Source organism: Streptomyces sp. NPDC052225 (genome assembly GCF_040679615.1).
GTDB lineage: Bacteria > Actinomycetota > Actinomycetes > Streptomycetales > Streptomycetaceae > Streptomyces.
Genome location: NZ_JBFAVD010000022.1, coordinates 57,431 through 158,113, shown reverse-complemented (window position 1 = coordinate 158,113; position 100,683 = coordinate 57,431). Strand labels below are relative to the sequence as shown.

The following is a 100,683-nucleotide window of genomic DNA, read 5'->3' as shown; positions in this document are numbered from 1 at the left end:
CGCTCAGCAACATGCGGCTCGGCAGCGGCATCGCCCCGGTGCCGCAGATGCTGGCGGCGGGGCTCCGGGTCGGGCTCCCTCAATCGCCGGAGGGGCTTGACTGAGGCCCTACTCCACCGGCTCCACACCCGCCCGCAGCAGGCCGAAGGTGTACGCGTCCTCCAGGGCGCCCCACGACGCCGCGATCACGTTCTCGGCGACGCCGACCGTCGACCACTCACCCGTGCCGTCGGACGTCGAGATCAGGACGCGGGTCGTGGAGGACGTGCCGTGCTTGCCCTCCAGGATGCGCACCTTGTAGTCGACCAGCTCCAGCTTCGCGAGCTGCGGGTAGATGCGCTCGAGACCGACGCGGAGCGCACGGTCGAGGGCGTTGACCGGCCCGTTGCCCTCGGCCGTGGCGACGATGCGCTCGCCCTTGGCCCAGAGCTTGACCGTGGCCTCGTTGGCGTGGGTGCCGTCAGGGCGGTCCTCGACGATGGCCCGCCAGGACTCGACGCGGAAGTACTTGCGCTCCCGGCCCTCGGCCTCGGCGCGCAGCAGCAGTTCGAAGGACGCGTCGGCGGCCTCGTACGTGTAGCCCTGGAGCTCGCGCTCCTTGACCCGGTCCACGACCCGGCCGACCAGTTCGCGGTCGCCGCCGAGGTCGACGCCGAGCTCCTTGCCCTTGAGCTCGATGGAGGCGCGGCCCGCCATGTCGGAGACGAGCATCCGGATGCGGTTGCCGACCTGCTCGGGGTCGATGTGCTGGTACAGGTCCGGGTCGACCTTGATCGCGGAGGCGTGCAGGCCCGCCTTGTGCGCGAAGGCCGAGACGCCCACGTACGGCTGGTGCGTGGACGGCGTGAGGTTGACGACCTCGGCGACGGCGTGCGAGATGCGGGTCATCTCGCGGAGCTTGCCGTCGGGCAGGACCTTCTTGCCGTACTTGAGTTCCAGTGCGCCGACGACCTGGAAGAGGTTGGCGTTGCCGACGCGCTCGCCGTAGCCGTTGGCCGTGCACTGCACGTGGGTGGCGCCCGCGTCGACGGCGGCGAGGGTGTTGGCGGTGGCGCAGCCGGTGTCGTCCTGGGCGTGGATGCCGAGCCGGGCGCCGGTGTCGTCGAGGACGGTGTGCGTGATCGCCTGGACCTGGGCGGGGAGCATGCCGCCGTTGGTGTCGCAGAGCACGACGACGGAGGCGCCGGCCTCGTGCGCGGACCGTACGACGGCCTTCGCGTACGCGGGGTTGGCGCGGTAGCCGTCGAAGAAGTGCTCGCAGTCGACGAAGACGCGGCGGCCCTGGGCGACGAGGTAGGAGACAGTGTCGCGGACCATCTCCAGGTTCTCGTCGAGGGTGGTGCGCAGGGCGAGTTCGACGTGCCGGTCGTGCGACTTGGCGACCAGCGTGATGACCGGGGCGCCGGAGTCGAGGAGGGCCTTGACCTGCGGGTCCTCGCTCGCCTTGGCGTTGGCGCGGCGCGTGGAGCCGAAGGCGACGAGCTGCGCGTGCTTGAAGTCGATCTCCTGCTGCGCGCGGGCGAAGAACTCGGTGTCGCGGGGGTTGGCGCCGGGCCAGCCGCCCTCGATGAAGCCCACGCCGAAGTCGTCCAGATGCCGTGCGATGGTCAGCTTGTCCGCGACGGTGAGGTTGATGCCCTCACGCTGCGCGCCGTCGCGCAGCGTCGTGTCGAAGACGTGGAAGGAATCGTCGAGTTCGCCGGATGCGCCGGAGGGGGTCTCGCTACGTTCGCTCGGGCTGCTGCTCATGCTGATCTGGCTCCTGTATGGGATCTCGGTCTACCGGAATGACCGGCTCCACCGTCCTTCAATGATCCCTCGCGCTCTTGGTCCGGCTGCGGATGGGCCGGAAACAGAAAAACCTCTCGCGGGTGCGAGAGGTCTGCGCGCGGGTCGAGGACGACGGTGTCCACCTGTACCGGGTCGTACGGGGTGGTCACTGCGGACCGGCGCGCCTGCTGCCAATAATCATGGCGAACGAGAGCACGCCCGCAGTTTGCCACAGCCCGGGCGGGGCCCGGGCTGTGGTCTCACGATGCGGTCAGGCGACCTGCTTCGCGGCGTGCGTCACGTTTTCCGCCGTCTTCACCCGGTTCAGGTCGATGTCGCGGGTCTCGCGCATCGTCAGGTAGACGATCAACGACACGGCCGCGCATCCGGCGACGTACCAGTAGAAGCCCGACTCGATGCCGCCGTCCTTGAACCAGAGGGCGACGTACTCGGCGGTGCCGCCGAACAGCGCGTTGGCGATGGCGTACGGGAGCGCGACTCCGAGGGCGCGGATGCCGGTCGGGAAGAGCTCGGCCTTCACGCAGGCGTTGATGGAGGTGTAGCCGGTGACGACGACGAGGGCGAGCAGGGACAGGCCGAGGGCCGGCCAGAACGAGCCCGCGTGCTGGAGCAGCGTCATGATCGGGACCGTCAGGAAGGTGGAGCCCACCGCGAAGGTGATCAGCAGCGGGCGGCGCCCGATCCGGTCGGAGAGCGCGCCGGCCAGCGGCTGGAGGCAGGCGAAGACGATGAGCGCGCAGAAGGAGACGAGGGTCGCGGTCTGCTTGCTCAACCCGGCGGAGTTCGACAGGTACTTGGTGAGGTACGTGGTGTACGTGTAGTAGGCGACGGTGCCGCCCATGGTGAGCGCCATGACGAGGAACGCCTCGCGCTTGTGCGCCAGCAGCGCCTTGATGGTGCCCTTGTCGTCGCCGCCCACGGTGGCGTCGGCGTCGGCGGACTCCTCGTAGACCTCGGTCTCCAGCATGTTGCGGCGCAGGTAGAAGATGACCGCCGCGCCGAGGGCGCCCACGATGAACGGGATGCGCCAGCCCCAGCTGTGCAGGGCGTCGTCGGACAGGGTGCGCTGCAGGACGATCTGGAGGCCGAGCCCGACGATCTGTCCTGCCGTCATCGACACGTACTGGAAGCTGGAGGCGAAGCCGCGCTTCTCCGGGGCCGCCGCCTCGGTGAGGTACGTCGCGCTGGCCGCGTACTCGCCGCCGACCGAAAGTCCTTGCAGGAGGCGGGCGACGAGCAGGACGACCGCGCCGCCGTATCCGGCGACGGCGTAGGTCGGGGCGACCGCGATGAGGACGGCCGACGCGGACATCAGGGTGACGGTGAGGGTGAGCGCCGCTTTGCGCCCCTTGCGGTCACCGACCCGGCCGAGCAGCCAGCCGCCGACGGGGCGCATGAAGAAGCCGACGGCGAAGATGCCGGCGGTGTTCATCAGCTGGGCGGTCGGGTTGCCGTCGGGGAAGAAGGCCCCCGCGAAGTACGTCGCGAAGCTCGCGTACACGAACCAGTCGAACCACTCGACCATGTTCCCGGCCGAGCCGACCAGGATCTTCTTCCATTGCTCTCGTCCCATGGGGCGCCACGATGCGGGAGCGCTCCGCTCAGTGACAAGGGTGTAACGGGCAACGATCGGGCGTACTTGCGTTCATTGTGTTCATGATCGCGGGCAGGCCTCGGCAGCAAGGCGCACCCTTGTCGGATCGTTCAACAATCGCTTACGTTGGAGAGGTGACCCAGGACGTGATCGACCTCAACGCGGACCTCGGCGAAGGCTTCGGCCGCTGGACCCTCACGGACGACGACGCCCTGCTGTCCGTCGTGACCAGCGCCAACGTCGCCTGCGGCTTTCACGCGGGCGACCCGAGCGTGATGCGCAAGGTCTGCGACGCGGCCGCCGCGCGCGGGGTGCGGATCGGGGCGCAGGTGTCGTACCGGGACCTCGCCGGTTTCGGACGGCGCGCGATGGACGTGCCGCCGGACGAGCTCGCGGCCGAAGTGGCGTACCAGATCGGGGCGTTGAGGGTCTTCGCGCAGGCCGCCGGGGCCGAGGTGACGTATGTGAAGCCGCACGGCGCGCTCTACAACCGGACCGTGCGCGACGCCGAACAGGCGCGGGCCGTCGTCGCCGGGGTGCTGCTCGCGGGCGGGGCGCTTCCGGTGCTCGGGCTGCCCGGGTCGGAGCTGCTCGCCGCCGCCGATGAGGCGGGGCTGGGTTCTGTGCGGGAGGCGTTCGCCGATCGCGCTTATACGCCCGAGGGGACGCTCGTGTCGCGGCGGGAGGCCGGGGCCGTGGTCGAGGACGCGGGTGCTGTGGTGCGGCGGGCTGTCGGGTTCGCCGTGGGCGGGGGTGTCGAAGCGGTCGACGGTACGTATGTCGCCGTCGCGGCGCGGTCGTTGTGCGTGCACGGCGACACCCCGGGCGCGGCGGCGATCGCGGCACGGGTGCGGGAGGCGCTGGAGGGCGCGGGGGTCGTGGTGGAGGCGTTCGCGTGAGTACGGGGATGGAGGTGCGGGTCGCCGGGCGGCGGGCCCTGCTCGTGGAGCTGGCGGACGGGGAGCGGGCCGGGGCGTTCCACGCGGAGGTGCTGCGGCGGCGGGCGGCGGGGATGTTGCCGGGGGTGGGCGAGATCGTGCCCGGGGCGCGGACGGTGCTGCTCGACGGGGTCGAGGATCCGGCCGCGCTGGGACGTCGGGTGAGGTTGTGGGACGTGCCGTCGGCTCCGCCGGCCGAGGGGGACGTGGTGACCGTTTCCGTGGTGTACGACGGGCCCGATCTGGGGGAGGTCGCCGCGATGTGGGGGGTCGGGGAGGACGAAGTGGGCGCCCTGCACGCCTCGTTCGCGTATCGCGTGGCGTTCTGCGGGTTCGCGCCCGGGTTCGGGTATCTCACCGGGTTGCCTGAGGAGTTGCATGTGCCGCGGCGGGCTACTCCGCGTACGCGGGTGCCGGTGGGGGCGGTTGCCCTGGCCGGGCCGTACTCGGCGGTGTATCCGCGGGCTACGCCTGGGGGGTGGCGGATCATCGGGACGATGGTGGGGGCGGGGGTGCTGTGGGATCCCGGGCGGGAGTCGGCCGCGCTGTTGTCGCCGGGGACGCGGGTGCGGTTCTCCGGGGCGGGTGTGGGGTTCTCGGGGTCGCGGGGCTCTGCCCCGGACCCCGCTCCTCAATCGCCGGAGGGGCTTGATGTGCCGGAGTCGCTCCGTGAAGCCAAGGGGCTTGATGTGGCCGAGGGGCTTGAACAGTCATGACCGGCAAGGTCGTCGTCGTACGGGCCGGGGCCCTCACCAGCGTTCAGGACGAGGGGCGAACGGGCCACGCGCATCTGGGAGTTCCCCGGTCCGGGGCGCTCGACGCGCCCGCGATGCGGCTCGCCAACCGGCTCGTCGGGAACGCGGGCGGCGCTGCCGTTCTGGAGACCACGCTCAGCGGCTGCGCCCTGCGGCCCGATCGTCCGGTGACCATCGTCGTGGGCGGGGCGCCGTGCGCGGTCACCGTCGACGGGCGGCCCGCGCCATGGGGTGCGCCGGTACGCGTGCCCGGCGGAGCCGTGCTCGACGCCGGCCCCGCCGAGCGCGGTGTCCGTTCGTACATCGCCGTCGCCGGAGGCATCGCCGTGGACCCGGTCCTCGACAGCCGCTCCACCGACCTCCTGTCGGGGCTCGGCCCCGCGCCGCTCACCGAGGGGGACCTGCTGCCGCTCGGCACCGCGCCGGGCGGCCCGGTCGCGCTCCCGGTGGCGGCGCCCTGGCCCGCGCCGCCCGCCGAACTCGTCCTCCCGGCCCGCCCGGGACCGCGGGCCGACTGGTTCACGGCGGCGGCCCTGCGCACGCTCTTCACCGCCGGGTACACGGTGTCCGCGCAGAGCAACCGGATCGGCCTGCGTACCGAAGGGCCGTCGCTGGAACGGGAGTTGGCGGGCGAACTGCCGAGCGAGGGCATGCTGCTCGGGGCGGTCCAGGTGCCGCCCGACGGCCGCCCGGTGGTCTTCCTACACGACCACCCGACGACCGGCGGCTACCCGGTGATCGCCGTCGTCCCGGAGGAGGCGCTGGCCGCGGCGGCGCAGGCGGTGCCGGGGACGCCGGTGCGGTTCGTCGTGGCTTAGCGCAGGCGGCGGACGAAGGCGTCGCGGTGGCCGTTGGTGTCGTCGGCGACCAGCTGGGCGGATGCCGAGCCGAGGCCGACGGTGCGGCCGTGGGCGTCGAGGGACGAGGAGTACGCGCCCTCGTCGGTGAGCGGGCCGCCGTCCGTGCCGGGGCCCGCCAGGGTGGTCGCGCCGGTGCGCAGGTCGCGGACGAACACGTTGACGGCGGGGCCGACCTTGATGTCGTAGGCGACGTGGCGTCCGTCGGCGCTCAGCACGCCGTTGGAGTACACCCCCGACCCCTCCCCCTCGTGCGTGATACGGCGCGTGGTGCCGGTGCGCAGATCGCGGATGTAGATGTTGGTCGCGGCGGGGCCCTCGCTGCCCGGCACCAGGTCCGTCGCCCAGGAGCCGAACTTGACGGTGTGCCCGTCGTCCGAGATCTCGGGGGCCGAGCCGCCCATCGCGGAGGGCTTGCCGTCCGGGGTGACGTTGACCTGCTCCTCGGCGCCGGTGCGCAGGTCCTTGACGTAGACGAAGCCGTCGCCGGAGCGCACGCCGTTCTGGCCGTAGGCGAGATAGCGGCCGTTGCCGCTCAGGTCGAAGTTGTACCCGGCGAGGGTGGGGTGTTCGCGGTTGCTGACGCGCCGCGTGGTGCCGGTCTCGCGGTCGTGGAGGTAGACGGCCGGGTTGATGTTGTTCTCGCCCTCCATCTGGTATGGGCGGGCGTTGAAGGCGACGTAGCGGCCGTCGTCGGAGATGTCGGCGCTCCAGTTCGCGTACGCGGAGACGCCGTCCGGGGCGCCGCTGACCAGCTCGGTCGTGCCGGTGCGGCGGTCGTGGACGTACACGTCGTACGCCCACTGGGGTCCGCGGGGGTCCTGGGGCACGAGGTTCGTGGCGGTGGAGCGGAAGACGACGTAACGGCCGTCGGCGCTGATCCCGGCGGCCTCCGACTGGCCGTCGGCCGGCGTGCCGTCGGAGGCGACGCTGACCCGCTCCAGGGTTCCGGTGCGCAGGTCGCGTACGAAGACGTCGTCGGTGTCGGTGGTGTCGTCGGGCACGAGATTCGTGGCGTACGAGCTGAAGACGGCGTAGCGGCCGGTCCTGCTGAGCAGCGGGCCGCCGGAGTCGGCGTCGCCCTGCTCCCCCGCGGCCGAGACGGAGATCCGCTCGGTGCGGGGCGCGGGCGGCGCGGCGAGGGCGGGCCCGGCGGCGAGCGCGACAGCGGTGGCGGCCAGGAGTGCGGGCAGGGCGGTACGACGCATGCGGTGATTCCCCCGTGGTGTGCGAAACGGGCGCCCCGGTCCGGCACCAGGGGCCCGCGCCGATACAAGCGCACCATCCACAACGGGAGCAATCCGCCGGATGACGTACAACCTGGACGCGACCTCAGACGTCGGCCGCCATGAGTCCGTCCTCGATGAACTCCCCTACGTGAGCGATCACTTGATCCCGGTCGACCCCTCTGAGCCCGATCGCGACATGGATGGAGAACCCGTCGAGCAGTGCCCGCAGCCGCGCCGCGAACCGGTCGGGGTCCACGCCCGACCGGAACTCGCCGCGCGAGATCCCCTCCGCGAGCAGCGCGACCAGGTCCCGGTGCCAGGCGCCCTCGATGGCGGCCTGCCGGGCGCGGCCGTCGTCGTCGGCGTTCTGCGAGCGGTTCCACACCTCCAGCCAGAGCGTCCAGTGCGGGTCGCGGTGCCCGTCGGGCACGTACAGATCGACGTACGCGTCGAGCCGTTCCCGCACCGGCCCCCCGGAGTCCAGCAACTGCCGCCGCTGAAGGCCGAGTTGTCCCTCGCTCCACTCCAGCGTGCGCAGCAGCAGCTCGTCCTTGGACTTGAAGTGGTAGGCCACGTGCCCGCTGCTCATGCCCACTTCCCGGCCGAGCCCCGCCATGGTGAGCCGCTCGAGACCGCTCTCGGCGATCATCGCCATGGCGGCGGCGAGCACCTGCTCCCGGGGCGGGGCCGGCGTGTGACGGCGCGGGGTCCCGGTCATCGGGCCGGCTGCTGCTGCGTGATGCAGTGGATGCCGCCGCCCGCCGCGAAGACCGTGCGGGCGTCGACGAGGGTGACGGTGCGTGGCGGGAACAGGCGGCGGAAGATTGCCGCCGCCTTCTCGTCGTTGGGGTCGTCGAAGGCGCACAGGACGACGCCGTCGTTGCAGAGGTAGTGGTTGATGTAGGAGTAGTCGACCCAGGAGCCGTCGTCGGCGTCGGTGAGGACCGTCGGGGCGGGGACCTCGACGATCTCCAGGGAGCGGCCCTGTGCGTCGGTCTGTCCGGTCAGTACGCCGATGATCTCGCGGCTGACCTCGAAGTCCGGGTGGGCCGGGTCCTCCTGCGCGTGGACGAGGACGACGCCGGGCGCCGCGAACGCCGCGACGATGTCGACGTGGCCGCGCGTGCCGAACTGGCCGTAGTCGCCGGTGAGTCCGCGCGGCAGCCAGATCGCCTTCGACGTGCCGATGCGGGCGTGGATCTCGGCCTCGACGCCGGCCTTCGACCAGCCCTGGTTGCGGTCGGGGTCGAGTTGGACCGTCTCGGTGAGGAGCACCGTGCCCTCGCCGTCGACGTGGATGCCACCGCCCTCGTTGACCAGGTTCGTGGAGTGCACGGGCACCCCGGTGAGGTCGGCGACATGGCGGGCGATCTTGGAGTCGTGCTCCCAGCGGGCCCAGTCCTGGGCGCCCCAGCCGTTGAACGTCCAGTCCACGGCGGCCAGTTCACCGGTCGCGGCGTGCTTCACGAACGTCGGGCCGATGTCCCGCATCCACGCGTCGTCCAGGTCCCGCTCCGCCAACTCGACGGCGGGGTCGAGGAGTTCGCGCGCCGATGCCTCCTGACCCGGGCCGACGACCATCGTCACCGGCTCGAAGGCGCGGACGGCGTTGGCGACCGACGCCCAGGCGGCGCGCGCGTCGGCGAGTTCCCGGTCGTCGGCGAAGGTCGGATTCGGGCTCGGCCACGCCATCCAGGTGCGCTCGTGCGGGGCCCACTCGGGCGGCATCACGTACGTCATGACAGACAACCTCAGAGGAAGTAGAGACGGTTGAGGGAGACGGAGTCGGCCGGTTCGGAGCGCAGCGGTTCTCCGTCGAGGGTGACCAGGCCGGTGCGCTGGTCCACGTCGACCGCGCCCGTACGGGAGTTGCGGCGCAGGTCCGCCGGGCCGATGCCGCGGGCGCCGCGCACGGCGACCCGGCGCCGCCGCGTGGGCATCGTGTCGTGGCCGTCGTCGACGGCGGCCTGGGCGACGAAGGCGACGGAGAGCTCGGCGGCGGTGGCGCCGTGCGCGCCGAACTGCGGTCCCAGGACGAGGGGTTCGCAGGTGTCGGTGGCCGCGTTCGGGTCGCCGACGACCCCGTACGCGGGGAAGCCGGACTTCAGCACCAGCTGCGGCTTCGCGCCGAAGAACTCGGGGCGCCACAGCACGATGTCGGCCATCTTGCCGACCTCGATGGAGCCGATCTCGTGGGAGAGGCCGTGGGCGACGGCGGGGTTGATGGTCAGTTTCGCCATGTAGCGCAGGACGCGGTCGTTGTCGTGGCCGACGCCCGGGTCGCCCAGCTCGGCCTTCATCTTCCCGGCCATGGCGAAGGTGCGCCGGACCGTCTCCCCCGCGCGGCCCATGCCCTGCGCGTCCGACGACGTGATGCCGATCGCGCCCAGATCGTGCAGCACGTCCTCGGCGCCCATCGTCCCGGCGCGGATCCGGTCGCGGGCCATGGCGGCGTCGCCGGGCAGGTCGGGCTTGAGGTCGTGGACGGAGACGATCATGCCGTAGTGCTCGGCGACGGCGTCCCGCCCGAAGGGAAGGGTGGGGTTGGTCGACGAGCCGATGACGTTGGCGACGCCCGCCATCTTCAGGACGTTCGGTACGTGACCGCCGCCGCAGCCCTCGATGTGGAAGGCGTGGATGGTGCGGCCTTCGAGGACGCGCAGGGTGTCCTCGACCGACAGGCACTCGTTCAACCCGTCGCTGTGCAGGGCGACTTGGACGTCGTACTCCTCGGCGACGCGCAGCGCCGTGTCGAGCGCGCGGGTGTGCGCGCCCATGTCCTCGTGCACCTTGAACCCGCAGGCGCCGCCCTCGGCAAGGGCCTCCACCAAAGGTGCCCCGTGCGAGGACGAACCCCGGCCCAGGAAGCCGATGTTGACCGGCCAGGCGTCGAACGCGGAGAAGGCGTGCTTGAGCGCCCAGGGCGAGTTGACGCCGACGCCCCAGACCGGGCCGAACTCCTGCCCGATGATCGTGGTGACACCGGAGGCGAGCGAGGCCTCCATGATGCGCGGCGAGAGCAGGTGGACGTGGGTGTCGACGGCCCCCGCGGTGGCGATCAGCCCCTCGCCGGACACGATCGACGTGCCGGTGCCGACGACGACGTCGACCCCGTCGAGGGTGTCCGGGTTGCCGGCCCGCCCGATGGCGTGGATCCGGCCCTCCCGGATGCCGATGGACACCTTGCGGATGCCCAGCTCGGCGTCGATCACCACGACGTTGCTGATCACGACGTCGCAGGTCTCGCGGACCGCCGCGGCCTTCAGGTGCAGTCCGTCGCGGGCCGTCTTGCCGAACCCGGCGAGGAACTCGTCCCCGTACGCCTGCGAGTCCGACTCGACCTCGATCGTGAGCCCGGAGTCGCCGAGCCGGATCCGGTCACCGGCGCGCGGGCCGTGCGTGGCCGCGTACTCGTGCGGGGTGAGGCGGCGCGCCTCGGCGGGGTGGCCTCCCGGGCGGCTCATCGGCCGTCCTCCTTCTCGCTGGTTCCGAGGTATCCGCAGGCGGCGGCGCGGCGCAGCGCTTCCTCGCGGGCTCCGGGCGCGTCCAGCGGCCCGTCGACGAGCCCCGCGAAACCGATGGCGATCCGCTCGCCGCCGATCGGCACGAGCCCGACCTCGGCGGACTCCCCCGGCCCGAACCGCACGGACGACCCGGCGGGCACCGCGAGCCGCATCCCGTACGCCTTCTCCCGTACGAAGTCGAGCCGCGGGTTCGCCTCGAAGAAGTGGAAGTGCGAGGTGACGGAGACCGGGACGGACGCGGTGTTGGTGACGGTGAGCGTCAACTGCGGTGCGGGGTCGCGGTGTTCGGGCCCGGGCAGCAGCGCGCCCGGCGCCTCGTCGCCGAGCCCGCCGCCCGCGATCGGGGCGCTCACGATCGCGAGCCGGGAGCCGTCGTCGAAGACCGCCTCGACATGCACCTCGGTGACGACGTCGGCGACGCCCGGCAGCACGTCGTCGGGGCCGAGCACGGACCGTGCCGCCTCGATCGCCTCGGCGAGCCGCCGCCCGTCGCGGGCCGCCTCGCAGACGGTGTCGGCGATCAGCGCGGTCGCCTCCGGCACGTTGAGCCGCAGCCCGCGGGCCTTGCGGGCGCGCGCCAGTTCGGCCGCGCCGAAGAGGAGCAGCCGGTCGCGTTCGGTGGGCGTCAGTCTCAAGGTGGGGCTCCGATCAATTTGAGCGCCGTTCTAAAGGGAGTGTACGTGGATGTGGGGCTGTCCTTGTTGTGGGGAGCGCCATATTTGAGTGTCGCTCTAATGGCAGGGTCCGCAGACGCGGAACGGGCCGCACCCCGGCCGGGGTGCGGCCCGTGACCGGACCGGTGTCGGACTCAGCCGAGCCGGTGCATCCAGCCGTGCGTGTCCTCGGTCTTGCCGCGCTGGATGTCGAGGAGCGCGTTGCGGAGCTTCATCGTGACCTCGCCGGCCTCGCCGCCGGACTGCTGCCACTCGGCGCTCGCGCGCTTGACCGTGCCGACCGGGGTGATGACCGCGGCCGTGCCGCACGCGAAGACCTCGGTCAGCTCGCCGGAGGCCGTGTCGGCCTGCCACTGCTCGATGGAGACGCGGGCCTCCTGCGACTTGTAGCCGAGGTCGCGGGCGACCTGGAGGAGCGAGTCACGGGTGACGCCCGCGAGCAGGGAGCCGGTCAGGGTCGGCGTGACGATCGTGTCGCCGTACACGAAGTACAGGTTCATGCCGCCGAGCTCCTCGACCCACTTGTGCTCGACCGCGTCGAGGTAGGCGACCTGGTCGCAGCCCTTGGCGGCGGCCTCGGCCTGCGCGAGCAGGGAGGCCGCGTAGTTGCCGCCGGTCTTGGCGTCGCCGACGCCGCCGGGGACGGCGCGGACGCGGTCCTCGGAGAGCCAGATGGAGACGGGCTTCACGCCGCCGGGGAAGTACGCGCCCGCGGGCGAGGCGATCACGATGAAGAGGTACTCGTTGGCGGGCTTCACGCCCAGGCCGACCTCGGTCGCGATCATGAACGGGCGCAGGTAGAGCGACTCCTCGCCGCCGTGCGCCGGGACCCAGTCCTTGTCCTGCTGGACGAGGAGGTCACAGGCCTCGATGAACGTCTCGACCGGCAGCTCGGGCATGCCGAGACGCCAGGCCGAGTGCTGGAAACGCTTGGCGTTCATGTCGGGGCGGAACGTGGCGACCGTGCCGTCGGGCTGGCGGTAGGCCTTGAGGCCCTCGAAGATCTCCTGCGCGTAGTGCAGGACGTTCGTCGCCGGGTCGAGGGAGAGCGGGCCGTAGGGCACGAGCTGCCCGTCGTGCCAGCCGCGCCCCTCGGTCCACTTGACGGTGACCATGTGGTCGGTGAAGTGGCGGCCGAATCCGGGGTTGGCCAGGATCGCCTCGCGCTCCGCGGCGGACAGCGGGGTCGAGGAGGGCTTGAGCTCGATCGTGGGCGTCGTCATGGTTGCGTGTCCTTCACCGTTGGTTGTGACGGACCGCGCTCACGTCTGCACTCCTTGTACTAGGACGTCCGAGCTTTCGTGTACACATCGCGGCCCCACGTTCGATTATCGCGCGCGGGGAGGTGTGCTCGGAACGGTCCTTGTGGTGCGCCAGAGGTGATGCGGCCCGGGGTCGATGGTGGCACCCGGGGCCGCGACATGAGAAGCCGCCGGGTGCGGAGTGCGACCCGGCGGCTTCTCTTACGTGGATGAGCGCCGGGTCAGCCGGCTACTACTCGGGCGACGAGGGCGTCGCCGATCTCGTCGGTGGAGCGGACCGCGTCCCCGCGCTCGCCGAGGTCGGCGGAGACCGCGGTCTCGATGCGGGCGGCCTGCTCCTCGTAGCCGAGGTGACGCAGGAGGAGGGCGACCGAGAGGACCGTGGCGGTCGGGTCGGCCTTGCCCTGGCCCGCGATGTCCGGCGCCGAGCCGTGGACGGGCTCGAACATCGACGGGAACTCGCGGCCCGGGTTGATGTTCCCGGAGGCCGCGACGCCGATGCCGCCGGAGACGGCCGCGGCGAGGTCGGTGATGATGTCGCCGAAGAGGTTGTCGGTGACGATCACGTCGAACCGGGCCGGGTCGGTGACCAGGTAGATGGTCGCGGCGTCGACGTGGATGTAGTCGGTGGTGACGTCGGGGAACTCCTCGGCCACCTTGTTGAAGATGTTGGTCCACAGGTGGCCCGCGAAGGTCAGCACGTTGTTCTTGTGGACCAGCGTGAGCTTCTTGCGGGGCCGGGCCTGGGCGCGGGCGAACGCGTCACGGACCACACGCTCCACACCGAACGCGGTGTTGACGGAGACCTCGGTGGCGACCTCGTGGGGCGTGCCCTTGCGGATGACGCCGCCGTTGCCCGTGTACGGGCCTTCCGTGCCCTCGCGGACGACGACGAAGTCGATCTCCGGCTGGCCGGCCAGCGGGGTCGAGACACCGGGGAGGAGCTTCGACGGACGCAGGTTCACGTGGTGGTCGAAGGCGAAGCGGAGCTTGAGCAGGAAGCCGCGCTCCAGGACACCGGACGGCACCGACGGGTCGCCGATGGCGCCGAGCAGGATGGCGTCGTGCTTCTTGAGGGAGTCGAGGTCGGCGTCGGTGAGCGTCTCACCGGTCGCGTGGTAGCGCTTGGCGCCGAAGTCGTACTCCTCGGTCTCCAGCTTCACATCCTGCGGAAGGACGGCGGAGAGGACCTTGAGACCCTGGGCCACGACCTCCTGGCCGATGCCGTCACCGGGGATCACTGCGAGATTGATGCTGCGAGACATGTCCCGCACGGTACCCCTTGTCCCATGGGATGACACACGATGTCCACGATGCGGACAGGGTGCCGGGTGCCTGCGGGGGCTCCCCTCGGCGTACGGTCGCCTGCTGTTCACCCGTGGGTATGGCGGGAGTTGGGAACCGCTGGGAAGTTCTCTGCCATGGAGACCCCGGACGTCGGCATCCCGCCGCAGCTCGCGCGGCGGATGAGCATGCCCGAGCAGTACGAGTACCTGCGGACGAGGTTCAGCAGGCGGCGTGCGCTGGTGTCGGCCGGCGCGGTGGCGGGCGGGCTGCTCACCGGCTGCTCGCAGGGCACGGCGCCGGGGACGCGGACCTCGGGGTCACCGTCGCCGGCCACGACCGCGCACGGCTCCGGCGTCCCGCCCTTCGGCCGCCATCTCGCCTTCGGCGCCGACCCGATGACACAGATGCGGATCTCGTGGCAGGTGCCGCTCGCGGTGCGAAAGCCGTACGTCCGGATCGGTCTGCGCCCCGACGACCTGGGCCGCAGGATCCCGGCGGAGGTGCGCGCCCTGCACACCCCGGGCGTCAGCGGCGTACGACTCGCGCTCGACCAGTTCTACGTCCATGCCGCACTGGACCGGCTCGCCCCGGGCACGACGTACTACTACGGCGTCGGCCACGACGGCTTCGACCCGGCCGCGCCCGCGCACCGCTCGACGATCTCCCGCTTCCGCACGGCGCCGGCCGCCCCGAAGTCGTTCACGTTCACGGCCTTCGGCGACCAGGGGGTGGGGGACGCGGCGGCGGCGAGCGACCGCCTGATGCTGGCCCAGAACCCGGCGTTCCACCTGCACGCCGGCGACCTCTGCTACGCGGACGGCACAGGACACGGCGAGAAGTCCGACGGCTACGACCCCGGCGCCTGGGACCTGTTCCTCAAGCAGAACGAGCAGGTCGCGCGGACCGTGCCGTGGATGGTGACGACCGGCAACCACGACATGGAGGCCTGGTACTCCCCCGACGGCTACGGCGGCCAGCTGGCCCGCTGGTCACTGCCGGACAGCGGCTTCGACCCGCGGTCGACGCCGGGCGCGTACGCGTTCACGTACGGCAATGTCGGCGTGGTGGCGCTGGACGCGAACGACGTGAGTTACGAGATCAGGGCGAACCTGGGGCACAGCGACGGCCGTCAGACGGCGTGGCTGGAACGCACGCTGGGGCGACTCCGTGCCACGGCGCACATCGACTTCGTCGTCGTGTTCTTCCACCACTGCGCGTACTCGACCTCGGCCCACGCCTCGGACGGCGGGGTGCGCAAGGCGTGGGTACCGCTGTTCGACAAGCACCGGGTGGACCTGGTCGTCAACGGGCACAACCACGTCTACGAGCGCACCGACGCGGTGCGCGGCTCGGCGGTGGGCCGGGCCGTGCCGATCGGCGGCACGGCGGATCCCGTGCGCGACGGCGTCGTGTACGTCACCGCGGGCGGCGGCGGCCGTGACCTGTACGGCTTCCAGCCCGGCAGCAAGGAGAGCTACGAGGGGCACGAGCGCCGGCACCGGCCGGTCGACAGCGTGGTCTGGGCGTCGGCCTCGGGGCAGGCGAAGAAGGAGACCGCCGACTGGTCACGGGTGCGCTATCGCGGATTCTCGCTGCTCAAGGTCGAGGCGGAGTCCGGGGCGCACCCGCGCCTCAGGGTGTCGGCGCTGGCCCGCGGGGGCGAACGCGTCGACCACTTCGAGGTGCGTCGGAGCGGTGCTCAGCTCAGGTCTCAGTGACCGGTCTCGCCGCCGTTGTCCCTGCGGTCGAGGGCGCGCTGAAGGGCCGCGGCGGCGGTCTTCGCGGCCTGCCGGTCGGCTTCGCTGGACGGGGAGACGTGACGGACTCGGCGGCGGACGGGCGTCGCAGTGGCCATGATGATCGACTCCTTGAGATCACGGATCACATGAGGACGCGCGCAACTGCGCGCGTCTGTGCGGGATTTCGAGGCGCCGGAAGAGGCGGGGAGCGAGAGCCGCAGGGGTTGCCTGCGCGGTGCTCAGCTCACGGCCGCCATTCGCCGGATCGGGCGAGACGTTCGGCTTCTACAAAGCTAGGACAGGACTCTGCTTCTGTCTCCACAATTACTCGGACTTCCTACTATCTGAGACGGGACTCACTTCATCGGCCCCGTCAGCGGGTACGGCGGGGGCCCGGCGGGCCTAGAGGATGTCGCCGTCCCGCCAGTCGAAGAGCAGGGGCAGCGCCGGGTCCAGGGCGTGGGCCGCCTCGACCGGGAAGAGGAACGGGGCCTCCTCGCCGGGGAGCCGAACGGTGCCGCTCGGGCCGTACGCGGCGAACGGGCCGGCCCACCGGACCCAGCCCCGGGCCGCGTACAGCTTCGCCCCGTCGGCGGACGCGGAGAGCGCGCCGAGGTCGTACGCCGCCCCGATCACCCGCTCCAGGGCGCCCATCACCTGCCCGCCGAGCCCGGTGCGGCGCGCGTCGGCGCGGACCGCGACGGCCTCCACGTAGCCGACGCGCAGGGTACGGCCGCGGTGGACGGCGTGGCGCTGGGCCACAGAGCCGTGCGCGAGGAGGTCCCCGGCGCCGTCGTGGACGAGGGCGTGGACGCCGCCGAGGGTGTGCGCCCAGTCCGCGTCGGAGAAGTCGCCGTCGAAGGCGTCGTCCAACAGGGCGCGGGCGGCGGCGAGTTCGGCGCGGGTGAGGTCGGCGGTGTGAGCGGTGCGCAACGTGGTCACCGGGCCACGGTACTCACGGCCTACTTGAGTACGCGCCCCGATTCGCGCCCGGCGTCGCGGGAGCAGAGTCGGGGGCATGAACGGCCTCTACTCCCTGAAGCCCTGGTACGCGGACCGCCTCGCCGGCCTCCGCGCCGGGTGCGCGGCGCGTGGCGTCTCGCCGGACACGCTGACCTGGGCGGGGGTGGCGTGCGGCGCGGCGGCGGGCGCGGCCCTCGCGTTCCTGCCCGCGCCGCTCGCCGCGCTGCCGGTGGCGGTGCTGCTCGCGGCGCGGCTCGGCTTCGCCAACCTGGACGGCGCGCTGGCCCGTGACACGGGGCGCACCACCCGGCGCGGCGCCGTCCTCAACGAACTCGGCGACCGGGCGGCCGACTTGGCGATGCTCGCCGGGTTCCTGGCCGTGGCCCCGCTGTGGCTGGTGGCGACGGCGGCGCTCGCGGCGACGCTGCCCTCCTGGCTCGCGCTCGCGGGCGCGGCGGCGGGCGCCCCGCGCCGCAACGGCGGCCCGCTCGGCAAGACCGAGCGGTGTCTGCTGGCCGTGATCGCCGCCGCGTCGGGGTGGTACGCGCCGGTGCTCGGGGTCGTGGCGGTGGGCTCCGTGGTCACCGCCGGGGTCCGACTCCACTGGATCTGGCGGGAGTTGGGGCGATGAGCACGATGTTCGTCGCCACGGAGGCGGTCGCGCGGGCGGTGCCCGTGGTGGGCGGGGTGCTCGGCGCCGGCGGCGTGGCCGTGGCGGCGCTGCCCGCGCGGGTACGGATGCGGGCCGAGTTGCGCCGCCGGTGGCGGAGCTGGGCGCTGGCCGCGCCGGTGTTCCTCGGCGCGTTCTTCCTCGGCCGCGCCGGGACGTTCGCGCTCGCGGCAGGGCTCGGGGTCGTCGCGGTGGGCGAGTACGCGCGGATGGCGGGGCTGGGGCGCGGGGAGCGGGTCGTGCTGACCGTGGCGGCCGTCGCGGTGCCGGGTCTCGCCTGGGCGGCGCCGGGTGTGGACGCGGTGCGGGCGGCGGGGGCGCTGCTGGGGGCGGCGGTGCTCGTGGCCGTCGTCGCCGGGGACGCGGCGGGCGGCTTCACGCGGGCGTGCCGGACGCTGTTCGGGCTCGTCTGGATCCCGGTGGCGCTCGCCGGCCTGGTCGCCCTGGACGCGGGCACGGCGCTCGCCGTGGGCGTCGCGGTGGCCTTCGGGGACGTCGGGGCGTGGTGCGGCGGGACCGCGCTGGGCCGCAGCGGGCCGCTCTCCCGCCCGCTGTCGCCGCTCTCCCCGAACAAGACGTGGGCGGGCGTCGCGGGCGCCGCCGTCGCGACGGCCGCCGCGCTCGCGTCGGTCGGCGCCTTCGGCGTCGCCCTGTGGGCGGCGGTCCTGACGGGGGCGGTCCTCGGTGACCTGGTGGAGTCGATGGTGAAGCGGGAGGCGGGCGTGAAGGACGCGGGAACCTGGCTGCCGGGGTTCGGCGGCCTCCTGGACCGCATCGACTCGCTGCTGGTGGCGCTGCTCCTGGTGATGGCGGCGGGGGTGGGGTTGTGACGAGGCGACGCCCCGGCTCGCCGGGCCCCGATCACCAGCGGTGCGGCGACCACCGAGACCCCGCACACGCCCCTGCCCTGCCGGGCCTCGACCACAGCGACGGCTGTGGCGACGCCGACGGCTGTGGCGACAGCGAACCGGCGACCCCGCGGCTCCCCCACGCACCCGCACCGGCACCGGCACCCACGTCCGTCGGCGCCCGCTCGGCGCGGACCACCGTGTCCGCCCGGCTCCGCCGCGTCCTGTGGCGTACCGCCCTGACCCTCACCGGTGGTGTCGAGACGCGGGGCCGCCTGCCGCGCGGGGGCTGTGTGGTGGTCGCCAATCACTCCTCGCACGCCGACACCGCCGCCCTGCTCGCCGCGCTCGACGCGCGGCACGGTCCGGCGATCGGCGCGGCCGCCGACTACTGGTTCGCGTCTCCGTACCGGGCGCGGATCTGCCGCCGTCTCGCCGCCGGGTTCCCGGTGCGGCGGTCCGGCGGCGGGACGGACGATCTGCTCGCGCATGTGCCGTCCCTGCGGGCGGGTGGCGCGGTCGTGCTGTTCCCGGAGGGGACGCGGGGGCGCGACGGCGCGCTCGGCACGTTCCACCGGGGCGCGCTGGTGCTCGCGGAGGCCGCGGGCGTGCCCGTCGTGCCGGTCGGCATCGCGGGCACGGACCGGCTGCTGCCCAAGCACGGCCGGCTCCGTCCTTCGCTGGTCCGCGTCCGCATCGGCGATCCGCTGCCCGCGTCGGCGACCCCGGACCAGGCGCGTGCCGCGGTGGCCGCGCTCCACGACCGTACGGTCGCCGAACCGCTCGCGGACTCGCGGGTGCGCAAGCGGATCGCGCGCGTCGTCGGTTCCCCGTTCGGGCCGCCGCTCGCCTTCGCGTGGGCGGGCGCGGAGGCGCTCAGCTGGCCGCTGATGCCCGAACTGCTGCTCGCGGTCGCGTGCGTGGCACTCCCGCGCCGCTCCCTGAAACTCTCCCTCGCCGCGCTCGCGGGCAGCATGGCGGGCGGCCTGCTCGCCCTCCAACTCGCCGCGTCCGGCGTCCAGTTGCCCGCCCCGCTCACCACCGACCGGATGCGCGCCGAGGTGCGGCACGAACTGTCCGCCGAGGGCGCGGCCGCCGTCCGCCACCAGCCGTGGAACGGCATCCCCTTCAAGGTCTACGCCCATGAGGCCGGCCGTGCGGACGTCCCCGCCGGCGACTTCCTCGCCGCGGCCGTCCGCGCCCGCGGCACCCGCACCCTCGCGGTCGGGCTCGCCTTCGGCGCGTTCGGGTTCCTCGCGCACCGGATGCGGCGCCGCTACGGCACGTATCTGGCGCTGCTCGGAACGGGGTTCGCGGTGGGCCTCTCGCTGATCGTGGCGGGCTGGTCGTAGTCGTCACGGTCGCCCCGCCCGTACCACCCGACTCCCCTTCCCCCAGGGGGAGTTGACGTCAGCCGCGGACCCCGCACGATGGAACCCGAACCGACCGGCCGGCGAGGGAGACCCATCATGAGCTCCACCATGCGCGTCATCAGCCAGCGCCGCCTCGGCGGCCCCGAGGTGCTCGAAGTGGCGACCGTGGAGCGGCCCGAGCCGCGCGAGGGCGAGGTGCTCGTACGGGTGCACGCCGTGGGGGTCAACCCGGTGGACTGGCTGGCGCGTTCGGGCGCGGCGCCGCTCTTCGGCGATCCGCCGTTCACGCTCGGCTGGGACGTCTCCGGGGTCGTCGAGGCGGCCGGTCAGGACGTCACCGAGTTCCGTCCCGGCGACGAGGTGTTCGGCATGATCCGGGGCGGCGGCTACGCCGAGTACGTGGTCATCCGCACCGAGCACCTGGCGCCGAAGCCGGCCTCCGTGGACCACGCGCACGCGGCGGCGGTCCCGGCGGCGGCGCTCACCTCCTGGCAGGCGCTGGTCGAGACGGCGCAGATCGGCCCCGGGCGGCGGGTGTTGGTGCACGCGGCGGCGGGCGGCGTCGGCCACATCGCCGTCCAGATCGCCAAGGCCGAGGGCGCGTACGTCATCGGGACGGCCCGCGCCGACAAGCACGACTTCCTGCGCGACCTGGGCGTCGACGAGCCGGTCGACTACACGACGACCGATTTCGCCCGGGCGGTACGGGATGTCGACGTGGCCTTCGACCTGGTCGGCGGCGACTACGGGCCGCGCACCCTGGCCACGCTGCGCCCCGGCGGCCTGCTGGTCTCGGCGGCCCTCGCCGACCCGGGCGTCACTCCGGAGGACGCGGAGGCGCGGGGCGTGCGGTTCGCGCCGGTGGCGGTGCAGCCGTCGGGCGGCACGCTGCGCAAGGTGTCCGCTCTGCTGGCGGCGGGCCGGATCCGCCCGCAGGTCGCGGCGCTGCTGCCCCTGGAGGAGGTGGCGAAGGCGCACGAGATGGGAGCGGCGGGCCGCACCCAGGGCAAGATCGTCCTGACCGTGGCCGCCGACTGAGACGGCCGGCGCTCACCCCGCGACGACGGTCAGGCCCAGGGCGAGGGCGACCGTCTCGTCCAGGCCGAGGCCACTGCCGCGCTCGAACGCCGCCGCGTAGCCCTGGTCGCCGAGACCTTCGCGGGCGAGGACGACGGCCGTGTCGTGCGGAGCGTTGAAGTACACGGAGCCGAACAGGGGCAGGCCGACCCGGTCCCAGATCCGCCGCGCCGCGCCGTGCAGCGCGGCGGCCTGTTCGTGGTCGCCGCGCGACGCCCACAGCAGGGCGATGACCTCGACGGGCAGCACGGTCCCGACGAGGTCGCGGAACTCGTAGTTGATCACCAGGCACTCCCGGGCGAGGCGGGCCGCCTCCTCGCCGCGGTCGCCGGCCCAGGCGGCGAAGGCGAGGACGTAGAGGGCGTAGGCCTTGGCCCAGCGCTCGCCATGCGTCTCGCAGGTGGCGCGGGCCTCTTCGCACAGGGCGACGGCCGCCGTGAGGTCGCCCTGGAACGCGAGCGCCATGGCCAGTTCGATCCGGGCCATCATGACGTTGCTGTCGAGTTCGCCGAGGGCGGCGTAGCTGGCCAGGGAGGCCCTGAAGTGCCGCTCCGCCGTGGCGTGTTCGTCGCGCATGAGGGCGGCGCAGCCCATGCGGTGGGTGGCGTACGCGTACGCGGTGTCGTCGTCGCCGCGCAGCGCCCCTGCCCTGCACCGCGTGAGCAGCGACTCCGCGGCCCGGGCGTCGCCCTGGAGGATGGCGACGTAGCCGTTGACCCACAGGGCCTTGAGCCGGTCGCGGTGGAGCCCTGAGGTGACGGTGAGCGCGCGGTCGAGCCAGAAGCGTCCGTCGCCGAGCAGGCCGCAGCCGACCCAGTAGAACCAGAGCGTCCCGGCGAGCCGGGCGCCGGCCCGCTCCTGCCCGGGGGTCGACAGGGCGAAGTCGAGGGCGGCGACGAGCTGGGCGTGCGCGCTCCTGGTGGCGCGGAAGACGGCTGCCTGCCCGGGACCGAACCAGGCGGCCTCGCCGCGCTCCGCGAACGTCTGGCACCAGGCGAGGTGGCGTACGCGCGCGGCGTGCTCGTCGCCGAGCCTGCGCAGCCATTCGGCTCCGTAGGCGCGGACGGTGTCGAGCTGCCTGAACTGCTCGCCGTCGGGGCCGTGTTCGCGTACGAGGAGGGACTTGTCGGCGAGCGCCGTGAGCAGCCGGGGGACGTCGGCCCGGTCCAGGGCGTCGTCGGCGCAGACCTCCTCGGCGGCCTGTACGTGGAAGCTGCCCGCGAAGACGGAGAGCCGGGCCCACAGCAACCGCTCGGCGGGCGGGCAGAGTTCGTGGCTCCAGCCGATGGTGGTGCGCAGGGTGCTGTGCCTGCTGGTGTGCCTGCTGCTGTGCCGCGGTTCGGCGGCGGCGAGCTGGAAGCGGTCGTCGAGGAGGGCGAGGAGTTCCTCGGGGCGCTCGCCGCGCAGCCGTCCCGCGGCGAGTTCGATGGCGAGGGGGATGCCGTCGAGGCGGGCGCAGATCCGCTCCGCCGTGGGCCGGGTGCGCGCGGTGAGCTCGAAGCCCGGGTCGGCCGCGCGGGCGCGCTGCGCGAAGAGCTGGACCGCGTCCTCGTGCACGGACATCGGCGCGACGGTGAGGATCTTCTCGCCGCGCACGCCGAGGGGCTGCCTGCTGGTGGCGAGGATGTGCAGGCCGGGGGCTGCGGCCAGGAGGCGCCCGGCGAGCCGTGCGCACGCCTCGACGAGGTGCTCGCAGGTGTCGAGGACGAGCAGGACCCGCCGGTCGGCGAGGTGGTCGGCGAGCACCTCGTGCTGGGGGCGGGTGGTGTGGTCGGTGACGTGCACGGACGTGGCGACGGCCTGGACGAGCAGGTCGGCGTCCTGGAGCCCGTGCAGTTCGACGAGGTGGACGCCGTCGTCGAAGCCGTCCGCGACGGCGGCCGCCGCGTGCAGGGCGATGCGGGTCTTGCCGATGCCGCCGAGGCCGGTCACGGTGACGAGCCGGGAGCGTGCGCACAGGTGCCGCAGCGCGGCGAGTTCATCGCGCCGCCCGATGAAAGGAGTGGGGTGCACGGGCAGCTGGTCGGCCACGGTGACGAGCCTTTCGATCGGGTCGATCGGGGCGATCGGGACGCCGCTGTCAATTGTCGGGGCTGCGGATCACGTCCGGCCGGGGAGACCGAATTTGCGCATCGCCGGTTCGGACATCTCCGTAATCGACCAGCAGGAGAGCGGCATCGTCTTTTATTCTTCCTTTTGTGTGCCGCACCAGATCGGCGGAGATACCGTCGAGGAAAATCCCGGGGTCCTTGTCGTAAAGGGCCGTCACCCGGTCGGCGAGCGGATAGAAAGCGCCGCAGCCGTCGCGCGCCTCGGTGACGCCGTCGGTGTACAGGAGCAGCCGGTCCCCCGCGACGAGCGACACCGTGCTCCCCCGGCACCACTCGTCCTGCAACCCGAACAGGCCGAGGGGCGGCGCCGGCGGCAGGGCGTCCACGAAGGTGGCGCGGCGCCCGCGGATCAGCAGGGGCGGCGGGTGCCCGCAGCAGACCAGCTCGGCGTGCCCCTCGTCGGCGGCCGTGCCGATCAGCAGCGCCGTGACGAAGTCCTCCCGGTCGGCGCGGCGGGCCAGCATCGCGTCCAGGCGCTGCGCCACCATGGTCAACCGGGCCTCGCACTGGGCCAGTTCACGGAAGGCGCCGACCGTGTCGAGGGCCGTGCCGACGGCGGGCATCCCGCTGCCCATGACGTCGCCGATCAGGATGCGCACGCCGTACGGGGTGCTGCTGACGTCGTAGATGTCCCCGCCGATGCCGGCCTCGGGCTGCGCCGCCAGATAGCGCACCTCGGTGCGCAGTCCGCCGACGTGGCTCGGCAGCGGGCGCAGGATGCCGTCCTGGAGGGTCCGCGTCACCGCCCGCAGCGCGCCGACCGTCCTCGTCTGCCGGTGGAGCCCGACGACACAGCCGCCGATCACCAGCATCAGGAAAGCGCAGAAGGGAACGCCTGCGCCACCGTTCATGAGTTCCATGGACATTCCGGGGAAGCGCGAAGGAACGGCGGAGACCGCCCCTCCCGAAGAGAACCACATGCTTTCCGCCGGAATCATCATCTCTGCGCCAGCCTGTCGACGATGGCGTGCCTCCGGATTTTAGGACACAACCCGGCGCCCCACAGGGAGTACGGCATATTCGAGACGCATGACGAGAAGGAAAAGGCACGCGCCCGAATATGCGCTCCGCTATTGCGTCACATCCCCATGCCGCCGTCGACCGGGAGGCCCGCGCCGGTGATGAAGCGGGCGGCGTCGGAGGCGAGGAAGACCACGGCGTCGGCCATGTCGGTGGCGTCACCGAGCCGCCCGAGCGGGGTCCGCGCGACGACGTCCTGGACGGCGGCCTGTGCGCTCGGCCACAGGCCGAGGGTCTCCATGTCCTGGGCGAGCCCGGCCCCCATCCGCGTCGGGACCAGGCCCGGGTAGAGGCAGTTGACCCGCACCCCGTAGCCGAGCTTGCCGGACTCCAGGGCGGCGACCCGGGTCAGCCGGTCGACCGCGGACTTGGTGGCGGCGTACCCGGCGATGCCGGGGAACGGGATGGTGGCGGCCACCGACGAGATGTTGACGACGGCGCCGCCCCGGCCTGCCGCGCCGCCGGGGCGCATCGCGCGGAAGGCATGCTTGAGGCCGAGCGCGACGCCGAGGACGTTGACGTCCAGCATCCGGCGGACCTCACCCGGGTCGAGGTCGACGACCAGGCCGGAGATCTCGATCCCGGCGTTGTTGACGACGACGTCCAGGCCGCCGAGTTCGGCCACGGCCGCGGCGACCGCGGACTCCCAGCTCGCGTCGTCGGTGACGTCGAGCGGCACGAACCCTGCCGTGCCGCCCCGCTTGCGCAGCGCCTCGACCTCCGCACGGCCCGCCTCCTCGTCGACGTCGCCGACGACGACGGCGGCGCCCGCGCGCACGAGCGCCTCGGCCATCGCCGCCCCGAGCCCCTGCGCGCCTCCTGTCACCAGCGCGGTGCGCCCTGTCAGGTCATACACGTCCATGGGTGTCCCCCTTCGCGCCACATCCTGCGGAAGGGGCCCAGGCTAGGGACTTCGCCCTCCGCGCCCACCCTGTTGCGCAACAACTCCCCCGAACGGGACGGAAGTTGGTAAGGCGACTGACGTCCCTAACCAGTAAAAGACACTTGACAGGTTAGCCCCGCGCGCGCTCTACTTCACCCGTCACGACATAACTGTCTTAACGAACTTGAGGGGTTAGGCATCATGGCGACTGTCACCGTCCGCGGCCACGAGATCCACTACGTGGAGGCCGGCCCCGCCGACGCCCCCGCCCTGCTGCTCCTGCACGGCTTCCCGACCAGCTCCCGGATGTTCCGCGACCTGATCCCGCGCCTCGCCGGGCGGTACCGCGTCGTCGCCCCCGACCACCTGGGCTTCGGCCGCTCGGCGACGCCGGACGCGTCCTCGTTCCCGTACACCTTCGCCGAACTGGCCGAGCTGACCGCCGAGTTCACGACCGCGGTGGGCCTCGACCGGTTCGCGGTCTACGTCCAGGACTACGGCGCCCCGATCGGGCTGCGCCTCGCGCTCGCCCACCCGGAGCGCGTCACGGCGATCGTCACGCAGAACGGCAACGCCTACGAGGAGGGGCTCGGCGCCGAGGCCTGGGCGCCGGTGCTCGCGTACCTCGCGGACCCGGGCGAGAAGACCGCCGGCCCGGTCCGTGAGATCCGCTCCCTCGAGGGCATCAGGTGGCAGTACGAGAACGGGGTACCGGACGCCTACCGCGACCGGCTCGACCCGGCGGCCTGGGAACAGGACGCGGCGGACATGGCGCGCGAGGGGCAGGACGCGATCCAGCTCGCGCTGATGGGCGACTACGGCAGCAACATCGAGCTGTATCCCGCGTTCCACGCCTACTTCCGCGCGTCACAGGTGCCGCTGCTCGCGGTGTGGGGCGCGCACGACGAGGTGTTCGTCCGGGCGGGGGCGACGGCGTTCCTGCGGGACCTGCCGGAGGCGGAGGTCCACCTGCTGCCCACCGGCCACTTCGCGCTGGAGACGCACGCGGAGCAGATAGCGGCGCTGATGGACGACTTCCTCCAGCGGCACATCTAGCCGGGCCCCGGACGGCCGGGGCCCCGGAGAGCACGACACCGCCCCCGGCCGGGGTGGGGCCCAGGCCGGGGGCGGGATCCAGGGGGGCGTCAGCCCATGTGCGGGTACGTGTAGTCGGTCGGCGGGACCAGCGTCTCCTTGATGGCGCGGGTCAGCGTCCAGCGCATCAGGTTCTGCGGAGCACCGGCCTTGTCGTTCGTACCGGAGGCGCGACCGCCACCGAAGGGCTGCTGCCCGACGACGGCACCGGTCGACTTGTCGTTGATGTAGAAGTTGCCCGCGGCGTAGCGCAGCTTCTCCATCGTGTGGGCGGCGGCGGCACGGTCGTTGGAGATGACCGAGCCGGTCAGCGCGTAGTCGGAGACCGACTCCATCTGCTCCAGCATGGCGTCGTACTGGTCGTCCTCGTAGACGTGCACGGCGAGGATCGGGCCGAAGTACTCGGTCGTGAAGACCTCGTTGGCCGGGTCGGTGCACTCGATGACCGTCGGGCGCACGAAGTAGCCGGTCGAGTCGTCGTACGTGCCGCCGGCGACGATCGTGCAGGAGTCGTCCGACTTCGCACGGTCGATCGCGGCCTTGTTCTTCGCGAAGGAGCGCTCGTCGATGACGGCGCCGATGAAGTTCGACAGGTCGGTGACGTCACCCATGGTGATGCCGTCGACCTCGGCCGCGAACTCCTCCTTGAACCCGTCGTTCCAGATGGAGGCCGGGATGTACGCACGCGAGGACGCGGAGCACTTCTGGCCCTGGAACTCGAAGGAACCGCGGGTCAGGGCCGTCTTGAGGACGGCGCGGTCGGCGCTCGGGTGGGCGACGACGAAGTCCTTGCCGCCGGTCTCGCCGACGAGACGCGGGTAGGTGCGGTACTTCTCGATGTTCGTACCGACGGTCTTCCACAGGTGCTGGAAGGTCTTGGTCGAACCGGTGAAGTGGATGCCGGCGAGGTCGCGGTGGTTGAGGGCGACCTCCGAGACGGCGAGGCCGTCACCCGTCACCAGGTTGATGACGCCCTTGGGCAGACCGGCCTCTTCCAGGAGCTGCATGAGCAGCACGGCGGCGTGCGTCTGCGTCGGCGACGGCTTCCACACGACGACGTTGCCCATGAGGGCGGGCGCGGTGGGGAGGTTGCCCGCGATGGCCGTGAAGTTGAACGGCGTGATCGCGTAGACGAAGCCCTCGAGCGGGCGGTGGTCCATGCGGTTCCACACGCCGGTGGAGTTGGCCGGCGGCTGCTCGGCGAGCAGGTTGCGGGCGTAGTGGACGTTGAAGCGCCAGAAGTCGACGAGCTCGCACGGGGTGTCGATCTCGGCCTGCTGGGCGGTCTTCGACTGGCCGAGCATGGTGGAGGCGGCCAGCGTCTCGCGCCACGTCGTGGAGAGCAGCTCGGCGGCGCGCAGGATGATCGCGGCGCGGTCGTCGAACGACATCGCGCGCCAGGCCGGGGCGGCGGCCAGGGCGGCGTCGACCGCGTCCTGGGCGTCCTGCTCGGTGGCATTGGCGTACGTACCGATGACGGCCTTGTGGTTGTGCGGCTGCACGACGTCGAAGCGCTCGCCGCCACCCATCCGACGCACACCGCCGATGGTGCAGGGCAGCTCGATCGGGTTCTCGGCCAGCTCCTTGAGCTTGGCCTCCAGGCGGGCGCGCTCCGGCGAACCGGGGGCGTAGCCGTGCACCGGCTCGTTGACCGGGGCGGGGACCTGGGTCACGGCGTCCAGCGTCATGGGTCCGTATCTCCTTTGGCTGATGGCTTGTCTGGAGGGGGTGGGGCTCAGCCCTTGGTGAGGATCGAGCGGGCGAAGAAGAGCAGGTTGGCCGGCTTCTCCGCGAGGCGGCGCATGAAGTATCCGTACCAGTCGGTGCCGTACGCGGTGTAGACACGCATCCGGTGGCCCTCGGCGGCGAGCCGCAGGTGCTCGTCGCTGCGGATCCCGTAGAGCATCTGGAACTCGTACTCGTCCAGCTTGCGCCCGGCCTTGCGGGCGAGCTCCTGGGCGATGGAGATCAGGCGGGGGTCGTGGGACCCGATCATCGGGTACCCGTCGCCCTCCATGAGGATGCGCGTGATGCGCACGTACGCCTTGTCGATCTCGGCCTTGTCCTGGTACGCGACCTCGGCGGGCTCCTTGTAGGCGCCCTTCACGATGCGGACGCGGCTGCCGGCGGCGGCCAGGCGGCGGGCGTCGTCCTCGGTGCGGAAGAGGTAGGACTGGATGACGCAGCCGGTCTGCGGGAAGTCCTTCCGCAGCTCCTCGTGGATGGCGAACATCGAGTCGAGGGTGGTGTGGTCCTCGGCGTCGAGGGTGACCGTGGTGCCGATCTCGGCGGCGGCCTCGACGACCGGGCGGACGTTGGCGAGGGCCAGCTCGTGGCCGCCTTCCAGCGCCTGGCCGAACATCGAGAGCTTGACGGACATCTCGGCCTTGGTGCCGAGGCCGAGCTCCTTGAGGCGGCCGATCAGCTCCAGGTAGGCGTCGCGGGCCGCGTGGGACTGCTCGACGGTGGTGATGTCCTCACCCACGACGTCGAGGGTGACTTCGAGGCCCTTGTCCGTGGCGTCCCGCACGATCGGGATCACCTGGTCGACCGTCTCACCGGCGATGAACCGGTCGACGACCTGCTTGGTGCCCGGCGCCGCCGACACGAAAGCACGCATCTTGTCGCTGCGCGACGCGGCGAGGATCAGGGGAGCCAGCACGGGGCACCTCCAAGGAGCAGGAGTGGTGAACGTCAATAAATGGCCACAACCCGCGCTTAACGGGAACGGCACGGAGAACCACCGTGAAATCTAAGGATCCCTCCGATCCTGTGCCATCGACAGCTGTCACGCATCTGTGGCCGCCACCTCAGACATCTGTATGAAGGAACGCGTGAGGTGCGGGAGAATGGCGGGGTGAAGGGCGACTACCAGGAACTGGTCGACGAGATCTCTGCGCTGCTCGGCGCGCCCGCGACGCTGGAGAACCGGGACTTCCGGCTGATCGCGTTCGGCGCGCAGCTCAGCGACGCGGACGCCGACTCCGGCTTCGACGCGTCGACGCTCGACCCGGTGCGCACCCGCTCGATCCTCACGCGCAGCTCGACGCCGCAGGTCCGCGCCTGGTTCGAGGGGTTCGGCATCGCCCGCGCGACGGAGCCGGTCCGGATCCCGGCGACCCCCGAGGCCGGGGTCTACCGCGGCCGGATCTGTCTGCCCGTACGTCACCGGGGCATCGTCCTCGGCTACGTATGGCTCCTCGACGACGAGCCGGGTCCCACGCGGGAGCAGCTGGACGCGGCGATGCAGGTGGCGGGCCGGATCGGGGCGCAGCTCGCCGACGAGGCGCAGGCCGGCGCCGATCTGACCCGGGAGTTCCACTCGGTCCTGACCGCCGAGCGGGGCTGGCAGCGGGACATGGCGGTGGCGGCCCTGCGCACGGCGCTCGGCGCGCGGGCCGACGGCCTGCACACGGTGGTCTGCGTCGCGCCCTGGCCGTCGGCCGACCCGGACGACGCCCCTTCGGTGCGGACCATCGCGGCGGCGGACGCGCTGTGCACGGTGCCGTGGGGCGCGACGGGGCAGGCCCTCGCCCTCCTCGTACGGCTGCGCTCGGCGGAGGTGCTCGCGCCCGCGCTGACCGCGGCGGCGAAGCTGCGCGCGCGGGCCGGGACCGGTGGGGTGGCCGCGGGGATCGGGGCCCCGCGCTCCGACCTCGCGGAGCTGGCGACGGCGTGGCAGGAGGCGACGGCCGCGGCCCGCACGGCGCTGGCCGACCCGCGCCTGGGCCCCGACACGCAGTGGTCGGCGATCGGCCCGTACCGGCTGCTCACGGCGCTGCCCGCGGAGGCGGCGCACGACCCGGCGGTGGCCCCGCTGCTCGCGCCGGCCCACCGCCAGCTGGCGCGCACCGCCGAGGTGTTCCTCGACTGCGCCGGCCAGGCGGGCCGCACGGCGGCGGCCCTCGGCATCCACCGCCAGACCCTGTACTACCGCCTGTCGCGCGTCGAGCAGCTCACGGGCCTCGACCTGGACGAGGGCGAGGACCGGCTGCTCCTGCACATGGCGCTCAAGGCCTCAGCCCTGTGACGTCTTCGCCGCGGACTGCATCAACTGCCGCAGCCCGGTGGCGAGTTCGTCCGCGCTCGGCGAGAACTCGGGGTCGAAGGTGTGCTGCGAGATGAGGCCGAGCACCAGGACCGAGAAGAATTTCCCCAGGGTGTCCACGCTCGGGTCGTCGGCGGGCGGCTCCTCGCCCATGATCAGGCCGATGAAGCCGCGCCCGGCCTCCCGCTGAGCCGCCGACATGTGCTCCCGCAGGGCCGGCAGCTTGTCGCCCATCGTGACCAGTTCCACGCTCAGATGCCAGATGGACCCGGGCTTGCCGAGGGTGTCGATGATGCCCGCCATCACTGCCTGGAACCGCTCCAACGACCCGTCGTCGCCGGGCAGTTCACCGACCTCGCCCCACCCTTCGGACGCCCCTTCGGCCAGTGACACATAGGCCTGCGCGAGCAGCGCGTCCTTCGAGCCGTAGTGGTAGCCGATGGACGCCAGGTTGGTCCCCGACTCCTTGACGATGTCGCGCGCGGTCGTGCGCACGAACCCCTTCTCCAGCAGGCAGCGCTTGGCGCCTTCGAGCAGATCCTCACGGTGTCCCATGCCGCCACCCTACCCAGGATCCAGACAGCCGTACCAGACAGATGTCTTACACATTCGTTCTAGACAAGCGTCTAAGACGTCCGTACAGTCCCTGTCATGACGAACTCGCCGAGCACCACCCAGCAGGCACCCGGCCCCGCCAACTCCCGTGCGGGGCGCAAGGAATGGATCGCGATGGCGGTCCTCATGCTTCCGCTGCTCCTCGTCTCCATGGACGTCTCGGTCCTCTACTTCGCGGTCCCCTCGATCACCGCGGACCTGGAGCCGACCGGCACCCAGCAGCTGTGGATCTTCGACATCTACGGGTTCGTGCTCGCGGGCCTGCTGATGACGATGGGTGCGCTCGGCGACCGCATCGGGCGGCGCAGGCTGCTGCTGGTCGGCGCGACGGCGTTCGGCGCGGCGTCGGTGTGCGCCGCGTACGCGAACAGCGCGGAGATGCTGATCGCGGCCCGCGCGGTCCTGGGCATCGGCGGCGCGACCCTGATGCCGTCCACGATGGCGCTGATCCGCAACATGTTCCACGACGCGAAGCAGCGCGCGAAGGCCATCGGCATCTGGTCCGGCGTGATGACCGGCGGCGTCGCGCTCGGTTCGGTCATGAGCGGCATCCTGGTCGAGCACTTCTGGTGGGGCTCGGTGTTCCTGGTGAACCTGCCCGCGATGCTGCTGCTCCTCGTCCTCGCGCCGCTGCTCCTGCCGGAGTCGAAGGACCCGCGTCCGGGCCGGTTCGACCTGCTGAGCGTGCCGCTGTCGATGGCCGCCGTGCTGCCGCTCGTCTACGGCATCAAGGAGATCCCGTCCGAGGGCTTCGAGGTGCGCTACGTCGTCGCGGTCGTCGTCGGTCTCGCCTTCGCCGTCCTCTTCGTACGCCGCCAGCGCACCACCGAGTCCCCGCTCATCTCCCCCGCCCTGTTCCAGGGGCGCGGCTTCGGTCCCGCGGTGGCCCTCAACCTCGTCTCGGCGTTCACGATGATGGGCTCGGCCTTCTTCACCACGCAGTACCTTCAGGCGGTCCTCGGCAAGAGCGCCCTGGAGGCCGCGCTGTGGGCCCTGCTGCCGAGCGTGCTCATCGGGTTCGCGGCGCCGGTCGCCGGGCAGCTGGTGCAGCGCGGGGTGCGGCGCGGGACGGTCGTCGCCATCGGCTTCCTGGTCACCGCGGCCGGTTACGGCCTTCTGACGCTGACCGGCACCGACTCGCTCTGGCTGATCCTGGCCGCCGCGGGCGTCCTGGCCTGCGGCGCGGTGATCGTGATGTCGCAGCTGACGGACCTGGCGCTCGGCACCGTGGCCCCGGAGAAGGCGGGCTCGGCGTCCTCCCTCCTGGAGACGGGCCAGGAGTTCGGCGGGGCCCTCGGCATGGCGGTGCTCGGCTCGATCGGCACGGCGGTCTACCGCCACGACCTGGCCGGCGCCCCCGCCGAGGCCCGCGAGACCCTGGGCGGGGCGCTCGCGGTGGCACAGCACCTGCCGGGCCGGGCCGGTGACGTTCTGCTGGCGCAGGCCAGGGAGGCGTTCACCAGCGGGATGCACATGGCCGCGGTGGCGGGCATCGTGGTCCTGCTCGGGGCGGCGCTGCTGGCGCGGCGCATCTGACCCGACCCGGGCACGGGTCCGAGGGCGGCCACTCGTTGGACGGGTGGCCGCGCTTGGCGTGGGGGGCGGATGAGGCTGCGGCGGAGCCGCGCCTCAGGGGCGCGGGGAACTGCGCGACCAGCCCCCACCGAGCGGCACCCGGCGACGAAGGCAACCGCACCGAGCCGGACGCCGGTCGGAAGCGCTCACCCCGCGCCGGGGTGCCGCCCTGCCCACCCTGCCGCCCCAGGCGGCAGACCGCCCAAGGCGGGGGCGACCGGAGGCATCGTCACCACCCGGTGCGCGAACGACTCCACCACCCCCATGTCATGGCAGATGAACACGTACCCGAGCCCCAACTCCCGTTGCAGCGAGGCCAGAAGGTCAAGAACCCCCGCACGCACCGTCGGGTCGAGCCCGGACACCGGCTCGTCAAGGAGCAGCACCTCCGGCTCACCGGCCAGCGCCCGGGCGATACCGACCCGCTGACACTGCCCGCCGGACAACTCCCCGGGCCGCCGCCCACCGAGCGCCGGGTCGAGCCCCACCTGCCGCAGCAACGCGTCGACCCGCGCGGGCCCGCCCGCACCCCACCGCCCCCGGACCCGCAACGGCTCAGCGACAGCGTCCCGCACCCGCTGCCGAGGGCTGAGCGAGCCGAACGGGTCCTGGAACACGGGCTGGATCCGCGGCCGCAGCCCCCGCATCTCCCGCTCCCCGAGCCCGAGCAGCTCGCGCCCGCCGAACCGCACGGAACCGGACGCGGCGGGCCGCAGCCGCAGCACCGCCTCCACCGTCGACGACTTCCCCGACCCCGAGGGCCCGACGAGGGCCACGGTCTCCCCGCGCGCCACGTCGAAGGAGACCCCGTCGACCGCGACCAGGGGCCCCTCGCCGCGCCGTCGCCCGGGGTACTCCACCCTCAAGTCCCTTACGGACAGCACTGGTTCACCGGGCAGGCCACCGACCGGCTCGCGCGGCTCCCGCCGCACCGCCGCCACCAGTTCCTTCGTGTACGAGGACGAGGGCGCCGTCAGCACGGCCGCCGCGGGCCCCGACTCCCGCACCCGGCCCTCCCGCAGCACGGTCACCCGGTCCGCGTACCGCTCGACGAGCGGCAGGTCGTGGGTGATCAGGAGCAGCGCCACGCCGGCCGCGGCCCGCTGTTCGGCGAGCACGTCGAGGACCTGCTCCTGGACGTCCGGGTCGAGCGCGCTGGTGGGTTCGTCGGCGACGAGCAGCCGGGGCCGGTGCAGGGTGGCCATCGCGATGACGGCCCGCTGGCGCATGCCGCCGGAGAACTCGTGCGGATGCGCGCGGGCCCGCCGCGCCGCGTCCGGGATGCCCACGGCTTCGAGGGCGGCGACGGCGACGGCCTGCGCCTCCTTCTTCGACACACGCCGCACCGACCGTACGGACGCGGCGAGTTGGGCCCCGACGGAGTGCACGGGCGAGAGCACCGACAGTGCGTCCTGCGGCACGAACCCGATCTCCCGCCCCCACAGCTCGCGCATGGCGCCGCGCCCGATGTCCCGCCCGCCGAACCGCACGGAACCGCCGACCCGGGCGCCGTGCGGCAGCATCCCGAGCACGGCCCGCGCGGTCATGCTCTTCCCGGCCCCGGACTCCCCGACGAGGGCGTGCGCCTCACCGGCGGCGATGTCGAGATCGAGCCCGCGCACGGGCTCGACCCCGTCGCCGGGCAGGGTGATGGTCAACTCCCGCACGGAGAGCAGGGGTTCGACGGCGTCAGACGGCACGGGACACTCCTTCATGAACTCCCTGAACTCCGTGGACTCCGTGGACTCCGTGGACTCCCTGGACTTCCTGCCCCTCATGAACACCGGCGGCAAGGGCCGGTCGACGCCGCCCTCCTTCCCGTAGTCCGCCCAAGGACGACACCGACACCGCCACACCGGCCATCGCCGCCAGCGCCGACGCAGGCGCGAGCGCCGCCCAAGGAGCCCGTTCCAGATAACCGCGGGACTCGTCGAGGAGGAGGCCCCACTCCGGCGCCGGCGCCTGCGCGCCGAGGCCGAGGAAGCCGAGCGAGGCCAGGGCGAGGGCCGTGCCGGGCAGGCGCAGCGCAGCGTGCCGGGCCACGGGCCCGGCTACGGCGGGCAGCACATGCCGGGTCAGGATCCGGCCGCGCGTCGCACCGAGCGCCCGCTGCGCCACGAGGAACCGGGACGCCCGCACCTCGCCGACCAGCGTCGCGGCGTGCGCGGCGAGCGGCGGCCAGGCCGTGAGGGCGACGGCGAGGGCCGCTCCCCCGCCGCCGGGCCCCAGGGCACCGGCGACGAGGATGCCGACGATCACCGGCGGCAGCGCGTTCGCGACGTCGGCGAGGCCCGCCGAGAGCGCGGGCAGGAAGCCGAGCGCGAGCCCGGCGAGCGCACTCGCCGCGGTGACCGCGGCGGCCGTCCCGATCGTGGTCGCGGCTCCGTGCCCGAGCCGGGCGAGGACGTCGCGGCCGAGCCCGTCGGTGCCCAGCGGATGCGCGGTGGACGGCGCCGCGAGCCGGGCCGCGGTCTCCACGGTGTACGGGTCCCGCAGCAGACCCCATCCGACGACACCGAGCAACAGTGCGCCAAGGAGCACGGGCACGGCGAGACGCCCCCACGACGGCGCCGCCAACCTCACGTCGGGCAACTGGAGTTGGGCGTCGCGCAGCCCCGGCCCGAGCAGCAAGCGCCGCACCAGGTGCGCCACCACCCCGGCCGCAAGCCCCCACAACAACAGCGCCAGCACGCACGCCTGGAGCAGCGGCACGTCCTGCGACTTGGCCGCGCCGAGGGCGGTCCGCCCGATCCCAGGGATCGCGAACACGGTCTCGGCGGCCACGGCCCCGCCCGTCAACCCGACGGCCACGAGCCCGAGTTGAGGCACGACGGCAGGCATCGCACGCCGCAGCCCCGCCGCGGCGATCCGCCACGCGGAGACCCCCGAGGCCCGCCACAGGGCGGCCCAGCGCTCGGCGAACGCCCCGGGCAGCGCGTCCGCGACGAGCCGCCCGAGCAGTCCGCCCGCGGGGACGCCCAGGGCGAGCGCCGGCAGCACCATGTCCGCGGGGCCGCTCCACCCGGAGGTGGGCAGCCACCCGAGCCAGACGCCGAGCACCAGCAACCCCACGGTGGCCAGCAGGAATTCGGGCACGGACGCCAGCATCGCCGCCCCCGCGCCGGCACTCCCCGCCGACGTGCCCCGCGCACCCCGCACCACGGTCCGCGCGCACAGCGCGCCGGCGAGCACGGCCGCCACGGCGAGGGAGGCCCCCATCAGCGCGAGGGACACGACGAGCGCGTCCCCCACGCCGGGGCCGACCCGCGCCCCCGACACCCACGAGGTGCCGAGGTCACCGCGCACCAACCCGCCGAGCCAGGACCCGAATTGGGCGAGCGGCCCGGCATCGAGGCCGAGGTCCTCTCGTACGGCGGCCAGCGCCTCGGGCGTCGGCTCCTGTTCGGCGGATCGTGCCCGCAGCACGCTCAGCGCCGGATCCTTCCCCGACAGCCACGGCAGCAGCCCGACCGCCACGACGACGGCGACGAGGGCGAGCCCCCGCCCCGCGGCACCGGCGACAGCGGGGCCGCGCCCCCGGACTCGTATCACCACAACCTCACTTCACGTGCGTGTCGATGCCGACGAGCTCCCGCTCGCGCGGGTCCTTCAGCGATCCGACGACCCCCGGGGCGTCGCCCTGGATCACGCGCTCGTGCAGCAGGGGAACCACGGCGTCGGTGCGCAGCACGGCCGCCTCGGCGGCGACGGCCGCCCGGCGGCGCGCGTCGCCGACCGGGGTCTCGCCGGCCTTGTCGAGTGCGGTGTCGACCCGGGCGTCGGCCAGTCGGGCGAGGTTGAAGGAGCCGTCGGAGGCGAAGTCGCTGTAGAGGTAGGCGGCCGGGTCGCCGGAGTCGAGGACGGTCGCCCGCGACAGCAGGAACGCGTCGAACTTCCCGGCGAGCGCGTCGGCCTCGATGTTGGCGTACTCGCGGATCTCCAACGTCACCTCGAAACCGGCCTGTTGGAGCTGCTGTTGCAGGACGGCGGCGACCTCGGGCAGTTCGGCGCGGTCGGTGAACGTCCCGATGGTGATCCGCGCGCCGTCGGGGTCCGCGGCCGCGGCCCGCCCGGGGATGTCCTTGCGCAGCCCGTCGGCCCACGGCAGCGCGGGCCCGAGCAGCCCCTGCGCGGCGTCGGCCCGGCCCTCGTACACGCCCTTCACGATCGAGGACACGTCGATCGCCTCGCGCGCGGCGGCCCGCAGCCCGGCGGCACGGAACGGGCCCGACTCCGTATTCAGATAAAGGGTGTTGGTGCGCGGCATCGGCACCTCGGTGATCTGCCGCTCGTCGAGGAGCGAGGCCTGCGCGACGGGCACCGCCTCGACGATGTCGGCCTCGCCGCTGCGCAGCGCGGCCGCGCGGGCGGTGCCGTCGGGTATGTACGTCACGTCGATCCCGGCGGCCTTGGCGCGCCCGCCCCAGTAGCCGTCGTAGCGGTCGAGGGTCGCGGAGCTGGTGCCGCGCGCCGCGGTCAGCACGAAGGGGCCGGTCCCGGCGCCGACCGGGTTCACCGTCTTCTTGCCGTACGCGGACGCCGCGAGGACCGACAGCTGCGGCGAGGAGAGCCGCTGCGGGAGGAGCGGGTCGGCCTCGGCGGTGGTGACCTTCACGGCCCGCTCGCCGTCGGCGCGCACCGTGAGGTCGACGCCGTCCAGGATGCGCGGCTTGGGCGAGGCGCCGGCCGCGCGCCGCAGGGAGCGCACGACGTCGGCGGCGGTCAGCGGCGTCCCGTCGTGGAAGGTGACGCCGGAGCGCAGGGTGAAGGTCCAGGTCGCGCCGGACTGCCGCCAGCCGGTGGCGAGCATCGGCTGCGCGTCCCCGTCGGCGTCGAGGCGTACGAGCGTCTCGGCGGTCGACCACCGGGAGAGCTTGAAGGCGTCGTCGCTGAGCGGCGAGAGCCCGGAGCGGGGCGGCTGCATCATCGCGACGCGCAGTCGGCTGTCCCCGCCGCCCCCTTTGTCGGCGGGGACGAAGCAGCCGGTCAGGCCGGTCATGAGGGGCACCGCGAGCGCGGCGGCCAGCACGCCGCGGCGGCGCGGCGGGCGGAGGGCAGGGCGGAGCTGAGGCACGGAACGTCCAAGTAATGGGCAGGCAAAGTGACGAGGCAAGGAAACTAGCAGATGACAATCATTTTCATCAATCGGTTCCGCGGGTCGCCCGCCGGTCTCGGCCTCGGAGCGGGCGGGACACGCGTGCCAGGATGGGCGCGTGGCACAGATATCCGGAACGCCGTTCATCGGCCGGTCAGCCGAACTCGACCGGCTCACCAGCGTTCTCGCACGCGCGGCGGGCGGCGACCCGCGCGCCGTTCTCGTCGCCGGGGACGCGGGCGTCGGCAAGACCCGCATCCTGACGGAGGCCGCCGCCCACGCCGCCGCGGCCGGCACGACCGTGCTCACCGGACACTGCGTGGACCTGGGGGACGTGGGCCTGCCGTACCTGCCGTTCACGGAGATCCTCGGCGCGGCGGCGGCCGACGAGCGGCTCGCCCCGGCGTTCGCCGCCCACCCCGCGGTGGACCGGCTGCTCGGCTCGGCCCCGGGGACCGCCGCCGACCCCGGCAGCCGCCTCCAGCTCTTCGAGGGCGTCGCGGGGCTCCTCGCCGACCTCTGTGCCCTGACGCCGCTCCTCCTCGTCATCGAGGACCTGCACTGGGCCGACCAGTCGTCGCGCGACCTGCTCCGCTTCCTGCTCAGCCGCGGCTTCCTCCAGCGGCCCGCCCCCGGCGCCCCCGCCCGCCGCCTCGCGCTCCTCGCCTCGTACCGTACGGACGACCTGCACCGCCGCCATCCCCTGCGCCCGCTGCTCGCCGAGCTGATCCGGCTGCCCGTCGTCGACCGGCTCGACCTGCGCCCCATGGCGGACGCGGACATGGACCGGCTCGTGCGCGCGCTCGGCACCGGCCCCGTCGCCGACAGCACGGTCCGGCGGATCGTGGAGCGCGCGGAGGGCAACGCGTTCTACGCCGAGGAACTGCTCGCCGCGCTGCCCGGCGACACCGACCCCGACTCCCCCGGCGACATCGGCGGCCTCGGCGGCCTCGGCGGCCTCGCCGACGTGCTGCTCATCAGGATCGAGCAACTCACCGACACCGCCCAGCGGGTGCTGCGCACGGCGGCCGTCGCGGGCCGCAGCGTCGGGCACGACCTGCTGCGGGACGCCGTCCAACTCCCGCCGCAGGAACTGGAGTCGGCACTGCGCGAGGCCGTCGAGCGCCAACTGCTGCTGCCCGAGGGCGACACGACGTACGTGTTCCGGCACGCCCTCACCCGGGAGGCGGTGTACGGGGACCTGCTGCCCGGCGAGCGGGTCAGGCTGCACGGCGTCTTCGCCGCGCTCCTGCGGGGCACAGGCCACTCGGCGGCGACCGCGGCCGAGCGCGCCCACCACTCGCGCGAGAGCCACGACCTGGCCGACGCGCTGGCCGCGTCGCTCGAAGCCGCCGATCACGCGCGCAGCGTCGGCGCGCCCGCCGAGGAACTGCGTCACCTGGAGTCCGCGCTCGAACTGTGGGCGGTCACCGACCCGTCCGACCGCCCCGCCGACGGCGACCCGGTCACCGTCACGCTGCGCGCGTCGGCCGCCGCCGCCCGCGCCGGCGAACCCCACCGCGCGCTCCAGCTCACCCGCTCCGCGCTCGACCGGGTCGGCTCGGACGCCGACTCCGAGCTCGCGGCGCGGGTGCGCTACACCCTCGCGGACAACCTGATGCGGGTCGACAACCTGGAAGCCGCGTACACGTACAGCAGCGAGGCGCTCGCCCTCATCCCGGCCGAGCCGCCCTCGCCCACCTGGGTGTGGGCGGCCGCGACGTATGTCATGGCCGCCCGCTACGTGGGGCGCCACGAGGACGCCGGGCGGGTCGCCCGGCAGGCGCTCGACGTCGCCGAGCAGCTGCGACTGGCCGACGCCCAGGCCGACCTGACGATCTCGCTCGTCGGCATGGAGGAGCACAACCGGCGTACCGGCCAGGGCCGGGAGAGGCTGCTGGCCGCCCGCGATCTGGCCCGTACCGCCGGGAACATCCCGGTGGAGATGCGGGCGCTGTACAACCTCGCCGTCGGGAGCTACAAGTCCGGGGAACTCGACCCGTGTCTGGCCTGGATCGGCGAGGGCCTCGACCGCGCCCGCCGCTCCGGCCTGGCCTCCTCCCCGTACGCGCTGGAACTGCGCTACCTCCAGTCCCTCCTGCTGTACACGCTGGGCCGCTGGGACGAGTGCGTGCGGGCCGCCGCCGCCGACGCCGAACTGCTCCCGGCCGCGGGCGGATTCGCGACCGCGCCCGCGCTGTACGTCGTACTGGCGCGCGGCGAGCTGGACGCCGCGGTCGCCCAGGCCCGCGCGGTGCAGGACAGCGGTGACGCCGACTGGATGGCGATGCTCGTCACCAGCCTCGTCCTGACCGACGCGGCGGCGCAGCGCGGCGACGCCGAGGACTGTGTACGGCAGATGCGCACCTCGGTCGCCTGGCTCACGGAGTCCCTGGGCGCGGTGCCGGACGCCGTGGTCCGGTTCGCCGCGCTGGCCCTGGCGGCGGTCGCGGACGCGGCCGAGGAAGCCCGGCTGACCGGCGACGCGACGGGCGCGGAGGCCTGGGCGCGGACGGCCGCCGAACTGGTCGAGACGGCCCGCGGCCGTGTGGCCCGGGGCGAGGACGGCACCGAGCACGGGCCCGAGGGCCTGGCCTGGATGGCCCGCGTCGAGGCGGAGGCGGCGCGCGCCACCAGCGGTCCCGATGTCGCCGCCTGGGAGCGTGCGGTGAGGGCGTTCGGCTATGGCGAACCGTACGAAATGGCGCGCTGCCAAAGGCGGTTGGCCGAGGCGCTGCTCACCGCCGACCGCCGCGATGAGGCCGCCACCCAGGCCCGCGCGGCCCGCGACACCGCCGTCCGCCTCGGCGCGGTCCCGCTGCGCGACGCCGTGGACGCCCTGGTGCGCCGGGGCCGCCTGTTCGACACCGAGGCCGCCGACGGCCCCATCGCGGCGCTCACCGCCCGCGAGAGCGACGTTCTGCGACTGCTCGGCCGGGGGCGCACCAACCGGCAGATCGGCGAGGAGCTGTTCATCAGCGGCAAGACGGCGAGCGTCCACGTCTCGAACATCCTCGCCAAACTGGGCGCCGCGAGCCGCACCGAGGCGGTCGGCATCGCGTACCGCGAGGGCCTGATCGAGCCCGCGAACAAGACCACCTGACGATCGTCCCCGCCCCCGCCTCGCCCACAGCCTCGCCCCCACGCCAACGGGCCGGACCACCCGAAGGTGATCCGGCCCTCAACTGCCCACGTATCAGGCGAGGTTGACGGAACGGGCCGACGTGGCACCGATCTCCGCCGCCAGCTCGTTCAGCACGGCCTGCGGCACCGTGTCGTCGACGGTGAGCACCGCAAGGGCCTCGCCGCCGACGTCCGCACGCGCGACCTGCATCCCGGCGATGTTGATCCCGGCCTCGCCGAGCACGCGGCCGACGGTGCCGACGACGCCCGGGCGGTCCTCGTAGCGCAGCACGACCATGTGGTCGGCGAGCGCGAGGTCCACGTCGTACTCGCCGACGGCGACGATCTTCTGGAGGTGCTTCGGGCCGGCGAGCGTGCCGGAGACCGAGACCTCCTGGCCGTCGCCGAGGGTGCCGCGCACCGTCACCACGTTGCGGTGGTCGGGCGACTCGGAGGAGGTCGTCAGGCGGACCTCGACGCCGCGCTCCTGCGCGAACAGCGGGGCGTTGACGTAGGAGACCGTCTCGTCGACGACGTCCTCGAACACGCCCTTGAGCGCGGAGAGTTCGAGCACCTTCACGTCGTGCTGGGTGATCTCGCCGTACACCTCGACGTCGAGGCGGACCGCGACCTCACCGGCGAGCGCGGTGAAGATCCGGCCGAGGCGCTCCGCGAGGGGCAGGCCCGGCTTGACGTCCTCGGCGATGACGCCGCCCTGGACGTTCACCGCGTCCGGCACCAGCTCACCGGCGAGGGCGAGCCGCACCGAGCGGGCGACGGCGATACCGGCCTTCTCCTGCGCCTCGTCCGTGGAGGCGCCGAGGTGCGGGGTGCAGACGACCTGGTCGAACTGGAAGAGCGGGGAGTCCGTGCAGGGCTCCTTCGCGTACACGTCGAGGCCGGCGCCGGCGACGCGGCCCTCCTTGAGCGCCGAGTACAGCGCCTCCTCGTCGACGATGCCACCCCGCGCGGCGTTCACGATGCGCACGGTCGGCTTGACCTTGTGCAGCGCCTCGTCGCCGATGAGACCGAGGGTCTCGGGGGTCTTCGGGAGGTGGACGGTGATGAAGTCCGACACCTCGAGCAGCTCGTCGAGGGACAGGACCTTCACGCCCATCTGCGCGGCGCGCGCGGGCTGCACGTACGGGTCGTACGCGACGACCTTCATGCCGAAGGCGGACATCCGCTGCGCGACGAGGGCGCCGATGCGGCCGAGGCCCACGACGCCGAGCGTCTTCTCCGCGAGCTCGACGCCCGTGTACTTCGAGCGCTTCCACTCGCCGCCCTTGAGGGCCTGGCTGCCCTGCGGGATGTTGCGCGCGGTGGCGAGGAGCAGACCGCAGGCGAGCTCGGCGGCGGTCACGATGTTCGACGTCGGGGCGTTGACGACCATGACGCCGGCCTTGGTGGCGCTGGACACGTCGACGTTGTCGAGGCCGACGCCGGCTCGTGCGACGACCTTCAGCTTCTTGGCGGCGGCGATCGCCTCGGCGTCGACCTTGGTGGCCGAGCGGATCAGGATCGCGTCGACGTCGGCGATGGCGGGCAGCAGCTCGGCGCGGTCCGCGCCGTTGCAGTGGCGGATCTCGAAGTCCGGGCCCAGCGCGTCGACGGTCGCGGGCGACAGCTCTTCAGCGATGAGTACGACGGGTTTGCCGTTGGCAGCAGTGCTCACGTGAGTCCTCACAAGTCCCAATGCGGACGGCCGTCCCGACGGCCGCATGCGGTGGAGGTGGGTAGCCGCGTGAAAGACGCACGACGCTGTGGGCCCGACGCGAATGTGTTCAGCAGTGTAGTGGCGCGCGGGGGGCGGTCTTACGCCTCCCTGGAAGGATCACCCGTCCGTGGCTGGACGGGATGGACAACGGGCCGCGGCATCCGCCGCGGCCCGTCGCCTCGAGGCTTACGCCTCCTCGTTGTCCACCCAGCTCATGAGCTTGCGCAGCTCCTTGCCGGTGGTCTCCAGGAGGTGGTTCTCGTCCTGGGTCTTGTACTCGTTGTACTTCTTCAGGCCCGAGTGGTACTCGTCCATCCAGTTCTTGGCGAAGGTGCCGTCCTGGATCTCGGCGAGGACCTTCTTCATCTCGGCCTTGGTGGCGTCCGTGATGATCCGCGGGCCGGTGACGTAGTCGCCCCACTCGGCGGTCTCGGAGATCGACCAGCGCATCTTCTCCAGGCCGCCCTCGTACATGAGGTCGACGATGAGCTTCAGCTCGTGCAGGCACTCGAAGTACGCGATCTCCGGCTGGTAGCCGGCCTCGGTCAGCGTCTCGAAACCGGCCTTCACCAGGGCGGCGGTGCCACCGCAGAGAACGGCCTGCTCGCCGAAGAGGTCGGTCTCGGTCTCCTCGGTGAAGGTCGTCTTGATGACGCCGGCGCGGGTGCCGCCGATGCCCTTCGCGTACGACAGGGCCAGCTCGAAGGCCTTGCCCGTGGCGTCCTGCTCGACGGCCGCGATGCACGGAACGCCGCGGCCCTCCTCGTACTGGCGGCGCACCAGGTGACCCGGGCCCTTGGGGGCGACCATGCAGACGTCCACGCCGGCCGGGGGCTTGATGAAGTCGTAGCGGATGTTGAGGCCGTGACCGAAGAACAGCGCGTCGCCGTCCTTCAGGTTGTCCTTGATGGACTCCTCGTAGACCTTGGCCTGGATCGGGTCCGGGACCAGGATCATGATGACGTCGGCCTCGGCCGCGGCCTCCGACGGGGTGACCACGCGCAGGCCCTGCTCCTCGGCCTTCGCCTTGGACTTGGAGCCCTCGTGCAGACCGACGCGCACGTCGACGCCCGAGTCACGCAGGGACAGCGCGTGCGCGTGACCCTGGGAGCCGTATCCGATCACCGCGACCTTGCGGTTCTGGATGATGGACAGGTCAGCGTCGTCGTCGTAGAACAGCTCGGCCACTGGGGTTCTCCTATGTGTGCTGGTGTTGCGTCCCACCGTACGGCGGGGTGCGGAAGGAAAGTTTTCAGGTCTCGGTATGCGAGAGGGCGCGAAGGGGCTTACGCGCTGCGGTCGAGGGCGCGCAGGCTCCGGTCCGTGATGGAGCGCGAGCCGCGGCCGATCGCGATGGTGCCGGACTGGACGAGTTCCTTGATGCCGAAGGGTTCCAGCATCTTGAGCATCGCCTCCAGCTTGTCGCTCGATCCGGTGGCCTCGATGGTGACGGCCTCGGGCGAGACGTCGACCGTCTTCGCGCGGAACAGCTGGACGATCTCGACGATCTGCGAGCGCGTCTCGTTGTCGGCGCGGACCTTGGCGAGGACGAGCTCGCGCTGGACGGCGGCGCCCGGCTCGAGTTCGACGATCTTCAGGACGTTGACCAGCTTGTTGAGCTGCTTGGTGACCTGTTCGAGCGGGAGGTCCTCGACGTTCACGACGATGGTGATGCGCGAGATGTCGGGGTGCTCGGTGATGCCGACGGCGAGCGAGTCGATGTTGAAGCCGCGGCGCGAGAACAGGGCGGTGATCCGGGCGAGGACACCGGGCTTGTTCTCGACGAGGACGGAGAGCGTGTGCTTGGTGGACATGGTGCGTGTTCCCTCTTCCTGACAGCTCTCAGTCGTCTTCGTTGTCGCCGAAGTCGGGGCGGACGCCGCGCGCGGCCATGACCTCGTCGTTCGAGGTGCCGGCGGCGACCATCGGCCAGACCATGGCGTCCTCGTGGACGATGAAGTCGACCACGACCGGGCGGTCGTTGATCGAGTTCGCCTCCTCGATGCACTTGTCGAGGTCCTCGGGGCGCTCACAGCGGATGGCGTAGCAGCCCATGGCCTCGGACAGCTTCACGAAGTCCGGGACCCGCGTGCCCTTGTTGGGCGGGGTCTCGCCGTCGGGGCCCGCGTGCAGCACGGTGTTCGAGTAGCGCTGGTTGTAGAACAGCGTCTGCCACTGGCGGACCATCCCGAGGGCGCCGTTGTTGATGACGGCGACCTTGATCGGGATGTTGTTCAGGGCGCAGGTGGTCAGCTCCTGATTGGTCATCTGGAAGCAGCCGTCGCCGTCGATCGCCCAGACCGTGCGGTCCGCGGCCCCGGCCTTGGCGCCCATCGCGGCGGGCACCGCGTAGCCCATGGTGCCGGCGCCGCCGGAGTTGAGCCACGTGGCCGGCTTCTCGTACTGGATGTAGTGCGCGGCCCACATCTGGTGCTGGCCGACGCCCGCGGCGAAGATCGTGTCCTCGGGGGCGAGTTGGCCGATGCGCTCGATGACCTGCTGCGGGGACAGGGACCCGTCCTCGGGGTGGTCGTAGCCGAGCGGGTAGGTGTCGCGCCAGCGGTTGAGGTCCTTCCACCAGGCGCTGTAGTCGCCCTCGTGGCCCTCGCTGTGCTCCTTCTGGACGGCCTGGATCAGGTCGGCGATGACCTCGCGGGCGTCACCGACGATCGGCACGTCGGCGGCGCGGTTCTTGCCGATCTCGGCCGGGTCGATGTCCGCGTGCACGATCTTGGCGAACGGCGCGAAGCTGTCCAGGTTGCCGGTGACCCGGTCGTCGAAGCGGGCGCCGAGGGCGACGATCAGGTCGGCCTTCTGCAACGCGGTGACGGCGGTGACCGCACCGTGCATGCCGGGCATCCCCACGTGCAGCGGGTGGCTGTCGGGGAACGAGCCGAGCGCCATCAGCGTGGTGGTGACGGGCGCGCCGGTCAGCTCGGCCAGGACCTTCAACTCCGCGGTGGCGCGCGCCTTCATGACGCCGCCGCCCACGTAGAGGACGGGCCGCTTCGCACTCGTGATCAGCTTCGCGGCCTCGCGGATCTGCTTGGCGTGCGGCTTGGTCACCGGGCGGTAGCCGGGCAGGTCCTGCTGCGGCGGCCAGGTGAACGTCGTCTGCGCCTGGAGGATGTCCTTCGGGATGTCCACGAGGACCGGGCCCGGACGCCCTGTCGAGGCGATGTGGAACGCCTGGGCGATCGCCTGCGGGATCTCCTCGGCCTTGGTCACCAGGAAGCTGTGCTTGGTGATCGGCATCGTGATGCCGACGATGTCCGCCTCCTGGAAGGCGTCCGTACCGATCGACTTGGAGACGACCTGCCCGGTGATCGCGACGAGCGGGACCGAGTCCATCATCGCGTCGGCGATCGGCGTCACCAGGTTGGTGGCGCCGGGACCGCTGGTCGCCATGCAGACACCGACCTTGCCGGTGGCCTGCGCGTAACCGGTGGCCGCGTGGCCCGCGCCCTGCTCGTGGCGGACCAGCACGTGGCGCACCCGGCTCGAGTCCATCATCGGGTCGTACGCGGGAAGGATCGTGCCGCCGGGGATGCCGAATACGGTGTCGACCCCGACCTCCTCAAGCGAGCGAATGAGGGACTTCGCACCCGTGACGTGCTCGACGGGGGCGGACTGCTGTCCTCCGGAACGGGGCCGCGGCTGCGGATGGTGGGCCCCGGTGGCCTGCTCGGTCATCGGCATTCTCTTCTCGATGCTGAGGGTTTTTGCGAGGGTTGTGCAGGGTTCTTACGCGGTGTGCTGTGGGTCGCGTCCTGTACCGGTGCAACAAAAAACCCCTCGTGCCGTGAGGCAAGCGAGGGGAGCGCGCCGGGTGCGGTCGCCGGGTGTTCCGGTTGTCCCAACCGGTGGTCCCAGCTTCAGCCGACGCGCTTTCCAAGTACGAGAATTCGGGTGCGCATGGCATTGACCCTCCCCCCGGCACGCAGTCGGTGTCAAGTGGGTGGGACGGGAGTCTCATTATGTGAGCGCAGGGCGGGTGCACCCGCGAACACCGGCTCGGCCGGACCGTGGGGCACGGGGTACTCCCCCGAGGCCAGCGCGCGCCGCAGCCGGTACTCGTCGAGCGGCCCGGAGAACGCCATCCCCTGCCCGTGCGTGCACCCCATCGACCGGAGCGCGACCACCTGCTCGGGCAGGTCCACGCCGTCGGCCACGGAGGTGAGCCCGAGGTCCCCGGCGATCCTGAGCAGCCCGCTGGTGATCTTGTGCAGGCGTGCGGACTCGACGACGCCCTCGACGAGCGAGCGGTCCAGTTTCAGTACGTCGACGGGGAGGCGGCGCAGGGCGGTGATGGCCGCATAGCCGCTGCCGAACCCGTCCAGGGCGATCCGGACACCGAGGCGGCGCAGCGCCGTCAGACGCCGCTCCAGCTCGTCCAGCGGCACCCGGGGGTCGCTGTCGGCCAGCTCGATGATCAGCGCGCCGGACGGCAGCCCGTGCCGCGTCAGGAGGGCCTCGATGGAGCCGAGCGGCATCGCGCGGTCCAGGAGTCTGCGGGCGCTGATCCGTACGGCGACCGGCGTCGCGTGTCCGCTGTGCCCGCGCTCGGCGGCCTGCTCCACGGCCTCCTCCAGCATCCAGCGCCCGAGCTCCGCGGTGCGCTCGCTGTCGTCGGCCACGCGCAGGAACTCGGCGGGCGTGAAGAGGATGCCCTGCGCCGAGCGCCAGCGGGCCTGCGCGGCGACCGCCGTGATCCGGCCGTCGTCGAGGGAGACGACCGGCTGGTGCAGCAGCGCGAACTCCCCGTCGTGCAGCGCGGAGCGCAGCCGGGTCGCCAGCTCCGCCTTCCGTACGACGTCGGCCTGCATCTGCGGCGCGTACAGCTCGACGCGGCCCTTGCCGGCGGCCTTGGCGCGGTACATCGCCAGGTCCGCGTTGCGCAGCAGTTCGCCCGCGCTGACGTCGGGCTCGGCGAAGGCGACGCCGATGGAGGCGGCGACGCGTACGTCCTCGTGCCCGTCGATGGTGTAGGGCTGGGAGAGGGTGATTCTCAGCCGGTCGGCCAGTTCGTAGATGTGCTGCTCCCGGGCGGACTGGTCCCGGCCGCCGTCTCCGACGATCAGTGCCGCGAACTCGTCTCCGCCCAGACGGGCCGCGGTGTCCGAGGACCGTACGGAGTCGGCCAGCCTTCTTGCCGCCTGCACGAGCAGTTCGTCGCCCGCCTGGTGGCCGATCGTGTCGTTGACCTGCTTGAAGCCGTCGAGGTCGATGAAGAGCACGGCGGTGCCCCGGTCGGTGGCCCGTCGTCCGGTCAGGGCCTGGCCGACCCGCTTGGTGAACAGCGCCCGGTTGGGCAGATCGGTGAGCGGGTCGTGCTCGGCGTTGTGCTGCAACTGGGCCTGGAGGCGCACCCGTTCGGTGACGTCTCTGCTGTTGAGGATCAGGCCGCCGTGGTGGCGGTTGATCGTGGACTCCACGTTCAGCCAGGCCCCGGTGCCGGACCGGAAGCGACATTCGATACGGGTGGTGGGCTCCTCGATCTGGCTCGCCGCGAGGAACCTGCGCACCTCGTGCACCACCCGCCCGAGGTCCTCGGGGTGGATGATCGAGGCGAGTTCGGACCCGACGAGTTCGTCCGCGTCGCGTCCGTAGACCCCGGCGGCGGCCGGGCTGACATATCTCAGGATCCCGTTCGGAGCGGCGATCATGATGACGTCGCTGGAGCCCTGGACCAGGGACCTGAAGTGGTTCTCCTTCTGGGCCAGCTCCTGGGTGAGCGTGATGTTGTCGAGGAGCATGATGCCCTGGCGCACCACGAGGGCCAGGACGACGGTGCAGGCCGTGAAGAGCACGACCCGGTCGACACTGTGCCCGTTCAGGACGTTGTAGAGGATGCCCAGGGTGCAGACCGCCGCCGCCAGATAGGGCGTGAGCGCGGCGAGCGAGCCGGAGATCGGGCGGGTGTGGCTGACCTGGTAGCGGCCGACGGGCAGCGGGCCCTGGTCGTAGGGGCGCGCGCCGCGCCGGGCGCCCACCCAGGGCGCGTACGCGAGGAGCAGCGATCCGGCGAACCAGCCCGCGTCGAGGATCTCGCCCGAGTGGTAACTGGCGTGCAGCAGGGGCGAGGTGAACAGGGCGTCGCACATCACGGTGAGGGCGAGCGCGCCGATCGCCGTGTTCACCGCCGTGCGGTTGCCGGGCGAGCGCCGGAAGTGCAGCGCGAGGACCATGCTGACGAGGGCGATGTCGAGCAGCGGGTACGCGAGCGAGAGCGCGGTGCGGGTGACGCTCTGCCCCTCGAACTCGGCGGTGTGCGCGAGGGCGAGGCTCCAGGAGAGCGTGATCAGGGAGCCGGCGATCAGCCACGCGTCGAGCGCGAGGCAGATCCAGCCGGCCTTCGTCACCGGCCGCTTGGCGAGCACGAGGAGGCCGATGATCGCGGGCGGCGCGAAGCAGAGGAAGAACAGGTCGGCGAGGCTCGGGCTCGGGACGGCGACGCGCAGGACGACCTCGTACCAGCCCCACACCCCGTTACCGAGCGCCGCCATGAGGGAGGAGAGCGCGAAGAGGAGCCAGGCGGGTCGAAAACGGCTGCGGCTGCTGCGCGCGTACACGAAGTTGGAGACGGCGGCGGTGGCGGCGGCGATGCTCAGGCCGAAGTCGCCCATGAACAGCGCGACCTGCTCGCTTCCCCAGCCGAGCACGGACCCCGTGGCGTACCCACCGCACAGCAGGACGAGCACCATCTGCGGGCCCAGGCCGCCGCGCTCGGGGCTGCGGGCGGGGACCGTCCCGCCGTGGCGCATCACCCGCAACGCGGCGCCCGGGGCGGTGGTCGGCGTCGGTTGGGTGGTCACCGGGCCGCCTCGGTCCGTCGGGCCGCCCCCGTGTCCTGCTTGCCCTGCCCGGTGTGCTGATGCCTCCTGCGGCCGGCGCGGGCGCCGCTCCGGTGCGCATGACTCCTGCGGCAGCCGGGACTTCGCCCGTGCAGCGGTGAGCGGGTCGCCGTACAAGACGGCCGTCGGCGGCCCCGCCGCGTCGGATCGTTCACCCATAGGCCGTGCATCGCCCGTCGCCCCCCTCGCAGTCCGTCACTCATCCCCGGCGCCGCATATCGAGCGGCGCTGCCCCAGTCGGGACGATACACCAGTCTCGTCACTCAGGGACATAGTTCCTCTACTCTCCGTGACGACCAGCGGCGATGCAGGCACTGGGTGCACTCGGGCGGGAGCGGAGCGTGCGCACCCAACGGCGGGCGGCCGCACGGGAATTGCCCGTGGGGCCGAAGTGACGTCGGTCAGCCGGTGGTGAGCACGACGTTGTCGAGCGGCTGCCCGGCCGCGAACCGGGTGAGCTGGGCGGCGAGCAGACGCTTGGCCCGCGGCATGAAGGCGGATGTGGGGCCGCCCACGTGCGGGCTGATGAGTACCCCACGAGCCTGCCACAACGGGTGCTCCTGGGGCAGGGGTTCAGGATCGGTGACGTCGAGGGCGGCGGTGATGCGGCCGCTGTCGAGCTCGGCGAGCAGGGCCTTGGTGTCGACGACGGGGCCGCGGCCGACGTTCACGAGCAGCGCGCCGTCCTTCATGCCCGCGAGGAACTCGGCGTCCGCGAGGCCCCGGGTGTCCTCGGTGAGCGGGGTGACGAGGACGACGACGTCGGCCTCGGGCAGCAGCCGCGGCAGATCGGCGAGCGGGTGCACCGGGCCGCGCTCCGTCGTGCGTGCGGAGCGCGCGACGCGCGCCACCCGCGCGACCTCGAAGGGCACGAGCCGGTCCTCGATGGCCGAGCCGATGGCACCGTAGCCGACGATGAGCACGTTCTTGTCGGCGAGCGCGGGCCGGAATCCGGAGCGCCACTCGCCGCGGTCCTGGCCGCGGACGAAGTCGGGGATGCCGCGCAGCGAGGCGAGGATCAGGGTGAGGGCGAGCTCGGCGGTGCTGGCGTCGTGGACCCCGCGGGCGTTGCACAACTGCACGCCGGGGGCGAGGTACTTGAGCCCGTCCTGTACGTGGTCGACCCCGGCCGAGAGCGTCTGCACGGCGCGGACGGACGTCATCCGCTCCATCGGGCGCACGCCGACGCCCGGCGGCTTCATGTAGGGGACGACGTAGTACGCGCAGTCGGCCGGGTCCGCCGGAAAGTCCGGCTCACCGTTCCAGAAACGGTAGTTGAGCCCGTCGGGCAGGCCCGGGATCTCGTCGGCGCGGAAGGGCAGCCACACATCACCAGTCATGGTCAGGAGGCTATGTCAGAGCCGTCGGGACGCAGAGGTTAGGTTGTAGGCCCCAGACAAGTGGGGCCAGGGAGGGTCACGGGCACGTGGAGCCAGGAGGTATGCGCAGGGCGATCGGCGCCGCGGCGCTCGAGGTGGGGGCTGTCGGGCTCGGATGCATGCCGATGAGCTGGGCGTACACCGGATCGAGACAGCGCGGCGAGGAGTCCCTGCGGACCGTGCACGCCGCACTGGACCGGGGCTGCTCGCTCCTGGACACCGCGGACATGTACGGGCCCTTCACCAATGAGCTGCTGCTCGGCCGGGTCCTGAAGGAGCGGCGGGCGGACGCGTTCGTGTCGACCAAGGTGGGGCTGCTCGTCGGCGAGCAGCACATCGTCGCCAACGGCCGCCCCGGGTATGTGAAGCGGGCCTGCGACGCGTCGCTGCGACGGCTTCAGACGGACGTCATCGACCTGTACCAGCTGCACCGCGCCGACCCCGAGGTGCCCGTGGAGGAGACCTGGGGCGCGATGGCGGAGCTGGTGAGCGCGGGCAAGGTGCGCTCCCTCGGACTGTGCGCGGTGGGCGCGCGGGCCGCCCGGCGCGGGGAGCGGTCCGCGCTGCATGCCGGAACGATCCGCCAGTTGGAGCGCATCCAGCAGGTGTTCCCGGTGAGTTCGGTGATGGCGGAGCTGTCCGTGTGGTCGCCCGAGCCGCTGGCCGAGCTGCTGCCCTGGTGCGAGGCGCGGGGCGTCGGGTTCCTGGCGGCGATGCCGCTGGGCAACGGCTTCCTGACCGGGACGCTGACGCCGGGCGGGGGCTTCGAGCGGGACGACGTGCGCGCCCGGCACCCGCGGTTCACCGCGGAGATGATGGCCGCGAACCAGCCGCTCGTGGTGGGCCTGCGCCGGGTCGCGGCCCGGCACGGCGAGGACGTGACCCCGGCGCAGGTGGCGCTCGCCTGGGTCCTCTCGCGCGGGCGCGGCGTGGTGCCGGTGCCCGGCGCCAAGCACGAGCGGTGGGCGCGGGAGAACGCGGCGGCGGCCGAACTCCGGCTCACCGACGAGGACTTGGCGGAGATCGCGGCGCTGCCGCCGGCCCAGGGGTCCTGGGACTGACGGCGCCCGTGAGGCACAGTAGAAGACCGCGCAGGAGTAAGACGGCGCAGCAGAAACCGTGGCGAAGGGACCCTGATCGTGCGAAGTCCAGCTGTGCGGCCCGCGTGGGCCGTCGTGGCCTGTGCCGCGCTCCTGCTCACGGCCGGCTGCTCCTCGGACGACGGAGGGGACCCGCCGCGGGCCGCGACGTCCGCACCGGGTTCGGGCGGCACGGGATCGGCCTCGCCCACGTCCGGTGACGTGCCGCCCGCGAAGGGTTCGGTGAGCGTGGTGCGCACGGTCACCGAGGACCTCAAGTCGCCCTGGGGGCTTGCCCCGTTGCCCGAGAAGGGCCTGCTCGTCTCGTCGCGCGACGAGGGGACGATCACCCGGGTCGACACGGAGACCGGCAAGAAGACGGTCCTCGGCGAGGTGCCCGGGGTGGCCCCGGGCGGCGAGGGCGGACTGCTCGGCCTCGCGCTCTCCCCCGAGTACGCCTCCGACCACATGGTCTACGCGTACTTCACCACCGCGTCGGACAACCGCATCGCGCGGATGCAGTACGACGAGAAGAGGCCGGCCGGTGAGCAACTGGGCGCGCCCGACACGGTGTTCAAGGGCATCCCGAAGGGCACGAACCACAACGGCGGGCGGATCGCGTTCGGCCCCGACGGGCTGCTCTACGTCGGGACGGGCGAGACGTACAGGACGGAGCTGGCCCAGGACAAGAAGTCCACGGGCGGCAAGATCCTGCGGCTGACGCCGGAGGGCGAGCCGGCCCCGGGCAACCCGTTCGGCGACTCCCCCGTGTACTCGTACGGGCATCGCAACGTACAAGGCCTGGCCTGGGACAAGGACAAGCGGCTGTGGGCCTCGGAGTTCGGCCAGGACACCTGGGACGAGCTGAACAACATCGTGGCGGGCGACGACTACGGCTGGCCCGACGCGGAAGGCAAGAGCGGCGACGCGAAGTACCACGACCCCGTCGCCCAGTGGCACACGCAGGACGCCTCCCCCAGCGGGATCGCGTACGCGAAGGGGTCGGTCTGGATGGCGGGGCTGCGCGGCGAGCGGCTGTGGCGGATCCCGCTAGGGGACACCTCCCGGACGGAGTCTGGGGGAGGCACGAAGCCGGCGCACGATCCGCAGGACTTCCTGAAGGGGAAGTACGGGCGGCTGCGCACCGTCGTGGCGGCGGGCGGCGACAAGCTGTGGCTGGTGACCAGCGAGACGGACACGCGCGGTACGCCGGGCAGCGGTGACGACCGGATTCTCGAGCTGAAGGTCAGCTGACCTCGTCGTCGGCTTCCTCGGCCGGCTCCGGCTCCGGGGCGCGCACCACGACCTTGCCGGACGTGAGGTCTATCGGGCCGCGCCCCGGGTCGCCGTCGTTCAGGTCGACCCGGGTCAGCTCCAGGCGCTTGCGCTCGTCGTTCGTGTGCTTGCGGCCGGGCGCGAACAGGTCCTCGAACATGTTGAACATCGCGCCTCCAGGCGGGTGGCCGGGCCGAGCCCTTTCCCTCAGCGTACGGGAGGGGTCCCCACCGCCGGGAAAAGGTGCAGGCGGTGGGCCAGGGCCGCCGCCTCACCGCGGCCCGCCACCCCCAGCTTGGCCAGGATGTTCGAGACGTGGACGCTCGCGGTCTTCGGGGAGATGAACAGCTGCTCCGCGATCTGCCGGTTGCTGCGGCCCTCGGTGACCAGGCGCAGTACGTCGCGCTCGCGGCTGGTGAGGCCGAACTCCTCGGCGGGCTCGGCCGGGGCGCTGCGGCGCGGCACGTCGCGGGACAGGCTGAGCCGGCCGCGCTGGGCGAGCAGGGCGACGGACTCGGCGAGCGGCCGGGCGCCGAGGTGCTCGGCGGCGGCGCCGGCGAGCCGGAGCAGTTCGGTGGCACGGTCGCGATCGTCGTCACCGGCCTCGACGAGCAGTGCCTCGGCGAGGCGCAGCCGGACCCGGGCCAGGTCGTAGGGCCGGCCGAGGGGTTCGAACGCGGTGACCGTCGCCGACCAGTCGTCGGCCGTGTCCCGGTCCTGCGCGCGCAGCAGCTCGCAGCGCACCCACTGGTCGTACGCGCGCCAGACCGGGGCCGGGGTGGCCTGCTGCTTGGCGGCGTCCCTGATCCGCTCGACGGCCTCGGCGCGGCCCGCGTCGGCCGCGGGCAGCCCGCGGGCGTCGGCCTCGACCGTCGCGGCGGTGCACAGCAGCGGCCATATGTAGCGGTGCTCGGCGGGCGGCAGCCCTTCCCCGACGAGCCGCTCAAGCTCGGCGCGGGCGTCGAGGACGCGGCCCTGCGCGGCGGCGAGCGCGAGGGTCAGGTGGACGACGGGCAGGGTGTGCTGCGGCTGCGGGTCGTGCGTGCCGTACTGCTCGTGGGCGGCGGCCAGGTGCGCGGCCGCCTCCTGGAGGGCACCGCGGCCGAGGGCGACGGTGGCGAGGTGCGCGCAGGCGCCGGCCATCGGCTTGTCGCTCTGCGCGGAGCGGCGGGTCCAGTCGGCGGCCTTGACGGCCTCGTCCCAGCGGCCGAGGGAGATCAGCGACTCCGCCTTGTTGGCACGGACCCAGCCCTTGGTGTCGGTCAGGCCGTAGCGGCGGCACAGCTCGATGCCCTCGTCGGCGACGCGGACGGCTTCCTCGGAGCGGCCGACGCTCTCCAGCGTGGAGGGCAGGTTCACGTTGACGTTGTTGATCCGGGCGATGAGGCCCAGCTCCAGGGAGCGGTCGCGGGCGGTGTACATCTCGGCGAGGCCCCGCTCCACGTCACCGGAGTCGACGAGCAGGCCGCCGAGGATGAGGCGGGCGTGCAGCTCGGTCTCGACGGCGCCGACCATGTGCGCGTACTGCAGGGCGCGCTCGGCCGCGGCGAGGGTCTCGGCGCCGGGGCTGTGCAGCATGCCCCAGGCGGCGGCGTGGGTGAGGACCTCGGCGTGCACCTCCGACGGGGGCAGGCCCCGGACCAGGTCCTGGGCGGTGGCGATCTCGGCCCAGCCGTCGCCCCTGCGCAGGTGGGAGACGATGCGGGAGCGCTGGATCCAGAACCAGGCGGCGCGCAGCGGGTCGCCCTCGCCGTTCGCCGCCATCTCGTCGAGGATGCGCAGGGCGCGCTTGCCGATCTTCATGGCGCGCTCGCGCTCTCCGCACAGCCGTCCCGCTGTGGCGGCCTCGGCCATCAGGTCGAGGTAACCGAGCGTGGTCTCGGCGGGGTCGCAGCCGCAGGCCGGGTAGGCGTCGGAGTAGTGGCCGAGGCGCAGGGTGGCACGGATGTCCTGGGGCGTCGCGTCCCACAGCTCCATCGCCCGCTCCAGGAGCCGCAGTTGCTCGGAGTAGGCGTGCCGGCGGCGGGCCTCGACGGAGGCGTCGAGGACGGCGGGCAGCGCCTTGGCCGGGTCGTGGGCCTGGTACCAGTACGTGGCCAGGCGCATCACGCGGGCGTCGGCGGGGACGAGCGTCGGGTCGGCTTCGAGGGCTTCGGCGTAGCGGCGGTTGAGGCGGGAGCGCTCGCCGGGCAGCAGGTCGTCGCTGACGGCCTCGCGGACCAGGGAGTGGCGGAAGCGGTAGCCGTCGCCCTCCGGGGACGCGAGCAGGATGTTGGCGCCGACGGCGGCGCGCAGGGCCTCGATCAGCTCGTCCTCGCCGAGCCCGGCGACGGCGGCGAGCAGCGGGTACTCGACGGTGGAGCCGGCCTCGGCGCAGATCCGGGCGACGCGCTGGGCGGACTCGGGCAGCGATTCGACGCGTACGAGGAGGACGTCGCGCAGCGAGTCGGTCAGGCCCGTGGCGCAGCCCTCGGCGGCGGAGACGGCGAGTTCCTCCACGAAGAACGCGTTCCCGTCCGAGCGGCGGTAGATGTCGTCGACGAGGGCGCGGTCGGGCTCGGCTGCCATGATGCCGGCGACCTGGCGGCTCACTTCCTCGCGGCTGAGGCGGCCGAGTTCGACCCGGGTGACGGTGCGCAGCCGGTCGAGTTCGGCGAGCAGGGGGCGCAGCGGGTGGCGACGGTGCACGTCGTCGGCGCGGTAGGTGGCGACGACGGCGAGACGGCCGCTGCGCAGCGTGCGGAAGAGGTACGACAGCAGGTGCCGGGTGGAGGCGTCGGCCCAGTGCAGGTCTTCGAGGACGACCACGACGGTGTGCTCGGCGGCGACCCGCTCCAGGAGCCGGGCGGTGAGCTCGAAGAGGCGCGCGGTGGCGCTCTCGTCGCCCCGCCCTTCGAAACCGGGTGCGGCGTGCATGCCCAACTCGGGCAGCACGCGCGCGAGTTCGTCCTCGCGGCCGGCCGCCGCCGCGTCGAACTCGTCCGGCAGCTTGCGGCGCAGGGCGCGCAGGGCGGTGGAGAACGGGGCGAAGGGCAGCCCGTCGGCCCCGATCTCCACACAGCCGCCGGTGACGACGACCGCGTCCCGGTCGCACGCCGCCCCGGCGAACTCCTCGACGAGCCGGGTCTTGCCGACCCCGGCCTCGCCGCCGAGGAGCAGCGCCTGGGGTTCGCCGGCGGCGGCGCGCTCGAGCGCGGTGTTCAATACGCCCAGTTCGTCGGCTCGGCCGACGAACACCGGGCTGACGGACCTGGTCTCCACGCCGTTGAGCATCGCACACGGGTCCGACAGCGGGGCGGGTATTTCAGGGGCCGTGAGGGCCGGGGTGCTCATGCGGTGCGCGGCGCACGGTGCCGGCGCGGGCTGTCCGTACTCACCCGCCCCTCCGCTTCGTCGCGCCGTGAACGGCGCTCGGCACGGCGGGCCTTGAGGGCGGCGCGGACCAGGCGGTCGTTGTCGGCCTCGCGGATGAGTTCGGCGGAGCGGAGCTGGTGGGTCTCGTAGGCGAACATGGTGTCTGACTCCCTGGTGTCTTCTTGTTGCGGTGTTCGCGGTTTCCGTTCTCCGCGATGCCTCAACTCTCGTTTCCCAGGGGGGTCCGCCACATCGGGCGAGTGCCGCATGTTGGCGGGCGGCGCCGCCTTATGCGGGGCCTCAGGCGCCTTAGACACGGCTAAGGCACCCCGTTCGGGGTGCCTTAGGAAGCGATACGAGGGGCCTCAGCTGGTCTTGGGCAGGCCCAGGAGCAGGTCCGAGTACTTGGCGACGGCGAGCAGCAGGCCGAGGACGCCGAGCGTGACGCCGGCCCACGCGGTCGACTTGATCCAGACCGCCTGCCCCTTGCCGGGGACGCCGAACGCGGGCTTGACCAGCACGAACGCGCCGACGAGCAGGGCGACGAGGGAGAAGGCCCCGCCGACCAGGGCGGCGGCGTGCCACGCGTCGCCGTAGACCTCGGAGACCTGCTTGGCGACGCCGGCGGTCTGGGCGGTGTTGAGCTGGCCGATGAGGGACTCACGGGCGGAGGCGATGGTGCCGAGCCAGCCGCCGCTGAGCGCCACGACGCCGAGGGCCACGGAGACGATGGCGCCCGCGCCGAGGCCGACGCCGGAGGACGTGGCCTCGGCGGACTCCTTGAGGGCGGCGAGTTCGGCCTCTGCGGCGGCCTCCGCCGGGTCGTCGAACTCGTCGGCGTCGTCGGTGTCCCGCGCCTCGACGGCCTCGGCCGCCTTCTCGTCCTTCTCCAGGGTGTCGGTCTCGGCGTCGCGCTGCGCTTCGGTCTTCGTAGTCATGCTGCGCACCGTACGGACGCTGTCTGAGAGGTCTCTTAACGTTTCCTGTGCGCGTCGCGTGCGCTGCGCCACTCCGGCGCGAGGACCGACCAGACCTCCAGGTCATGGCGGACTCCGCGCCACGGATGCGCCTCGCGGCGGATTCCGTCGCGGGTGAATCCGAGCCGCTTGGCGACGTTCAGACTCGGGAGGTTTCCGGACGCGGCCACCCATTCCACCCGGTGGATGCCGCGGTCCTCGACGGCCCAGTCGATGAGGTGCCGCATCGCGCGCGTGACGAGGCCGCGCCCCGCCGCGGCGGGCTCCAGCCAGCAGCCGACCTCGCAGTTGCCGTTCGCCGCGTCGAAGCCCAGGGTGAGCACACCCCCGACGAGCGTCCCGTCGCTCCAGATGCCGTGGTACGAGGCCGTGTCGGCGGCGCGCATGTCGGCGTAGCGCTGGAGCGTGGCCCGCGCGGAGTCCACGTCCGTCGCCTGCGACCCGAACGGGATGAACTGCCCGATGAACTCACGCCCCCGGTCCAGGTGCGCCAGGAACTCCTCGGCGTGCCAGGGCTCCAGGGGGCGCAGTTCGGCGCCGGTGTCATCCAGCGGGATCGCGTACATCGGGCTCCTTCGGGAAGGGGTCTGCCGTGAGGGTGGCGGGCAGCATGGTGCGCTGCCCCGGGATCCTCGCATCCGCCGCCGCGCGGCACTCCGGCGGCTCGATGCTGAGGCGGGGCAGGCGCCGGTCGAGCCACTTCGGGAGCCACCAGTTGGCGCCGCCGAGCAGGTGCATCAGGGCGGGGACCAGGAGTGTGCGGAGCACGAAGGCGTCGAGGGCGACGGCGGCGGCGAGGGCGATGCCGAACATCGCGATCACCCGGTCCCCGCTGAGCACGAAGGCCAGGAAGACCGAAATCATGATCACCGCGGCCGAGTTGATCACGCGGCTGGTCTCGGCGAGCCCGACCCGTACGGCCCGCCGGTTGTCACCGGTCTCCAGCCACTCCTCGTACATCCGGCTCACGAGGAACACCTGGTAGTCCATGGAGAGCCCGAAGAGGACCGAGACCATGATCACGGGCAGGAACGGTTCGATGGGACCTGCGGCCCCGAGGCCGAGCAGGTCGCTGCCCCAGCCCCACTGGAAGACCGCGACGACGACACCGAAGGCGGCGGCGACCGCCGCGACGTTCATCGCGGCGGCCTTCAGCGGGATGCCGATCGAGCGGAACGCGAGCAGCAGGAGCAGACAGCCGAGCCCGATCACGGCGCCCACGAACAGGGGCAGCTTGCCGATGATGACCTCGGCGAAGTCGTCGTAGCTCGCGGTGACGCCGCCGACCTGGACGTCGAGGCCGGTCTCGGGGACGACGTCCGTGCGCAGCCGGTCGACGAGTTCGCTGGTCTGCTGGGACTGCGGTGCGGAGGTCGGGACGACGGTCAGGTGGGCGGCGCTGTCGTCCGCGTTGTACGTGACCGGGGAGACGGTGGCGACGCCTTCCGTCGTGCGCAACTGGCTCGCCAGGTCGCCGAGCGCGAGCTTGTCGCTCGCGCCGTCGACGTCGGTGACGAGGGTGAGCGGCCCGTTCACGCCGGGTCCGAAGCCGTCGGCGAGCAGGTCGTACGCCTGTCGTGTCGTCGCCGACCTGGGGTTGTTGCCCTGGTCGGAGGTGCCCAGATGCAGGGACATCACGGGCAGCGCGAGGACGGTGATCACGGCGAGGGCGAGCCCGCCGAGCAGCTTGGGGTGGCGCTCGACGAAGGCGGCCCAGCGGGCGGCGAGGCCGGTCGGCAGCTCGGGTTCGGGCCCGTGCTCGGCGAGCCGGCGCCGCTCGCGCCGGGACAGGGCGCGCATCCCGATGAGGGAGAGCAGCCCCGGCAGCAGCGTCACGGACGCGGCGACGGTGAGCAGCACGGTCACGGACGCGGCGATGGCGACGCCGTTGAGGAAGCTGAGCCGCAGGATGAGCATGCCGAGCAGCGCGATGCAGACGGTGGCGCCCGCGAAGACGACGGCGCGCCCGGTGGTGGCGACGGCCCGCTCGGCGGCGACGGCCACCGGCAGGCCCCGCTTCAGCCCCTTCCTGTGCCGGGTCACGATGAACAGCGCGTAGTCGATGCCGACGCCGAGCCCGACGAGCATGCCGAGCATCGGCGCGAAGTCCGCGACGGTCATCGCGTGGCCGAGCAGCACGATGCCCGCGTACGCGGTGCCCACGCTGACCAGCGCGGTGGCGATGGGCAGCGCGGCGGCGGCGAGCGACCCGAACGCGAGGAAGAGGACGACGGCCGCGACGACGACGCCGATGACCTCGGACAGATGGGCGGAGGCCGACTCGGTGAGCGCGACGGCGCTGCCGCCGAGCTCGACCTGGAGTCCGTCGGGTCCGTGCTCCTCGGCGTCGAGCGCGGTGTCGACGACGGCCTGCGCCTGGCTCCGCGGGATGTCGTCGGCCTGCTCGTCGAAGGTGACGGTGGCGTACGCGGTGTGCCCGTCCGCGCTGATCTGGGCGGCGCCGGCCGTCCCGTACGGCGAGACGACGGACGAGACGCCGGGCAGCTTCGCGATCTGTCCGAGCGCGTTGCTCATCGCCGTCTCGACGTCGGCGGCGCGCACCGTGGAGTCGTCGATGTGCCAGACGACGGTGTCGCTGTCGCCGCCGAGACCGGCGAAGTTGTCGTTCAGGAGCTGGGTCGCGCGGCCCGATTCGGTGCCGGACGCCTCGTAGTCGTTCGAGTACGCGGATCCGGCGACCGCCGCGGCCGCGCTGGTGCCGCCCAGCGCGAGGAGCCACAGCAGAACGACGACCAGCCGATGCCTGACACACCAACGCGCGAGTGCGGCCACGGGCGTGCTCCCTGGATGTTTCGTGGATCTTTATCGGGAACAGCCATGGAACAGCCCGCAAAGAACACATGAGCAATGGCCTGTCACTCTTGCAGCCAGAAGTGATCCTTTGTCGCTTTCGTGGCCTTACTCACAAGAGCCGGGACGGGGTGGCGATCAGCCCGAGACGCTGGGCCTGCCGTTCTCGATGTGCCCCATGAGACGCCGCCGGAAGGCCTCGCCGCAGGTCACCTCGGTGTCGTACCAGCCGTGCTCCTCGTTCGTCCCGTGCACGACGGTGACGGTCCGCCCCGGCCGGACGGTGACGGTCCGCTTTCCTACGGTGAACGTCCGTGCCGTGTCCCCGGTGGTGCGCAGCCGGATCCGCAGCACGCGCGTGCGGGCGTCCACGGTCGTCGTGACGTCGACGCCGGCGTCCGTACGCCCCTGGAACTCGCGCCGGAAGCCACCGGGTCCGGTCACGACGAAGTCGTACGCGCCCTCGCGTACCGGCACGGTCACGGCCGTCTCCCGTACGACGTCGAAGTGCTGCGGAATCGCGTACTCACCGGCGTACGGGTAGAGCGCGAAGTGGGCGCTGGAGCGGCCGGTGTTGGTGAGGTTCAGGGTCAGCACCCCGTCGTGCACGCGCACGGAGGCGTCCGGCTGGTAGGGCAGGGCGCGGGCGGGCCGGGTGCCCGGCTCCTGCACGGGCATCGACTGCTTCAGGGGCGGCTGCGGCGCCCAGCGGCCGCTGAACTGCGGTATCGCGCCCGGCTGTTCGACGGACGGCTGCCGCGCGGTGTGCGTGAAGTCGAAGGCGCCGGTGAGGTCGCCGGTGACCTGGCGGCGCCAGGCCCCGATGTTGGGCTCGCGCACCCCGGTCCACAGCTCCAGGAACCGGATGACGGACGTGTGGTCGAAGACCTCCGAGCAGACGTACCCGCCGACCGTCCACGGCGAGACGACGAGCATCGGCACGCGCGCGCCGAGCCCGGTCGGCAGCCCCTGCCAGCGCTCCTCGGTCACGTCGGGGGCCGGGACGGGCGGCGGCACGTGGTCGAAGAAGCCGTCGTTCTCGTCGTAGTTGATGAAGACGGCGGTCTTCTTCCACACCTCGGGGTGCGAGGCGAGCGCGTCGAGCACCTTGTAGACGATCGTCGCGCTGTGGACCGGCGAGGAGACGGAGGGGTGCTCGGAGTCGACGGCGGACGGCACGAGGTAGGAGACGCGGGCCAGCTTCCCGTCCGCCACGTCGCGCGCGAACGCCGACGCGAGCTCGCCCGTGGGCACGCGCCGCAGCGCCCGCTCGAACAGCGACCGCTCGCTCGCGCTCAGCGTCGCGACACCCTTCTCCAGGGTGGCCAGCAACGCGTCCCGTTCGCCCGCGTCCTTGGCGTCGCGGACCTTCGCGTAGAAGGCCTCCATGTACGTCAGTCCGGTCCCGGAGAGGACCTTCCTGGCGATGGCCTTGAAGGTGGTGAAGAACTCGATCTGGTTGTCGGTGAAGTTCTCCCACTCGGTGTACGTCTGCCAGCTCACGCCCGCCTTCTCCAGGCGCTCGGCGTACGTGCCCCAGTCGTATCCGGGGTGGGTGTCCTCGTCGTAGGCGTCGTTGCCGACGGCCCGCTTGCCGTTCGCCTCGTAGCCCGTCCTCCCGCTCCACAGGTGGTTGCGGTTGGGGCTGGTGGAGCTGTGGATGGAGGAGTGGTAGGCGTCGCAGACGGTGAACGTGTCGGCGAGTTCGTAGTGCAGGGGGATGTCCTCGCGCGTGTAGTACGCCATCGTGGCGGCGGTCTTCGCGGTGATCCACCCGTCGTGCCAGCCGTCGTGCCAGGCCTTGGCGCCGCCGGACCAGGAGTGGTCGAGGGCGCCGATGTACTGGAGGTCCTTCTTCTGCGTCTCGGCGGCCTCGCGCACGGGGAACGGCAGCACGGTGCGCAGCACGCCCGGCTGCTCGAAGACGCTCTTCCCGTTCGGCAGCCTGATCGCGTTGCGGTCGCCGAAGCCGCGCACCCCGCGCAGGGCGCCGAAGTAGTGGTCGAAGGACCGGTTCTCCTGCATCAGGATCACGACGTGCTCGATGGCGTCGAGCCCGCCCTTGGGCGGCGCTCCCTCACTGACCTGGGCCGCGACGGCCTGCTGGAGCGAGGGCGGCAGAAAGGAGAGGGCCGCGGCCGCGCCGAGCGCACCGCCGCCGACGGCCATGAGGCGTCTACGGGACATCTCCGGGGACTCCGAGGACCCAGTGGGCACAGCGGCCTCCGCACGTAATGGTCTGCATCAGACCCATTGAGTGATTCGGCGGGGACGGTAGCGAGGCCAGATGACCCTGGGAAGTACGAGAACCAGCCGAAACGTAAACGTCCAAGCCCTCGTGACAAAGGTCCAACTGCCGCCTGCGGCTTAGCTGGAACCGAACCAGCGAGACGCCGTACGCCGCTGCCAGAGCTCCGAGGGATTTCCCCCGCACGGTGGCGCTGCGCAGTTCCTCGTCCCGCAGTCGGCGCAGCCCGTCGACCGGCAGCTCGACCGGCCGTGCTCCGCATCGACCGGCGCCCCCGGCCGCGCAGTACGTACGAGATGAGCCTGGTGTGCGGCTGGTCGCAGCAGGCCGGAGCCGATCCGCGCAGGCCTGCCGTACCACCGGCCGCAGCAAGTGCCGTTGTACGGGTGTACACCCGCCCCGATCCGAGAGGTACGGCCCTCACCCTGGCTGAGCGCAATGAACTAGCCCGCGCGCGCACCCCTGCTCCCGAATGAGCAGCGCGAGGAAGGGACCTCCGCCGGGTCGTACCCGTCCGGAGCTCACCAGGTTGCTCTGGCTCGCCAGCCGTCACCGGAGCGGCGAGATTCGCACATCTGCGAAATCCCGTGTTGACGGCTCCACCAGTTCTCTGTACTGTTTGGTACACACTGAACCGAACGGTACACACCAAACCGAGCGGTACAGACGGAACCAGGCAACGTGAACCTTGCTCTCGAAAGGCACCGAAATGTCCCGTCCTCCGCTTCCCCCGTTCACCGAGGCCACCGCGATCCAGAAGGTCCGCGCCGCCGAAGACGCGTGGAACACGCGTGACCCCGAGCGCATCTCCCTCGCGTACAGCGAGGACAGCTGGTGGCGTAACCGCTCGACCTTCGTGCAGGGCCGCGCCGCCATCGTCGACTTCCTCACCGGCAAGTGGGACCGGGAGCTCGACTACCGCCTGATCAAGGAGCTGTGGGCGTTCACCGGCGACGTGATCGCCGTGCGCTTCGCCTACGAGTACCATGACGCTGCCGGTCAGTGGTTCCGCGCCTACGGCAACGAGAACTGGCACTTCGACGAGGACGGCCTGATGACCCACCGCCACGCGAGCATCAACGACGTCGCCATCGATGAGTCCGAGTGCAAGTTCTTCTGGGACGCGTCCGGCCCCCGCCCGGCCGACCACCCCGGCCTGAGCGAACTCGGCCTGTAATGGCACGCACCGTCCTCGACCGCTCGGACGTTGTCCGCGCCCTCGCCGGCGTCTTCCGCAAGCGAGGCTTCGAAGGCGGCTCCCTGTCGGTCATCCAGCAGGAGACCGGCGTTGGCCGCGGCAGCCTGTACCACTTCTTCCCCCAGGGGAAGACAGACATGGCCGCTGCCGTCCTCGAACAGGTCAGTGAGTGGTTCGAGGAACGCATCTTCACCCCCCTGCGCACCGCCCATGACGCCACCGAGGCGATCGGAGCGATGTCGCGGGAGGTGGCGCAGTACTTCACCTCGCGCGAGCGCGTGTGTCTGTTCGCCGCGATGACCTTGGGTGAAGAGCAGGACACATTCGCCGACGCGGTGCGGACCTACTTCACCGACTGGGTCGACGCCCTCGCCGGAGCGCTGCGCACCGGCGGTCTCCCACCTCAGGAAGCGGCAGACCGCGCGCTGGACGCGGTCGCGGCCATACAGGGCGGGCTGATCCTGGCCCGTGCATACGGCGACGACGCGACGTTCCTCGGAATCGTCGCCCGCACCGAGCAACGCCTGCTCGGTCCCGCTCGCTGAGCCGACACCTCAAACCGGCGTCGGCCAGGCGAACGGTCCGGTCCGCCCCGCACTTCACAGCACCAGCACGCCGCTGCATGCCGCCCCACCTCTGATCGGCCGGCGCCCCTGGCCGGCCTCCACTTCCCACCGGCCGCCGTCCCCGGCCGACACACCTCACCGTCGCGGCGAAACCGCCGAGACGCCATGCGTGCCGCCCTATCGCGGCGGCGCAGACAAGGAGAGACACATGCCGTTCGTCACCACGCAAGATGGCACCGAGATCTTCTACAAGGACTGGGGCCCGCGCGACGCCCAGCCCATCATGTTCCACCACGGTTGGCCGCTGTCCTCGGACGACTGGGACGCCCAGATGCTGTACTTCCTCACCAACGGCTACCGCGTGATCGCCAGCGACCGCCGCGGACACGGGCGTTCCTCCGACATCGGCTCCGGTCACGACATGGACCACTACGCCAGCGACGTCGACGCCGTCGTGCAGCATCTGGACCTGCGCAACGTCGTGCACGTCGGACACTCCACCGGCGGCGGACAGGTAGCGCGGTACGTGGCGAAGTTCGGCCAGCCCCAGGGCCGCGTCGCCAAGGCGGTGCTCGTCGCGGCGGTACCCCCACTGATGGTGCAGACCACCGAGCACCCCGACGGTGTTCCCATCTCGGTCTTCGACGGCTTCCGCGACGCTCTCGCGGCCAACCGGGCAGAGTTCTTCCACGCGGTGGCCTCCGGCCCCTTCTACGGGTTCAACCGTGACGGCGTCCCGCTGTCGCAGCAGGTCGTGGACAACTGGTGGCGCCAGGGAATGACCGGAAGCGCCCTTGCCCACTACGAGGGCATCAAGGCGTTCTCGGAAACCGACCAGACCGCAGACCTCAAGGCCATCACCGTGCCGGTGCTCGTCCTGCAAGGCGACGACGACCAGGTCGTCCCGTACCAGGAGGCCGCCCTCAAGCAGGCGGAACTCCTACAGGATGCGACCTTGAAGATCTACGAGGGCCTGTCGCACGGAATGCTCACCGTGAATGCCAGCGACATCAACCCTGACATCCTCGCGTTCGTCCAGCAGCCCTGACTGCACGGGAGCCGAGACGTCCACGATCAACCACCGCCAAACGCCCGGTGACCGTGAACGTCTCGGCTCGGCTCGGCTCGGCTCGACTGGAGGGCAAGTGGACAGGCGAACCGATATAGATGCCCTGCAGCGGATCCTGCACCACGATTGGGGTGCGGACGAGCAGGTGGACTGGACGTCAGTTGAAACCCACCTGAGTACTTCTCTCCCTGCCGACTATCGCGATTTCATGGCTGTTTACGGTGGCGGCTGCATCGATGACCTGATCGTCCTGCCGCCTCTGCCGACCGGGAACGGATGGGATGCATCAATCACCGGCCACACAGCCGGTTTTCGCGAGTTGTGGACTTCGGAGGGTGGAGTGCCCGGAGTTGACCTGGGTGCTGATCGAGTGCTGCCCTGGGGTAGCGGATGCAACGCAAACGAACTCGGTTGGCTGATGACCGGGTCGGACCCCGACCAGTGGCCTGTGATCGTCTGGAGGCGGCACGACAGTCCGCACTGGGCCCTCTTCGACTGCGGGATGGCTGCGTTTCTGCGACGCCTCATGACTGCTGACTTCGACACGTGCCCGCTGAGCGACCTATCGCTGTGGGGGCGAGTGGGCACCTTCGTTCACCACGAGGAACAGGAACGCCGTTTCCATGCGGGTCTGGACCCGATGACCGGCGAACCGGACCCGTACGCGGGCATGTTCGACTGACAGTCAGGGTCCCGGATCAAGGAGACAGGCCCTAGCCGAGGACGAGGAGTCCCGCCCAGAGCGCCACGGTGGAGGCGAGCAGTGTGGCGGGCACGGTGAGCAGCCCTAGCCGGGTGAACTCCCCCAGCTCCGGCTCGGTGCCGTGCGCGTGCACGATCCGCCGCCACAGCAGGGTCGCCAGCGAGCCCACGTACGTGAGGTTCGGGCCGAGGTTGACGCCGACCAGCGCGGCGAGCACCGGGCCGGGTCCGGCGGGGGCGACGACCGGGAGCAGGGCGAGGATCGCGGGCAGGTTGTTGATGAGGTTGGAGAGCAGCGCGGCGATCCCGGCGACGGCGAGCAGGGCCGGCAGCGAGGATCCGTCCGGCAGGACGTGGCCCAGGGCGTCGCCGAGCCCGTTGTCGACGACGGCCTTCACGACGACGCCGAGCGCGAGGACGAAGACGCAGAACGGCAGGTTGGCCGCCTTGACCAGCTCGCCGGGGGTGCTGTGGCGCCGGGCGAGGGCCCGGACCCCGAGCACGAGCGCGCCCGCGAGCGCCGCCCACAGCGGCTCGATCCCGGCGAACGACGTGACGACGAACCCGGCGAGGGTCAGCGCGAGGACGACGAGGGTGAACACGGGGACGTCCGTGGGCTCGGCGTCGTCGGGCTCGTGCGCGGGGGCGGCCAGGTCGTCGGCGAAGTACCGCCGGAACACCGCGTACTCGACGCCGATCGCGACGAGCCAGGGCAGCGCCATCAGCCCCGCGAACCGGCTGAAGGTGAGCCCGCTCGCGGCGAAGGCCAGCAGGTTCGTCAGGTTGGAGACGGGGAGAAGCAGCGACGCCGAGTTGGCGAGGTGGGCGCTCGCGTACACGTGCGGGCGGGGGCTCGCGCCGATCCGCGCGGCGGTGGCGAAGACGACCGGGGTGAGCAGGACGACGGTGGCGTCCAGGCTCAGTACGGCGGTGATGGCGGCGGCCACGGCGAACACCCCGCCGAGCATCCGCCCGGGACTCCCGTGGCAGGCCCGCGCGACGGCGTCACCGGCGGCCCTGAACAGCCCTTCGTCGGCGCAGAGTTGAGCAAGCAGCAGGATCGCGGCGAGGAACCCGACGACGGGGAGCAGCTCTTGGATCTCGTCCCAGGCATGGGCGGGAGAGACGGCGCCGAGGGCGATGGCCGCGCCGGCGGCGGGCACGGCGACGACCGCCTCCGGCCAGTTGCGGGGGCGTTTTACCGCGAAGGCCAGTGTCACCAGGAGAAGGCCGAGGGCCAGGGTCGTACTCAGTGTGCTGCTCCGTTCCACGGGGCTCCGCCCCGGACCCCGCTCCTCAAACGCCGGAGGGGCTGGATATATCCAGCCCCTCCGAAAAAAACAGGCTCAGCCTTCGCTGACGCCCAGCTTCTCCAGGATCAGCTCCTTGACGCGGGCCGCGTCGGCCTGACCCCGGGTCGCCTTCATCACGGCACCCACGAGCGCACCGGCGGCCGCGACCTTGCCGCCGCGGATCTTGTCGGCGACCCCCGGGTTACCGGCGATGGCCTCGTCCACGGCAGTGGTGAGCGCACCCTCGTCCGAGACGACCTTCAGGCCGCGCTTCTCGACGACCTCGTCCGGCGTGCCCTCGCCCTTGAGGACGCCGTCGATGACCTGACGGGCCAGCTTGTCGTTCAGGTCGCCGGAGGCCACGAGCTCCGAGACGCGCGCCACGTGCTCGGGCGTGATCGGCAGCGCGCCGATCTCGACACCCTGCTCGTTGGCGTTGCGCGCCAGCTCGCCCATCCACCACTTCCGCGCGGACGCGGAGTCCGCACCGGCGTTGATCGTGGCGACGATCGGGCCGATGGCACCGGCGTTGCGGATCGACTGCATGTCGTGGGCGGTGATGCCCCACTCCTCGATCAGCCGGTTGCGCTGCGCGAGCGGCAGCTCCGGCAGACCGGCGCGCAGTTCCTCGACCCACTCGCGGGAGGGGGCCACCGGCACCAGGTCCGGCTCGGGGAAGTAGCGGTAGTCCTCGGCGTTGTCCTTGATGCGGCCCGACGTGGTGGAGCCGTCCTCCTCGTGGAAGTGACGGGTCTCCTGCACGATCGTTCCGCCCGAGGACAGCACGGCGGCGTGGCGCTGGATCTCGTAGCGAGCGGCGCGCTCCACGGAACGCAGCGAGTTGACGTTCTTCGTCTCGCTGCGCGTACCGAACTCTTTGGTCCCGTTCGGGCGCAGGGAGAGGTTCACGTCGCAGCGCATCTGGCCCTTGTCCATCCGGGCCTCGGAGACATCAAGGGACTTGATGACCTCGCGCAGCTCGGCGACGTACGCCTTGGCGACCTCGGGGGCCCGCTCGCCCGCGCCCTCGATGGGCTTGGTGACGATCTCGATGAGCGGGATGCCGGCGCGGTTGTAGTCGAGCAGCGAGTGCGAGGCGCCGTGGATACGACCGGTCGCGCCACCCACGTGGGTGGACTTGCCGGTGTCCTCCTCCATGTGGGCGCGCTCGATCTCCACGCGGAAGACCTCACCGTCCTCCAGCTGTACGTCGAGGTAGCCGTTGAAGGCGATCGGCTCGTCGTACTGGGAGGTCTGGAAGTTCTTCGGCATGTCCGGATAGAAATAGTTCTTCCGGGCGAAGCGGCACCACTCGGCGATCTCGCAGTGCAGCGCGAGGCCGATCTTGATGGCCGACTCGACGCCGATCTCGTTCACGACCGGCAGCGCGCCGGGCAGACCGAGACAGGTCGGGCAGGTCTGGCTGTTGGCGTCCTGCTTGAGCTCGGTGGAGCAGCCGCAGAACATCTTCGTCTTGGTGCCGAGCTCGACATGGACCTCGAGGCCCATGACCGGGTCGTACGACGCGAGAGCGTCCTCGTACGACAGCAGCTCGGGAGTGGTCGTGGCAGTCACGATTTCTGGTACTTCCCTCTCAGCCCAGCAGGACGTCGTCGTCGCCGAGCCGCTTGAGCTCGCGCAGCAGCAGGGCGATGCCGGTGGCGATGGCCGCGGCGGAGACGACGGCGTCGACGAGACGCAGCGTGTCGTTCTCCGTACGGGCCTTCTTCGCCTGCTTCATGACACTGATCGCGCCGAACGCGGTCGTCCCGATCGACAGGTACGTACCGGACTTGGACTTCTTGAACCCCTTGGCCTTGTTCAGTGCACTCACAGCGACGGAGCCTCCTCGAGCAGCGGGTGGCCCCACTTTTCCACGAAGGCGGCCTCGACGGCAGCGCCCACCTTGTACAGGCGGTCGTCCTTCATGGCGGGGGCGATGATCTGCAGGCCGACCGGCAGGCCGTCCTCGGGGGCCAGGCCGCAGGGCAGCGACATGGCGGCGTTGCCGGCCAGGTTGGTCGGGATGGTGCACAGGTCCGCGAGGTACATCGCCATCGGGTCGTCGGCGCGCTCGCCGATCGGGAAGGCGGTGGTCGGCGTCGTCGGCGACACGATGACGTCGACCTGCTCGAAGGCGGCCTCGAACTCGCGCGTGATGAGCGTGCGGACCTTCTGGGCGCTGCCGTAGTACGCGTCGTAATAGCCGGAGCTGAGCGCGTACGTGCCGAGGATGATGCGGCGCTTGACCTCGTCACCGAAGCCGGCCTCGCGGGTCAGCGCGGTGACGTCCTCGGCGGACTTCGTGCCGTCGTCGCCGACGCGCAGGCCGTAGCGCATGGCGTCGAACCGGGCGAGGTTCGAGGAGCACTCGGACGGCGCGATCAGGTAGTACGCCGACAGGGCGAGGTCGAACGTCGGGCAGTCCAGCTCGACGATCTCGGCGCCGAGCGACTTCAGCAGCTCGACGGACTCGTCGAAGCGCTGCACGACACCGGCCTGGTAGCCCTCGCCGCGGAACTGCTTGACGACGCCGACGCGCATGCCGGCGACGGAGCCGTTCTTCGCGGCCTCGACGACCGGCGGGACCGGGGCGTCGATGGACGTGGAGTCGAGCGGGTCGTGCCCGGCGATCGCCTCGTGCAGCAGCGCCGCGTCCAGGACCGTACGGGCGCAGGGCCCGCCCTGGTCGAGGCTGGAGCTGAAGGCGACCATGCCGTAGCGGGAGACGCCGCCGTACGTGGGCTTGACGCCGACGGTGCCGGTGACGGCGGCGGGCTGGCGGATCGAGCCGCCGGTGTCCGTGCCGATGGCGAGCGGGGCCTGGTACGCGGCGAGCGCGGCGCTGGAGCCACCGCCCGAGCCACCGGGGATCCGGGTGAGGTCCCACGGGTTGCCGGTGGGCCCGTACGCGCTGTTCTCCGTCGACGACCCCATGGCGAACTCGTCCATGTTGGTCTTGCCGAGGATGACGACGTCGGCGGCCTTCAGGTTCTTGACCAGCGTCGCGTCGTACGGCGGGATCCAGCCTTCGAGGATCTTCGAGCCGACGGTGGTCGGGATGCCCTCGGTGGTGAAGATGTCCTTCAGCGCGAGCGGCACACCGGCCAGCGGGCCGAGCTTCTCGCCCGCGGCGCGCTTGGCGTCCACGGCGGCGGCCTGCTTCAGGGCGCCCTCGCGGTCGACGTGCAGGAAGGCGTGCACCTTCTCGTCGACGGCCTCGATCCGGGCCAGGTGGGCCTCGGTGACCTCGACGGCCGTGAGCTCGCCGGCGGCGATCTTCGCGGCGATCTCGGCGGCGGTGAGCTTGATGATGTTGACGTTGGTGTCCGTCATGATTTCTTAGTCCTCCCCCAGGATCTGCGGCACCTTGAAACGCTGCTGCTCCTGGGCCGGGGCGCCGGAGAGCGCCTGCTCGGGGGTGAGCGACGGACGGACCTCGTCCGCGCGCATGACGTTCGTCAGCGGCAGCGGGTGGGAGGTCGGGGGTACGTCTTGGTCGGCGACCTCGCTGACGCGGGCGACCGCGCCGATGATGTCGTCGAGCTGGCCTGCGAAGTGGTCGAGCTCTTCGGGCTTCAGCTCCAGACGCGCCAGCCGGGCGAGGTGGGCGACCTCCTCGCGCGTGATGCCAGGCATGCAGCGATCCTCTGGGGTGAGAGTGTGTGGTTTGGGCTCAATCCTATGGGGCGGGAAGCCGTACCCGTTAAACGGTTTGTTCGCCCCCGCTCCGCAGCCCGGTCTCAAGTCCCCCGGCGGACGCCAATCAAGCCCTCCGGCGGATGCCGAATCAAGCCCCTCCGGCGATTGAGGAGCGGGGTCCGGGGCAGAGCCCCGCGACCTCAGCACCAGCCCGGAGTGCCCGTCACCCAAGGGCCCCCGGCTCATCCCCCTGAGCCGCGGGCAGAGCGGCCCGCTCCCTCTGCCACCCCCGAGCCCCCCGCGCCCGCAACCACGCAGTCGTCTCGTCCGGCGGCATCGCGGCAGCGACGAGCCACCCCTGCACCGCATCGCACCCCAGATCCCGCAACCGCTCCCACGTCTCGTCGTCCTCGACGCCCTCCGCGACGACGAGCAGCCCGAGCGAGTGCGCCAGATCGACCGTGCACCGCACGATCTCGGCGTCCTCGTTGTCCACCGCGAGCCGGGCCACGAACGACCGGTCGATCTTCAGCTCGCTGACCGGCAGCCGCCGCAGATGCACCAGCGACGAGTACCCCGTACCGAAGTCGTCGAGCGACATCTTCACGCCGTGCCCGGTCAGACCGGCGAGGGTGTCGGCGGCCCGCTGCGGGTCTTCCAGGAGCACATGTTCCGTTATCTCCAGCTGCAAGGAGCCCGCCGGAACCCCGTGCCGGGCGAGCCGCGCCGCGACCGCCCCCGCGAATCCGGGCGTGTGCACATCACGCGGCGAGACGTTCACGGCGACCGGCACGTGCAGCCCCTGCGCGCGCCAGCGCGCGACCTGCGCAAGCGCCGTCTCCAGGACGTACTCGGTCAGGTGCGGCATCAGCCCGGAGGACTCGGCGATGGCGATGAACTCGTCCGGCGGAACCTTCCCCCGCTCCGGGTGCACCCACCGCACGAGCGCCTCAAGACCCGCCACGTGCCCGTCGAAGCGGACCTTCGGCTGGTAGTGCAGCTCCACGTCACCGGCGTCGAGCGCCCGGCGCAGATCGCCCAGCAGACCGAGCCGGTCGGGGGTGTTGGAGTCGCGCTTCGACTCGTAGACCTCGACGCCCGTACGGTCCCGCTTCGCCTGGTACATCGCGACGTCGGCCCGCCTCAGCAGGCCCTCCGCGTCCAGGGCGTGGTCGGGGAAGACGGCGAGTCCCGCGCTCGCCTCCAGGACCAGTGTCAGACCGTCCAGGTCGAGCGGCGAGCCGAGCGCCGCGACCAGGTTGCGGGCCACGCGGGTCGCCGACGTCGTGGAGTCGGCGACGGGGAGCAGGACGGCGAACTCGTCACCGCCGAGCCGCGCGGCCTCCGCGCCGCGCGGCAGCGCCGCTCTCAGCCGGTCCGCGATCTGCAGCAGCAGCCGGTCGCCGGCGAGGTGCCCGAGTGTGTCGTTGACCGAGCGGAAACGGTCGAGGTCGATCAGCAGGAGCGCGCTGCGCGCCCCGATCCGCTCGGCGTCGTCGAGCGCGGTCCAGGTCCGCTCCAGGAGCCACTGCCGGTTGGGCAGGCCGGTGAGCGGGTCGCGCAGCTGCTCCTCGGCGCGGGCCCGCGCGATCCACAGCGTGGAGTCGAGCGCGATCATCGGGATCGCGAACAGCGGCAGGAGCACCGGCAGGGCGACGGCGACGACGCAGACGAGCGGCGCGATGCCGAGCAGCGCGACCCCGACCAGGCCCTGGCGCACCAGCGCCGTACGGGCGACGGTGGGCAGTCCTGCGGGGCGCGGCGCGTGCACGTACCAGAGCAGGGAGCGCGTGACGAGCAGGTAGGCGCCCGCTACGAGGAGGACCTCGGGGGCGGTGTAGAGGTCCCAGCTCTCCGGTTTCCACGGCGCCTCGACGGACGCCAGGCGGCCGAACGCGGCGAGCACCAGGGCGCCCGCGCCGATCCCGAGGATGTCGATCGCCCCGTGCAGCACGCCTTGGCGCCAGCGGTGCCTGCGGGCGATGCCGACGAGCACGACGACGGTGAGGCTGACCATCCCGGCGGGCACCCAGCCGTAGAGCAGCAGCACGGCGAGGGTGAGGGCGGCGCCGGAGCCGGTCCCGCCCCACCAGCGGTCGCGGCCGAGCGCGACGAGATGGCCGACGATGATGCCGGTCAGGACGGCGAGGGACCAGCCGGCGGTGCCGGAGGGGAAGAGCGCGTGGGGGCCGCTGAACGCCCGGTAGACCCCGGTGCCGAGGACCACCGCGGCGAGCGCGACGACGGCGCCGGGCAGCAGCGGCAGCGCGGCGGCCCGGGCCGTCTCGACCTGCGCGGGCTGGTGGTTGCGGGCGGGGGTGGCGACGCCGACGCGGGCGCTCGTGTTGAACGGGGCCGACGCGGGGCCCTCACCGGGTCCCGGCGGCAGGGCCGCGAGGGCCGAACTCCCTTGCCCCGTGCGGCTGGTGAGGCGCTGCGCGCCGTCGCTTCCCGCCGTCCCGTCGGGCGGGGTCTCCGTACCGTCGGACATCTCCCGTGCCCGGTCCGCACCGAGACGGACGGCTCCGCGTCCGCCTCCGCGCAACCAATTGCGCCAGTTCACCACACCACCGCGCTCGTTCTCCCCGTGACCGCTGTCGCCGCTGTCGCCCTCGCCGGTACGACGAGCCGTGCTCCGCCGCGCCCGTCGGCGCGGGGGCAGACGTGAGTCCGGGGCGGCGCTCTCGGTCGGTTCCATTCCCGTCCCTCTCACAGCCGGCGGTGCCCACGTCCGCTGCCCGCTCCCCCCGCTCACGATGAGCTTCCGGTGAGCAGGAGATGCCCCATCCACAGCAGGACACGGCAGGCGCACACCTCAACAGTAGGCCGCAGAGGGCTTTCACGGGCACCAGACGGACGCGCCCGCCCATGGTTGCCCGAATGCGGCCCGGCCACCCTTATGCATCTGATATGCGCCGAACGGGTGGCCTTCAACCGCTACTCCTCGGTCGGCTCTTCGGCGGGAAGTGCCACTTCGGCGGCTGCTTCCGGCCCCTGTTCGAGGAGTACGGCGAACCCGTCCTCGTCCAGAACCGGAACCTTCACCTGCATGGCCTTGTCGTACTTCGAACCAGGGTTCTCCCCGACGACCACGAAAGAGGTCTTCTTGGAAACGGAACCGGTCACCTTGGCGCCTCTGGTCTGGAGGGCCTCCTTGGCGCCGTCCCTGGTGAACTTCTGGAGCGTGCCGGTGACGACGACGGTGAGTCCTTCGAGCGGCCGCGGCCCCTCGTCCTCGCCCGCGCCCTCCTCCTCCATGCGCACCCCGGCCTCGCGCCACTTGCGCAGGATCTCGCGGTGCCAGTCCTCGGCGAACCACTGCTTCACGGAGGCGGCGATGATCCCGCCGACGCCGTCGGTCGCGGCGAGCTCCTCCTCGGTGGCCTGGTCGATGCGGTCGATGGAGCGGAACTCGCGGGCCAGCGCCTCGGCGGCGACCGGTCCGACGTGCCGGATCGACAGGCCGTTGATGACGCGGGCCAGCGGACGGTCCTTGGCGGCCGCGATGTTCTCCAGCATCGCCAGCGCGTTCTTCTTCGGCTCGCCCTTCTGGTTGGCGAAGACCGTGACGACCTTGTCCTCACCGGACTTCGGGTCGCGCTTGGGCAGCCCGCTGTCGGGGTCGAGGACGTACGCCTTGATGGGCAGGAGCTGCTCGATGGTGAGGTCGAAGAGGTCGCCCTCGTCGGTGAGCGGCGGCTCGGCGGGCTCCAGGGGCGCGGTCAGCGCGGCGGCGGCGACCGCCCCGAAGTTCTCGATGTCGAGGCACTGACGGCCGCCGAGGTAGAACAGCCGCTCCCGCAACTGGGCGGGACACGTACGGGCGTTGGGACACCGCAGGTCGATGTCCCCCTCCTTCATGGCCCGCAGCGGCGTGCCGCACTCGGGGCACTCGGCGGGCATCACGAACTCGTACTCGCTGCCGTCGCGCAGGTCGGCGACGGGGCCGAGGATCTCGGGGATGACGTCACCGGCCTTGCGGATGACGACCGTGTCCCCGATGAGGACGCCCTTCTTCTTGACGACCTCCTGGTTGTGCAGGGTCGCGAACTCGACCTCGGAGCCCGCCACCGTCACCGGCTCCACCTGCGCGTACGGGGTGACGCGGCCCGTACGGCCCACGCCCACGCGGATGTTGACCAGCTTGGTGTTGACCTCTTCGGGCGGGAACTTCCAGGCGATGGCCCAGCGCGGGGCGCGCGCCGTGGAGCCGAGGCGGCCCTGGAGCGGGATCTCGTCGAGCTTGACGACGGCGCCGTCGATCTCGTGCTCCACGGAGTGGCGGTGCTCCCCGAAGTACGCGATGAACTCCCGTACGCCCTTGAGGTCGTCGACCACCTTGTTGTGCTTCGCGGTGGGCAGGCCCCATTCGTGCAGCAGGTCGTAGGCCTGCGAGAGGCGGTCGATGTCGAAGCCCTCGCGGGCGCCGATGCCGTGGACGACCATGTGCAGCGGACGGGTCGCCGTGACGCGCGGGTCCTTCTGGCGCAGCGAACCCGCCGCCGCGTTACGGGGGTTGGCGAAGGGCTTGTCGCCGGCCTCCACCAGCCGCGCGTTCAGCTCCTCGAACTTCTCCATGGGGAAGAAGACCTCGCCGCGGATCTCGACGAGGGCGGGGATGCGGTCGCCCTTGAGGCGGTCGGGGATCTCGGCGATCGTGCGGACGTTGGGCGTGATGTCCTCGCCGACGCGGCCGTCACCGCGCGTCGCCGCGCGCGTGAGCCGCCCGTTCTCGTACGTGAGGTTGACGGCGAGGCCGTCGACCTTCAGCTCGCACAGGAAGTGGTAGCCGGGGGCGCCGACATCCTTGGCGACGCGGTCGGCCCAGGCCGCCAACTCCGCGTCGTCGAAGGCGTTGTCGAGGGAGAGCATGCGCTCGCGGTGCTCTACGGACGTGAACTCCGTCTCGTAGTTCCCCGCGACCTTCTGCGTCGGCGAGTCCGGTGTGCGCAGCTCCGGGTACGTCTCCTCCAGCGCCTCCAGAGAGCGCAGGAGCTTGTCGAAGTCGGCGTCCGAGACGACGGGCGCGTCGTTCACGTAGTACCGGAAGCGGTGCTCCTCGATCTGCTCGGCGATCCGGGCGTGCTCGTCCCGCGCCTCGGCGGGCACGGGGCCCTTCGCCCCTGCCGTGTTGTCCGCGCTTGCCGCAGCCACCGTCTCGTCCTCCCGTTAGCCTCAGTCAGCCTGTCTGCCCGGTCACTCAGGGTTGTCCGCGAGTGATCTCGCCGCCCGGGCGCAGTGGGCGAGTGCCGCGCGGGCGTACGCCGGTGAGGCGCCCGCGAGGCCGCACGACGGGGTGACCACGACCGACTCCGCGAGGGAGCCCGGATGCAGCCCCAGCCTGCGCCACAGCGTCCTGACACCCATGACGCTACCGGCAGGGTCCGACAACGGGCCGTCCACGCCCGGCACGACACCGGCGAAGAGCTTCGTGCCCGCCTCGACGGCCTCCCCGATCGTGTCGTCGTCACGCTCGGTGAGCAGGGAGAAGTCGAAGGAGACCGCGTCGGCGCCGGAGCGGCGCAGCAGCGCGAACGGGACGTCAGGGGCGCAGGAGTGCACGACGACGGGCCCGCCGTCGCCGCTGTGCACCCCCATCACGTCGCGCAGCGCGCTCTCGACGACCTGCCGGTCGACGGCGCGGTGGGTGCGGTAGGTGCTGGCCGTCTTGATCTGCCCGCGCAGGACCGCGATGAGGGACGGCTCGTCGAGCTGGAGGACGAGCTGCGCGCCGGGCACCCGGCGCCGTACGTCGGCGAGGTGCTCGCGCAGCCCCTCCGCGAGCGAGGCGGCGAGGTCGCGGCACGCGCCCGGGTCCGAGAGCGCGGACTCGCCGTTCCTCAGCTCCAGGGCGGCGGCGAGCGTCCACGGCCCGACGACCTGCACCTTCAGCGGGCCCTCGTAGCCCTGCGTGAACTCCTCCAGCGCGTCCAGGTCCTCGCCGAGCCACGACCGGGCCCGCTTGGTGTCCCGGCCCGGCCGGTCACCGACGCGCCAGCCGCTGGGCTCCACGCGCGCGTAGACGTCGACGAGCAATCCGGCGGTGCGCCCGATCATGTCGGCGCCGGGCCCGCGCGCGGGCAGCTCGGCGAGGAAGGGGAAGTCCTCGAAACTGCCCGTGACGGTCTTGGCGGCCTCCCGGGCGTCACCCCCGGGCATGGAACCGACGCCGGTGGCCGGTCCCCACTTGAAGTCGCTCTTTTCGCTCACCCCGGAAGGGTACGTAACGCGCCGCGGCGACCTGCCATCAGCAGGTGGCGCCGACCCGCTCCGGGAACCCGCGCAGGCCGCCCCGGTCGGCGAGGTCGAGGGTCGTGCCGCCTGGGCAGCGGCAGATGCCGTCCGCGAACCCGCCGGTGCTCGTGAGGGCGCGCAGTTCGGCGAGCGCGTCGGCGTCGTACACCTCGGCGCGGACCGGGCGCCCGGCCGGCAGCACGGCGGCCTCCGCGCGCCCCCGGACGCCGTCGGGCCACGCGCGGATCGCGGTCTCCCCCGTGGGCAGCACGTCAGCGGCCCGGGCGGACCGTCAGGTCGTTGACCTCGGCGTCGTGCGGCAGGTCGAGCGCCATCACGATCGTCGTGGCGACGGACTCCGGGTCGATCCAGCGGGCGGCGTCGTACTCCTTGCCCTCCTGCCGGTGGACCTTGGCCTGCATGGGGCTCGCGGTGCGGCCGGGGTACACGGAGGTGACGCGTACACCGTTGCCGTGCTCCTCGTGGCGCAGCGAGTCGGCGAGGGCCTTCAGGCCGTGCTTGGAAGCGGCGTACGCGGACCAGTCGGCGTGGGCGTTGAGCCCCGCGCCCGAGTTCACGAACACCACATGGCCCTGGGCGACGCGGAGTTGGGGCAGGAAGTGGCGGGTCAGCTCGGCCGGGGCGACGAGGTTGACGTTGAGCTGGTGCCGCCAGGTCTTCGGGGTCAGCTCGCCGACCGGCCCGAGGTCGACGACGCCGGCGATGTGCAGCAGCGAGTCGATCCGGTCGGGCAACGTCTGGTGCGAGAACGCCCACGACAGCTTGTCCGGGTCGGCGAGGTCGCCGACGAGCGTGCGGGCGCCGGGGAACTCGGCGGCGAGCTCCTTGGCACGGCCCGCGTCGCGCGCGTGGAGGAAGAGTTCGTCGCCGCGCGCGTGCAGCCGGCGGGCGACGGCGGCGCCGATTCCGGAACCGGCGCCGGTGATCACATGGGTAGCCATGGCCGCCATGCTCGCACTACTCGATGCCGCGCGACTCCTCGAGGTAGGCCAGGGCGCCGACCGGCTCCTCGGCGAAGAACACCAGGTCAGTCAGTGGAACCGGCAGGAACCCCTCGTCCTCCATGCGGCGGAACTGCTCCTTGAGCCCGTCGTAGAAGCCCGCGGAGTTCAGCAGCACGATCGGCTTGTCGGTCTTCCCGTGCTTCTTCAGTTCGAGGATCTCGGTGGCCTCGTCGAGCGTCCCCGTACCGCCGACCATGATCACGACCGCGTCGGCCTTCTCCAGGAGCAGCGCCTTGCGCTCGGCGAGGTCCTTCGCGACGACCATCTCGTCCGGCTCGGCGACCACCCGCGCCTTGGCGGCCAGGAAGTCCACGGACACCCCCACGAGCCGCCCGCCGGCCTCGTGCACGCCGTCGGCGACGACCTTCATGAGCCCGCTCTCGGAGCCGCCCCACACGAGCGTGTGCCCGCCCTTGCCGAGCAGCTCGGCGAATTCGCGGGCGGGGCGGGTGTAGCGGTCGTCGAGGTCGGCGGCGGAGAGGAAGACGCAGATGTTCATGGCCTCTACCGTACGACCGCGCGTGCGGGCCCCCGGAGGCGGGAAGAACGCGGCCCCGGTGAGCGCTGAACCCCGTATGGCTGATGGACACACGATCACGATCGAACAGGGTGCGCAGCGCGTGCGCGTCGTCCGGGACGGGCAGGTGCTCGCCGAGAGCGCCCGTCCTCTGCTGCTGCGCGAGACCGGCTGTCCGGTGCGCTACTACATCCCGCCGCAGGACGTGCGCACCGACCTCCTCACCCCCTCGGAGACGACTACTTACTGCCCCTTCAAGGGAACGGCGTCCTACTGGTCGCTCACCACGCCTTCCGACGCGAAGGACCTCGTATGGGCCTACCCGGAGCCCAAGGCCGAAGTGGCCGCCATTAAGGACCACTTGTGCTTCTACGAGGTGGAGGTGGTGGGATAAGAGCCGAACGGGCCCCTACGTAGCGGCCCGCGGAGCACGGCGAGGAGCTGGGTGGGCGTGACGCACGGATACGGGCAACAGAGCGGGCCGGCAGGCGGTTTCGGGGCCCCGCCCCCGGCGTTCCAGCCCGCCCCGCCCCCTCCCCCGGCGCACATGCCCGTGCCCGGCCCCGAGTTCGTGGCCGCCGACGAGTACAACGGCCTGGTCATCGACGCCGAAGGCGCCCACTTCGAACAGGGCCCGCACGCCATCGACCTGCCGTGGGCTCAGCTCCGTACGGTGCACTTCCAGCCGCTGCCCTCGGGGCTCTCGGTGACGGCGGTGACGGTCGAAGGGCCGGTCTTCGCGTGCCAGGTCCGCGCCCGGCGCAGGTCGCAGGTGCCGGCGTGGAGCGGCGAACTGGGGGCGGTGCTCCAGCACTACCTACAGGGCCGGGTCTGACCGGCGGCTCGTCTCAGGACCAGCACGGTACGGGGTCTGCGCCCGCCCGGGCCGGGGACGCGGAGCAGGGAGCTCGTGACCCGGTGGCGGCCGAGGCTGTGGCGGATGCGGGCCAGATGGGGCGTGCGGCGCCCTCTGGAGTCGTGCAGCGGATACACGCGCACCTCGCTGCCGGGCGCGGTGACCCGGACCAGTTCGAGCAGTCCGGCGAGCTGGTCGGCCGGGCTGAAGACCTCGGGATAGGCGAAGAGCAGATAGCTGCTGAGCGTGATCCCGAACGTCCCGCTGCGGAACGGTAGTTGAGGCAGCGCGGCGGCGACGTAATCGTCGGGATGCTCGGCCGCGTCGGCCGCGAACAGCTCACGCGCCCGGTCCCAGCTGCGCAGATACGCCTCGGGCCGGCCGCTCAGCGCGGCCGCCGAGATCTCCGGGGCGGTGTCGATGTGGACGGCCATCGCGTCCCGGCCGGCCAGCGCGCGCCCCGTCACCGTCGCCATCCGCGCGTACTCCGGGTCCACCGCGACGGCCCGCCCGCCCAGCTGCCGCACCTCGGCGACCAAGGCGGCCGCCCCGCCCGGACAGTCGAGCAGCGGTCCGGCCCCCAGGGCTGCGCACAGGGCGCGGCGGGTCAGCCCGAACAGTCCGCAGTACTCGTCGAGCGGCCGGGAGGTGACCAGGATCCCGGCGCTCGGTTCGGGCCTCACCATGCGTCGATCCGATCACCGGCCCGATCACTCCGCATCTCGGGCACCGCACCCCGTCAACCGGGCGCGCACCCACCCCTACCGCTCCCAGGTGACGCGCCCTGGCGCCGTGCCCCCTGGGCGACAACGTTTCTCCGCCCCCACGCGCCGGCCCGGGCACCCCCGCCCCGCCCACTACTCTCCCGGACTCCCAGCCTCCCCCCCACCGAGGAGTACACGTGCGCGCCGACCTGGACCTGACCGACGACCCCGTTCAGCAACGCCTCTTACGCAAGGCGCTCGAAGTCTTCCAGGAAGGCGCCCGCGGCCCGGTCCTCCAGGAGATGGCGAGAGAGGTGCTCTCGGGCCGCGTCGGCCTGCGCGCGGCCACGGAAATCCCGGCGTACGCGGAGGCCGTGATCGACCAGGGGGCGGATTTCCGGAGGCGGTGGGAGTCGATGCCGGACACGGAACGGGAGGCGTTGGCCCGGGAGGGCGAGCGGCAGGTTGCGGAGGAGCGGGTTCGTATGAGGCGGGAGAGCCAGTCATGACCCTCGCCGTCGTGCCGAGCGATCTGACCGGGTACGCGGGCCTGGTCCATCGAGCCTGCGGAGACTTCGGCAGCGCGCGCGCCTACCTCAACAGCAACACCGCGGTCGACGCCGGGTGTTCCGCCGATCTCTGGACCACGCTGTTCAGCGATCACACGCAGATTGTGGAGAAGGCCAGAGCCGTCATCGACCGGTTCGAAGCAATCCTTGGCGCGTCTCACCAAGAGCTGAAGAAGACGGCCACCTGGTACGAGGCGGTTGACCTGGAACAGGCGCGCAAGCTCGATGCGTCCTACCCCACGACCAAGAGAGCCGTAGCGATTCCTCGCAGCCGCCCGGCCGGAAGCGCGACGTTCCGCGACGCGTGCGAAGCCATCGGTCGACTGAAACCGGTCGGCAGTGCAGACGGCTGGGTTCAAGGCCATCTGAACGAGCTCCAGTTCGCTCCCGTCAGCAAGACTGCGGGTTCCCTCTTCGATATGGCCAGCCCCTCCACTTTGGTGAACGAAGGTCTGAAACTGGCCTTCGACTTCGACATCCTCGGCGGCCTTTCCAATCGGCTTTCAGGAGATTGGCAGAGCTACACGGAGTGCGCCGACGCATGGAACTGCCTGGGAGATTTCTGCGCCGACAGTGCGGTAAACATTCGCCACGGCAACGAGGTCCTGGGACTGACATGGAAAGGGAATGCCGCAGACGCCGCATGGAAGTATTTCGAGAAGTTGGCAAGAAATCTCGAATCAGCGAGAGACGCCTTTCATTCTCTGCGGGACCACTACACCGGCATCGCGGCTTCCGTCTTCGCCTTTGCCGACCTTGTCAAGAGCGCCATGGCCTACATCTGCGATGCTGCGTTACAGGCCGCCCTGACGGGTGCCGCCTCGGCAGCAGCAGCCACTACCGGGGTCGGCATCTTTGCCACGTTCGTCGGCGCAACCGTCGTTGCACAACGCGTATCGGCGATGATCGAGCGGTACGGCGAAATCATCAAGCAGTACGAGAAACTGCTCCTGCGTGTCACTGCGACCACGGCCCTTTCCGGCGCCATCACAGCAAAGATCAGCCATGATCTCAATAATTTCCACGTCGTCGGCAAGCCGTACGACAACGCCATCGTGTAACCGTCATCCACATACAGGAGCAGCGCCCCGTGAATCTCGAAGAGCAGAACAATCCGGACCTGGCGAGGGCTAATCGCCAGGTGGAGAGGTTCGCCAAGCGTCTGGCAGGCATGGCCGCTCTGGTGGCGATCCCTGTTCTCATCTCCGCCGTCCGAGGACGGTTCTCCTGGGCCGGGGCGGCTCTGATGGTCACATGCGCCGCCACCGCCGCCTACGGGCTGCACAGCGTACGGCGAAACCAACGCTGAGTGCGGCCCGTCGCGTCACACCCCGGCCCCCACCCGCCCCGTACTGGCAATGGTCGCCGACCCCACCACCCGCGTCCCGTCGTACAGGACGATCGCCTGGCCGGGGGCGACCCCCCGGACCGGCTCTGTGAAGGACACTTGCAGGGTGTCGTCCACCAGTTCGGCCGTGGCCTCCGTCTCGCCTCCGTGGGCGCGGAGTTGGGCCGTGTAGGTGCCGGGGCCGGTCGGGGCCGCGCCGCACCAACGGGGCTTGATCGCGGTCAGGGTCGTGACGTCCAGGGACGCCGCCGGGCCCACCGTGACCGTGTTGTTGACCGGGGAGATGTCGAGGACGTAGCGGGGCTTGCCGTCGGGGGCGGGGGTGCCGATGCGCAGGCCCTTGCGCTGGCCGATGGTGTAGCCGTAGGCGCCCTCGTGGGTGCCGAGCTTGGTCCCCGACTCGTCGACGATGTCGCCCTCGGACTTGCCGAGGCGCGAGGCGAGGAAGCCCTGGGTGTCGCCGTCCGCGATGAAGCAGATGTCGTGGGAGTCGGGCTTCTTGGCGACCGCCAGGCCCCGGCGTTCGGCCTCCGCGCGGATCTCGTCCTTGGTTGTCTCCGTGTCGCCCAGGGGGAACATCGCGTGGGCGAGCTGGCGGTCGTCCAGGACGCCGAGGACGTAGGACTGGTCCTTGGCCATGTCGGTCGCGCGGTGGAGTTCGCGGTCGCCGGCTTCGTTGACGATCACTTGCGCGTAGTGGCCCGTGCAGACCGCGTCGAAGCCGAGGGCGAGGGCCTTGTCCAGGAGCGCCGCGAACTTGATCTTTTCGTTGCAGCGCAGGCAGGGGTTGGGCGTGCGCCCGGCCTCGTACTCGGCGATGAAGTCCTCCACGACGTCCTCGCGGAAGCGGTCCGCCAGGTCCCAGACGTAGAAGGGGATGCCGATGACGTCCGCCGCGCGGCGCGCGTCGCGGGAGTCCTCGATGGTGCAACAGCCGCGCGCGCCCGTACGGAAGGATTGGGGGTTCGCGGACAGGGCCAGGTGGACGCCTGTCACGTCGTGCCCCGCTTCCGCGGCGCGGGCCGCGGCCACGGCGGAGTCGACGCCGCCTGACATGGCGGCGAGGACGCGGAGGGGGCGGCCCTTCTCGGGGGCGGCGGGCTGCTGCGGAGTCTGGGAAGTCATAGCCCTCCTAGGGTACGGCGCCGCGGGAACCGCTCCGCTCGAATATGCGTTGTGGATCTCGTACGGGAGAAACGGCGGGGGGTCTCGTGGGGAAGCAGGGGGCGGGGAAGGGCGGGGACCGCGATCGCGGGGTGAGCAGGCGGACCCTGTTCATCGGCGGGGCCGCGGCGGCGGTCGGCGTCGGGCTGCTCGCGCGCAGCGATCTCGCGCACATGTGGTGGCAGGTGCCGGGCGTCGACAAGCCGCGCACGGCCGGTGCGGTGGACTTCAAGGGCGCGCAGTGGGTGGCGGCCGCGGCGGCGAACTGGCGGCGGGCGGACCGGCCCGCCGACTATCCGATCGACCGCGTCATCGTGCATGTCACACAGGGGAGTTACAGCAGCACGCTGCGGGTGTTCAAGGATCCCTGGCACGGGGCCGCGGCCCATTACGTGGTCCGCAAGGACGGGCACATAGCGCAGATGATCCGCGAGCTGGACGTGGCGTTCCACGCGGGGAACAAGGACTACAACCAGCGCAGTGTCGGGATCGAGCACGAGGGGTTCGTGGACCGGCCGGAGGACTTCACCGACGCCATGTACGAGGCGTCGGCCCGGCTGACCGCCGAGATATGCAGGCGGTACGGGTTCCCGCCGGACCGCGAGCATGTGATCGGGCATGTGGAGGTGCCGGGGACGGATCACACCGATCCGGGGCCGCACTGGGACTGGGACCGCTATATGCGGCTGGTGCGGGCCGCCCACAAGCGGGCCGGCTCCGCGAAGGCCTGACCCGCACGCCGACAGGCCTCAGCTCAGGCCCGCGCGCGGACAGGCCTCAGCTCAGGCCCGCGCACGGACAGGCCTCAGCTCAGGCCCGCCGACCGCGCGCGTTCCACCGCCGGGCCGATCGCCGCCGCCACCTCGTCCACGTCCGCCTTGGTCGACGTATGGCCGAGGGAGAAGCGGAGCGTGCCGCGGGCCAGGTCCGGGGACGTGCCGGTGGCGAGGAGGACGTGGCTGGGCTGGGCGATGCCGGCCGTGCAGGCCGAGCCCGTGGAGCACTCGATGCCCTGGGCGTCGAGGAGCAGCAGGAGCGAGTCGCCCTCGCAGCCGGGGAAGGTGAAGTGGGCGTTGGCGGGGAGCCGGCCGCCGGGGGCCGGGTCGCCGCCGAGGATCGCCTCGGGGACGGCCGCGCGGACGGCGTCGACGAGTTCGTCGCGCAGGGCGCCGATCTCGCGGGCGAACCGGTCGCGCTGCTCGGCGGCGAGCCTGCCCGCCGTGGCGAAGGCGGCGATCGCGGGCACGTCGAGGGTGCCGGAGCGCACATGGCGTTCCTGGCCGCCGCCGTGCAGGACGGGGACGGGGGTGTACTCGCGGCCGAGCAGCAGCGCGCCGATGCCGTACGGGCCGCCGACCTTGTGGCCCGAGACCGTCATCGCGGCGAGCCCGGAGGCGGCGAAGTCGACCGGGATCTGGCCGAATGCCTGGACCGCGTCCGCGTGCAGCGGGATGTCGAACTCCCCTGCCACGTCGGCGAGTTCGCGCACCGGCTGGATCGTACCGATCTCGTTGTTGGCCCACATGACCGTGGCGAGGGCGACGTCGTCGGGGTTGCGCTCGATCGCCGCCCGCAGCGCCTCGGCGTGGACGCGGCCGTACGTGTCGACCGGCAGGTACTCCACGACGGCGCCCTCGTGCTCGGCGAGCCAGTGCACGGCGTCGAGGACGGCGTGGTGCTCGACGGGGCTGGCGAGGACGCGGGTGCGGGCCGGGTCGGCGGCGCGGCGGGCCCAGTACAGGCCCTTCACGGCGAGGTTGTCGGCCTCGGTGCCACCGGAGGTGAACACGACCTCGCTGGGGCGGGCGCCGAGCGAGGCGGCGAGGGTCTCGCGGGACTCCTCGACGGTGCGGCGGGCGCGGCGGCCCGCGGCGTGCAGGGAGGAGGCGTTGCCGGTGACGGCGAGCTGGGCGGTCATCACCTCGACGGCCTCCGGGAGCATCGGAGTGGTCGCGGCGTGGTCGAGGTAGGCCATGATGGGCTCGATTCTACGAGCCATCGGGCGTGCCTCTGCCGCCGCGTGGGGTCCCGTCCCACGCGGAGGGCATCCGGGTCAGCCCGCGATGCTCCAGGAGAGCGTGCCGTCGGCGGCGATGAGGGCGCCGAGCACGACGAGGTCGGCGATGCCGAGGCCGAGTCCGAGCAGGGCGCGGCCGCGTCGCGCGGTGCCGCGCCACAGGGCCAGGCTCGCCAGGGCGATGGCGACGGGGCCGAGGAAGACGTTCAGGACGAGCAGGCCGATCAGACCGAGGACGAACGACGCGACGGCCATGCCGTCGGTGTCCCTGCGGCCGGTGGGGCGGGCCTGGGTCCCGGGTTCGGCGGTGAGCTGCATGGTGGTACCCCCTGTTCGAGAAAGCGGTTCGAGCCGGCGTCAGTGCTGGTGGCGGCGCGCGTGGCGCTCGCGGAGCGCGAAGACGGTCAGCCAGACGCCGATGACGGCGGCCGCGACGAGCGTGAAGGACAGTGGCGCGTGGGCCACGGTGCCGAGAGCGAAGCCCAGGAGCAGCAGGGCCGCTACGAGGAACAGCATGGAGACCTCTCAGAGTCGTTGAGTCAATGGGTCGTCGAGTCGACGGTTCATTGGGTTACAACTGTTCACTGACTGACGAGTCTAGCTCGACGTACGCCTTCCCCATTACGGAGAACAGTTGTTAACTGGATGACATGAGTCACACCCTCGGCATCCGGCAGGCACAGAAGCAGAAGACCCGGCAGGCGCTCCTGGACGCCGCGTTGGAGCTCCTGGAGGAGCAGAGCCTCAGCAGCCTGGGCCTGCGCGAGGTCACGCGCGCCGTGGGCGTGGCCCCGACCGCCTTCTACCGGCACTTCGACAGCACGGCCGACCTCGGCGTCGCCCTGGTCGAAGAGGCGCTCGGCAGTCTGCACGGGGTGATCCGCGAGACCCTGGCGGCGACCGGGGACAGCGAGGAACGCATCGCGCGCGCCGTCGAGTTGATCGTCCGCCACGTCGACGCGTACCCCGCGCACGTCCGTTTCATCGCGCGTGAGCGGCACGGCGGCGTGCAGCGGGTGCGCGAGGCGATCGGCGCGCAGCTCGGGCAGTTCACCGAGGAGGTGCGCGACGCCCTCGCCCTCGACCCCGAGTCGGCCGGCTGGAGCACCGACGACCTGTTGATGCTGGCCCGGCTGTACGTCGACCACATGGTGATGACGGCGTCGGAGTTCCTGGTCACGGCGGACCGCGACCGGGACCGGATGCGGGATCTGGCGGAGCGCCAGATGCGTCTGGTGAGCCTCGGGCGCAGACACTGGAGAGATCCGTCATGAGCAACTAGCCTTACGGTCATGACAGCCGCCGAACGGAACCCGGCCAGGAACCCCGCCCGGAACCCCGACTGGACCCTCGACCGGAGCTTTCCGAGCTCCTCCGGCGAGATCCGCTGGGCCGCCCTCGGTCCACGGGACGCTCCGCCCGTCGTCCTCGTCCACGGCACCCCGTTCTCGTCGTACGTGTGGCGCGCGCAGGCCCGCGCGCTCGCCGCCCACCACCGTGTCCACGTATGGGATCTGCCGGGGTACGGCGCCTCGGAGATGCGCGCCGGCCAGGACCTCACCCTGGACGCGCAGGCCCGCGTCCTGACCGAACTGCTCGACCACTGGGGCCTGGCCGAACCGGCCGTCGTCGCCCATGACTTCGGCGGCTGCGTCGCCCTGCGCGCCCATCTGCTGCACGGCGCCGCGTACTCCCGGCTCGCCCTCGTCGACCCGGTGGCACTCGCGCCGTGGGGCTCCCCCACGTACCGGCTGCTCGGTGAACACGCCGATGTCTTCCGGCAGTTGCCGGCCGACCTGCACGAAGCGCTCGTGCACCGCTACATCAGCTCGGCCAGCCGCCCCGGGCTGCGCCCCGACACGCACGCGCGGCTCGTCGAGCCGTGGCTGTCCGAGGCCGGGCGGGACTCCTTCTACCGGCAGATCGAGCAGAACGACCAGCGTTTCACGGACGACATCCAGGGCCGTTACGGGGAGTTGGAGCTGCCCGTGCTGGTCTGCTGGGGCGCCGAGGACAGCTGGATCCCGGTGGCGAGGGGGCATGAGCTGGCCGGGCTGATCCCGGGCGCCGAGCTGCGCGTCATCGAGGGCGCGGGGCATCTCGTCCAGGAGGACGCCCCCGCCGAACTCACCTACGCGCTCGGGGAGTTCCTCCGTACAGAGCGGTGACCGAGGCCGCACAGCGGGCCAGTTCCTCGCGGGCCTCGGGGGGTGCGAGCACCTCCACGGAGTCGCCGAACTGGAGGAGTTGGCGCACCGCGCCCACCGCCGGGTAGCCGAGGCCGACCGTGATCCAGTCGCCTTCCCCGTCGTCGTCGGGGTGCGCGAGCAGGGAGCCTGCGCACAGCCGCAGGAACAGGTCGAAGCGGCTGCGGTGCACCCGCGCCGTGACCTCCACGCCGCCCGGCCGCACCTCCACCCGGCGCTTCAACACGGCCCATACGTCGGCGAGTTCGACCCCGTCGCGGCGCTTGACCGGCGCGTCGGTGAGGCGCGCGGCGTGGATCCGGTCGGCACGGAAGAGGCGGGGCACCGCTCGGCGGTCGGCGACCAGGTACCAGACGCCCGCCTTGGAGACGAGGCCGTACGGGTCGACGGTGTAGGTGCGCGGGGCGTCTGCGCCGCTGTGCCGGTAGCGGATGCGCAGCCGCCGGTCGGCGAAGACCGCGTCCTGGAGTGCGCTGACGTCGACCTCGGCCGGCGGCGGACCCATCCAGCGCGACGACTCGACCAGGATGCGGCGGCGCGTCAACTCGGCGGCGGGGCGGTGGGGTTCGGGCAGCGCGGCCATGACCTTGCGCAGCGCGGAGCCCATGGCGGCGTCGAGCCCGAGCGCCGCGTGGGCGCCCTGCGCGGCGAGGATGAACAGGGCGCGGGACTCGTCCGCGGTCAGTCCGGTGACGTCGGTGCGGTAGCCCGGCAGCAGCGCGATGCCGCCGTGTCGGCCGCGCTCGGCGTAGACCGGTACCCCGGCGGTGGAGAGCGCCTCGACGTCCCGGTAGATGGTCCGCACCGAGACCTCCAGGCGGTCCGCCAACTCGTGGGCGGGGACGCGGCCGCGGGTCTGGAGCAGCAGCAGGATCGAGAGCAGGCGGTCTGACTTCACGGAGCCAGCGTGCCGCAGACCGGCGCGAAACGCCGCCGGAAAAGCTGACGGCGGATGTCAGGAAAAGGGAGCAGAGTGGGGCTCGGCAGTACGACACGGCCACACGGCACAAGGGAGCTCACCATGACCACGACCGGCCCGCGCACTCAGGACCCCCGCCCGGTCTTCGACCGCGCCACCGCCCAGGTCGCCCGGCTCATCGCCGCGGCGCCACCGGCCCGCTTCGCCGACCCCACGCCCTGTACGGAGTTCGACGTACGGCGGCTGATCTCGCATCTCGTCGGTGTCACGCGGCGGATCGCGGTCGTGGGCGAGGGCGGCGACGGGATGGCCGTGGAGCCGTTCGCCGACTCGGTCGCCGACGAGGCGCTCCCCAAGGCGTATGAGGAGGCCCGCGCGGACGCGCTCAGGGCCTGGCGCGACGACGCCCGCCTGGACTCCGACGTCACCGTGCCGTGGGGCAGCATGCCCGGGCGGGCGGCGCTCTCCGGGTACGTGATGGAGACGGTCACCCACAGCTGGGACCTGTGGGAGGCGCTCGGCCGGCCCGGCACGCTGGACCCGGAGCTCGCCGGTTTCGCGCTCGGCGTGGCCCGCGCGGTCCTGCCGCCCGAGCGGCGCGGCCCCGACGTCCCGTTCGGCGAGGTCGTCGCCGTGCCCGAACAGGCGGACGTCCACGGGGAGTTGGCGGCCTGGCTGGGCCGCACCCCCCTCGACGTCACCGACTAACCGAGCCGGACCCGCGCCAGCTGCCGCGACTGGGCGACGAGACGGTCCCGCGCGTCCCAGACCTCGGCGTCCTCCTCCAGGAAGCCGCCGGCCAGGTTCCGCGTCGTGATGGAGACCCGCAGCGGGCCCGGCGCCGGGCGGCAGCGCACGTGGACGGTCAGCTCGACTGTCGGCACCCATCCCTTGAGGCCCATCTCGAACGCCGTGGGCGGCAGCGCGTCCACGGCGAGCAGCAGCGAGAGCGGGTCCGCGTCGCGCCCGTCGGCCAGCGCGAACCAGGCCCGCATCTCACCCTTGCCGGACGGAGCGCCGAGCGCCCAGCCCAGCGTCGCGGGGTCCAGCTTCAGGGCGAGCCGCTCGGTGATCGCGTTGCTGCCGGGGACCGGGGGCGCGCCCTCGGGAGAGTCGCCCGCGCCGAAGCACTGCTCGATCGGCGGGAAGGCCGGCACCTCGGCGCTGGTGCGCACGTCGTCGGGGAGCGCGTCCAGGTCTCCGTACGAGGCGAGGACGCGGATCCGCTCGACCTCGGTGCCGTCCTCGGCGTACTGGAACAGCGACGCCTGGCCGGTGGAGAGGGTGCGGCCGGAGCGGACCACGTCCGTGCGGATCACCGCGGGTCCGGGCACGGAGGCCGTGAGGTAGTGCGCGGAGACCGTGAACGGGTCGGCGTGCGGCAGGGCGTCCGCCAGGGCACGGCCGAGCACGGCGAGGAGGTAGCCGCCGTTGACGGCGTTGATGATCGTCCAGCCGGCGGAGAGGTCGATGTCGTAGACACCGGGCTCGCCCGCGCGCCGGGTGACGGCCGTGTCGCGGTCGAACTCGCTGTCGCCGATGCTCGCCGCACGGTCCTGCGTGGATACTGCGTCTGCCATACCGGAAACGTACAACACGATACTACTGAGCGGTAGCTTTTTCTGTGCCGCTCCCTCCCCTACGGCGTCTCCTCCACCACCTCGACCGCCGTCGACCTGCGGTTCCAGGCGCGCGGCGCCCGCCAGTGGTAGCGCATCGCGAGCAGTCGGAGGACGAAGGCGACGACGACCGCGGCGCCGCTGGTGACGCCGGTCAGGGCGTCGAAGCGGATGCACAGGACGACGATCGCGGCGCCGACCATGGCGGGGACGGCGTAGAGGTCGCGGTCCCAGCGGACCAGCGACGGCACCTCGTTGGCGATGATGTCGCGCGCCACACCACCGCCGACGGCCGTGGCGAGGCCCAGGGCGGCGGACGCGGTGAGGCCGAGGCCGTAGTCGTACGCCTTGGTCGTGCCGGTGACGCAGAAGAGGCCGAGGCCCGCCGCGTCGAAGACGTTGACCGCCGTCTGGGTGCGCTCGACCTCGGGGTGGAGGAAGAAGACGAGGGCAGCCGCGAACAGCGGGGTGATGAAGTAGCCGAGGTCGGTGAAGGCGGCGGGCGGCACCGCCCCGATGACCAGGTCGCGGAACAGCCCTCCGCCCAGCGCGGTGGCCTCGGCGAGCGCGGCGATGCCGAAGACGTCCCAGTTCTTGCGGACCGCCATCAGGGCACCGGAGATCGCGAACACGAAGATCCCGATGAGGTCGAGCCAATGCTGGACGGAGGGGGTGAAGAGTTCCTCAAGCACCCGACATTCTTACCTGCCGGGCGGACGGCTAGAGAGTCGGCTTGCCCGTCGTGAACAGCCAGGTGTCGAAGAGGTCGTCGAGCTGCTGCCCGGAGACCCGTTCGGCGAGGGCGATGAAGTCGTCCGTGTTCGCGTTGCCGTAGCGGTTCAGGCGCGTCCAGGCCGGCAGCAGCTTGAAGAACGCCTTGTCGCCGATGCGCTCGCGCAGCATCTGGAGCGTCATCGCGCCGCGCTGGTAGACGGCGGAGGCGAACATCGTGTCGCGCTGCGGGTCGCCGACCTCGATCTGCCAGAACGCGGACGTGGCGGGGCGCGAGTCGTAGCCCGCCTGGAAGGAGTCGTGGGCGGAGCGGATGCCCTTGTGCTCGGACCACAGCCACTGGGCGTACGTGGCGAAGCCCTCGTTGAGCCAGATGTTCTTCCACTGCTCGACGGAGACGGAGTCGCCGAACCACTGGTGGGCCAGCTCGTGCACGATCGTCGACTCGGAGCGGACGGCGGAGTAGATGGGCTTGGACTGGGTCTCCAGCGAGAAGCCGGCCTGCGGCATGTCATCGACGATCGCGCCCGTCTCCTCGAAGGGGTACGGGCCGAAGACCTGCGACCAGTAGTCGGTGGCCTCGGCGGTCACCGCGTACACGTCGACGTTGTTGCTGTTGGCGAGGACCGGGTCGATGGCGACGTAGATGGGCGTGCCGGCCGGGGTCGTGCCGGTCTTCACGTCGAACTTTCCGATGGTGGCGGTCGCGAGATAGGTCGCCATGGGCTTCGATTCGCGCCAGTGGTGGACGGTCGAGCCGTCCTTGGTGTCGTACGTGTCGACGAGGCGGCCGTTCGAGACACCGGTCAGGCCCTTGGGGGCCTTGATGCTGATGTCGTACGTGGCCTTGTCGGCGGGGTGGTCGCTGGACGGGAACCAGGTGGAGGCGGCGTTCGGTTCGCAGGCGACGAAGACGCCGTCGGCGGTCTTCATCCAGCCGTAGTCGGAGCCGAAGACGATCGGGCCGCTGAGGGCTTCGGGGACGCCGCCGTAGGTGACGGCGACGGTGAAGGTGTTGCCCTTGCGCAGGGCGGTGCGGGGCGTGATGACGATCTCGTCGCCGGTGCGGGTGAACTCGGCGCGTCTGCCGTCCACTTCGACCTTGGTGACCGTCAGCTTCTGGAGGTCGAGGTCGAACGAGGAGAGGTTCTGGGTGGCGCGCGCGGTGAGGGTCGTACGGCCGTCGAGGCGGTCCGTGTCGGGGTTGTACGCCACGTCGAGGGCGTAGTGGCGGGCGTCGAAGCCGCCGTTGCCGAGCTGCGGGAAGTACGGGTCGCCGATGCCGTCGGAGCCGGGGGTGGGGGCGGGTGCGGCGGCGATCAGGCAGAAGGATGCGGCCGCGACGGTGAGTGCGGCCAGCCGTGCCGAACGGGAGAGAGCCATGGGCGTGCGTCCCTTCGGAGCTGAGTCCTGCGTGCCGGTGTATCCGACACGCAGGACTCTGTCCCGGAGGGGGCGGACATGTACATGCCCCATTTAGGCCATGTTGCCCGGCACGGGGCGCGGGGAACTGCGCGACCAGCCCCCACCGGGCCGCACCGAGCTGGACGCCGGATCGAAGCGCTCACCCCGCGCCGGGGTGCCGCCTTGCCCACCCTGCCGCCCCAGGCGGCAGACTGCCCAAGGCGGCGCGGCAGGCGGCTACTTGTCGGCCTCGGGGTCCGACGGCGCCGACACCGTGATCACGTCGGCCGCCGCCTCCTTGGCCACCGAAAGGAGCTTGGTGTCCTCGGGGGCCTGGTCCGACGCGTTCTCCGGGTGGTGGCACGCCACCTGGTGCCCGGACGCGAGCTGGAGCAGCGGCGGCTCCTGGGTCGCGCAGATGTCCGTCGCCTTCCAGCAGCGCGTGTGGAAACGGCAGCCGGAGGGCGGGGAGATCGGCGAGGGGACGTCGCCGCGCAGCAGGATGCGCTCGCTCTTGGCGCCGCGCCGCTTGGGGTCCGGGACCGGGACGGCGGAGAGCAGCGCCTTCGTGTACGGGTGCATCGGCGTCGCGTACAGGTCGTCGCGGTCGGCGATCTCCACGATCTTGCCGAGGTACATCACCGCGATCCGGTCCGAGACGTGCCGGATGACCGAGAGGTCGTGCGCGATGATCACGTACGTGAGACCGAGCTCGGACTGGAGGTCGTCGAGGAGGTTGACGACCTGCGCCTGGATGGAGACGTCGAGCGCGGAGACCGGCTCGTCCGCGACCACGAGCTTCGGCTTGAGCGCCAACGCCCGGGCGATACCGATGCGTTGACGCTGGCCGCCGGAGAACTCGTGCGGGTAGCGGTTGAAGTGCTCCGGGTTCAGGCCGACCAGCTCCAGGAGGCGCTGGACCTCCTTCTTCACGCCGCCCTCGGGCGTCTCGCCCTGGAGCCGGAACGGCGCCGAGACGATCGAGCCGATGGTGTGGCGCGGGTTCAGCGAGCCGTACGGGTCCTGGAAGATCATCTGAATGTCCCGGCGCAGCGGGCGCATGCCGCCGGCCTTCAGATGCGTGATGTCCTGGCCCTCGAACTCGATCGAGCCGCCGGTCGGTTCCTGCAGCCGCGTGATGACCCGGCCCATCGTCGACTTGCCGCAGCCGGACTCGCCGACGACGCCGAGCGTCTCGCCGCGCCGCACCTGGAAGTCGATGCCGTCGACGGCCTTCACCGCGGCGACCGTCCGCTGGAGCACACCCTTCTTGATCGGGAAGTGCTTGACCAGGCCCTTGACGTCGAGCAGCACCTCCCGCTCCTCGGGCGAGGCCGCCTGCGCGGGGATGTCGGCCGGCTTCTGAGCCGTCTTCTTCTCGTCCACAGACTCGGTGTCACTCACAGCTTCGGCGCAATCTCTTCGGTCCAGATCCGCGTACGGTCCTCGGGCGAGAGGTGGCAGGCGGAGAAGTGCCCGCCCTCCGCGAGGCGCAGTTCGGGGCGCTCGGTGCGGGTGATCCCGCCCTTGGGGACGTCCGCGTACGGGCAGCGCGGGTGGAAGGCGCAGCCGGACGGGACGTTGATCAGGCTCGGCGGCTGCCCCTTGACCGGCACGAGGCGGTCCGTCTGCTCCCGGTCGATGCGCGGCATCGAGCCCAACAGGCCCCAGGTGTACGGGTGTTGCGGGGCCTCGAAGACCTCGTGGACGGGACCGCGCTCGACGCAGCGGCCGCCGTACATGACGAGCACCTGGTCGGCGATCTCGGCCACCACACCGAGGTCGTGGGTGATGAGGACGACCGCCGACTCGAACTCCTGCTGGAGGTCCCGGATCAGGTCCAGGATCTGCGCCTGCACGGTGACGTCGAGCGCCGTGGTCGGCTCGTCGGCGATGAGCAGCTGCGGGTTGTTGGCGAGCGACATCGCGATCATGGCGCGCTGGCGCATACCGCCCGAGAACTCGTGCGGGTAGCTGTCGACCCGCTTGGCGGGCTCGGGGATGCCGACGCGGTCCAGGAGTTCGACGGCGCGCTTGCGCGCCACCTTCTTGCTGACGTCGTTGTGGATGCGGTACGCCTCCACGATCTGGTTGCCGATCGTGAAGTACGGGTGCATCGCGGACAGCGGGTCCTGGAAGATCATCGCCATGTCGCGGCCGCGCAGCCGGCGCACCTCGTCGGGAGCGGCGGAGATCAGCTCCTTGCCGTCGAGCCAGATCTCGCCCGACATCCGCACGTTCTTGCCGCGGGCGCCGAGCCGGTGCAGGCCCATGATCGCCAGTGACGTCACGGACTTGCCGGATCCCGACTCGCCGACGATGGAGAGCGTCTCGCCCTTCTCCAGGGAGAAGCTCAGCCCGTCGACGGACTTCACGAGGCCGTCGTCGGTCGGGAAGTGCACCTTGAGATCGCGCACCTCGAGGAACGAGGTGGGCGCGGGGGTGCTGCTGACGGGCTCGCCGACGGCCGCGCCGGTCTTGGACAGTTCGGTCACGAGAGCCTCACCCGCGGGTCGGCGGCGGCGTAGAGAAGGTCCACCAGAAGGTTGCACAGGACGACGAAGAACGCGGCGAGCAGGGTCACGCCGAGCACCTTCGGCAGGTCGTTGTCGGTGATGCCCTGCACCGCGTACTCGCCGATGCCGTGCAGCGAGAAGACCTTCTCGGTGATCACGGCGCCGCCGAGCAGCAGTCCGAGGTCCATACCGAAGACCGTGATGATGGGGGTCAGCGCGGCCCGCAGGCCGTGCCGTCCGACCACGGTGCGCTCGGGCAGGCCCTTGGCGCGCGCGGTGCGGATGAAGTCCTCGTTCATCGTCTCCAGCATCCCCGAGCGGGTGAGCCGGGCGTAGATGGCGGAGTAGAGCAGCGCGAGCGAACACCACGCCGGGATCAGCGTGTTGGCCCACTGCGCGGGGTTCTCGGTGAACGGGACGTAGGTGCGGCCGAAGATCGGCCACTGGTAGGTGAAGAGCAGCAGCGCCAGCTGACCGGTGAAGAACATGGGCAGCGAGACACCCGCGAGGGCGACGCCCATGAACGAGCGGTCGAAGACGGATCCGGGCTTGAGCGCCGAGATCACGCCGACCGTCACGCCGGAGAGCAGCCAGATCACCGCGGCGCCCAGGGCGAGCGACCCGGTGATGGGCAGCCGCTCGGACAGCTCGGGCCACACGGCCACGTGGTTCTTGAACGAGTAGCCGAAGCACGGCGCGTCGCAGTGCAGCGTGGTGGGGCCGAACTGGTACGAGGCCCCGGAGACGATCCCCTTGATGAAGTGCCAGTACTGGAGGTAGACCGGCTGGTCGAGTCCCAGGTTGTGCTTGACCGCCGCGACGTCCGCGGCCGAGGGGCTCTTGCCGATGTACTGCTGCGCGAGCTGGTCGGCGGTCTGGCCGGCGAGCCGTGGCAGCAGGAAGAAGATTGCAAAGGTTACCGCCGTGACGACCAGCAGCAGGATCACTGCCGCGATCAGTCGGCGGACGATGTACGAGATCACGGGGACCGGCGCCGGTGCCCGCGGGCCGTCAAGCCCGCGGGCACCAATGCCTTCACCTGCCTTCCGGGTCCGCTACTTCTTCGTGGTGCCGATGTTGAGGTAGTCGTACTGACCGCTGAAGGCGGCCGTGGACACCAGGTTGGTGGCGTACGGCGACCGGTACAGGAGCACCTTGAAGTAGGTCAGCGGAACGAGGGCCGCCTGCTCCATGACCCGCTTGTCGATCTGCGCGTAGAGCTTGTTGCGCGTGGCCTCGTCGGGAGAGGCGATGGCCTCGTCCAGCCACTTGTCGACCTGCTTGTCCTCGAGCTCGGAGAGCGCGGTGTTGCCGGACTGGCCGATCGCCTTGCTGTTCACGATCTGCTGGAGGAAGCCGTAGCCGGAAGGCCAGTCGGCACCCCACTGCATCATCATGATGCCGACGTTGTTCTTCTGGTTGAACTTCGGGACACCGGCGTAGTCGGTGAAGTACTTGCCCGACGGGTACTGCTTCAGGCTGGCGTCGATGCCGACCTTCTTCAGCGACGCGATGATCGCGGTCGCGGCGTCGACCTCTTCCTGACGGTCGCTGCGCGCGGTGATCGTGGTCTTGATCGACTTCTCGCCGCAGGCCTTCAGGGCGTCCTTCGCCTTGGCGACGTCACCCTTGTTGCCGGAGGTGGCGTACGTGTCGGCCTTCTCGTAGCCGGTGATGTCCGGCGGCAGGACCGTGCTGGCGATGTCACCGCGGATGTCGCCACCCTCGACGGTCTGCACCGAGACCTTGTCCACCGCGTACTCGACGGCCTTGCGGCACTCGACGTTGGTGAACGGCTTCAGCTTGGTGTTGATCGCCGCGTAGACGAGACGGCCACCGTAGGTGTTGTCGGTGTTCGCCTTCTTCTTCGGGTCACCGACGAGCTGCGCCTGGGTCTGCGCCTCGACGCCCTTGCCCTGGAGGTCGATCAGGGTGTCGCCGGACTGGAGGTCCTTGTCGATCGTCGACTGGTTGACCTTCAGGTTGACGACGATCCGGTCCGGGTACTGCTTGCGCAGCGGGTCCGTCTTCGGGTCGAAGTTCTTGTTGCGGACCAGGACGGCCTGCTTGCCCTCCTGGTAGCTCTTGAACTGGTACGAGCCCGAGGAGACGATGTGCTTGACGTAGTCGATGCCGTCGTCCTTGGCCTTCGGCACCGGCGCGGTCTGCGGCGTGGCGACCAGGTAGTCGAACTCCTGGAAGGCGCGGTTGAGGTGGAAGACGATCGTGCTGTCGTCCGGCGTCTCGATCGACGCGAGGCCCTTGTCGCTCTTGTCCTTGTACGGGCCCTTGTACTTCTCGCCGCCCTTCAGGAACTGCTGGAAGTAGTTCGGGCCGAGCGAGAGCACGTCACGCGCGAAGTTGGAGCGCTCGACGGCGTACTTCACGTCCTTGGACGTGATCTTCGAGCCGTCCTGGTACTCCAGGCCCGAACGCAGCTTGTACGTCCAGGTCTTGCCGCCGTCCGAGGACTTGCCGGGCTCCGCCGCGAGGTCGGGGACCAGCTTGTTGCCCTCCTCGCCCGGGGCGGGGTTGAACGTCATCAGCGGGCGCGCGTAGAGCCGGCTGAAGTTGTACATGTACGCGTAGTACGTGTTGCCCGGGTCGAACGAGTCGGGGACGTCCGACATCGCGTAGGTGACCGTGCCGCCCTTCTTGGTCGACGCGTTGACGACCTTCTTGGTGGCGGCGTCCGCACCCGCGGACTTGGTGTTGCTGTCGTCGTTGCCGTCGTCGGCCTTGCTGCAGCCGGCAAGCAGCAGGCTGACGCTGCCTATGGCCGCTACCGCGGCGAGTGATGACCTTCGCATGATGGTCGAATTCCCCTCCATTGTCGGAAACTTGTGGAGCCCTCGGAGCACGGGCTGCGTCAACGGCTGCGCGGGTCGAGAGCGTCGCGCAGACCGTCACCGAGCAGGTTGAACGCCAGTACGGTGACGAAGATGGCGAGGCCCGGGACGATCATGTACTGCGGGTCGACCTGGAAGAAGTTGACGGCCTGGCTGAGCATTCCGCCCCACGACGCCTGCGGCGGCTGGATGCCGACGCCGAGGAAGCTGAGCGACGCCTCGAAGATGATGTTCGTCGGGATGAGCAGCGTCGAGTAGACGATGATCGGCCCGACCAGATTGGGCAGCAGCTCGCGGAACAGGATGTACGGGCCGCGCGCGCCCATGCCGCGGGCGGCGTCGACGAACTCCCGCTCGCGCAGCGCCAGCGTCTGGCCGCGCACGATCCGGCCCAGGTACGGCCAGTTGAAGAAGCCGATGACGAAGATCAGTACGCAGATGTGCAGCGGCAGTCCGTCGAGACCGAAGGCGCCGCCCTGGAGCGTCGCGGAGATCGAGATCGCGAACAGCAGCAGCGGGAACGCCAGGAAGGTGTCCATCAGGCGGCTGATCACGGTGTCGACGCGGCCGCCGTAGAACCCGGCGACGACGCCCAGGATGGCACCGATCACGTTCGACAGGATGGTGGCGCCGAAGGCGACGACGAGCGAGACCCAGGAGCCCTCCAGGATGCGGGCGAGGATGTCGCGGCCGAACTTCGGCTCCACGCCCAGCGGGTGGTCGACACTCATGCCGCCCCAACCGCCCTTGGGGAGCGACGTGTTGGGGTCGATGAGGTCCTGGTGGAACTCGTTCGGGTCCAGGCCCAGGAGGTGCTGGAGCGGCCGGGCGAGGACGGCGATGAGCACGAGCAGGATGACGACGATGCCGCCGACGACCGCGACCTTGTCCCGCTTGAACCGGTTCCAGGCGATCCGGCCGAGCGACCGGCCCTCGATCCGCGCGTCCCCCGCCCCAGCCAGCACGGCCTCAGGCTGTGCGTCGGCCGCTGCTGGGGTGGTCTCGATCGGTGCGGTCACGAGCGACTGCCCCTTCCCGGCCGGGGGTGACCGGCCCGCACTTGCCGCGGTGGCGGCCTCGTACTCGAACTAAGGACCCGAACGGTCCTGCATGCGGGGAGTCTTCATCGCGGCTGCGATCAGTCGCCAGATCCCTCGGCGAAAGGATGCCTAACCGTGATGCGGTCTGGGGGAATCCGTTATCCGGACGGCCGTGAACGGCGGGCGGACGGTGGGCAGTTGGGATGTTACCGGCCGCAGAGCGGACATTGCGGTGCAGAGGACCGCTTCTCTCCCCCAACCGTGCCGTTCCCGAAATCGTCCCTCGGAGCGGGGAGTTGAGCCGGTATGGGGGTGGTTACTTGTGTCAGTACGAGGCGCCGTACGGCGGCGGGTAGCCGTAGCCGCCGCCCGCCGGGGCCGCCGGCGCCGCGTGCGCCTCACGGTCGTAGAACGGGCGGGCCTGCGCGCGCAGCCACATCGCGACCGGGTCGTACTCGTCCGACATCGCGACGGTCGAGACCGGCAGGCCGTCCGGCACCGCGGGCACGGACTGCTGCATCATCGCCCGCACCGAGTCGACGGAGGCGGGGGACGTGTCGTACACGTCGAGGCCGATCGCCAGGTACGGGGCGCCGAGCGCGGGCTGCACCCAGGCGCGGCGCAGCGAGCGGATCGCGGTGGTGCGGTGCGCGTTCTGCGCCAACACCGCGTAGAACTGGGGGATTTCGATCGTCGGCTCGGACAGCCGCAGCGGGCCCGCGGGCTGCCGGTCGAGGCCGCCCGCGATGCGCCGCAGGTCGAGCCAGGGGATGCCGACGCCGCCGCCGGGGGCGTGCGGGTTGAGCCAGAGGCCGTAGTGGTCGGGGTAGAGGGTGCGGGCCGCGTCGACGCCGCTGACCACCTCGTACGCGCGCGACCAGCCGGAGGCGGAGAGCTCCTGGGCGGAGGTGACGCAGGGGGCGTACGAGAACCCATCCACGTCCATGTTCCCGTACTGGGCGTCGGGCGATCCGGCCTGGCCGTGCCAGAGCAGCATCCAGACCTGCCCGGACGTCGGGTCGGCAAGGGCCTGGAGGAGCGCCTCGTAGGCGTCGTAGCGCCCGGGGGTCACCTGGCGCAGCATGTGCTCGACCTGTCCGGCCGCGGCCGTGCCCGACGCACTCACCCGTAACCGCCCCTTCGTGAACGTCTGTCCCAGCGTGACCGGAGGGCGGTGCGCCGTCCGGTCAGAGCCTGTGTCATCACCACACGGCGGTGATGGCACAGGCTCTTAGGTCATGAAACCAGCTTAAGCGGCGTTCCTGACACCGACTTGACGGACGGCGTCACGCTTCCCGTACGTAGAAGGGGCGCACGTGTGTGCGCATCCAGTCGGCGACCGGGTCCTGCGTGACGTCGAGGAAGACGAGGTTGACCGGCCAGGCGACGGGCGCGCGGCCCAGTGCGCGGCCGAGCGCGTCCAGCGGCAGGTCGCGGGCACCGCCCTCCCACTGCGCGAGTTCCACGCCGACGAACAGGGAGGGGTCTCCGTCCTCGACGACGGCGAGGCAGCGCCGGGCGCTGAGCACGACGCCGGTCGCGGCGAACTCCTCGCGCACGGCCGCCAGGAAGTCGACCGGGTCGTCCTGCCAGTCCGGCTCGGAGAGCACGACCCGGCCGCCGGTGGCCGCGCCGTCCAGCGGGGTGCGGCCGCTGCGGGCCAGTTCGGCCACGGCGGGCGGGGGCAGCGGGACGCCGACGGTGCCGTCCGGGTTCACGGCGATGCCGACCTGCGCGGGCAGGCCGCGCGCGAACTCGACGGCCGGTGCGACGGTGCAGGCCATCCGGCCGCCGGTGACCTGCATGAACTGCTGCTCGGAGCTGAAGACGGGGACGTACGCCTGGCCCTCGATCTCCACGGTCGGCAGATCGAGGTCGCGGCTCGCGGCGCTGCCGCCCCTGGGCAGCGGGATCCAGAGGGGACTGCGGCCGAGCACCTCGACGATGCGGCCGCCGGCCTCGGGGCGGCCGAGCGCCGCGGCGAGGACCTCCTCCAGCTCGTTCGCCGGCCAGCCCTGCGACGGGTGGCCGTACGCGCCCTCGTGACTCCCTGGCATGTCCATAGCTGCCTTCAACCCCTGCTCTGCACCCTGACGCGGCCGCTCCCGCGCGACGCCGACGATAACGCGTACGCCCGAACGGACACCCTCCGCGTCCTTCCGGTTCCGGAGCGTGTCCGACGCTGCGGCCACGGACCTGCCGAAGCCGCCGGAGGCGCGCCCCTCAGCTCTGCCTGAACGTGATCCCGTTGAGCGCGTCCGTCGCCTCGCGGTCGAGCAGCACCGCCGACTCGATCCCGGCCGGCAGATCACCCCGCTCGGTCGACGTGACCAGCGCGCCGACCGCCCTGCGGTGCCGCGCGAACGCGTACCGGGACACCCCGCGCCCGCGGTCCCGCTGGCCTTCCAGGGCCGTGTCCGGCGGCACGTCCAGGAGCATCAGGTGGACCGAGGCGCCGCGCCGCGCCGCCGTCCGCGTCACCCAGCGCCGCACCCACGCCTGGGTGCCGCAGTCGTGCACGACGACGCTGGCGCCCGAGCGCATGGCCCGCCGCAGGCCCACGTAGTGCGCGATGCGGACGAGCGGCCGGTACAGCGCGTACGGCACGCCCGGCAGCCTCGCCGCCCAGCGCTCGCGGGTGTCCTGCGAGTCGA

88 protein-coding genes (1 of these 88 running past the window's edge) are annotated in these 100,683 nt (G+C 71.7%); 27 read left to right on the top strand and 61 right to left on the bottom strand.

Annotated elements, in window-relative coordinates; genetic code table 11:
• Positions 1–108: 108 nt before the first annotated feature.
• Both cimA and AB0L37_RS28310 read right to left on the bottom strand, forming a co-directional pair.
• The gene (gene cimA, locus AB0L37_RS28315; protein ID WP_365511258.1) at positions 109–1,749 is read right to left on the bottom strand and encodes a citramalate synthase; all 1,641 of its coding nucleotides are present in this window, start codon (positions 1,747–1,749) and stop codon (positions 109–111) included.
• 292 nt (positions 1,750–2,041) lie between these two features.
• Positions 2,042–3,364, bottom strand: a complete 1,323-nt coding sequence (locus tag AB0L37_RS28310) for an MFS transporter (protein WP_365511255.1) — start codon at positions 3,362–3,364, stop codon at positions 2,042–2,044.
• 167 nt (positions 3,365–3,531) lie between these two features.
• On the opposite strand from AB0L37_RS28310, the gene AB0L37_RS28305 reads away from it, so the two are divergent.
• The 3 genes from AB0L37_RS28305 to AB0L37_RS28295 are packed head-to-tail and all read left to right on the top strand — an operon-like array spanning position 3,532 to position 5,896.
• On the top strand, positions 3,532–4,284 hold the full coding sequence (locus AB0L37_RS28305; RefSeq protein ID WP_365511284.1) for a 5-oxoprolinase subunit PxpA: 753 nt from the start codon (positions 3,532–3,534) through the stop codon (positions 4,282–4,284).
• Positions 4,285–4,292: 8 nt separating this feature from the next.
• Positions 4,293–5,039 carry an allophanate hydrolase subunit 1 gene (locus AB0L37_RS28300; protein ID WP_365511282.1) on the top strand — a complete coding sequence of 249 codons (747 nt, stop codon included), beginning with the start codon at positions 4,293–4,295 and terminating at the stop codon, positions 5,037–5,039.
• On the top strand, positions 5,036–5,896 hold the full coding sequence (locus AB0L37_RS28295; protein ID WP_365511252.1) for a biotin-dependent carboxyltransferase family protein: 861 nt from the start codon (positions 5,036–5,038) through the stop codon (positions 5,894–5,896). The genes AB0L37_RS28300 and AB0L37_RS28295 overlap by 4 nt, the downstream gene beginning before the upstream one ends.
• Here the strand turns inward: AB0L37_RS28295 and AB0L37_RS28290 are convergent.
• The 7 genes from AB0L37_RS28290 to AB0L37_RS28260 all read right to left on the bottom strand — a co-directional run bounded on the left by AB0L37_RS28290 (position 5,893) and on the right by AB0L37_RS28260 (position 13,889).
• Positions 5,893–7,143 (bottom strand): hypothetical protein, encoded by a 1,251-nt coding sequence (locus AB0L37_RS28290; protein WP_365511250.1) that lies wholly within the window; start codon positions 7,141–7,143, stop codon positions 5,893–5,895. The genes AB0L37_RS28295 and AB0L37_RS28290 overlap by 4 nt on opposite strands.
• Positions 7,144–7,267: 124 nt before the next feature.
• Positions 7,268–7,882: a TetR/AcrR family transcriptional regulator gene (locus AB0L37_RS28285; RefSeq protein ID WP_365511247.1), complete on the bottom strand. Its 615-nt coding sequence runs from the start codon at positions 7,880–7,882 to the stop codon at positions 7,268–7,270.
• On the bottom strand, positions 7,879–8,904 hold the full coding sequence (locus AB0L37_RS28280) for an agmatine deiminase family protein (RefSeq protein ID WP_365511244.1): 1,026 nt from the start codon (positions 8,902–8,904) through the stop codon (positions 7,879–7,881). Before AB0L37_RS28280 ends, AB0L37_RS28285 begins: the two co-directional genes overlap by 4 nt.
• Before the next feature lie 11 nt (positions 8,905–8,915).
• A complete protein-coding gene (locus AB0L37_RS28275) occupies positions 8,916–10,628 on the bottom strand; it encodes an urease subunit alpha (protein WP_365511242.1) in 1,713 nt (570 codons plus the stop codon).
• On the bottom strand, positions 10,625–11,323 hold the full coding sequence (gene ureA, locus AB0L37_RS28270) for an urease subunit gamma (RefSeq protein WP_365511239.1): 699 nt from the start codon (positions 11,321–11,323) through the stop codon (positions 10,625–10,627). Before ureA ends, AB0L37_RS28275 begins: the two co-directional genes overlap by 4 nt.
• Before the next feature lie 173 nt (positions 11,324–11,496).
• Complete coding sequence (locus tag AB0L37_RS28265; RefSeq protein WP_365511236.1) at positions 11,497–12,585, bottom strand: branched-chain amino acid aminotransferase; 1,089 nt, start codon at positions 12,583–12,585, stop codon at positions 11,497–11,499.
• Between the two features lie 260 nt (positions 12,586–12,845).
• Positions 12,846–13,889 (bottom strand): 3-isopropylmalate dehydrogenase, encoded by a 1,044-nt coding sequence (locus AB0L37_RS28260; protein WP_365511233.1) that lies wholly within the window; start codon positions 13,887–13,889, stop codon positions 12,846–12,848.
• A gap of 156 nt (positions 13,890–14,045) precedes the next feature.
• Between AB0L37_RS28260 and AB0L37_RS28255 the strand changes: the two genes are divergently transcribed.
• The gene (locus AB0L37_RS28255; protein WP_365511230.1) at positions 14,046–15,629 is read left to right on the top strand and encodes a metallophosphoesterase family protein; all 1,584 of its coding nucleotides are present in this window, start codon (positions 14,046–14,048) and stop codon (positions 15,627–15,629) included.
• Here the strand turns inward: AB0L37_RS28255 and AB0L37_RS28250 are convergent.
• On the bottom strand, positions 15,623–15,766 hold the full coding sequence (locus tag AB0L37_RS28250; protein WP_365511227.1) for a hypothetical protein: 144 nt from the start codon (positions 15,764–15,766) through the stop codon (positions 15,623–15,625). The genes AB0L37_RS28255 and AB0L37_RS28250 overlap by 7 nt on opposite strands.
• A gap of 286 nt (positions 15,767–16,052) precedes the next feature.
• The gene (locus tag AB0L37_RS28245; protein WP_365511224.1) at positions 16,053–16,592 is read right to left on the bottom strand and encodes a GNAT family N-acetyltransferase; all 540 of its coding nucleotides are present in this window, start codon (positions 16,590–16,592) and stop codon (positions 16,053–16,055) included.
• A 76-nt stretch (positions 16,593–16,668) separates the two neighbouring features.
• Between AB0L37_RS28245 and AB0L37_RS28240 the strand changes: the two genes are divergently transcribed.
• The 4 genes from AB0L37_RS28240 (at position 16,669) to AB0L37_RS28225 (ending at position 20,542) form a co-directional block, all read left to right on the top strand.
• A complete protein-coding gene (locus AB0L37_RS28240) occupies positions 16,669–17,244 on the top strand; it encodes a CDP-alcohol phosphatidyltransferase family protein (RefSeq protein ID WP_365511221.1) in 576 nt (191 codons plus the stop codon).
• Positions 17,241–18,113: a phosphatidate cytidylyltransferase gene (locus tag AB0L37_RS28235; RefSeq protein ID WP_365511218.1), complete on the top strand. Its 873-nt coding sequence runs from the start codon at positions 17,241–17,243 to the stop codon at positions 18,111–18,113. Before AB0L37_RS28240 ends, AB0L37_RS28235 begins: the two co-directional genes overlap by 4 nt.
• A gap of 218 nt (positions 18,114–18,331) precedes the next feature.
• Entirely contained in the window at positions 18,332–19,483 is a 1,152-nt protein-coding gene (locus tag AB0L37_RS28230; RefSeq protein ID WP_365511279.1) for a lysophospholipid acyltransferase family protein, read from the top strand.
• A 117-nt stretch (positions 19,484–19,600) separates the two neighbouring features.
• Positions 19,601–20,542: an NADP-dependent oxidoreductase gene (locus AB0L37_RS28225; RefSeq protein ID WP_365511215.1), complete on the top strand. Its 942-nt coding sequence runs from the start codon at positions 19,601–19,603 to the stop codon at positions 20,540–20,542.
• A gap of 12 nt (positions 20,543–20,554) precedes the next feature.
• Here AB0L37_RS28225 and AB0L37_RS28220 read toward each other — a convergent pair whose 3' ends face one another.
• The 3 genes from AB0L37_RS28220 to AB0L37_RS28210 all read right to left on the bottom strand — a co-directional run bounded on the left by AB0L37_RS28220 (position 20,555) and on the right by AB0L37_RS28210 (position 24,574).
• On the bottom strand, positions 20,555–22,612 hold the full coding sequence (locus AB0L37_RS28220; protein WP_365511212.1) for an NB-ARC domain-containing protein: 2,058 nt from the start codon (positions 22,610–22,612) through the stop codon (positions 20,555–20,557).
• A 49-nt stretch (positions 22,613–22,661) separates the two neighbouring features.
• On the bottom strand, positions 22,662–23,543 hold the full coding sequence (locus AB0L37_RS28215; protein ID WP_365511209.1) for a PP2C family protein-serine/threonine phosphatase: 882 nt from the start codon (positions 23,541–23,543) through the stop codon (positions 22,662–22,664).
• 227 nt (positions 23,544–23,770) lie between these two features.
• On the bottom strand, positions 23,771–24,574 hold the full coding sequence (locus AB0L37_RS28210) for a glucose 1-dehydrogenase (RefSeq protein ID WP_365511206.1): 804 nt from the start codon (positions 24,572–24,574) through the stop codon (positions 23,771–23,773).
• Between the two features lie 222 nt (positions 24,575–24,796).
• On the opposite strand from AB0L37_RS28210, the gene AB0L37_RS28205 reads away from it, so the two are divergent.
• Entirely contained in the window at positions 24,797–25,651 is an 855-nt protein-coding gene (locus tag AB0L37_RS28205) for an alpha/beta fold hydrolase (protein WP_365511204.1), read from the top strand.
• 89 nt (positions 25,652–25,740) lie between these two features.
• Here AB0L37_RS28205 and pruA read toward each other — a convergent pair whose 3' ends face one another.
• Positions 25,741–27,372 (bottom strand): L-glutamate gamma-semialdehyde dehydrogenase, encoded by a 1,632-nt coding sequence (gene pruA, locus AB0L37_RS28200; protein WP_365511277.1) that lies wholly within the window; start codon positions 27,370–27,372, stop codon positions 25,741–25,743.
• A gap of 53 nt (positions 27,373–27,425) precedes the next feature.
• A complete protein-coding gene (locus AB0L37_RS28195) occupies positions 27,426–28,352 on the bottom strand; it encodes a proline dehydrogenase family protein (protein ID WP_365511201.1) in 927 nt (308 codons plus the stop codon).
• Between the two features lie 177 nt (positions 28,353–28,529).
• Between AB0L37_RS28195 and AB0L37_RS28190 the strand changes: the two genes are divergently transcribed.
• Positions 28,530–29,720, top strand: coding sequence for a helix-turn-helix domain-containing protein (locus AB0L37_RS28190; protein ID WP_365511198.1), 1,191 nt, complete (start codon positions 28,530–28,532; stop codon positions 29,718–29,720).
• On the opposite strand, the gene AB0L37_RS28185 is transcribed toward AB0L37_RS28190, so the two are convergent.
• On the bottom strand, positions 29,709–30,293 hold the full coding sequence (locus AB0L37_RS28185; RefSeq protein WP_365511195.1) for a TetR/AcrR family transcriptional regulator: 585 nt from the start codon (positions 30,291–30,293) through the stop codon (positions 29,709–29,711). The two genes, AB0L37_RS28190 and AB0L37_RS28185, sit on opposite strands and share 12 nt — an antisense overlap.
• A gap of 96 nt (positions 30,294–30,389) precedes the next feature.
• Here AB0L37_RS28185 and AB0L37_RS28180 point away from each other — a divergent pair, with 96 nt between their 5' ends.
• Entirely contained in the window at positions 30,390–31,889 is a 1,500-nt protein-coding gene (locus AB0L37_RS28180) for an MFS transporter (RefSeq protein WP_365511192.1), read from the top strand.
• A 185-nt stretch (positions 31,890–32,074) separates the two neighbouring features.
• On the opposite strand, the gene AB0L37_RS28175 is transcribed toward AB0L37_RS28180, so the two are convergent.
• From AB0L37_RS28175 to AB0L37_RS28165, 3 genes are read right to left on the bottom strand one after another with little or no spacing between them, the layout of a single operon-like run.
• Positions 32,075–33,628 (bottom strand): ABC transporter ATP-binding protein, encoded by a 1,554-nt coding sequence (locus AB0L37_RS28175; protein WP_365511190.1) that lies wholly within the window; start codon positions 33,626–33,628, stop codon positions 32,075–32,077.
• Positions 33,618–35,480, bottom strand: coding sequence for an ABC transporter permease subunit (locus AB0L37_RS28170; RefSeq protein WP_365511274.1), 1,863 nt, complete (start codon positions 35,478–35,480; stop codon positions 33,618–33,620). The genes AB0L37_RS28175 and AB0L37_RS28170 overlap by 11 nt, the downstream gene beginning before the upstream one ends.
• 7 nt (positions 35,481–35,487) lie before the next feature.
• Positions 35,488–36,927, bottom strand: coding sequence for an ABC transporter substrate-binding protein (locus AB0L37_RS28165; protein WP_365511271.1), 1,440 nt, complete (start codon positions 36,925–36,927; stop codon positions 35,488–35,490).
• Positions 36,928–37,141: 214 nt separating this feature from the next.
• Here AB0L37_RS28165 and AB0L37_RS28160 point away from each other — a divergent pair, with 214 nt between their 5' ends.
• Entirely contained in the window at positions 37,142–40,126 is a 2,985-nt protein-coding gene (locus AB0L37_RS28160; RefSeq protein ID WP_365511187.1) for an AAA family ATPase, read from the top strand.
• A gap of 93 nt (positions 40,127–40,219) precedes the next feature.
• On the opposite strand, the gene serA is transcribed toward AB0L37_RS28160, so the two are convergent.
• The 6 genes from serA to AB0L37_RS28130 all read right to left on the bottom strand — a co-directional run bounded on the left by serA (position 40,220) and on the right by AB0L37_RS28130 (position 50,057).
• Positions 40,220–41,821 carry a phosphoglycerate dehydrogenase gene (gene serA / locus AB0L37_RS28155; protein ID WP_365511184.1) on the bottom strand — a complete coding sequence of 534 codons (1,602 nt, stop codon included), beginning with the start codon at positions 41,819–41,821 and terminating at the stop codon, positions 40,220–40,222.
• Between the two features lie 228 nt (positions 41,822–42,049).
• A complete protein-coding gene (gene ilvC / locus AB0L37_RS28150) occupies positions 42,050–43,051 on the bottom strand; it encodes a ketol-acid reductoisomerase (protein WP_365511181.1) in 1,002 nt (333 codons plus the stop codon).
• 98 nt (positions 43,052–43,149) lie between these two features.
• Positions 43,150–43,677: an acetolactate synthase small subunit gene (ilvN, locus tag AB0L37_RS28145; protein WP_365511178.1), complete on the bottom strand. Its 528-nt coding sequence runs from the start codon at positions 43,675–43,677 to the stop codon at positions 43,150–43,152.
• 28 nt (positions 43,678–43,705) lie between these two features.
• A complete protein-coding gene (locus AB0L37_RS28140) occupies positions 43,706–45,556 on the bottom strand; it encodes an acetolactate synthase large subunit (protein ID WP_365511175.1) in 1,851 nt (616 codons plus the stop codon).
• A 257-nt stretch (positions 45,557–45,813) separates the two neighbouring features.
• Positions 45,814–48,627: an EAL domain-containing protein gene (locus tag AB0L37_RS28135; RefSeq protein WP_365511270.1), complete on the bottom strand. Its 2,814-nt coding sequence runs from the start codon at positions 48,625–48,627 to the stop codon at positions 45,814–45,816.
• A 491-nt stretch (positions 48,628–49,118) separates the two neighbouring features.
• Positions 49,119–50,057 carry a 2-hydroxyacid dehydrogenase gene (locus tag AB0L37_RS28130; RefSeq protein ID WP_365511172.1) on the bottom strand — a complete coding sequence of 313 codons (939 nt, stop codon included), beginning with the start codon at positions 50,055–50,057 and terminating at the stop codon, positions 49,119–49,121.
• Positions 50,058–50,158: 101 nt separating this feature from the next.
• Between AB0L37_RS28130 and AB0L37_RS28125 the strand changes: the two genes are divergently transcribed.
• The gene (locus AB0L37_RS28125; protein WP_365511170.1) at positions 50,159–51,157 is read left to right on the top strand and encodes an aldo/keto reductase; all 999 of its coding nucleotides are present in this window, start codon (positions 50,159–50,161) and stop codon (positions 51,155–51,157) included.
• 78 nt (positions 51,158–51,235) lie between these two features.
• Positions 51,236–52,429 (top strand): PQQ-dependent sugar dehydrogenase, encoded by a 1,194-nt coding sequence (locus AB0L37_RS28120; protein ID WP_365511167.1) that lies wholly within the window; start codon positions 51,236–51,238, stop codon positions 52,427–52,429.
• On the opposite strand, the gene AB0L37_RS28115 is transcribed toward AB0L37_RS28120, so the two are convergent.
• From AB0L37_RS28115 to AB0L37_RS28085, 7 genes are all read right to left on the bottom strand, one after another.
• A complete protein-coding gene (locus AB0L37_RS28115) occupies positions 52,422–52,619 on the bottom strand; it encodes a DUF6191 domain-containing protein (RefSeq protein WP_365511164.1) in 198 nt (65 codons plus the stop codon). The two genes, AB0L37_RS28120 and AB0L37_RS28115, sit on opposite strands and share 8 nt — an antisense overlap.
• Positions 52,620–52,657: 38 nt before the next feature.
• The gene (locus tag AB0L37_RS28110) at positions 52,658–55,783 is read right to left on the bottom strand and encodes an AAA family ATPase (RefSeq protein ID WP_365511161.1); all 3,126 of its coding nucleotides are present in this window, start codon (positions 55,781–55,783) and stop codon (positions 52,658–52,660) included.
• Positions 55,780–55,962 carry a hypothetical protein gene (locus AB0L37_RS28105; protein ID WP_365511158.1) on the bottom strand — a complete coding sequence of 61 codons (183 nt, stop codon included), beginning with the start codon at positions 55,960–55,962 and terminating at the stop codon, positions 55,780–55,782. The genes AB0L37_RS28110 and AB0L37_RS28105 overlap by 4 nt, the downstream gene beginning before the upstream one ends.
• Before the next feature lie 207 nt (positions 55,963–56,169).
• Positions 56,170–56,742, bottom strand: a complete 573-nt coding sequence (locus AB0L37_RS28100) for a hypothetical protein (RefSeq protein WP_365511155.1) — start codon at positions 56,740–56,742, stop codon at positions 56,170–56,172.
• A gap of 35 nt (positions 56,743–56,777) precedes the next feature.
• Positions 56,778–57,347 carry a GNAT family protein gene (locus AB0L37_RS28095; protein ID WP_365511152.1) on the bottom strand — a complete coding sequence of 190 codons (570 nt, stop codon included), beginning with the start codon at positions 57,345–57,347 and terminating at the stop codon, positions 56,778–56,780.
• Positions 57,325–59,574, bottom strand: a complete 2,250-nt coding sequence (locus AB0L37_RS28090; RefSeq protein ID WP_365511149.1) for an MMPL family transporter — start codon at positions 59,572–59,574, stop codon at positions 57,325–57,327. Before AB0L37_RS28090 ends, AB0L37_RS28095 begins: the two co-directional genes overlap by 23 nt.
• A gap of 156 nt (positions 59,575–59,730) precedes the next feature.
• Entirely contained in the window at positions 59,731–61,779 is a 2,049-nt protein-coding gene (locus tag AB0L37_RS28085; RefSeq protein ID WP_365511147.1) for a phosphocholine-specific phospholipase C, read from the bottom strand.
• A 770-nt stretch (positions 61,780–62,549) separates the two neighbouring features.
• Between AB0L37_RS28085 and AB0L37_RS28080 the strand changes: the two genes are divergently transcribed.
• The 4 genes from AB0L37_RS28080 to AB0L37_RS28065 all read left to right on the top strand — a co-directional run bounded on the left by AB0L37_RS28080 (position 62,550) and on the right by AB0L37_RS28065 (position 65,355).
• Positions 62,550–63,017: a nuclear transport factor 2 family protein gene (locus AB0L37_RS28080; RefSeq protein ID WP_365511144.1), complete on the top strand. Its 468-nt coding sequence runs from the start codon at positions 62,550–62,552 to the stop codon at positions 63,015–63,017.
• Positions 63,017–63,583, top strand: coding sequence for a TetR/AcrR family transcriptional regulator (locus AB0L37_RS28075; RefSeq protein ID WP_365511141.1), 567 nt, complete (start codon positions 63,017–63,019; stop codon positions 63,581–63,583). The genes AB0L37_RS28080 and AB0L37_RS28075 overlap by 1 nt, the downstream gene beginning before the upstream one ends.
• A 229-nt stretch (positions 63,584–63,812) precedes the next feature.
• On the top strand, positions 63,813–64,652 hold the full coding sequence (locus AB0L37_RS28070) for an alpha/beta hydrolase (protein ID WP_365511139.1): 840 nt from the start codon (positions 63,813–63,815) through the stop codon (positions 64,650–64,652).
• Positions 64,653–64,749: 97 nt separating this feature from the next.
• On the top strand, positions 64,750–65,355 hold the full coding sequence (locus tag AB0L37_RS28065; protein WP_365511136.1) for a hypothetical protein: 606 nt from the start codon (positions 64,750–64,752) through the stop codon (positions 65,353–65,355).
• Between the two features lie 31 nt (positions 65,356–65,386).
• On the opposite strand, the gene AB0L37_RS28060 is transcribed toward AB0L37_RS28065, so the two are convergent.
• The 11 genes from AB0L37_RS28060 to AB0L37_RS28010 all read right to left on the bottom strand — a co-directional run bounded on the left by AB0L37_RS28060 (position 65,387) and on the right by AB0L37_RS28010 (position 78,067).
• On the bottom strand, positions 65,387–66,646 hold the full coding sequence (locus tag AB0L37_RS28060; protein WP_365511133.1) for an arsenic transporter: 1,260 nt from the start codon (positions 66,644–66,646) through the stop codon (positions 65,387–65,389).
• Between the two features lie 75 nt (positions 66,647–66,721).
• Entirely contained in the window at positions 66,722–68,242 is a 1,521-nt protein-coding gene (gene gatB / locus AB0L37_RS28055) for an Asp-tRNA(Asn)/Glu-tRNA(Gln) amidotransferase subunit GatB (protein ID WP_365511130.1), read from the bottom strand.
• Positions 68,243–68,261: 19 nt separating this feature from the next.
• On the bottom strand, positions 68,262–68,501 hold the full coding sequence (locus tag AB0L37_RS28050; protein ID WP_365511128.1) for a hypothetical protein: 240 nt from the start codon (positions 68,499–68,501) through the stop codon (positions 68,262–68,264).
• Positions 68,498–70,003, bottom strand: a complete 1,506-nt coding sequence (gene gatA / locus AB0L37_RS28045) for an Asp-tRNA(Asn)/Glu-tRNA(Gln) amidotransferase subunit GatA (protein ID WP_365511125.1) — start codon at positions 70,001–70,003, stop codon at positions 68,498–68,500. The genes AB0L37_RS28050 and gatA overlap by 4 nt, the downstream gene beginning before the upstream one ends.
• A 6-nt stretch (positions 70,004–70,009) precedes the next feature.
• Entirely contained in the window at positions 70,010–70,306 is a 297-nt protein-coding gene (gene gatC, locus AB0L37_RS28040; protein WP_018531282.1) for an Asp-tRNA(Asn)/Glu-tRNA(Gln) amidotransferase subunit GatC, read from the bottom strand.
• Positions 70,307–70,532: 226 nt separating this feature from the next.
• Entirely contained in the window at positions 70,533–73,007 is a 2,475-nt protein-coding gene (locus tag AB0L37_RS28035; RefSeq protein ID WP_365511123.1) for a bifunctional diguanylate cyclase/phosphodiesterase, read from the bottom strand.
• Between the two features lie 239 nt (positions 73,008–73,246).
• The gene (gene ligA, locus AB0L37_RS28030) at positions 73,247–75,463 is read right to left on the bottom strand and encodes an NAD-dependent DNA ligase LigA (RefSeq protein WP_365511120.1); all 2,217 of its coding nucleotides are present in this window, start codon (positions 75,461–75,463) and stop codon (positions 73,247–73,249) included.
• A 42-nt stretch (positions 75,464–75,505) separates the two neighbouring features.
• Positions 75,506–76,519 (bottom strand): methionine synthase, encoded by a 1,014-nt coding sequence (locus AB0L37_RS28025; RefSeq protein WP_365511117.1) that lies wholly within the window; start codon positions 76,517–76,519, stop codon positions 75,506–75,508.
• Positions 76,520–76,556: 37 nt separating this feature from the next.
• Complete coding sequence (locus AB0L37_RS28020) at positions 76,557–76,814, bottom strand: hypothetical protein (protein WP_365511114.1); 258 nt, start codon at positions 76,812–76,814, stop codon at positions 76,557–76,559.
• 1 nt (position 76,815) lies between these two features.
• Positions 76,816–77,514 carry an SDR family oxidoreductase gene (locus AB0L37_RS28015; protein WP_365511112.1) on the bottom strand — a complete coding sequence of 233 codons (699 nt, stop codon included), beginning with the start codon at positions 77,512–77,514 and terminating at the stop codon, positions 76,816–76,818.
• Between the two features lie 7 nt (positions 77,515–77,521).
• A complete protein-coding gene (locus AB0L37_RS28010; RefSeq protein ID WP_365511109.1) occupies positions 77,522–78,067 on the bottom strand; it encodes a TIGR00730 family Rossman fold protein in 546 nt (181 codons plus the stop codon).
• 76 nt (positions 78,068–78,143) lie between these two features.
• Here AB0L37_RS28010 and AB0L37_RS28005 point away from each other — a divergent pair, with 76 nt between their 5' ends.
• Entirely contained in the window at positions 78,144–78,479 is a 336-nt protein-coding gene (locus tag AB0L37_RS28005; RefSeq protein ID WP_365511106.1) for a DUF427 domain-containing protein, read from the top strand.
• A 153-nt stretch (positions 78,480–78,632) separates the two neighbouring features.
• Positions 78,633–78,920 carry a hypothetical protein gene (locus tag AB0L37_RS28000; protein ID WP_365511103.1) on the top strand — a complete coding sequence of 96 codons (288 nt, stop codon included), beginning with the start codon at positions 78,633–78,635 and terminating at the stop codon, positions 78,918–78,920.
• Here the strand turns inward: AB0L37_RS28000 and AB0L37_RS27995 are convergent.
• A complete protein-coding gene (locus AB0L37_RS27995) occupies positions 78,899–79,627 on the bottom strand; it encodes a hypothetical protein (RefSeq protein WP_365511100.1) in 729 nt (242 codons plus the stop codon). The genes AB0L37_RS28000 and AB0L37_RS27995 overlap by 22 nt on opposite strands.
• A 215-nt stretch (positions 79,628–79,842) precedes the next feature.
• Here AB0L37_RS27995 and AB0L37_RS27990 point away from each other — a divergent pair, with 215 nt between their 5' ends.
• The 3 genes from AB0L37_RS27990 to AB0L37_RS27980 are packed head-to-tail and all read left to right on the top strand — an operon-like array spanning position 79,843 to position 81,523.
• Positions 79,843–80,154 carry a hypothetical protein gene (locus AB0L37_RS27990; protein WP_365511097.1) on the top strand — a complete coding sequence of 104 codons (312 nt, stop codon included), beginning with the start codon at positions 79,843–79,845 and terminating at the stop codon, positions 80,152–80,154.
• Entirely contained in the window at positions 80,151–81,275 is a 1,125-nt protein-coding gene (locus AB0L37_RS27985) for a hypothetical protein (protein ID WP_365511094.1), read from the top strand. Before AB0L37_RS27990 ends, AB0L37_RS27985 begins: the two co-directional genes overlap by 4 nt.
• Before the next feature lie 29 nt (positions 81,276–81,304).
• On the top strand, positions 81,305–81,523 hold the full coding sequence (locus tag AB0L37_RS27980; RefSeq protein ID WP_365511092.1) for a hypothetical protein: 219 nt from the start codon (positions 81,305–81,307) through the stop codon (positions 81,521–81,523).
• A 15-nt stretch (positions 81,524–81,538) separates the two neighbouring features.
• Here the strand turns inward: AB0L37_RS27980 and mnmA are convergent, their stop codons facing one another.
• Positions 81,539–82,687: a tRNA 2-thiouridine(34) synthase MnmA gene (mnmA, locus tag AB0L37_RS27975; protein WP_365511089.1), complete on the bottom strand. Its 1,149-nt coding sequence runs from the start codon at positions 82,685–82,687 to the stop codon at positions 81,539–81,541.
• 86 nt (positions 82,688–82,773) lie between these two features.
• On the opposite strand from mnmA, the gene AB0L37_RS27970 reads away from it, so the two are divergent.
• Entirely contained in the window at positions 82,774–83,457 is a 684-nt protein-coding gene (locus tag AB0L37_RS27970; RefSeq protein WP_365511087.1) for a peptidoglycan recognition family protein, read from the top strand.
• Between the two features lie 74 nt (positions 83,458–83,531).
• Here the strand turns inward: AB0L37_RS27970 and AB0L37_RS27965 are convergent, their stop codons facing one another.
• The 3 genes from AB0L37_RS27965 to AB0L37_RS27955 all read right to left on the bottom strand — a co-directional run bounded on the left by AB0L37_RS27965 (position 83,532) and on the right by AB0L37_RS27955 (position 85,259).
• On the bottom strand, positions 83,532–84,701 hold the full coding sequence (locus AB0L37_RS27965) for a cysteine desulfurase family protein (protein ID WP_365511084.1): 1,170 nt from the start codon (positions 84,699–84,701) through the stop codon (positions 83,532–83,534).
• A gap of 78 nt (positions 84,702–84,779) precedes the next feature.
• The gene (locus AB0L37_RS27960; protein WP_365511081.1) at positions 84,780–85,061 is read right to left on the bottom strand and encodes a DUF4190 domain-containing protein; all 282 of its coding nucleotides are present in this window, start codon (positions 85,059–85,061) and stop codon (positions 84,780–84,782) included.
• A gap of 39 nt (positions 85,062–85,100) precedes the next feature.
• Positions 85,101–85,259 carry a hypothetical protein gene (locus AB0L37_RS27955; protein ID WP_365511078.1) on the bottom strand — a complete coding sequence of 53 codons (159 nt, stop codon included), beginning with the start codon at positions 85,257–85,259 and terminating at the stop codon, positions 85,101–85,103.
• Between the two features lie 134 nt (positions 85,260–85,393).
• On the opposite strand from AB0L37_RS27955, the gene AB0L37_RS27950 reads away from it, so the two are divergent.
• Both AB0L37_RS27950 and AB0L37_RS27945 read left to right on the top strand, forming a co-directional pair.
• Entirely contained in the window at positions 85,394–86,017 is a 624-nt protein-coding gene (locus AB0L37_RS27950) for a TetR family transcriptional regulator (protein ID WP_365511075.1), read from the top strand.
• A gap of 18 nt (positions 86,018–86,035) precedes the next feature.
• Positions 86,036–86,911 carry an alpha/beta fold hydrolase gene (locus tag AB0L37_RS27945; RefSeq protein WP_365511072.1) on the top strand — a complete coding sequence of 292 codons (876 nt, stop codon included), beginning with the start codon at positions 86,036–86,038 and terminating at the stop codon, positions 86,909–86,911.
• On the opposite strand, the gene AB0L37_RS27940 is transcribed toward AB0L37_RS27945, so the two are convergent.
• Positions 86,871–87,848 (bottom strand): YafY family protein, encoded by a 978-nt coding sequence (locus AB0L37_RS27940; protein WP_365511069.1) that lies wholly within the window; start codon positions 87,846–87,848, stop codon positions 86,871–86,873. The two genes, AB0L37_RS27945 and AB0L37_RS27940, sit on opposite strands and share 41 nt — an antisense overlap.
• Positions 87,849–87,971: 123 nt before the next feature.
• Between AB0L37_RS27940 and AB0L37_RS27935 the strand changes: the two genes are divergently transcribed.
• A complete protein-coding gene (locus tag AB0L37_RS27935) occupies positions 87,972–88,577 on the top strand; it encodes a TIGR03086 family metal-binding protein (RefSeq protein WP_365511066.1) in 606 nt (201 codons plus the stop codon).
• Here AB0L37_RS27935 and AB0L37_RS27930 read toward each other — a convergent pair.
• The 11 genes from AB0L37_RS27930 to AB0L37_RS27880 all read right to left on the bottom strand — a co-directional run.
• On the bottom strand, positions 88,574–89,449 hold the full coding sequence (locus AB0L37_RS27930; RefSeq protein ID WP_365511063.1) for a thioesterase family protein: 876 nt from the start codon (positions 89,447–89,449) through the stop codon (positions 88,574–88,576). The genes AB0L37_RS27935 and AB0L37_RS27930 overlap by 4 nt on opposite strands.
• A 59-nt stretch (positions 89,450–89,508) precedes the next feature.
• Positions 89,509–90,180: a trimeric intracellular cation channel family protein gene (locus tag AB0L37_RS27925; RefSeq protein WP_365511060.1), complete on the bottom strand. Its 672-nt coding sequence runs from the start codon at positions 90,178–90,180 to the stop codon at positions 89,509–89,511.
• Between the two features lie 28 nt (positions 90,181–90,208).
• Positions 90,209–91,603: a M1 family metallopeptidase gene (locus AB0L37_RS27920; protein ID WP_365511057.1), complete on the bottom strand. Its 1,395-nt coding sequence runs from the start codon at positions 91,601–91,603 to the stop codon at positions 90,209–90,211.
• Positions 91,604–91,861: 258 nt separating this feature from the next.
• Positions 91,862–92,974: a dipeptide ABC transporter ATP-binding protein gene (locus AB0L37_RS27915; RefSeq protein ID WP_365511267.1), complete on the bottom strand. Its 1,113-nt coding sequence runs from the start codon at positions 92,972–92,974 to the stop codon at positions 91,862–91,864.
• A 50-nt stretch (positions 92,975–93,024) separates the two neighbouring features.
• The gene (locus AB0L37_RS27910; protein WP_365511055.1) at positions 93,025–94,119 is read right to left on the bottom strand and encodes an ABC transporter ATP-binding protein; all 1,095 of its coding nucleotides are present in this window, start codon (positions 94,117–94,119) and stop codon (positions 93,025–93,027) included.
• Positions 94,116–95,123, bottom strand: coding sequence for an ABC transporter permease (locus tag AB0L37_RS27905; protein ID WP_365511052.1), 1,008 nt, complete (start codon positions 95,121–95,123; stop codon positions 94,116–94,118). The genes AB0L37_RS27910 and AB0L37_RS27905 overlap by 4 nt, the downstream gene beginning before the upstream one ends.
• Before the next feature lie 72 nt (positions 95,124–95,195).
• The gene (locus AB0L37_RS27900; protein WP_365511050.1) at positions 95,196–96,971 is read right to left on the bottom strand and encodes an ABC transporter substrate-binding protein; all 1,776 of its coding nucleotides are present in this window, start codon (positions 96,969–96,971) and stop codon (positions 95,196–95,198) included.
• Between the two features lie 38 nt (positions 96,972–97,009).
• A complete protein-coding gene (locus tag AB0L37_RS27895; protein WP_365511047.1) occupies positions 97,010–98,008 on the bottom strand; it encodes an ABC transporter permease in 999 nt (332 codons plus the stop codon).
• 346 nt (positions 98,009–98,354) lie between these two features.
• Complete coding sequence (locus AB0L37_RS27890; protein ID WP_365511044.1) at positions 98,355–99,155, bottom strand: enhanced serine sensitivity protein SseB C-terminal domain-containing protein; 801 nt, start codon at positions 99,153–99,155, stop codon at positions 98,355–98,357.
• A gap of 160 nt (positions 99,156–99,315) precedes the next feature.
• Complete coding sequence (locus tag AB0L37_RS27885) at positions 99,316–100,092, bottom strand: enhanced serine sensitivity protein SseB (RefSeq protein WP_365511041.1); 777 nt, start codon at positions 100,090–100,092, stop codon at positions 99,316–99,318.
• A 160-nt stretch (positions 100,093–100,252) separates the two neighbouring features.
• Positions 100,253–100,683 carry the 3' portion of an AAA family ATPase gene (locus AB0L37_RS27880; RefSeq protein ID WP_365511038.1) on the bottom strand. The gene runs 205 nt beyond the window's last position, so only the last 431 of its 636 coding nucleotides appear in the window; the start codon falls outside the window, past its right edge; its stop codon occupies positions 100,253–100,255.

What these genes read in the sequence shown, in the direction of transcription:
- AB0L37_RS28100 (WP_365511155.1), bottom strand. Translation starts at nt 56,742, where the DNA reads ATGACTACGAAGACCGAAGCGCAGCGCGACGCCGAGACCGACACCCTG.
- AB0L37_RS28085 (WP_365511147.1), bottom strand. Translation starts at nt 61,779, where the DNA reads ATGTCCCGTAGACGCCTCATGGCCGTCGGCGGCGGTGCGCTCGGCGCG.
- AB0L37_RS28290 (WP_365511250.1), bottom strand. Translation starts at nt 7,143, where the DNA reads ATGCGTCGTACCGCCCTGCCCGCACTCCTGGCCGCCACCGCTGTCGCG.
- AB0L37_RS28310 (WP_365511255.1), bottom strand. Translation starts at nt 3,364, where the DNA reads ATGGGACGAGAGCAATGGAAGAAGATCCTGGTCGGCTCGGCCGGGAAC.
- ilvN (WP_365511178.1), bottom strand. Translation starts at nt 43,677, where the DNA reads ATGTCCACCAAGCACACGCTCTCCGTCCTCGTCGAGAACAAGCCCGGT.
- AB0L37_RS28010 (WP_365511109.1), bottom strand. Translation starts at nt 78,067, where the DNA reads ATGAACATCTGCGTCTTCCTCTCCGCCGCCGACCTCGACGACCGCTAC.
- AB0L37_RS27935 (WP_365511066.1), top strand. Translation starts at nt 87,972, where the DNA reads ATGACCACGACCGGCCCGCGCACTCAGGACCCCCGCCCGGTCTTCGAC.
- AB0L37_RS28135 (WP_365511270.1), bottom strand. Translation starts at nt 48,627, where the DNA reads ATGCGCCACGGCGGGACGGTCCCCGCCCGCAGCCCCGAGCGCGGCGGC.
- AB0L37_RS28255 (WP_365511230.1), top strand. Translation starts at nt 14,046, where the DNA reads ATGGAGACCCCGGACGTCGGCATCCCGCCGCAGCTCGCGCGGCGGATG.
- AB0L37_RS28075 (WP_365511141.1), top strand. Translation starts at nt 63,017, where the DNA reads ATGGCACGCACCGTCCTCGACCGCTCGGACGTTGTCCGCGCCCTCGCC.
- mnmA (WP_365511089.1), bottom strand. Translation starts at nt 82,687, where the DNA reads ATGACTTCCCAGACTCCGCAGCAGCCCGCCGCCCCCGAGAAGGGCCGC.
- AB0L37_RS27965 (WP_365511084.1), bottom strand. Translation starts at nt 84,701, where the DNA reads ATGGCCTACCTCGACCACGCCGCGACCACTCCGATGCTCCCGGAGGCC.
- AB0L37_RS27900 (WP_365511050.1), bottom strand. Translation starts at nt 96,971, where the DNA reads ATGGAGGGGAATTCGACCATCATGCGAAGGTCATCACTCGCCGCGGTA.
- AB0L37_RS28115 (WP_365511164.1), bottom strand. Translation starts at nt 52,619, where the DNA reads ATGTTCAACATGTTCGAGGACCTGTTCGCGCCCGGCCGCAAGCACACG.
- AB0L37_RS27945 (WP_365511072.1), top strand. Translation starts at nt 86,036, where the DNA reads ATGACAGCCGCCGAACGGAACCCGGCCAGGAACCCCGCCCGGAACCCC.
- AB0L37_RS28000 (WP_365511103.1), top strand. Translation starts at nt 78,633, where the DNA reads ATGCCCGTGCCCGGCCCCGAGTTCGTGGCCGCCGACGAGTACAACGGC.
- AB0L37_RS28295 (WP_365511252.1), top strand. Translation starts at nt 5,036, where the DNA reads ATGACCGGCAAGGTCGTCGTCGTACGGGCCGGGGCCCTCACCAGCGTT.
- AB0L37_RS27995 (WP_365511100.1), bottom strand. Translation starts at nt 79,627, where the DNA reads ATGGTGAGGCCCGAACCGAGCGCCGGGATCCTGGTCACCTCCCGGCCG.
- AB0L37_RS28285 (WP_365511247.1), bottom strand. Translation starts at nt 7,882, where the DNA reads ATGACCGGGACCCCGCGCCGTCACACGCCGGCCCCGCCCCGGGAGCAG.
- AB0L37_RS28110 (WP_365511161.1), bottom strand. Translation starts at nt 55,783, where the DNA reads ATGAGCACCCCGGCCCTCACGGCCCCTGAAATACCCGCCCCGCTGTCG.
- AB0L37_RS28125 (WP_365511170.1), top strand. Translation starts at nt 50,159, where the DNA reads ATGCGCAGGGCGATCGGCGCCGCGGCGCTCGAGGTGGGGGCTGTCGGG.
- AB0L37_RS27930 (WP_365511063.1), bottom strand. Translation starts at nt 89,449, where the DNA reads ATGGCAGACGCAGTATCCACGCAGGACCGTGCGGCGAGCATCGGCGAC.
- AB0L37_RS27955 (WP_365511078.1), bottom strand. Translation starts at nt 85,259, where the DNA reads ATGCTGTTCCTCGTAGCGGCCCTGCTGCTCCTGGGCTTCGCTCTCGGC.
- AB0L37_RS28280 (WP_365511244.1), bottom strand. Translation starts at nt 8,904, where the DNA reads ATGACGTACGTGATGCCGCCCGAGTGGGCCCCGCACGAGCGCACCTGG.
- AB0L37_RS27920 (WP_365511057.1), bottom strand. Translation starts at nt 91,603, where the DNA reads ATGGCTCTCTCCCGTTCGGCACGGCTGGCCGCACTCACCGTCGCGGCC.
- AB0L37_RS28205 (WP_365511204.1), top strand. Translation starts at nt 24,797, where the DNA reads ATGGCGACTGTCACCGTCCGCGGCCACGAGATCCACTACGTGGAGGCC.
- AB0L37_RS28140 (WP_365511175.1), bottom strand. Translation starts at nt 45,556, where the DNA reads ATGACCGAGCAGGCCACCGGGGCCCACCATCCGCAGCCGCGGCCCCGT.
- AB0L37_RS28240 (WP_365511221.1), top strand. Translation starts at nt 16,669, where the DNA reads ATGAACGGCCTCTACTCCCTGAAGCCCTGGTACGCGGACCGCCTCGCC.
- AB0L37_RS28080 (WP_365511144.1), top strand. Translation starts at nt 62,550, where the DNA reads ATGTCCCGTCCTCCGCTTCCCCCGTTCACCGAGGCCACCGCGATCCAG.
- AB0L37_RS28105 (WP_365511158.1), bottom strand. Translation starts at nt 55,962, where the DNA reads ATGTTCGCCTACGAGACCCACCAGCTCCGCTCCGCCGAACTCATCCGC.
- AB0L37_RS28015 (WP_365511112.1), bottom strand. Translation starts at nt 77,514, where the DNA reads ATGGCGGCCATGGCTACCCATGTGATCACCGGCGCCGGTTCCGGAATC.
- AB0L37_RS28035 (WP_365511123.1), bottom strand. Translation starts at nt 73,007, where the DNA reads ATGGAACCGACCGAGAGCGCCGCCCCGGACTCACGTCTGCCCCCGCGC.
- AB0L37_RS28300 (WP_365511282.1), top strand. Translation starts at nt 4,293, where the DNA reads ATGGAGGTGCGGGTCGCCGGGCGGCGGGCCCTGCTCGTGGAGCTGGCG.
- AB0L37_RS28275 (WP_365511242.1), bottom strand. Translation starts at nt 10,628, where the DNA reads ATGAGCCGCCCGGGAGGCCACCCCGCCGAGGCGCGCCGCCTCACCCCG.
- AB0L37_RS28165 (WP_365511271.1), bottom strand. Translation starts at nt 36,927, where the DNA reads ATGACCGGCCTGACCGGCTGCTTCGTCCCCGCCGACAAAGGGGGCGGC.
- AB0L37_RS28225 (WP_365511215.1), top strand. Translation starts at nt 19,601, where the DNA reads ATGAGCTCCACCATGCGCGTCATCAGCCAGCGCCGCCTCGGCGGCCCC.
- gatC (WP_018531282.1), bottom strand. Translation starts at nt 70,306, where the DNA reads ATGCCTGGCATCACGCGCGAGGAGGTCGCCCACCTCGCCCGGCTGGCG.
- gatA (WP_365511125.1), bottom strand. Translation starts at nt 70,003, where the DNA reads ATGACGGACACCAACGTCAACATCATCAAGCTCACCGCCGCCGAGATC.
- AB0L37_RS28215 (WP_365511209.1), bottom strand. Translation starts at nt 23,543, where the DNA reads ATGAACGGTGGCGCAGGCGTTCCCTTCTGCGCTTTCCTGATGCTGGTG.
- AB0L37_RS28130 (WP_365511172.1), bottom strand. Translation starts at nt 50,057, where the DNA reads ATGACTGGTGATGTGTGGCTGCCCTTCCGCGCCGACGAGATCCCGGGC.
- AB0L37_RS27960 (WP_365511081.1), bottom strand. Translation starts at nt 85,061, where the DNA reads ATGCAGCTCACCGCCGAACCCGGGACCCAGGCCCGCCCCACCGGCCGC.
- cimA (WP_365511258.1), bottom strand. Translation starts at nt 1,749, where the DNA reads ATGAGCAGCAGCCCGAGCGAACGTAGCGAGACCCCCTCCGGCGCATCC.
- AB0L37_RS28250 (WP_365511227.1), bottom strand. Translation starts at nt 15,766, where the DNA reads ATGGCCACTGCGACGCCCGTCCGCCGCCGAGTCCGTCACGTCTCCCCG.
- AB0L37_RS28260 (WP_365511233.1), bottom strand. Translation starts at nt 13,889, where the DNA reads ATGTCTCGCAGCATCAATCTCGCAGTGATCCCCGGTGACGGCATCGGC.
- AB0L37_RS28180 (WP_365511192.1), top strand. Translation starts at nt 30,390, where the DNA reads ATGACGAACTCGCCGAGCACCACCCAGCAGGCACCCGGCCCCGCCAAC.
- AB0L37_RS28005 (WP_365511106.1), top strand. Translation starts at nt 78,144, where the DNA reads ATGGCTGATGGACACACGATCACGATCGAACAGGGTGCGCAGCGCGTG.
- AB0L37_RS27950 (WP_365511075.1), top strand. Translation starts at nt 85,394, where the DNA reads ATGAGTCACACCCTCGGCATCCGGCAGGCACAGAAGCAGAAGACCCGG.
- AB0L37_RS28210 (WP_365511206.1), bottom strand. Translation starts at nt 24,574, where the DNA reads ATGGACGTGTATGACCTGACAGGGCGCACCGCGCTGGTGACAGGAGGC.
- AB0L37_RS27885 (WP_365511041.1), bottom strand. Translation starts at nt 100,092, where the DNA reads ATGGACATGCCAGGGAGTCACGAGGGCGCGTACGGCCACCCGTCGCAG.
- AB0L37_RS27985 (WP_365511094.1), top strand. Translation starts at nt 80,151, where the DNA reads ATGACCCTCGCCGTCGTGCCGAGCGATCTGACCGGGTACGCGGGCCTG.
- AB0L37_RS28185 (WP_365511195.1), bottom strand. Translation starts at nt 30,293, where the DNA reads ATGGGACACCGTGAGGATCTGCTCGAAGGCGCCAAGCGCTGCCTGCTG.
- AB0L37_RS28095 (WP_365511152.1), bottom strand. Translation starts at nt 57,347, where the DNA reads ATGTACGCGATCCCGCTGGATGACACCGGCGCCGAACTGCGCCCCCTG.
- AB0L37_RS28265 (WP_365511236.1), bottom strand. Translation starts at nt 12,585, where the DNA reads ATGACGACGCCCACGATCGAGCTCAAGCCCTCCTCGACCCCGCTGTCC.
- AB0L37_RS28070 (WP_365511139.1), top strand. Translation starts at nt 63,813, where the DNA reads ATGCCGTTCGTCACCACGCAAGATGGCACCGAGATCTTCTACAAGGAC.
- AB0L37_RS28235 (WP_365511218.1), top strand. Translation starts at nt 17,241, where the DNA reads ATGAGCACGATGTTCGTCGCCACGGAGGCGGTCGCGCGGGCGGTGCCC.